Raw genomic sequence first — 112,878 nt, forward strand, 5'->3', positions numbered from 1 at the left:
CCCTCGGGACGCTTACGACGCATACTCGGAACTCCACACTTCGACAGGCCCGCACGAGGAGCGGGCCACGACACCGTCGCGCCTAACGCACCGACATCGGGACGAGAAGCGCAGTTGCGACGAACGCTACGATAGATTGAAAGTTTTTGAGACGGGGGTCGGGCCCACCGCCATCAAGCGAGAAACATCGATCGCTTGGGGAAGAATGGTGGAGCCGAGGGGGATCGAACCCCTGACCTTTCGCATGCCATGCGAACGCTCTCCCAGCTGAGCTACGGCCCCATCGTATTCTGGAAAGAAGGACCCGAAACCGGGACCTCTTTGCGGGAAGGCGTCGCCCCTACCGAGGCGACGCGCCCTTGGCAAGCGGTCTGAGTGTCGCTTGCCAGAAAAAACATCAATTAGCTGTGGATCAATGCTCGTCTTCGCTCTGCGGCGCTTCCACGCCGAGATCGTCGTCGCCGCCGAGATCGACTTCGTCGTCGGGCGAGGGCTCCTCGTCTTCACCGGTGTCGATATCCTCGTCGTCGCCGGCGAGATCGTCGTCCTTCTTGACCAGCTCGGGCTTGGCCTGCTCGAACGGCAGCGGCTGCTTCGACTTGAGGATCGGCTCGGGCTCCCAATGCGCACCGCAATTGATGCAGGTGACGGGATCGTCCTTGCCGAGGTCGTAGAAACGGGTGGCGCATTTCGGGCACGTACGCTTCGTGCCCCATTCCGGCTGGATCATATGCCGATTGAACCTTTTGTTGGGCCGACGGGCGTTGCGGCCCTGGGCTGATAGGAATTGGGTCTCGCGACCCGAAGGGCCGCAAAGTGGTGCGCGCCTTGCCATAGCGCAAGCGCGCTGTCAAAGCGCGGCCCCGATGACACACCCTACGCCTATCCCATGCGAAATCCAACCATCCGGGCCGCTCAAGGGGCGCGTCCGCGTCCCCGGCGACAAGTCGATCAGCCACCGTTCGCTGATGCTCTCGGCGCTTGCGGTCGGCACGAGCCGGATCGAGGGGCTGCTCGAGGGCGAGGACGTGCTCGCCACTGCCGCTGCGATGCGCGCGATGGGCGCGACGATCCGCCGCGGCGACGATGCGGTGTGGCACGTCGATGGTGTCGGCGTCGGCGGACTGCTCCAGCCTGCGACCGCGCTCGAGATGGGCAATTCGGGGACTTCGACGCGGCTGCTGATGGGGTTGGTCGCGAGCCACCCGATCACCGCCACCTTTATCGGCGACGCCTCGCTGTCGAAGCGACCGATGGGCCGCGTCATCACCCCGCTGTCGCAAATGGGCGCCGATGTGACGTCGAGCCCGGGCGGTCGCCTCCCCCTGATGCTGCGCGGCCTGTGCCCCGCGATCCCGATCACCTACACCCTCCCCGTCGCCTCGGCGCAAGTGAAGTCGGCGATCCTGCTCGCCGGCCTCAACACCCCCGGGATCACGCGCGTGATCGAGCCGATCGCGACGCGCGATCATAGCGAGCGGATGCTGCGCGGCTTCGGCGCGACCGTGACGGTCGAGCCGTCGCCGCAAGGCCGCATCATCGAAATCACCGGCGAGGCCGAGCTCAGGTCGCAAGCGATCGTCGTGCCGGGCGACCCCTCCTCCGCCGCGTTCCTCGTCGTCGCCGCGACGATCGTGCCGGGATCGGACGTCGTGGTCGAGAATGTCGGGCTCAACCCGACCCGCGCGGGCCTGTTCACCGCGCTCCGTCTAATGGGTGCGAGCATCGAGGAGCAGAATCCGCGCGAAGTCGGCGGCGAGCCCGTCGCCGATCTGCGCGTCCGCCACGCAGCCCTGACTGGCATCGAGATCCCGCCCGATCTCGCACCAAGCATGATCGACGAATATCCCGCGCTGTTCGTCGCCGCCGCCTTCGCGACCGGTCGCACGATCGCGCGCGGCGCCGACGAACTGCGCGTCAAGGAATCGGACCGGATCGCCGCAATGGCCGCCGCGCTCGGCGCCGCCGGCGCGCGCGTCGAGGAAGTCGAGGACGGCATGATCATCGACGGCACCGGCGGCGATCCGCTGCCCGGCGGCGCGACAATCGCGACGCTGCTCGACCACCGCATCGCGATGAGTATGGCGGTGGCGGCTTTGCATTGCCGCAAGGGGAGCGCGGGCGCCGGGATCACGCTCGACGACGCGTCGCCGGTGGCGACGAGTTATCCCGCTTTCTTCGACCAGATCGCGCAGTTGCAGAGCGGCGACGCATGATTGATTCGCATACCGCCGATCTGATCGGCTTTGTCGGCGCGATCGTCATCCTGACCGGCTTCGCGTACCAGACGCTCCGCAATGCCGCACCGAACCTGTTGTCGAACGGGCTCAATTTTCTGGGCGCGTCGCTACTCGCGCTGTCGCTCGTGGTGAACTACAATCTCCCCGCGCTTGCCCTCGAACTGGCTTGGGCCGCAATCGCTTTCATTGGATTGGTACGTATCGTGGTTAAACGTCGATGATTATTGCAGTCGACGGTCCCGCCGCCTCGGGCAAGGGCACGATCGCGCGGGCGCTCGCGCGGCATTATGGCTTGCCGCATCTCGACACCGGGCTGCTCTATCGCGCTGTCGCGGCAAACGTGCAGCGGCTCGAACTCGACCCGTCGGTCGAGGCCGACGCGGTCGCCGCATGCGATTTCGATGATTCGTTGCTCGACGATCCACTGCTGCGCAGCGATGCGATCGGCTCGCTGGCGTCGGTCGTCTCGGCGCATCCGCTCGTGCGCGCCTCGCTGCTCCAGCGGCAGAAGCGCTTCGCCCAGCAACCGGGCGGCGCGGTGCTCGACGGGCGCGATATCGGCACGGTCATCGCGCCCAACGCCGACGCCAAGCTGTTCGTGCGGGCCACGCCCAACATCCGCGCCAAGCGCCGTCATGCCGAGCTGCGGTCGCACGGGTCACTGATCAGCATCGACAAGGTGCTTGCCGACATCCGCGCCCGCGATTTGCGCGATTCGACACGCTCGAACGCACCGCTGGTGCCCGCCAACGACGCGGCATTTCTCGACACAAGCTTCCTGTCGATCGAGGCATCGGTGCAGCGTGCGATCGATATCGTCGAGTCGAAACGCCAGCACTGACCCAGGGGCGCATCGCCAGCTTGCCCCCTCCGCGCGCTTGCGCTAAAGAACGCCCGTCCGGCGAGCGGTGCTCGCGGAGGCTGGCGCGACAGGCATGTCCTCTCGCGCCCTTTTCGCATTTAGCGAGTTGCCCGCCCCCGTGAACGTCCATCGGCGGATGTCGGGCCGGCATTCGGCTGTTCCGACACATAGGCCAAGACCGCCGGAGACAACCGGCTGGCCGGAACAATGATTTAGGATCTGATCCCTTTATGGCCACTCAGCCAAACCCAACCCGCGACGATTTCGCCGCCCTCCTCGAAATGACTCTCGGCGGTGCCGACAGCTTCGAAGGCCGCGTCGTCAAGGGCACCGTCACCGCAATCGAGAACGATCTGGCCGTCATCGACGTCGGCTTGAAGTCCGAAGGCCGCGTTCCGCTTCGCGAATTCGCGATGCCGGGCCAGAAGGCCGATCTCAAGGTCGGTGACGAAGTCGAAGTGTTCGTCGACCGCGTCGAGAACGTGCACGGCGAAGCGATGCTGTCGCGCGACCGCGCCCGCCGTGAAGCCGCATGGGACACGCTCGAAACCGAATTCGCCAAGACGGCACGCGTCGAGGGCGTCATCTTCGGCCGCGTCAAGGGCGGCTTCACCGTCGACCTCAACGGCGCCGTGGCCTTCCTGCCGGGTTCGCAGGTCGACATCCGCCCGGTGCGCGACGTCACCCCGCTGATGGACATCCCCCAGCCCTTCCAGATCCTCAAGATGGACCGCAAGCGCGGCAACATCGTCGTGTCGCGTCGCGCGATCCTCGAAGAGACCCGCGCCGAGCAGCGTTCGGGCCTCATCCTGTCGCTGGCTGAAGGCCAGATCATCGACGGCGTCGTCAAGAACATCACCGATTATGGTGCGTTCGTTGACCTCGGCGGCATCGACGGCCTGCTGCACGTCACCGATCTCAGCTACAAGCGCGTCGGCCATCCTTCGGAAGTTCTCAACATTGGCGATACCGTCAAGGTTCAGATCATCCGCATCAACAAGGACACGCAGCGCATCTCGCTCGGCATGAAGCAGCTCGAGAGCGATCCGTGGGAAGGTGCAGCCGCCAAGTATCCGGTCGGCGCCAAGCTCACCGGCCGCGTCACGAACATCACCGAGTACGGTGCATTCGTCGAGCTCGAGCCGGGCATCGAAGGCCTGGTGCACGTTTCGGAAATGTCGTGGACCAAGAAGAACGTTCACCCCGGCAAGATCGTCTCGACCTCGCAGGAAGTCGACGTCGTGGTCATCGAGGTCGATCCCGACAAGCGCCGCATCTCGCTCGGCCTCAAGCAGGCGATCAGCAACCCGTGGGAGGCCTTCGCCGAAGCGCATCCGATCGGTTCGACCGTTGAAGGCGAAGTCAAGAACGCGACCGAATTCGGTCTGTTCATCGGCCTCGACAACGACGTCGACGGCATGGTCCACATGTCCGACATCGCCTGGGGCGTTTCGGGCGAGGACGCGCTCAACCTGCATCGCAAGGGCGAGATGGTTCAAGCCATCGTGCTCGACATCGACGCCGAGAAGGAGCGCATCTCGCTCGGCATGAAGCAGCTCGAGCGTGGTGCCCCTGCAGCAGGCGGCGTTGCCGCTGGCGGCATCTCGGCAGCGGCATCGGGCCTCAACAAGAACGCCATCGTCACGGTCACCGTGCTCGAAGTCCGCGACGCGGGTCTCGAAGTGCAGGTCGGCGACGACGGCGCGACGGGCTTCATCAAGCGCACCGACCTCGGCCGCGATCGCGACGAGCAGCGTCCTGAGCGGTTCCAGACCGGCCAGAAGTTCGATGCGATGGTCACCGGCTTCGACCGCTCGAAGAAGCCGACCTTCTCGATCAAGGCGATGCAGATCTCCGAAGAGAAGCAGGCGGTTGCGCAGTATGGCTCGTCCGACTCGGGCGCGTCGCTGGGTGACATCCTCGGTGCAGCGCTCAAGGCGCAGGGTGCCGACGCCAAGAAGTAATACTTTAGGATGACGAAGGGGCGTTTTCCGGGAGGAAGGCGCCCCTTTCGTTTTTTTCCGTCGTTTTCAACCTATCCCCATGCTAGGCTTGCTATAGATCAAGCCGAAGCGGCCATTTCGTCCGCTCGGGCGAGGCTTGGGGGTAAGGAACGCGTACGATGATACGATCAGAATTGGTGCAGACACTGGCTGCCGAAAATCCCGATTTGTCGCCCCGCGATATCGAGGCTCTGGTCACGACCTTTTTTGACGAAATCATCAAGCGGCTTGCGGCTGGCGGGCGTGTCGAACTGCGCGGCTTCGGCGCCTTCTCGACCCGCGCACGCGATGCGCGCACCGGGCGCAACCCTCGCACTGGCGAACTGGTCGACGTCGACGCAAAGCGCGTGCCCTATTTCAAACCCGGCAAGGAAATGCGCGCCAATTTGAACGTCTGAATGGGTTGACGCCGCGCGCGCGGTGCGCTTGGACGAGGACCGCGCGGACGTGGCGAAATTGGTAGACGCACGGGACTTAAAATCCCTCGCCCTCAGGGTGTGCGGGTTCGAGTCCCGCCGTCCGCACCAGCTTGAAATCTTTTGGTAAATCCGGTGCATTTCTGCGCCGCCGGCGCTTGCGTTCCAAAAGAGGAAATCTCTGTTGCGACAATGTGAACGATGACGCAACAAGGCTCGCGATTGTGAACGCAGCAGCTTGAGTCATCCTCATGCCTATCGGAGTACCTCGACGTGCGCATCGAACGCAATCACCGCCTCCACCGGCCTTTTCGTGAACGAAGCTCACCGTATGTGGAAAACTGGGGCGGTCGCTTTTTCAGCGAGTTCATCACCTTGCCGGCAGGTCGATACGCGGCGCGCATCCACGTCTGCCAATCCGAAAAAGCCTCGGGCGAGATTATCACGCTTATAGTCCGCGACGCGCAGAGCGGCCAAGAGATAGGCCGTGACGAATTCAGCGCGACCAAGGATAACCCGCGCCGGTCGGACGAAAGCATGATTTCTTTCGACGTCGTCGAACACGGAGTGCTCGAGATAAGTGGGGAGGTAAGCGCAAATTGTGAAACAACGCTGTTGAGACGACTGACGATTGTCGATGCCACCAGCAGCAAAATCTGTCGTAAGGATTTTTTCGAGCCCGCTGTCAAACCGTTCGATTTAACCAAAGTTGAGCGATTGCATCTTGGTACGACAGGCGTTTGCAATGCCTCATGTATTCATTGCCCGACCAACAAACCCGGTATGCGCATGCCGAGCGGGCGCATGGACATCAAAATGTTTGAGCGGCTGATTGATGATCTGCGCGCAGGCGGATTTACGGGTGAAATCTGCTTCGCCCTATTCGCAGAACCTTTGGATGATCCGCATTTAATCGAACGCCTCCGCTATATCCGGCAAACCCTCGATTGCAGGATATCTCTTTCAACGAATTGCGCGCTTTTCGACCCGGCCAAGCATGCCGAAATGATAACTCTACTTGACCACATTTCGGTCCATGTCGAGTCGGCCGATCCAGTCGTATATAACAAGATGATGCGTCCGCTGAAGGCAGCGAAAGTCTTCCCAAAGATTCAAGCCTTGCTCGATTTGGCAGATGAAAAGCAGCGCGATCATATCTCGCTCACCGCCCCCCTACACAAGGAAAATATCAACTCGTTCTTCAGTCTTAGCGATCTGTTCGACCGCGGGAGAAACAGCGATTATCTAAACCCGGGAACCTTGTCGAGTGGATGCCGTCCGGAAGGGTTATTCAGAGATATTGCTCTCGCACCGACAGCAGAGTCATGTCGCCCGAACGATTTGCAGGCGAACGTTTTCATAGACTGGAATGGTGACGTCGTTCCATGCTGTCGTGACTTTTCTAAATCGATGGTGTTCGGCAACCTGGCAAATCAGACGCTCGCCGCGGTGTTCGGAGGCGAAAGGCGATCGGCGCTTGCTGAGTCATTCCGGCGTGGTGAATGGGCTAGTAAAAAGGCGTGCGAAAATTGTCGAGTGGATCAGTCCCCTGCAGTCCGCATGTTGATCGAGGGCCTCAAGGGATACGCCTCGCCGCAGCACCTCTCATTTCCACCTGCCGCGTTCCGTTTGGGTATGGATGTGGTCCGCGAAGGCGATCACTCGATCGTTGCGCGATCGGGAGGGTCAGACGGATGCGTAATCTACGGTCCATATTCCGAACTGCCCCGGGGCGAATTCCACGCCAGTTTCGAGCTCAGCTTGAAAAGTGCTCCGGAGGCTGATGCTCCGTTCACCCAAGACGCTGCCTATATCGTTGTTGAGGCGACCGACGGCGACGGCACAAAGGTCATGGAAAGTAAAGTCCTCCGGCTGGGTGAACTAGATCTCGGCACGGACATCACGTTCCGACAAGAGACGGCGGGGCACGTTCAATTTCGAATCTTCAAACACGGTCCGATCGATATCGTGTTCGGGGGCGTGCTCGTCACCCAAACCGACCTCATCTAGCAGCTCTGGGACTCTTCGGCAGGAATAGCAGCCGGTTACAGCTGGATCTCCTCTTGGGAATACTCGCTTCCACCATCAATAGCCGCTTGCGTGGCGATATCGTCATCAAGATTGATGTAGACACCGAGCGGTCCGAAGATCATTTGAAGTATAGCCATTGGAGACGCGACCATAACGGACGCCAAAGATTTGACGGATAGAGAGTTTTTACGATCAAACGGTGATATCGGCAATATAGAGATCGATATGCTCGATTTTGTAGGCGGCTACCATAACAAAAAGCAAGAAAATAACCTTAGACGGATGCGGACTTTACTGCGCTAAAGCTGCGGTATTTTTTGAAGATAACAGAGACATCCAATTGCATATCAAAAATACCGTTCTCTCGGGTAGCGAAACTGACGTTCTGTCCCCGACAGGACTGCGCAAACTAACGATCGATCAAACCGATTTCGAAGATTGGAATCTTTCTCCCGAAAAAGCTTTTGGCCGACTTTCAAAAGAAAGCTCGCGAAACTAAGTAAAAGGCTGGCACAAGGCCTACTTGGAAAGGAAATGTCACCGGCTATTTCTTTAAAATGGCGGCCCTTTAGATAAGGACACATCATCAAAAACCCCGTCGCGATTTTCTGGCATGCCTGTTCCAAACCGAATGAGCGAACGCGAGCTGAGCCTAGCCGTTGTCTGCATTGCATTCGTCAATGATGCGGCGCGGGTTCAAGTGCCAGCATCCGTCCTAGCGCTCCGGTTTCGCGCGACACAGACGACGTCGGCGATCAAGCGGTCGACGCCATCGTGCATCTCGCATACGCTTCGCATCTCCAAGGCTGCGAGAACCCAATGATGCAAATACCCAATGATGTGAACGAAGCGATTGAGCGTTTTCAGAAATTCCTCGGCAGCTGCCCCGACGAGATGATTGATGCGAGCAGCGGTTTCACAAAGAGTGACGGCATGCTGCTGGTGGGCGAAGTCGAGCTGTCGCACGCGCACGACGATCTCGACGGCCGCTCGATGGACTAGCGCAACCTTGCACTCCACCAGAGCCCTAGGCGCGCGCGTCACAGGCGGGGCACAGGGCAAAACCGCCCCTGGCCGGGCCATCGTTATTCTTGAACCGTGCTCCGCAATGACCGCATTCTGCATTCGAGTAATCCGGCTGTCGGGTGCCCCCAAGTTGCTGCTAAACCAATGCCATCAATTCTTTTTCGCGCCTGCTGCCCATCCCACGAAATCTAACTGACATAACCTAAAGCATCACTAAAAGTGAGACGGGTTCGCACATAATAGCCTCATATTTAGGTTTTCTCTTCGATCTTAACTGGAGATGGGCGATATTCTTGGTCGCGAACCTAAGCCTCCGCCAGGCGGTACGACCAACCTTCGTTGCCCTAACAGCCGATACACAGCGACCTGCTTTTCTATCCTCTCAGTCTTGGAAGCGTCACTCATACTCCGTCACCCCCAAGGCGCGCGATCTCGGGCGTTAGCGAGGGGATGGCGCTTGTCATTGCGCGGCACGCCGCGACCCGTTCGAGGATAAGCTGCGCGCGCTTCCGCGTTGCCGGGTTTGCCGACTGGAGGCGGTGCCGCGAGGTGAACTCAGTCGGCCCGGATTTGTCAGTCGGGACCGCACCGGCGGCGATCGCCTTCGCGTTCGCGCCAAGCGAGACGTCGAAATGCACTCACGACGCAGCGCGATGCTTGCCGAACGACAGGGTTGGGTGACGTTGGATCCACTTCCGCTGCACGCTGACCGTGTCGGCCATCGCGAGCAACTCGGCCTCGGTGTCTGCCCACATGTTGCACATCACCATGCGGCCGAACGAATGTCGGACGTCGTCGACGAAGACGCTCGCCGGGCGTCCCCACGTTCCGACAAATCGTGTCCTCTCTCGTACGGTAAGCGAGGCACATCTCGAAAACCTGTCGGACGCAACGTTGAAAAGGCGACAAAAAGGCAGGTCTTAAAATCCCTCGCCCTCAGGGTGTGCGGGTTCGAGTCCCGCCGTCCGCACCAGATTGGAATCTTTTGGTAATCGCTTTGCCTGTTTGAGCCCGCAGCGCCTGAAGCCCCCTGCATCCCAACACCCCATCTTGGCTCGTGACATGCGGGGGCCCGGCCGCCCCCGGACGGTGTCTTCACGCCCGGCCTCCTTCCCTGCTGGAGGTCCACACCGACCCGCTCGAAAAACGGGGAGCAAGCCCCCTCCGCACCGCGTCCAACGGGGCAAAGCGGTAGTGTGATCGCCCAGCATCGGATACGCCGCTGGTGCCCCGCGTTCCAGTCGAGCAGGGCGGGTGCGGTGTTTGGACGGATATCATGAGAAAACGACTGCTGGGCGCGCTCGCCTTATCGATCCTGGCCTTCTCGATCCTGATCGCACAGCCCTTGGCCGCGCAGACGCCTGCCGTGACGCTCTCGGTCCAACTCGCGCGAACCGAGACCGAGCTGCGCGCAGTCGATCGCGCGCTCGACGGACGCGTCGACGCTGACGCGCAAAAGGCGCTGCGCATGCGCGCGCTCGCCGCACAGCAAGTCGCCAAGGACGTCGGCGCCGCGCTGGACGATCAGATCACGCTGCTCGATGCGCGGATCGCCGGGCTCGGCCCCGCGGCACCCGGCGTGACCGAAGCGCCCGACATCACGGCGCAACGCGCGGCGCTGACGCAACAGCGGTCCGCGCTCGATGCGACCGCCAAGCGCGCCGGGCTCGCCAGCGTCGAAGCCCAACAATTGGTCGACGAAATCGAACAAAGCCGCGAGCAGCAATTCAACGAGAAGATCTCGGCCCAGGCGGCGTCGCCGCTGGCGCGGACGTTCTGGCAGACGTTGCTGGCTTCGCTCCCGCGCGACATCAAGCGGGTCGGTCTCTTTCTCAAGCAGGGCATCGATCAGATCGGCAGCGCGCGCCATGGCCTGCCCTGGCAAGCGCTGCTTGGCCTCGTGCTTGGCTTCGTCGTTTTCCTCCCCGTGCGGATCTGGGCGCGCGCGCTCGGCCAGAAGGTTCTGGTCGAAGGCGCGCCGGGGCGCCGCGTGCGGCGATCGGCCAATGCGCTGTGGCGCGTGATCATCGGGACGCTGTGCCCGCTCCTCGCCGCGATGATCGTGATGCAGGGCTTGCGTTGGTCGGGACTGCTCCCGCTGCGGTGGGCCGGTATGGGGGATGCGGTCGTGCTCGCGACGGGCTTCAGTGCGTTTACCGCCGCCGTCAGCGGAGCGCTGCTTATGCGACGCCAGCCCTCATGGCGGATCGCCGCGATCGACGACGAGACCGCGGCGCGCGTGAGGCCGCTCACCTGGATCCTCGCAGGACTGTCGTTCGGCACGATCCTGCCGTCGGCATTCGATACCGCGATCGGCGCGAGCCAGGCTGCTCAGGTCGCGAGCCAGACGCTGATTGCCTTGCTGCACTTGCTGCTGATCGCGACGTTCCTGCTGGTGCTGGGGCGGCTGCGCGCCGAACGATCGGCGAAAGACGATGCCGCCAGTGGGACCGCAAGCGCCGGAGTCGGCATCGTGCTGCTCGTGGTGTGGGTGCTCGTCTTCATCGCGTCGACCGCCTTGTTGCTCGGCTATATCGCGTTCAGCCTGTTCACCGCGCAGGTCATCGCCTGGGCGGCGATCCTTGGCGCGACCGTGTATTTGATGACCGCCGCGGTCGACGATGTCGCGACGAGCGCCTTCACGCGGTCGAGCCGGCTCGGCGTCACGCTGACCCGCGCGCTTGGGGTGCGCGGCAGCGTTATCGACCAGTTCGGCGTCCTGCTCTCGGCCGTCTTGCGACTGGTGCTGGTGTGCGTCGCGCTTGGGCTGCTGGTGTCGCCGTTCGGGGGCAGCGGCGGTTTTGCGGCGGTGTTCGGGCGGCTCGGGGTGCTCGCGCAGGGCATCGAAGTGGGGGGTGTTTCGATTTCGCCGACAACGATCCTGCGCGGGGTCGTCGTGCTCGGCATCGGCCTGGCGCTCACCCGCGCGTTCATGGGCTGGCTCGAGAACCGCTACCTGCCGATCACCGACCTCGACGGGAGCGGTCGCAACTCGGTGAGCCTCGTGGCGCGCTATGTCGCGATCGCGGTCGCCTTTATCTGGGCGCTCGCATCGCTCGGCATCGGGGTCGAACGAGTCGCGTTGCTGCTATCGGCCTTGTCGGTCGGCATCGGGTTCGGCCTGCAGGCGATCACGCAAAACTTTGTGTCGGGGCTTATCCTGCTGGCCGAGCGCCCGATCAAGATCGGTGATCTCGTCCGCGTCGGCAATGACGAGGGCGACGTGAAGCGCATCAGCGTCCGCTCGACCGAAATCGAGCTGGCCGATCATTCGACGCTGATCGTCCCCAATTCCGAGCTGATCACCAAGTCGGTGCTCAACAAGACGATGGCGGGCCCGCTGGGGCGGATCCAGATCAAATTCTCGGTCCCGCTCGATACCGACGCCGGCCAGGTACGGGCCATGGTGCAGGAGGCCTTTGCGAGCGATGCTGCGGTGCTCGACGAACCGCCGCCCAAGGTCTTCATCGACGGGCTCACCGAAGGACGGATCGAATTCAACTGCTTTGGCCACGTTGCCAATCAGCGCGCGGTCTATGCCGCGCGCAGCACGGTGTTGATGACGTTGCTCGACCAATTCCGGGCCGCAGGGATCGACATTGGCACGGTTCCGCAGCGGCTCGAACTGATCGCTGCGGGGACCGATCTTACCCCCCATGCTCCGTGATGGCCGCTCGCGAATGCTTGAGGCCTGGACGGCGTCGACATCCGTCGACCTGATCGTCCACACCGGCAAGCGGCGCGATGCGGCGGGCGACGGATAACCCGGTCCCGCCATGAGGCCCCGCTGCCTAGCGCATCGCGAGCGGATCGGCCGTAGCGTTGCCGATATTGGTCGCGCGTTTCCTGGTCGCGGCCGTTTGGCACCATTGACGGCGTCGGTGAGCCCTGCCGGCGCGACGGTGTCGGCAAAGTTTGACGAGGCGGTTGCTGGTGCCGCGGCGTCTGGCGCGCGCCGCACCTCTATAGGGCGGATCAACTCGGTCGAGACCCACGTTTGCGGGGCCACGAACACCGAGAGCGCCGCCAGAGAAACCGCCAGCTTGTCCGCACGCCACCGGCCGGTCCACGGTGGCGCTCCGCCAAGGCGCGTGGCAAGACGCGCGGATGATGCCCGCGCCGTCCCGCCTCGTGCCGACCAGCAAGACCCTCGGCCTCGCCACGCTGCTCGCGCTCGCCGCGTGCACGCCGCGCGCCGATACCGGGCCCGTCGTGGTCAGCGCGATCGGCGGCGCACCGACCCTGGCCGACCCGGCGCGCGATGCGCTCGACACGCCGGCGCGGCTGATGCTCGACGCGACGGCGCAGGGACTGGTCCGCTTCGATGCCACGGGCCAGGTCGAGCCCGGCATCGCCGAGCGCTGGAGCGTGATCGACAACGGCACGAGCTACATTTTCCGGCTGCGCGGCGGCGAATGGGCCGATGGCCAGCCCGTGACCGCAGCCGAAGTCGTCAAGCTGCTGCGCCGCCAGCTCGCGCCGCAATCGCGCAACCCGCTGCGCCCGTTCCTCACCGCGATCGACGAGATCGTCGAGATGACCCCCGAAGTCATCGAGATCCGGCTCAAGCGCCCCCGCCCCGATCTGCTCAAACTGTTCGCGCAGCCCGAGCTCGCGATCTTCCGCGTACAGCCGCCGAGCGGCAGCGGGCCGTATCGCGTCATCGCGCAGCGCCGCCACAGCGTCACCTTGCGCCCCGCATTCGACCCGGCGCGCGCGGTCGAGGACGAGCCGGTCGAACCCTCCCCCGCCGCCAACGTCCAGCTCATCGGCGAGCGCGCCGCGCGCGCGATCGTGCGCTTCACGCGCGGCGAGACCGCGCTCGTCACTGGCGGCAGCTTCGACGATTGGCCGCTCATCATGACGACGCAGATCGCCCCCGCCAACCGCCGCTTCGATCCCGCGGCGGGTCTGTTCGGGCTCGCGGTGGTCAACCGCAGCGGCGTGCTCGCGGATGGCGGCAACCGTGCAGCGATCGCGCGCGCGATCGACCGCGCGGGCTTCGTCGCGGCGATCGCGGCGGACTGGGCGCCGGATACGCAGCTCCTCCCCGAACAGCTCGACTCGGCCGCCCCGCCCGCGGTGCCCGGATGGTCGCTAGCGCCGGCCGAGGGCGACCCCTCGCCGCGCGCGCGCATCGATCAATGGCGTACGGTCAATCCCGGCGATATCCGGCTGCGCGTCGCGGTGCCGCGCGGCCCCGGCGGGACGGTGCTGTTCGGCTATATCGGGGCGGCGCTGCTGTCGCTCGGCATCGAGCCCGAGCGCGTCGCGCCGAATGCCGCGGCCGATTTGCGGTTGATCGACGCGGTTGCGCCGTATGACAGCGGCCGCTGGTACGTCGCAACCGCCTGCCAGCCGTGCAGCGAAGCCGCGAGCACGGCGATCGAGGCGGCACGCGAGGCCGATTCCCCGCGGCTGCGCGCGCAGCAGATTGCCGCCGCCGATGCCGCGCTGGCCGCCGATGTCGCGTTCATTCCGCTCGCGCGTCCGCTGCGCTGGTCGCTGGTCAGTGTCGGCCTCAAGGCCTGGACGGGGAACTCGCGCGCGTGGCACCCGTTGAGTCACTTGCGCAACGATTCCAATTGAGGTGACATGGCCAACACGTCTCGCATGACTCCCCCGCCGCTCGGCGACTTTGCAGCGCGCTATGCGGGCAAGGACCCTGCGGCGGTGCGTAAACGGATCGAGGCGATGGAGCATTTGCTCGAGGGCCTGTTCACCATTCCGGGCATCAACCGAAAGGTCGGGCTCGACGTAATCCTCGATCTGATCCCGATCGGCGGCGATGCGGTCGGCGCAGCGATGGGCGCGTGGATGGTGTGGGAAGCGCGTAACCTCGGCATGTCGAAGACGCAGATGGCGCGGATGTTCGGCAATGTCGGGATCGATTTCGTGCTCGGCGCAGTGCCGTTCATCGGCGCGATCCCCGATTTCCTGTTCCGCTCGAACACGCGTAACTTGAAAATCATCAAGCGCCATCTCGACAAACATTACCCCGCGACGGCGGTGATCGACGCGCGCTGACCCGCGGGCAGTGTCGGGGGCGCGGGGGCGGCGCTTAGAAGCGCCGGCCGCGCCACACCTTGACGCTGTCGGCGTTCGCCAGCCCGCCCGATCCGGCGACGCAGCGCGTATAGGCAAAGCTCTTGTCGAGGCACAGCCACAGCTCGTCGAGCCAGCCCTTCTTATTCGCCGTCACGCGCACCGCGCTCGCCGGAACGCCGGGATTGGCAGCGGCGAAGGCGCTGGCGAGTTGGCCGGCGGTCAGCGGTCGGCGCGACAGCCGGTCCATGTCGGGATAGCGCAGCTTGCCGTACAGGCCGTTCGAGCGCGCGAAATAGGCATCTGGCGTGATGCCCATGCATGTGCCGTGCTTCGCCCATTCGTGCTGGAGCAGTTGCGGCGACGGGGTCGCGCAGACATGCTGCTTGATCAGCTCGGGCGAGAGTAGCGGCGTTGCAGCGCAATATTGCGGCCATTCCTGCCCGACGCCATCGGGCCACAGCCCGTGCAGCGTGAAGCCGAAGCGGTTGCCGCCGCCGCACTGAAAGCTCTTGGCCGGATCGTTGGAATTGCCATGGCAATATTCGGGGGCCCAGGTCAGCGCGAGCGTATAGCCGGTGATCGGGCGGATGCGCTGGGGTTGCTTGTCCGACGCAAGATCGGGATGCGGGCGCGGCAAGCTCGCGGGAACGCTGCATTGCAGCGCCTGCGCGCTGACGGCACCCGGCAGCGCAAGCGCTGCGACGACGACGGCCTTGGACAGAAATTTCATGCGACACTTTCCCCGAACCAGATCTTGCTCTCGGGCTTGAACAGTTGCCAGACCGCGATGCCATCGAGCACCAAGGCGACGACTGAAAGCACCGCGCCAATCCCCTGCGGGCTGGTGCCGCGCACCACGCTCCAGACAAAGCCGAGCGCGCCGATCGCAAAGAACACGGTGATGAACCACTTGGTCACGACCGACTGCGCGCGCGCGGTGAAGTACCACAGGAACAGCGAAATCAGGAGCCCGAGCAGGATCCCGCCGATCAGCGTACCGGCCCCGAATGACGCCCCCATTTGGGCTGCCACCGGATCTTCGGTAAGCCGCGTCACGCTCGCGTTCCACGACAGCGCGGCGTTGACCAACCCGACGAGGACGCCGCCGAGATAGCAGCGTTCGAACAGCACGATCGCGTTTGGACGCTCCACGATTCTTCCCCCCTTAGAAGCCCTTGCGCGCCAGATTAGCGCCGGGCGCGCCCCGCGCAATGGCTCATCCGAGCGTGGTGAAATCGAGCCCGATATCGGCCGCCGGCGCCGATTGGGTCAGCCGACCGACACTGACATAGGTGACGCCCGACTCGGCGATCGCGCGGATCGTGTCGAGCCGCACCCCGCCCGATGCCTCGGTCGGAACGCGCCCGGCGACGAGCGTCACCGCCGCGCGCAGCATCGGCGGGTCCATGTTATCGAGCAGCAGGTGCGTCGCGCCCGCCGCCAGCGCTGGCTCGATCTGCGCGATCGAATCGACCTCGACGATGATCCGCGCGATCCCCGCCGCGACGGCGCGCGCGACCGCTGGGCCGACGCCGCCAGCAACCGCGACATGGTTGTCCTTGATCATCGCGGCATCCCACAGCCCCATGCGGTGGTTGGTGGCCCCGCCCATCCGCGTCGCATATTTCTCGAGCGCGCGCAGGCCCGGGATCGTCTTGCGCGTATCGAGCAAAGTCGCGCCGGTCCCCGCGATCGCGTCGACATAGCCGCGCGTCATCGTCGCGATCCCCGACAGATGCTGGACGGTGTTGAGCGCCGAACGCTCGGCGGTCAGCATCGCGCGGGCCAGGCCATGCAGCCGCAGCAGCGCGGTCCCGGCCGCAACGCGCTCGCCATCCTCGACCAGCCGCTCGATCTCGACCGCCGGATCGAGCGCCACGAAGAACGCCTCGGCAATCGGCAACCCCGCCACGACGATCGCGTCGCGGCTGTCCATCACGCCCGTAAAGCGCGCATCCGCCGGGATCACCGCGCTCGACGTGATATCGCCGCCCGGACCGAGATCCTCGGCCAGCGTGGCAGCGACAAAGGCAGTGAGATCGAAGCGATCGAGGGTGAAGCGCACGGCAGCCTCCGGCAGCGGGGTGGAAAGCGGGCCGCTATAGGATGGCGCAGGCGATCAGGCCAGAAATTGCCGCTCAGCGCGCAACGGCGACCGAGTCAGGCGACCGTATCGCGGCCGGGCACAACAGCGATCGCATCGGCAAAGGCGATGTCGAGCACAGTGGCGCCGCGATCGTCCGCGACACACAACCGCGTGTCGAGATAGAGCGCTCCGTTCCTCGCATCGGCGGCAATGATATCGCGCGCCCACGCGACCGCTCGTGTCCGCACTTCGGCAAGATCGGCAATCTCGACGCCTTCGGGATCCAGCAAAAGATCGCCGGCTTGATACAGATGGAAATACCACCGAGGCATAGACGCTCCTCGCATGAGACGAGAGACGGATACGCGTCTCACGGACGCCGGTCCGTCGGTTCGGCTTCGCTCCGAGCCTATCACCGCGCCCCTCCGCGCTCTACCGAAAACCGCGCACCGCATTGAGAGCATTGATATTTGATAGGCGCAGCCAGAACGATCCACGCTAAAGCGCGGCATACCGCGCACCGCTACAGGGTCCTAGGCGACTGTGAAATGCTTACGCTCCCGCCCCGGCGGAGGGCCAATGCATTTCGATCCTGTTCTCGAGACGATCGTCACCCGACTCGAATCGCGCGCGACCCTATCCGATGACGACCGTAGCGCGCTGCGCGCCCTGACGTACACGCGACGCGAGGTCGAAACCTCGAGCTATCTCGTGCGCGAGGGCGCGCCGACCCTGCGCTGCACATTCCTGCTGTCGGGTTTCTGCTATCGCCAGAAATTGACGACCGAGGGTGCCCGCCAAATCGTGTCGATCGAGATACCAGGGCATTTCATAGATTTGCAGCATCTCTTCCTCAGCGAGTCTGATCATAACGTCCAGGCTCTGACACGCGGCAGCGTTGCCGAGATCGACTCGGCCGCGCTGCGCAAGCTCGCGCTGACGCGTCCGGCGATCGGCACGGCGTTGTGGACCGAAGCATTGATCAGCGCGTCGATCTCTCGCGAATGGATCGTCAATGTCGGGCGGCGTGACGCGCACAGTCGAGTCGGGCATTTGCTGTGCGAACTGGCGGTCAGGCTCCACATCACCACCGGCGCGAACGAGCGACACTACGATTTGCCAATGACGCAGGAGCAGCTCGGCGACGCCGTCGGCCTCACCCCGGTGCACGTCAATCGCGTGCTGCGCGCGCTGACGCAGCGCGGCCTCATTTCGCGCGACCGGCGCCAGATCAAGATCCTGAACTGGGACGCACTGCGCGACGCGAGCGATTTCAACCCGCGCTATCTGCACCTCTCGTCATAACCGAAGCCGGCGCGTCAGTGCGGCGGCGCTCCAGCCTCGACGGTCGCGACGATGTGGACCGTCAGGAAGCGCGCGCCTTCGTCATCCTCGACGTGCACGTCGAAGACGATGTCGGTCTTTCCCTCGCGCAGATCCGAGGTCAGGATTTCCCCCGCCGCGTCTGACGCCCGCGCGCGCGCAAGCGTGAGCGACGCCAGTTCGGCACCGACCTCGTCGCGAACGTACGAGGTTTGGTTCAGGACATGGAAGAAATAGCAATGCATCCCGATGGTTTCGCATAGCATCGGGGGTGCTGCCATAAACTCAATCAGTCGCCGGACACACGTAATGGGCCAAGATCGCCCATCCCCACCGTCCCGCTCGCCATCGCCAGCATCGCGTCGAGGCTCTTCTTGGCGCGCAGCCGCAGCCCTTCCTCGATCTCCACGCGTGGCGTCAGGTCGCGCAGCGCGACGTAGAGCTTTTCCAGCGTGTTGAGCGCCATGTACGGGCAGATGTTGCAGTTGCAATTGCCGTCGGCGCCGGGCGCGCCGATGAAACTCTTGAGCGGCGCCGCCTTCTGCATTTGGTGGATGATATGCGGCTCGGTCGCGACGATCAGCGTGTCGCCGGGCATCGTGTCGGCGAAGGCGAGGATCCCGCTGGTCGACCCGACATAATCGGCATGATCGAGAATATAGGGCGGGCATTCGGGATGCGCGGCGACCGGCGCCCCGGGATATTGCAGCTGGAGCTTGAGCAGTTCGGTCTCGCTGAACGCCTCGTGGACGATGCACACGCCCGGCCACAACAGCATCTCGCGCCCCGTCTTGCGCGCAAGATAGCCGCCGAGATTCTTGTCGGGGCCGAAGATGATCTTCTGGTCGAGCGGGATCTGGCTGAGGATCTTCTCGGCCGACGAGCTCGTCACGATGACGTCGCTGAGCGCCTTCACCTCGGTCGAGCAGTTGATGTAGGTCAGCGCGATGTGATCGGGGTGCGCCGCGCGGAACGCCGCGAACTTGTCGGGCGGGCACGAATCCTCGAGGCTGCAGCCCGCGTCCATGTCGGGCAGCACGACGATCTTGTCGGGGCTGAGGATCTTGGCGGTCTCGGCCATGAAGCGCACGCCGCAAAAGGCGATGACATCGGCGTCGGTCGCCGCGGCCTTTTTCGACAGGTCGAGGCTGTCGCCGACGAAATCCGCCAGATCCTGAATCTCGGGCTTCTGGTAATAATGCGCGAGGATGACGGCGTTGCGCTCGGTCCGCAGCCGGTCGATCTCGGCGCGCAGATCCAATCCCGTCAGGCTCCCGCCGATCCCGTTGCGCGCGTCCATAGTCAGTTCCTCGTCGTGGAGGTCGTCAAATGGACGCACGCGCGCGCGGGATCAAGGCATTCCCGGGAATGGGGGGAAAGCATAGCCCGAGACCGCCGCGCCGGGTGTTCCAGCGACGACCGCCGCGTAGAACGCCGCGCCGAGCGGGCTGAAGGAGATCAGCTCGACCAGTACCGTCGACCCGACGATCGCCCCGAGCCCCCACCACCACGCCGGATGGACGCTGCCCGAGCGGCGGATGTCGGCGGCGATCCCGATCAGCGGGAAGATCAGGACCGCCAGGAAATCGACCTCATAGGCATACGGAATGAGCAACGGCAGCGGCAGCAGGCGGCCGAACGCGGGCCCGAGCAGCAGCGCCATCCCGCAATAATGCAGCCGGCGATGCCACTGCGTCGATCGCCGCAGCACGATCGCCGCGGCGGTCAGCCCGGCGAAGGTCAGGATCAGCACCGGATCGAACACGAGAAACTGCGCCGGCAGGAAAACGGGCGGCACGCGCCCGAGCTGCACCAGCCGCGTCGTGACGAGCGTTCCGAGCACCACCATCGCGACGACCCAACCCGCGCCGATCCAGCCCAGCCCCCGATGCAGCGCAATCGCGCCGCTCGACACCAAACTGTTCTGCGCGACGTACAGCACCACCCAGCCCATGAAGACGAGCGCGTGGGCGTGGACGATCGGCGGCGAGGCGAAGCTCGACCGGCCGCTCGCCAGCGCAAAGGAAAAGCCCGCAAAGACGACCAACGCCATGAGATAGGACGTAACGAGAAAGAAACGATCGTCGCTTCGCACGATCGTATCCGGCGCTGCGATAGTTGCCATGCCCACCCCCCGATGAAACCGACTCGTGGGCGCGTCTTACCACAGTCGAGCGGGCAAGACACGTCGCACCAGCGGGTGTATCGGGCCTAAGGCACTAACGTCCATCAGGAGCGGTTGGCGAGAACCTCGGCGATCGACTTGGTCGTATCCCACACTTCGCTGCCGTCCTTGGCTTCGTCGGCGAAGCGCACCTTGACGCTCGCATCGAGCCCCGCGGCGCGCAGCGGCAGCGCGAAGCTGCGCTCGACCGCACGGCGCGTGGCGTCGCGCGCGAGCCGGATCGGCACCGCGCCGCTCGCCTGGCGCACCAGCTCGCGCTGCCCGGCGGCACGGTTGGCCTTTTCGAGCCGCGCGTCGGCATCGGTAATCGTCGACAGGATGCCGCCCTCGCCATATTCGCGGATCTGCGTCAGGTCGATCTGCGGCGCCGACGCCTCGACCGGCGGGAGCACGACGCCGAGCGTCCGCGTCTTGGCATCCCACGTCACGTCGCGCTTGCTGAGCCCCCCCATGTCGACATGATATTCGACGAGCCCGGGCATGATCAGCGTCTTCTTCGCCTGCAACCCGAATTGCGATTGCGTCGAGGTCGACACCGCGACGAAGCGCGCGGCGAAGGCCGAAAGCCGGTTCTGTTCGCGTAAGCCCTCGAGCGAGCCGCTCGCGATCGTCACCGGATCGGGGCCGGCGAGCTTGTGCTCGATCAGCGCGCCGATGCCCCACACCAGCCCGAGGATGAACAGCGCGATCAGCGCGAGCGCCGCGGCGAACTTGCCGATGAAGGTCATGACGTCAGGCTCCAGATCCCGCCCTGCTCGGCGACGCGGTCGCGGTCGCGCAAGTCGATCAGATGCGCGAGCACCGATCGCTCGGCGGCGGGGAACAGCCGCGGGTCGATCCCGACATACATGCGCGCCACCATCTCGCCGATCGCGGCGGGCGCGTCGCGCAAGCTGCGCAGGATCTGCCCCTCGCGTTGCTTGCGGTGCCCCAACATCCCGCGAACGAGGCGCTGCGGGTTCTCGATCGGGTCGCCGTGCGCGGGATAATAGCGACGCTCGGTGCGCGGGAGCAGCTTCTCAAGACTCGCCATATACGCGGTCATGTTGCCGTCGGGGGGCGAGACGATGCTGGTCGACCAGCCCATCACATGATCGCCGCTGAACACCGCCCCCGCGCCGTCCTGCGCCTCGGGCAGGACATAGGCGAGATGGTTCGACGTATGCCCCGGCGTCGCGAGCGCGGTCAGCGTCCACCCCTCCCCGCATACGCTGTCCCCCTCCGCGAGCACGCGGTCGGGCGCATAGCCGCGGTCGAACGCCGCATCGGCGCGGATCCCTGCGTCATCAAGCGCGAGCGGCGCACAGCCGACGATCGGCGCGCCGATCGCGGCGGCGAGCGGGCGCGAGCCCGGGCTGTGGTCGCGGTGCGTATGGGTGATGACGATCGCGCCGACCGGCCGCCCGGCGATCGCACGGACGATCGCGTCGATATGCGCTGGGTCGTCGGGTCCCGGGTCGATCACCGCGAGATCGGTCGTCCCGACCAGATGCACTTGCGTGCCGGTGTGCGTGAAAGGCGACGGATTGGGCGCGAGCAGGCGGGCGACAAGAGGCTCGAGCTGCTCGGGCACGCCGGGGGTTTGCTCGCTCATGGCATCGAAATGGCGGGTCGCGCCGGCGAAGGCAAGGGCGCGACCCGTCGGAGCTTATGCCCGGCCATTCCCGCCAGGCCTTATCGGGCGTGCGCGAGATCCGCTTCGAGTTCGGCGATCGCGGTATCGATTCCGGCGAGCGCTTCCTTACGCTGCGCGGCAGTCATTGCCGCTGACGCCATGACGTGCGCGCGCGAGCGGTTAAGCCCGTCGAGCGCATGGCTGTACGCGTTGCGCTCCATGTCCTTGCTGTTCGCAGCCATCGCAGCGCCCTTGGCGGCCGCGGCAGCAATCCGATCGGTGCAGATGATGATGCGCTGCCGGATCGCGCTGCGCTCCTTGATCACCATCGTTGCGTCCTTGCCGCGCGGACCGCAATTCCGCGAGGAGACTTGCGGCATCGGCGGGATGGGCGGCATCGATCCGATCGCAGGCCTCGCAAGCATCGCAGGGATCGGCGGCATCGCCCCGATCTCCCCGACCAGCGTCGCGCTGCCATCACGGTTGAGCTTTACGTAGCGGCCATAGCGGACGACCCGTTTGCCGTCCTTCGTCACCGTGACCATCGTCGTCGTCATGCCCGGGCCGGACTTGCCAGTCGCGGGCATCGGCGGTGCAGGCGGCGCGGGCGGAACGGCATCGGCGACGTCCGACGGCGAGAGTGGCGGCTCGGGCGCGGGCGGCAGGCCCGGGCCGGGCATGTCCGAGGCCTCGACGTGTTCGCGCATCCGCGGTGCCGGACGTGGCGCGGCCGGGACAGGCGGGGCCGCAGGGACGGCGGCGGCCGGCGGCGGGGCGGCCACCGCTTGGTCGAGGCTCGCAAGATCGACCCCGGTCGCTGCCTCGACGGTGCTGCGCACCTTGGCGGCGGCGGCGGTGCCCGAGGCGGTGAGGCCAAGCCCACCCGCGGCGAGCAACGTCAGCATCCCGGCGCCCGCCAGCAGCCGGGTGCGCGACGTCCTGGTCGTTGTTAACATCTTCAACCTTCCTTTCAGATCGTCGATCGTGTGCAGATGGCAGGTCGCCGACACCGTGCCGCCGAGGAAGCTCGGATGCGCCGCCTTGAGGATCGCACACGCATAGGTGTGGCGGCGCATCGGGTTCATGCCGGCGAGCACGCGTGCATCGTTGGCGATTTCCTGGTCGGCGCGGAACGCGCGGAACGCGCGCCAGGCGATCGGATTGAACCAGTGCAGCCCGAGCACGACCAAGGCGACCCAATTGGCGATCAGATCGCCGCGCGCATGATGGCCAAGCTCGTGCGCGAGCGCGAGATCGCGCTCCTCGGCTTCGAAGCGCTCGGCGAAATCGTGCGGGAAGGCGACGTAGCGGCGCCACACCCCGAAGGCGAGCGGACCGCTCGCGGCGCCGGTTTCGATCACGTACACGCCGCCATGCTCTTCGCTGCTCGCGGCCTGGTCGAGCATCCGCCGGCAGAAGCGGTGATGCGCCAGCGCATGCCACGCGACGAACGCCCCCGCCCCCGCGATCCACAGCGCGGCGAGCAAGGGAACGAGCCATTCCTGCGCCGGCGCCGACGCCGCGGTCGCGGCTGCGACGGGCTCGGCGAACAGCACGCTCATCTGCTCGGTCGCGTGCAGCACCGGCGCGACCGCCGCGTCATGCCACGCGCTCGGCAGCGGCGGCAGCGCCAGCCGCAGCACCGGGAGCAGCCACAGCGCATAGGCGACATCGGCGCCGAACGCCTTGCGCACCGGGCGCCGCAACAGCAACACCGCGACCATCAATACGCTCGATCCGATCAGCGCTTCGATCAGCCAGCTTGGCGAGATCCAGTCGGTCATGCCTTGAGCTCCTTGAGCAGTGCCTCGATCTCGGCGATATCCTGTGCGGTGAGCGCATCGCGGTCGGCGAGGTGCGCGACGAGCGGGCTCAGTCTGCCACCGAACAGCCGATCCATCAACTTGCGCGATTCGCCCGCGACATAGTCTTCCCGCTTCACGAGCGGACGATACAGATAGCGCCGCCCGTCCTGTTCATGCGCGATGATGCTCTTGGCGAGCAGACGCCCGAGCAAGGTCTTGACGGTGTTGGCACTCCACTCGCGCGTGTCGGGAATGCGCTCGGCCACGTCTTGTGCGGTGAGCGGACTCTCGTCCCACAACACTTCCATCACTGCATGTTCGGCATCGCTGATGCGTTCGGCCACGAGTCGCTCTCCGTAATGACTACGGATGTAATCGTATCGATTACGTCTGTAGTCAAGTGCCTGCTTGCTCGTCCCGGCAGGAGGGATAGGCTGCCCCAAAAAACAGGAGCGGAGCGATGACTTTCACCACCCTGGCGACCGGCCTGCGCTTTCCCGAGGGCCCCGTGGCGATGCCCGACGGCAGCGTCATCCTCGTCGAGATCGAAGCCGGCCGCATCACGCGCGTCCATCCCGACGGCACCAAGACCACCGTGGCCCAACCCGGCGGCGGCCCCAATGGCCTGGCGCTGGGGCCCGACGGCAAGCTCTATTGCTGCAACAATGGCGGCTTCCACTATGTCGAAACCCCGAGCGGGCTGCTCGTCCCGCACGGCCAGCCCGATGATTATTCGGGCGGGCGGATCGAGCGGATCGACATCGAGACTGGCGAGGTCGAGGTGCTCTACAAGGACGGCGACTTCCACTGCAGCCTGCGCGGCCCCAACGACATCGTGTTCGATGATGCCGGCGGCTTCTGGTTCACCGATCACGGCAAGACGCGCGAGCGGGAGCGTGACGTCACGGGCATCTTCTATTCGCACGCCGACGGGCGCCATCTCGCCGAGGTGATATTCCCGAGCGAGAATCCCAACGGCATCGGCCTCTCGCCCGACGGCAAGCGGCTCTACGCCGCCGAGACCTATACCTGCCGGCTGATGGCGTTCGACATCACCGCGCCGGGCGAGGTCGATCTGACCGCCGGCCTCGGCGGCCCCGGTATCCCGCTCTATCGCCCTGCAGGCTACAAATTCTTCGATTCGCTCGGCGTCGAGGAATGTGGCAACATCTGCGTCGCGACGATCGGCGAGAGCGGAATTTCGGTCATCTCGCCTGCGGGCGAACTGGTCGATTTCGTTGCCACGCCCGATCCGTTCACCACCAACATCTGCTGGGGCGGACCCGACATGCGCACCGCCTACATCACGCTGTCGGGCACTGGGCAGCTCGTGACCATGGAATGGCCACGGCCGGGGTTGCGCCTGGCATATTGATCCCTCCTTATTGATCGATGCCGCGGCCCCGCCTATCGCGCTCCAAAACAAGGAGTCGATGCATCATGAAGAAACTCTATCCCGATGCGGCAGCAGCGCTCGACGGGTTGCTCCATGATGGCATGACGATCTGCGCCGGCGGGTTCGGGCTGTGCGGGATCCCCGATCGGCTGATTGACGCGATCCGCGATGCCGGCACCAAGGACCTGACGATCGCCAGCAACAATGCCGGGATCGACGGCGAAGGCCTCGGCAAGCTGCTCCGCACGCGCCAGGTCAAGAAAATGATCTCGTCGTACGTCGGCGAGAATAAGGAATTCGAGCGGCAGTATCTCTCGGGCGAACTCGAGGTCGAATTCTGCCCGCAGGGCACGCTCGCCGAGCGTTGCCGCGCGGGTGGTGCTGGCATCCCCGGCTTCTACACCAAGACCGGCGTCGGCACGCTCGTCGCCGAGGGCAAGGAAGTAAAGACGTTCGACGGGGAAGAGTTCATCCTCGAACGCGGCATCCGCGCCGATCTGTCGATCATCAAGGGCTGGAAAGCCGACGAGAGCGGCAACCTCATCTTCCGCAAGACCGCGCGCAACTTCAATGCGCCGATGGCGACCGCGGGCAAGATCTGCGTCGCCGAGGTCGAGGAGATCGTCCCGGTCGGGTCGTTGGATCCCGACTGCATCCATCTGCCGGGAATCTATGTGAAGCGGATGATCATCGGCAGCCCATACGACAAGCGCATCGAATTCCGCACCGTCCGCGAGGCGGCGTGAATCACGCGTCTTCCGCTCTTCTTCTTGCTCCCCTCCCGCTCGCGGGAGGGGCTGGGGGAGGGCCTGAACCACAGACCGCGCTCGACAGGCACGCCCCTCCCCTAACCCAGTTTCAGGTGAACGATGCCCCGCATCGTTCAGGTCGGTCCGGGGGACCGACCGACCTGAAACTCGCAAGCGGGAGGGGGATAGCGGCAGCGCTCGCGTTGATGCTGTCCGCGTGTACGACCGTGCCACAGGCACCCGTCGCGCCTGTATCAGCCGCCCCCACCATCCCCCCCGGCATGCAATTCCTCTACGGCTCGGGCGAAGCCGCCGCGCTCGACCACCAAGCCTACAACGTCCTGGTCGACGCCGTCCGCCGCCGCATCGCGAGCGAGAAGGCCGATCCCAAGGCGATGACCGACCGCACCTCGGCGGTCCTCCAGCCCGGCGCCACGCTCGACCAGCCTGCTACCATCCCCTGCGGCGACCGCCCCCGCGCGGTCGTGTTCGACGTCGACGAGACGCTGCTGCTCAACCTCGGCTTCGAATATGACGACGCGCGGCACCCCGGGCGCCCCTACGACGCAGCGCTGTGGCAGCAATGGGAGCAAGCCGGCGTCGACCGCGTCGAGGCCGTCCCCGGCGCGATCGGCGCGGTCAACGAACTCCGCGCGATGGGCGTGACGGTCGTCTTCAACACCAATCGCTCAACCGCGACCGCCAGCTTCACCGAACAAGCGATCGCACATGCCGGCCTCGGCACCGCCAAACATGGCGAGACGCTGTGGCTCAAGGGCGACCTGAACAGCGGCTCGGGCAAAGACACGCGCCGCCAGGCGATCGCCGCGCGCTATTGCGTCGTTGCGATGGGCGGCGACCAGCTCGGCGACTTCTCCGACCTGTTCGCCGGCACCCCGCAGCAGCGGCGCGCGGTGGCCTCGTCGCCTCCTATCCACGGCATGTGGGGCCGCTTCTGGTTCGTCCTGCCCAACCCCGTTTACGGCACCGCGTTGAAAGGGGGGGCCGACGACGTCTTCCCCGCCGACAAGCGCTGGACGCCCCCTGCATCTGGAGAGAAATAGAATGGCCTGGACTCGTGACGAAATGGCAGCCCGCGCCGCGCGCGAATTGCAGGACGGCTTCTATGTGAACCTCGGCATCGGCATCCCGACGCTCGTCGCCAACCATATCCCCGCGGGCGTCACCGTCACGCTCCAGTCGGAGAACGGCATGCTCGGCATCGGCCCCTTCCCGCTCGCAGGCGAGGAAGACGCCGACCTGATCAACGCCGGCAAGCAGACGATCAGCGAGCTGCCGCAATCGGCCTATTTCGGCTCGGACCAGAGCTTCGCGATGATCCGCGGCGGGCATATCGACTTGACCGTGCTCGGCGCGATGGAAGTCGCCGAGAATGGCGACATCGCCAACTGGATGATCCCGGGCAAGATGATCAAGGGCATGGGCGGCGCGATGGATCTCGTCGCCGGCGTCAAGAAGATCATCGTCGTGATGGAGCACAGCTCGAAGAACGGCGACCCCAAGTTCATCCCGGCCTGCACGCTGCCGCTGACCGGCAAGAACGTCGTCGACATGGTCATCACCGATCTCGCGGTGTTCCAGCGGCCCGACCATCAGTCGCCGTTCAAGCTGATCGAGATGGCGCCGGGCGTGACCGCCGACGAGATCGCCGCCAAGACCACCGCGCAGTACGCGGTGTAAGGCGATGGGCTACACGCTGATCACCGCGAACCGGAATTATTCGAGCTGGTCGCTGCGGCCGTGGCTGTTGCTGCGCGCGCTCGAGATTCCGTTCGAGGATCGGCTCGAACCCTTCACGCAAGCCGTCAATTACGACGCCTTCCGGGCGTTCTCGCCGACCGGGCAGGTCCCCGTTCTGCTCGACGGCGACCGCACCGTTTGGGATTCGCTCGGCATCGTCCTCTATCTCGCCGAGCGGCACCCCGGCGTCTGGCCGGACGACGCAGCCGCGCGCGGCTGGGCGCAGTGTGCCACCACCGAAATGCACGGCGGCTTCGGCGCGGTGCGCAACGCATATACGATGAACGTCGGCGTCCGGGTCAGCCCCCCCGCCCCGACCCCGGCGCTCGCCCGCGAGATCGCCAGGCTCGCCGAACTCTGGGCCGAGGGGCTCGATCGCTTCGGCGGGCCGTGGCTTGCCGGCCCGACGTTCAGCGCGGTCGACGCCTTTTTCGCGCCGGTCGCCTTCCGCGTGCGCACCTATGGCCTCGATGTCGGCGCGGCGGGCGCTGCGTGGGTCGCGCGCATCCTTGAGCATCCGGCAATGCGCGAATGGGAAAGCGCCGCGCTCACCGAAAGCTGGCGCGAGGCGGCGCATGAGGCCGAGCTCGCCGCAGCGGGTACGATCACCGCAGATCATCGCGCATGATCCGCTGGGCACTGGCGGGAATCGTGCTGCTCCTCGTCGTCGCCGGAGGAGCGCTTTACGCGCTCGTCTCGCCGCCCGGCCAGCTCAGCTTGCTCGACGCGGCGATGGGCGGCGGCTCGGGCACCGAACGCGCCGGCACCGCGATCCCCTTCGGGAGCGAGGGCCAGACGCTCGACGTGTGGCGCCCCGCCGGCCCGGTGACCAAGCGCCCGGTGCTGATCTTCTGGTACGGCGGCGGCTGGGTCGCGGGCACACGCCAGGGCTACGCCTTCGCCGCGCGCGCCTTTGCGCGAAACGGCTTCGTCGTAGTGGTGCCCGATTACCGCAAGGTCCCGCAGATCCGCTTCCCCGCGATGCTCCAGGACGGCGCGCAGGCGGTCAAATGGACGCGCGACCACATCGCAGCGTTTGGCGGCGACCCGACCCGCATCGGCGTCGCCGGCCATTCGGCGGGCGCCTATACCGTCGCGATGCTGACGCTCGACTCGCGCTGGCTCGCCGCCGAGCAAGTCGACCCCAGGATCATCAAGGCCGCGGTCGGCCTGTCGGGCCCGTACGATTTCTACCCGTTCGACAAGAAGCGCTCGATCGACGCGATGCAGGGCGCGAAGGACCCGCTGATGACGCAGCCGATCCACTTCGCGCGCGGTGACGCCGCGCCGATGCTGCTCGTCACCTCGACCGAGGACACCGAGGTGCGCCCACGCAACGCGATCCATCTGACGGCTGCGCTGAAGGCACAGGGCGGCGCAGTCGAGTTCCGCAACTATCCCGGCATCAACCACGAGAATGTCGCGATGGCGCTGTCGGTGCCGTTCCGCGGCAAGGCGCCGGTGCTCGCCGACAGCGTCGCCTTCCTGAACCGGACGATGCCCGCGCGCTGAGCCGCGCACGTGCGCAACTGGCCTTTGCGAACAATCGCATCCGTTGTGCAGCGGAAATATCCAGGACCGCCCGCCGTCGCCCGCGCGCGTGCGCGTGGTTCGGGTCGTTTCGGAGCCAACACTGCCTGCGCGCGCCTTTTGCGTCGGCTAAGCCCTGCGCGACAGCGATCGGACCCGATTTCCCCGACGCTGCCGCGCACCGCGTTCCCCATCACGCAGCGAAGGAGAGTGGAGTGGCAAGCTCAGCAACCGTGTTTATCCAGATCTGGGTCGATATCAACGCGATCCAGAATGGCTCTACCAGGGGCGTCTATGCCGTCGACAACCGCGTCGGCGCGGGCAGCACCAACGAAGGCACGCCCAACCTGCTGACGCAGGTGACCAATGGCTCGACGATCCAATGGAACGTCTACAACATCGATGCGACCAGCACGGTCGTCCCGACGCTCACCGCGATCGGCAACGCCAACATCTGGGGCGCGGGCGGCCAGCCGCAAGCCGACGGCACCGGCGCCTTTGTCGGCCAGGTCCAGGCGACCGGTCAGGATGCTTACCAAGTCACGATCAACGCCCAGAAGCAGCCGGGCAGCGCGGGCATCACGATCAATTTCGACCCGTCGATGGCGGTGAAATAGGCGCGCGACGCGCGCCCGATCCGATCTTCTCGAAATCGCAAAGGAATCGTCACAATGATGAGCGCATCCAACCTCGTGCTGGTGCAGACGGCGGTGCTGCAGCCCCAGGCTTTCGTTACCATCGCGGTCGACACCGCCTATGTCGCCTCGCAGCAGGGCCAGAACATCAGCCACGGCGTCTATATGATGGACAATCAGGTCTCGAACGGCAGCACCAACGAAGGCCAGATGGAGCTGTCGACCGTCGTCCCGGTCGGCTCGCTGATCGGCTTCAACACCGTGCCGATCAATCCGGGCAGCGGCGATACCGTGATCATCACCGGTTTCACCGTGTCGCAGGGGTCGGTGTTCGGCTCGCAAGGCTATCCACAGCAGCAACCGCCGATCGGTACCGAACCGGTCGGCGCCTATTGGATCGGTCAGGCGATGAATGTCGGCCACCAGACCTATCAGATCCAGATCAAGGTGACGGTCGGCCAGCTCCGCCCGATCTCCTATTACGTCAATTGGGACCCCTTTATCACTGCAAAGTGAGGGAGCGGGGCTGCGCGTACCGACGGGTACGCGCAGTCGCCGTCTTGCGCGCGGCGCAACTTCCGGCATCCAAAGCTTTGCCTCGGCGCATCTTTCGGCTAGGGCGAGCGCCTTATGGCGAACCACCCCCGCACCTTGTACGAAAAAATCTGGGCCGACCACGTCGTCGAACAGCGCGACGACGGCACCTGCCTGATCTATATCGACCGTCACCTCGTCCACGAAGTGACCAGCCCGCAGGCTTTCTCCGGCCTCCGCGCGAACGGCCGCACCGTCCGCCGCCCCGACCTTACGCTCGCGGTTCCCGACCATAACTTGCCGACCACTGCGCGCCGCGACGCCGGGGGGCGTCCGCTGCCGATCGCCGATCCCGAAAGCGCGGCGCAGCTCGACGCGCTGACGCGCAACACTGCCGATTTCGGCATCGATTATATCGACGCGCTCGCGCCGGCGCAGGGCATCGTCCATGTCGTTGGCCCCGAGCAGGGCTTCACCCTCCCCGGTACGACGCTCGTCTGCGGCGACAGCCACACCTCGGCGCACGGCGCACTCGGCACGCTGGCGTTCGGCATCGGCACGAGCGAGGTCGAGCATGTCCTCGCGACGCAGACGCTGCTGCTCGGCCAGTCGATGACGATGGAAGTCCGCGTCGACGGCACGCTCGGCTTCGGCGTGTCCGCCAAGGACGTTGCGCTGGCGATCATCGGCAAGCTCGGTGCCGCCGGCGGGACGGGCTATGTCCTCGAATATACCGGCTCGACGATCCGCGAGATGTCGATCGAGGGCCGCCTGACGATCGCCAACATGTCGATCGAGGCCGGCGCGCGCGCGGGCCTCGTCGCGCCCGACGAGACGACCTTCGCCTATCTCAAGGGCCGCCCGATGGCACCCAAGGGTACCGATTGGGACGAGGCGCTCGCCTATTGGCGCACGCTGCCGAGCGACCCCGGCGCGGTTTACGACGCGGTCGTCACGATCGACGCGGCCGAGATCGCCCCGCTGCTGACCTGGGGCACCTCGCCCGAGGACGTCGTGCCGATCACCGGCGTCGTCCCCGATCCCGACAGCTTCGCCGATCCCGCGAAGCGCGACGCCGCGCGCAAGTCGCTCGCCTATATGGGCCTCGCTGCGGGCACCGCGATGCAGGACGTCGGCGTCGATTACGTCTTCATCGGCAGCTGCACCAACAGCCGCATCGAGGACCTCCGCGCTGCCGCGAAGGTCGCCGACGGGCGTCACGTCGCCGATGGCGTCACCGCGCTCGTCGTGCCCGGTTCGGGGCTGGTCAAGGCGCAGGCAGAGTCAGAGGGGCTCGACCGCATCTTCCTCGCCGCCGGGTTCGAATGGCGCGAGCCGGGGTGCTCGATGTGCCTGGCGATGAACCCCGACAAAGTGCCGCCGGGGCAACGCTGCGCTTCCACTTCGAACCGCAATTTCGTAGGACGGCAAGGACCGGGTGCGCGCACGCATCTGGTTTCACCCGCGATGGCGGCTGCGGCCGCCGTCACGGGAAGACTGAGCGATGTTCGTAACCTGGTTACGAGTTCTTGAGGGGCATTGTATGAAGCGCGTTCTGGTTCTGCTCGTGATGGGCACCATTCTCAGCGGGATGGCCGCCTATGTCGCCACCGCCAAGACCAATGCGGCGACCACGCCGACATCAACCGGACGCTAACGCATGCAGCCAGTGACGCAGGTTTCGGGCAAGGCCTATCCCTGGGGCCAGAAGAACGTCGATACCGACGTCATCATCCCCGCGCACTGGCTCAAGACGATCACCCGCGAGGGGCTCGGCAAGGGCGCGTTCGAAACGGTGCGCGCGGTCCCCGGCAACATCTTCGACGATCCGCGCTATGCCGGATCGCCGATGCTGATAGCGGGCGACAATTTCGGCTGCGGGTCGAGCCGCGAGCATGCCGCCTGGGCGCTTGCCGACATGGGCATCCGCGCCGTCCTCGCGCCGAGCTTTTCCGACATCTTTTCGGGCAACGCCTTCAAGAACGGGATCGTCGCGGTCGTGCTGCCGCAGGACGCGATCGACCGCTTGATCGAGGTCGCGCAAGACCAGACGATCACCGTCGATCTCGAGACGATGACCGTCACCACCCCGTATCAGGATCGCTTCGACTTCGAACTCGACGCGTTTCGTCGCCAGTGCCTGATGGAAGGGCTGGACGAGATCGGTCTGACGCTGGCAAGAGATACCCAGATTTCGAAATACGAAGCCGGGGTAAAAGAACACCGGCCGTGGATGAGCGGAGACCGGGCACATGCGAGCACTTCTGTCGAAAGCGGCGGGCGGACCTGAAACTCTAGGTCTCGACGAACTGCCCGATCCGGTGGCGGGCGCGGGGCAGGTCGTGGTCGCGGTCAAGGCGTGCGCGATCAACTATCCCGACGTCCTGATCATCGAGGACAAATATCAATTTAAGCCGCAACGCCCGTTCGCGCCGGGCGGCGAGATCGCCGGCGTGATCGAGAGCATCGGCGAAGGCGTGACCGGCTGGACTGTCGGCGACCGCGTGATCGGCATGACCGGGCACGGTGGGCTGGTCGAGAAGGTCGCGGTGCCGGCCGGATCGCTCTACCCGCTCCCGCCCGAGCGCGATTTCGCCGAGGGTGCGGCGCTGCTGCTCACCTATGCCACCACGATCCACGCGCTGCTCGACCGCGGGCATATCGCCGAAGGCCAGAGCCTGCTTGTGCTCGGCGCGGCGGGTGGCGTCGGCTTGGCGGCGATCGAGCTCGGCAAGGCGTTCGGCGCGCGCGTCGTCGCGGCAGTGTCGTCCGAGGAAAAGGCGCAGGCCGCGCGCGATGCGGGTGCCGACGAGACGCTGATCTACGCCCGCGCACCGTTCGACAAGGACCAGTCCAAGGCGCTGGCCGAACAGTTTAAGGCGCTCGGCGGAAAGGCCGGCTACGACGTGATCTACGATCCGGTCGGCGGCGACTATGCCGAGCCCGCGCTGCGCTCGATCGCATGGGAGGGGCGCTATCTCGTCGTCGGCTTCCCCGCCGGCATCCCCAAGCTCCCGCTCAACCTGACGCTGCTCAAGAGCTGCGACGTCTGCGGCGTCTTCTGGGGCGCCTTCGCCGCACGCGATCCCAAGGCCAACGCCGCGCACATCGCGCGGCTCTTCCAGCTGTGGCAGGACGGCAAGATCGCCCCGCGCGTCACCGAGACCTTCGCATTCGAAGATGGCGGCAAGGCGATCGCCAAGATGGCGGCGCGGGCCGCGATCGGGAAGCTGGTGGTGAAGGTAGCGGACTGACGCCCCCATTCGTCACCCCGGACCTATTGCGGGCGACGGAAAGGGTATCGCTAAGAGTTTTCTTCTTTCTCTCCGCGTCTCCGCGTGAACAAGAAATTTGGTTCTCGCGGAGACGCGGAGACGCGGAGAAGAAGATGGTTCTCGACTTAGCGTGAACCCACGTCTCTTCACGCGAAAGCGTGAAGACGCGACGCCGCGCTTACCGTCCCGCTAAGCGCGCTCCGCCGAACGGCTCTCCGACAGCCACACAGACCCCGCAAACACCACCACCACCGCCGCCATTACCCCAACCCACACCGGCCCGATCGTCTGCCACAGCAGATAAACGTTGAGCACCGCGATCACGCTGCAAATCGCGTACCCAACCACCTTCACCCATAGCGGATTGGCATAGTCCCCCATCCGCGCGCGGCTGCTCGTCATCATCATCAGCGGGAAGATCGCGAACGGCAGCTGCATCGACAGCACGACTTGCGACACCACGAGCAGCGCGACGGTATCCTTGCCGCCGGTCGCCGAGATCACCACCAGCGCCGGCACGATCGCGATCCCGCGCGTCACCAGCCGGCGGATCCACGGCGCGATGCGAATCCGCAGGAACCCCTCCATCACGATCTGCCCGGCAAGCGTCCCCGTGATCGTGCTCGACTGCCCCGAGGCCAGCAGCGCCAGCGCAAACGCCGTCGCCGCCACGCCGCCCAAAGCCGGGCGCAGCAACTCGAACGCCTGGCGCAGATCATCCACCACGATCCCCGAGCGCCAGAACACCGCCGCCGCCAGCACCAAAATCGCGGCATTGACGAAGAACGCCGCCCCCAGCGCGAGCACGGTATCGAGCGTGTTGAACCACAAGGCCGCCTTGACGTCGCGCGGCGTGCGCCCGAACGCGCGCGTCTGGACGATCGAGCTGTGCAGATAGAGGTTATGCGGCATGACGGTCGCGCCGAGGATGCCGAGCGCCACCAGCAACGCCGCGGTATTCGGAATCGCCGGCGTCACCGCCCCCAAGGCCACCGCGCTCCAGTCGGGTTTGGCGAGAAAGATCGTGTAGACGAAGCACAAGGCGATCGTCGCGATCAGCGCCATCACCACCGCCTCGATCTTGCGGAAGCCGAGGTTGATGAGCAGCAGCAACAGCAGCACGTCGAGCCCGGTGACGAGCACGCCCCACACCAGCGGCAGCCCGAGCAGCAAGTTGAGCGCCACCGCCGATCCGACCACCTCGGCCAGATCGCAGGCGATGATCGCGATCTCGCACAGCAGCCACAGCGCGACCGCGACGGGCCGCGGATAATAATCGCGACACGACTGCGCGAGGTCGCGCCCCGTCACGATCCCGAGCCGAGCGCAGAGGATCTGCAGGAAGATCGCCATCAGGTTCGAGGCGAGGATGACCCACAGCAGACTGTAGCCGAACTGGCTCCCGCCAGCGAGATCGGTCCCCCAATTGCCCGGGTCCATATAGCCGACCGAGACCAGGAACCCCGGCCCGGCAAAGCCCAGCCATTGCCGCCACCCCGAACGCCGCGCATCGCCCGTCGCCCATACCTTGAGCGTGCGGTGCGCCTCGGGCAACGACGGCGCCAGGTCTGGCGGAGAGGATCGGTCGGGCAATGTGGCCATTGATGGTCGAAATCCCGGCTTTGGACAGTGAAGCGATCGATTGCGTGTAAACCGATGCGGGCTGTCCCGGCTACGGCCAAGCAAGCGATTCAGATGCGACAAAGTTGCTTTCGATGCGAAGCCGCGCGGCGGGCGTTGCGCATGCCCTGCAGCACGCTTATCTCGAAGGCGCTATTTCGACAGGCCCAAGGGGACCGACCATGACCACTTTCGACGATCGCGAGCGCGCTTTCGAAACCAAATATGCCCGCGACGAAGAAGTTGCCTTCCGGATCGTGGCGCGCCGAAACCGTCTGCTCGGGCAATGGGCCGCGACGCAGATGGAGCTGACCAAGGAAGAATCGGACGCCTATGCCACCGCCGTGGTGCAGGCCGATTTCGAGGAAGCCGGCGACGAGGACGTTATCCGCAAGCTCGTCAGCGACTTGACCGCCGCAGGCGTCGAGATCGACGAGCCGGCGATTCGCCGCGCGATCGAGGAAAAGACCGTCGAGGCACGCCGCCAGTTGATGGGGTCGCAATAATGCCGATGGCCGCCGATGAGATCGTCTCGCTGATCGTCGCGGGCATCCCCGACGCGCAGGTCGAGATGACCGATCTTGCGGGCGACAACAACCATTGGGCCGCCCGCGTCGTGTCGGAAAGTTTCCGCGGGCTGCCCCGCCTCAAGCAACAGCGCGCCGTCTACGCCGCGCTCGGTGACAAGATGGGGGGCGTGCTCCACGCGCTCCAGCTGACCACCGCCGTACCAGTCCAGGAGTAAACCTATGAGCACCGATCCAGACCAGATCCGCATCGCCGAACTCGTCCAGAAGGACGACGTCGTCCTGTTCATGAAGGGCAGCCCGCTCTTCCCGCAGTGCGGCTTTTCGAGCCGGGCGGTCGCGATCCTCAACCATCTCGGCGCCGAGTTCGGCAGCGTCGACGTGCTGCAGGACCAGGGCGTCCGCCAGGGGATCAAGCAATTCTCCGACTGGCCGACGATCCCGCAGCTCTATGTGAAGGGCGAATTCGTCGGCGGTTCGGACATCATGATGGAGATGTACGAGAGCGGCGAGCTCGCCGCATTGCTCGAAGAACAGGGCGTTTCGACCGAGAAGTGAGGATGCCGGGTCGGGCGGGCCGCGCTCTGTAGCGCTGGCCCGCCCTGCTGAAGCGATTACCGCTCGGCGTACACAGAGTATTGCACCGCGCGTGCCAGTTTTCAGAAATCCCGGTTTCTCGCGGTTTCAACTAGTTAACGCCGATAGCCGCAAGGTTGCAGCTGTAAGCTTTTTCGACAGAAAGCCGTCCGCTCGCTGCACATCGTTCCCCGGCGAAGGCCGGGGCCTAGTCGCGGCGTCGCCGATCGGGAGCGCGACGGTCCCCCTCACCGCCATCACAACTGGGCCCCGGCCTCCGCCGGGGGAACGCGACGTTTCCCACGCCACTTGCGGCCCTCGAGACCTACCCAAGCCGCCGCGGCCCCGCTACAAAATGGCGATGACCACCTCCCCCACCCCCCGCACCGGCGGGCGCATCCTTGTCGATCAACTCGTCGCGCAAGGCTGCGACCGGATCTTCACCGTCCCCGGCGAGAGCTTCCTCGCGGTGCTCGACGCGCTCCACGACACGCCGCAGATCGATCTGGTGGTGTGCCGGCAGGAAGGCGGCGTCGGCTTCATGGCGTGCGCCGATGGTGCGCTCACCGGGCGGCCCGGCGTCGCCTTCGTCACGCGCGGGCCGGGCGCTACCAACGCGTCGATTGGCGTCCATGTCGCGATGCAGGATTCGCAGCCGATGGTGCTGTTCATCGGCGATGTCGATCGCGGCACCAAGGATCGCGAGGCGTTCCAGGAAATCGACTTTCCCGCGATGTTCGGGCCGATCGCCAAATGGGCGGCGAAGATCGACGACGCGCGGCGCATCCCCGAATATGTCGCGCGCGCGTGGAACGTCGCGATGTCGGGGCGGCCGGGGCCGGTCGTGCTCGCGCTGCCCGAGGACATGCTGCTCGACGACGTCGCAGCGCTCGATCGCCCGCGCGTCGAGCGCGTCGTCCAGGCGTGCGATCCGGTCCAGATGTGTGACCTTGCCGCCCTGCTCGGCGCGGCCGAGCGTCCGCTCGCGATCATCGGTGGCGCGGGCTGGACGCCAGCCGCCGCGCGCGATTTCGCCGCCTGGGCGGAGCGATCGGGCGTCCCCGTCGCTTCGGCCTTCCGCCGCCAGGATGCGATCGCGAACGAATCGCCCGTATGGGCGGGCAATCTCGGGTACGGCCCCAATCCCGCGCTCGTCGCGCGGATTCGCGAAGCCGACCTGTTGATCGTCGCCGGGCCCCGGCTCGGCGAGGCGACCACCGATGGCTATACGCTGATCACGCCCGACCATCCCGGCCAGCGGATCGTCCATATCCATCCCGATCCGAACGAACTCGGCCAGACCTACCGCGCCGATCTGGCGATCTGTGCCGACATGACGACCTTCGCCGACGCGCTGCTTGCGATCGACATGCCGATGCTCGACTCAGGCGCCGACGCGCACGCTGCGTATCTCGCTTGGTCCAACCCCGCCCCGCGCGCAGGCGTTACACTCGACCTCGGCCCCTGCGTCGCGGCGATGCGCGAGCACCTGCCTGCGGACAGCATCATCTGCAACGGCGCTGGCAATTACAGCGGCTGGTGGCATCGCTACTGGCGCTATGCCGGCCCCGGCACGCAGCTCGCGCCGACCGCGGGCGCGATGGGCTACGGCGTCCCCGCCGCGACCGCCGCTGCGCTCCGCCATCCCGACCGCACCGTGGTTGCGCTCGCCGGCGATGGCTGTTTCCTGATGAACGGTCAGGAACTCGCCACCGCAGTCGCGCATGGCGCCGACATGCTCGTGCTGGTGATCGACAATAGCGGCTACGGCACGATCCGCATGCACCAGGAGCGCGAATATCCCGGCCGCGTCACCGGCACGCGATTGCACAATCCCGATTTCGCCGCGCTCGGCCGCGCCTATGGCTGCTGGGCCGAGACGGTCGAGACCACCGCGCAGTTCGCCCCGGCGCTCGCCCGCGCGATGGCCGAAACCGGCGTGCGCCTGCTCCATCTCAAGACCGACATCGAGGCGATCACCGCCGGAACGACGCTGACCGCGATGGCGGCGAACACCAAAAAGGCCGCTCCGTAATCGGAGCGGCCTTTCGGTACGCGTTACGCAAATGATCCGAAGATCAGATATCGTCGCCGAGCGCGCCCTTGACGGTGCCGGCAGCCTGCTGGGCCTTGCCCTTGGCTTCCTGCGCGGCGCCTTCGGCCTTCGTCTCGGGGTTATCGCTGTGCTGCTTCACCTTGCCAATGGCTTCATTGACGTTGCCTTTGACCTTGTCGACGAATTCGCCCATGATACTATCCTTTCGGTGTTCGATGTCGCGGGTCGACATCGGCTAGTCCCGAAGTATAAACGGATTAGTCTCGCGCTGGTTCCATAACTTATGTTTCATACTATGGCTGATTCCGCTCAGATGAGACCGGCGAGCGGGCTCGACGGATCGGCATACATCCGCCGCCCCATCCGCCCGGCACGATAAGCGAGCCGCCCCGCCTCGACCCCGGCTTTCATCGCCGCCGCCATCATCACCGGATCCTTCGCTTCGGCGATCGCGGTGTTCATCAGCACGCCGTCGCAGCCAAGCTCCATCGCCTGCGCCGCCTCGGACGCGGTGCCGACCCCGGCATCGACGAGCACCGGCACCTTCGCGCCCTCGACGATCAGCCGGATCGTGACGCGGTTCTGGATCCCCAAGCCCGAACCGATCGGCGCCCCCAAGGGCATGATCGCGACCGCACCGACATCCTCGAGCCGCTTCGCCGCGATCGGATCGTCGACGCAATAGACCATCGGCAGGAAGCCTTCCTTGGCGAGGATCTCGGTCGCGCGCAGCGTCTCGACCATGTCGGGATAGAGCGTGCGTGCTTCCCCCAGCACTTCGAGCTTTACCAGGTCCCACCCGCCCGCCTCGCGCGCGAGCCGCAGCGTGCGGATCGCCGATTCGGCATCGAAGCAGCCCGCGGTATTGGGCAGATAGGTGACTTTCTTGGGGTCGATGAAGTCGGTCAGCATCGGTGCGTTGCGGTCCGACACGTTGACGCGGCGCACCGCGACGGTGACGATCTGGGCGCCCGACGCCTCGAGCGCGGCGGCGTTCTGCGCGAAATCCTTGTATTTGCCCGTGCCGACGATGAGGCGCGAGCGGAAGGTACGCCCCGCAACGCTCCAGGTGTCGGCATCGACTGCGGCGGCATGATCCCCCCCGCCGACGAAATGCACGATCTCGAGCTCGTCGCCATCCTCGACCAGCACCTCGCCAAGCGTCGAGCGCGGCACGACCTCGAGGTTGCGTTCGATCGCGACCTTCTCGGGCAGCAGCCCCAAATCCTGCGCCAGCTCGGCGAGGCTCAGCCCGCTGCGCACGCGGCGATGCTCGCCATTGACCTGGATGCTGACGGTTCCATCGGTATGCGGCACGTTCGTTCCCCGTTCGGGCTGAGCTTAGCGAAACCCTGTCCGTCCCGGCCGGGACGAACAGCCCTTCGACAAGCTTGGGGCGAACGGGCTATGGGTCTGCTCAACTAGGCCGAGGCCTGGCAGCATTCAACCGCCCGCAACCGGAAGTCCCGCGCGATGCCCGAAACGATCTTCGTCCTCAACGGTCCCAACCTCAACCTGCTCGGCACGCGCGAGCCCGAGATCTACGGCCACGAAACGCTCGACGATATTGCCGGCCAGCTCGAGGACCGCTCGCGCGAGCTCGGCCTGTCGATCGACCTGCGCCAGTCGAACCACGAGGGGCATCTGATCGACTGGCTGCACGAGGCACAGGCGCTCCCCGCCAAGGCGGTGCTGCTCAACGCCGGCGCCTATACGCACACCTCGATCGCGCTTTACGATGCGATCAAGGCGATCCGCACGCCGGTGATCGAGGTCCATCTCTCGAACCCGCACGCGCGCGAAGCCTTTCGCCACATCAGCCGTATCTCCCCCGTAGCGCACGGGACGATCTGCGGTTTCGGCGCATTTTCCTATATGCTGGCGCTTGAAGCCGCCGCGCGTCTCTGACAGGACGCGCCGTAACAAGGGAGATAAGGGTCGTATGGCCGAAGATACGAACACGGATGCAATGCGGATCGACGTCGATCTGGTGCGTCAGCTCGCCCAGCTGCTCGATGACACGCAGCTGACCGAGATCGAAGTCGAAGATGGCGGGCGCAAGATCCGCATCGCGCGCAAGGCGGCAGCTGTCGCGAGCGCCGTGCAATATGCCCCGGCCCCGGTTGCCTCCGCCCCCGCTGCGGCAAGCGCGCCGGCAGAGATCGTCGCATCGCCAGCGGCCGCGCTCAACGCGGTCAAATCGCCGATGGTCGGTACGGCCTATCTCTCGCCCAACCCCGAGGCGAAGACCTTCGTCAGCGTCGGCGACAGCGTTGCCGCTGGCGACACGCTGCTGATCGTCGAGGCGATGAAGGTGATGAACCCGATCCTCGCGCCGAGCGCGGGCCGCGTCACCGCGGTGCTGGTGACGAGCGGCCAGCCGGTCGAATTCGACCAGCCGCTCGTGGTGGTCGAGTAAGCACGTGGCCGAGATCAAGAAGCTCCTCATCGCGAACCGCGGCGAGATCGCGCTGCGGATCCACCGCGCCTGCCACGAAATGGGCATCCAGACCGTCGCGGTGCATTCGACCGCCGACGCCGATGCGATGCACGTGCGACTCGCCGACCAGGCGATTTGCATCGGGCCGCCGAGCGCGACCGAGAGCTATCTCAACATCCCCAACATCATCTCGGCCGCCGAAATCTCGGGCGCCGATGCGATCCATCCGGGCTACGGCTTCCTCTCGGAAAACGCCAAGTTCGCCGAGATCATCGAAGCGCACGGCATCATCTTCGTGGGCCCCAAGCCCGAGCATATCCGCACGATGGGCGACAAGATCGAAGCCAAGCGTACCGCCGGCGCGCTCGGCCTGCCACTCGTTCCGGGCTCCGCGGGTCCGATCAGCGATCTCGCCGAAGCCAAGGAAATCGCGGCGCAGGCCGGCTATCCGGTGATCATCAAGGCCGCGTCGGGCGGCGGTGGTCGCGGGATGAAGGTCTGCACCTCCGAGGATCAGCTCGAGACGCTGATGCAGCAGGCCGGCAGCGAGGCGAAGGCCGCGTTCGGCGATGCGACGGTCTATCTCGAGAAATATCTCGGTAACCCGCGCCACATCGAATTCCAGGTGTTCGGCGACGGCGAAGGCAATGCAATCCATCTGGGCGAGCGCGACTGCTCGCTCCAGCGCCGCCACCAGAAGGTGCTCGAAGAGGCTCCCTCGCCCGTACTCGGCGAGGAAGACCGTGCACGCATGGGCGGCGTCTGTGCAAAAGCGATGGCCGACATGGGATATCGCGGCGCTGGGACGATCGAATTCCTGTGGGAAAATGGCGAGTTCTATTTCATCGAAATGAACACGCGCCTTCAGGTCGAACATCCCGTCACCGAGGCGATTACCGGGCTCGACCTGGTGCGCGAACAGATCCGCATCGCCGAAGGGCACGGCCTGACGCTCCGCCAGGAAGACGTCCAGTTCCGCGGCCATGCGATCGAATGCCGCATCAACGCCGAGGACCCGCGCACCTTCGCGCCGTCGCCGGGGCTGGTGAAGGCGTATCACGCGCCGGGCGGAATGAACGTCCGCGTCGATAGCGGGCTCTACGCCGGCTACCGCGTGCCGCCTTACTACGATTCGATGATCGCCAAGCTGATCGTCTATGGCACAACCCGCGCCGGCGCGATCCGCCGCCTGCGCCGTGCGCTCGAGGAGTTCGTCATCGACGGCCCGACGACGACGATCCCGCTCCATCAGGCCTTGATCGAGGACCCCGACTTCCAGAAGGGCGACTATACGATCAAGTGGCTCGAGGAATGGCTCGCACGGCAGGACGCCTGATCCCCTTTCCCCTTGTTATTCCTTGCGAACCCGTAATGATGGGGTGATCGGCGCCACATCACGGCGTCGGGGGTGACAAGGGGAAATCGGTGCGCACACGGGTTCTCACTGCAATCGCGGCAGCGATCTTCGCGTCGCTGTTCATCGCCTTCCTCTCCTTTCGCAGCCCCGACACCGATCCGCGCGCGATGCGCGCCAAATACGGCGCGCCGCCGTCGCAGTTCGTCGATCTCGGCGGAGGCCTCCGCGTCCATCTGCGCGATACCGGCCCGCGCGATGCGCCGGTGCTCCTGCTGGTCCACGGCTCGAACGCCTCGCTCCACACCTGGGAGCCGTGGGCGGAGCGACTCCAGACGCGCTATCGCCTCATCCGCATGGATCTGCCCGGCCACGGCCTGACCGGCGCGAGCCCGACGCAGGACTATCGTCCCGCCGCCTATGTCGATGTCGTCGAGCGGATCCGCAGGCGGCTCGCGGTCGATCGGATGGTCGTCGTCGGCAATTCGATGGGCGGCGGAGTCGCGTGGCATTATGTGCTGGCGCATCCCGAGCATGTCCGCGCGCTCGTCCTGGTCGATTCGGTCGGCCAGCCCGAACCGGGCGGATCGCACGACGCCCCGCTCGCCTTCCGCATCGCGCGGATCCCGGTCCTGCGCAACGTCGCCGCAGTTATCACCCCACGCAGCCTGATCGCCGACAGCCTGCCCCAGGTATTCGGCGATCCGCGCCGCGTCGATGCGGCGATGATCGATCGCTATTGGGAGCTGCTGCGCTATCCGGGCAACCGCGTCGCGACGCTCGACCGCTTCGCACTCCCGCCCGATAGCGCGACACCGGCGCAGCTTGCCGCGCTGAAAATGCCAGTGCTCATCCTGTGGGGCGCGCTCGATCATCTGATCCCGCTATCGTCGGGCGAATGGCTGCATAGCCATATCCCGACGAGCAGACTGATCGTCTATCCCGGGATCGGGCACGTGCCGATGGAGGAACATCCCGATCAAAGCGCCGCCGACTTCGACCGCTTCGTCGCGGGGCTGCCGGCCCGCTGATCCCGTCGCCGTCACCCCGGCCTTGTGCCGGGGTCTACCGTCCCGCGAGAGCAACACGCGCAGAACGCGCGGCACGGTGGACCCCGGGACGAGCCCGGGGTGACGAAGGGGGGCGTCTCGAGCCTGCACCGTTACCGCTTGGCCTCCCAGCCCTACCCCCTAAGCTCGCCCCCCCCCGGAGGCGCCATGACCCCACTCAAAAACCTGCGCCCGTCAAATCTCATTGCTTATCGACGGCCAGCGGCAAATGGAGTGGCGAGCAAAGCTCCAAACACGGTGCCCAGAAATGAAACCGCAACCCACAACGCCAACATCACCACTAAAAATCCGACGTTCATTCGATGGTGCGCGGCCAAATCCGCACTTTTGACGGAATAGAAAGCGTAGATGGCCGCGCTGCTCGCGAAGGCCCAACTTACCGCTCCAACCGTAGCGCACCACTCGCGAGAGCGCTTGAAAACACGGTTGAGGCCAAGAGCGGTTAACCAGCAGCCAACCGACCCAATCACCGTCCAACCCAAGAAATAGAGTGTCATCGTGTCCGGCATGATCTGCGAACTACATTTGTCGCAAACATTGCTCTACCCCTAACCGCTTGGCCTCCTCGCCCCGCCCCCCTAAGCTCCCCCCGACCGCCCCGGAGCCGCCATGACGCTGATCGACCAACTGCGCACGCTCAGCCCATCGCAACGCAATGCGATCTGGGCGAGCTATCTCGGCTGGACGCTCGACGCGTTCGACTTCTTCCTGCTCGTCTTCATGCTTTCGGCGATCGCCACCGAATACAGCACCGACGTCAAGCATGTCGCCGAAGCGACTTTCCTCACGCTCGCCGCGCGGCCGTTCGGCGCGTTCTTCTTCGGCTGGCTCGCCGACCGCGTCGGGCGGCGGCCGATCATGATGATCGTCATCCTGCTCTTCTCTTTCTTCTCGCTCGCCTCGGCCTTCGTCACCTCGCTGACGATGCTGTTCGTCGTCCGCGCGGCGTTCGGCTTTGCGATGGGCGGCGAATGGGGAATCGGCGCGAGCCTCGTGATGGAATCGATCCCGCCCAAGCTGCGCGGGCCGGTGTCGGGGCTGCTCCAGTCGGGCTACCCTTCCGGCTATTTCCTCGCGAGCCTCGTCTATTTCCTGCTGTTCGACCAGATCGGCTGGCGCGGCATGTTCGTCGTCGGGATCGCGCCGGCGATCCTCGTCTTCATCATCCGCTCGCACGTCGACGAAAGCCCGGCGTTCGAGGCGCGCAAGGACGAGGCCAAGCCCAACCCGTTCGTCGAACTCGCTCGCCACTGGAAGATCGCGCTCTACCTTGTCGTGCTGATGACGGCTTTCAACTTCTTCAGCCACGGCACCCAAGATCTCTACCCGACCTTCCTGCGCGAACAGCACAAGTTCGACACGCACACGATCGGCACGCTCACCGCGATCATGAATATCGGCGCGATCGTCGGCGGGCTGAGTTTCGGCATCTGGTCCGAGACGATCGGCCGCAAGCGCGCGATCATCATCGCCAGCCTGCTCATCCTGCCGGTGATCCCGCTCTGGGCGTTCGCGCAGACGCCGTTGCTGCTCGGGCTCGGCGCATTCCTCGTCCAGGTCGCGGTGCAGGGCGCGTGGGGGATCGTGCCGGTGCATCTCAACGAACTGTCGCCGGCGCTGGTGCGCGGGATGTTTCCGGGCTTCGCCTATCAACTCGGCAATTTGATCGCCTCGCGCAACGGGCCGCTCCAGGCCGGGATCGCCGAGGCGCATGGCGGCAATTACGGCTATGCAATGGCGTTAGTCGCCGGGGTGACCGCGCTCGTGCTGGTGCTGTGGACGTGGCTCGGCCCCGAACGCCGCGACGTGGATTTTGTCGAGGAGGCGAAGGCCTAACTCCTCCCCGGCACGGGGAGGGGGACCCTGAGCATTCAGCGAAGGGTGGAGGGGGCGCGCCGCGAGCGTAACGGTCGCGGAGGTCACCCTCCACCATCCGCCCGAAGGGGGCGGACGGTCCCCCTCCCCGTGCCGGGGAGGATGTAAAAGCGCTGTCCTACAGGCAGTGTTTCTGGTATGTTCAGGTCTGCTCTTTCAAATCGTAGAAAGCCTAGGAACAGCGAACCGCAACGGCGGCCCGCACGCGCGACCACGAACCCCGCAGATCATGCCAAAATCGGAAACGATCGCCGCGCACAACACCCCGTCCAGGGGTCAATCGAGTCAACCAAACTCGCTTCGTCGCAGATCGACCCGCGCGATAAGGGTGACGGACGCGCAACCGCCCGCTAAAGGCACACTCCATGAGCCAGATCACCCCCGAGATCGTCGCCCAGCACGGGCTGTCCACCGAAGAATATGAGCGCGTGCTCGTCGCAATGGGCCGCGAGCCCAACCTGACCGAGCTCGGCATCTTCTCGGTGATGTGGTCCGAGCATTGCTCGTACAAATCCTCGCGGATCCATCTGAAGAAGCTCCCCACCACCGGCCCGCAAGTGATCTGCGGCCCCGGCGAGAATGCCGGCGTCATCGACATCGGCGACGGCCAGGCCGCCATCTTCAAGATGGAGAGCCACAACCACCCGTCGTACATCGAGCCCTATCAGGGCGCGGCGACCGGCGTCGGCGGCATCCTGCGCGACGTCTTCACGATGGGCGCGCGCCCGATCGCCAACCTCAACGCGCTGCGCTTCGGCCGGCCCGATCATCCCAAGATGCGCCACCTCATCGCGGGCGTCGTCCACGGCATCGGCGGCTACGGCAATTGCGTCGGCGTCCCGACCGTCGGCGGCGAGGTGAACTTCCACCCCGCCTATGACGGCAACATCCTCGTCAACGCGATGACCGTCGGCATCGCGCAGCAGGACAAGATCTTCTACTCGGCGGCGAGCGGGATCGGCAATTCGATCGTCTATGTCGGCTCGAAGACCGGCCGCGACGGCATTCACGGCGCGACGATGGCCTCGGCCGATTTCGGCGAGGATTCGGAATCGAAGCGCCCGACCGTCCAGGTCGGCGATCCCTTCACCGAGAAACTGCTGATCGAAGCATGCCTCGAACTGATGGCCTCGGACGCGATCGTCGCGATCCAGGACATGGGCGCCGCCGGCCTCACCTCTTCGGCGGTCGAGATGGCGAGCAAGGGCGGCGTCGGCATCGAGCTCGACATGAACGCCGTGCCGCAGCGCGAAACCGGCATGACGCCGTACGAAATGATGCTGAGCGAGAGCCAGGAGCGGATGCTCATGGTGCTCAAGCCCGGCCGCGAGGACTTCGCCGAGGCGATCTTCAAGAAGTGGGAGCTCGATTTTGCGGTGATCGGCAAGGTCACCGAGACCGGCCACATGGTGCTGAAATTCAACGGCGAGACCGTCTGCGACATCCCGCTCGCCCCGCTCGCCGACGAAGCCCCGCTCTACGACCGCCCCGCGGCGTCGAAGGAAGAGTATCAGGCCTGGGCCAAGGTGCCACCGCTCGGCGCCACGCCCGAGGCGAGCGACATCGCCGCCGACCTGCTCAAGCTGATGGCCTCGCCCGATATCGCCTCGCGCCGCTGGATCTGGGAGCAATATGACACCCAAGTCGGCGCCGACACCGTCCAGCGCCCCGGCGGCGACGCCGCGGTGGTCCGCGTCCACGGCACGCAGAAGGGGCTCGCGATGAGCACCGACTGCACCCCGCGCTATTGCTATGCCGACCCTTATGAAGGCGGCAAGCAAGCGATTGCGGAGTGTTATCGCAACCTCTCGGCCGTCGGCGCGACCCCGCTCGCCGTCACCAACTGCCTCAACTTCGCCAACCCGCAGCGCCCCGAGATCATGGCGCAGCTCACCGGCTGCCTCGACGGCATGGGCGACGCCTGCCGCGCGCTCGACTTCCCGATCGTCTCGGGCAACGTCTCGCTCTACAATGAGAGCAAGGCGACCGGCGGCGGCTCGGCGATCCTGCCGACGCCCGCGATCGGCGGCGTCGGCCTGCTCGCCGACTGGTCCAAGTCGGCGACGATCGCCTTCAAGGGCACCGGCGACGTCATCGTCCTGATCGGCGACCGCCGCGGGCATCTCGGCCAGTCGCTCTGGCTGCGCGAAGTCCATGCCCGCGAGGAAGGCCCGCCCCCGCCGGTCGATCTCGAAGCCGAGCGCCGCAACGGCGAGTTCGTCCGCGCGCACATCGCCACCGGCGCGCTGACCGCGGTGCATGACGTGTCCGACGGCGGCGTCGCGGTGACGATCGCCGAGATGGCGCTTGCCGGCAATGTCGGCGCGATGCTCCACGCACCGCTGCCGTGCGGCGTGGCGTGTTCGCTGTTCGGCGAGGATCAGGGTCTCTACGTCGCGACGATCGCCGACCATCTGCTGCTCGAGACGCTGACCGCCGCCGATGCCGCCGGGGTCGAGATCGAGCGGATCGGCCGCACGATCGCCAACCGCCTGATCTTCGAGCTTCCCAACGACGATCATGTCGTCACGCTCGACGCGCTGCGCACCGCGCATGAAGGTTTCTTCCCCAAGCTGATGGGCGATACCGCGACGCTCGTCGACTGACCCGGCGGGCGGCGGGTTCGCGGCATTCGGGCCGCCGCGAACCCGTTGGAAACAAGCGCCCGCGGCTTCGTTGTGCGCTCGCTTTCCTCATCGACAAGGACGTCCGCAATGCAAATGCGTAAGCTCGGCCAGCAAGGCCTCGAAGTCTCGGCGCTCGGTCTCGGCTGCATGGGCATGTCGGACTTCTACGGCAGCCGCGACGAGGCCGAGTCGGTCGCGACGATCAACCGCGCGCTCGATCTCGGTGTCACTTTCCTCGACACCGCCGACATGTACGGCGTCGGCGCGAACGAGGAGCTGGTCGGCCGGGTGGTGCGAACGCGGCGCGAATGGGTTGTCGTCGCGACCAAGTTCGGCAACGTCCGCGGGCCCGACGGCAGCTTCCGCGGCGTGAACGGCCATCCCGACTATGTCCGCCAGGCGTGCGATGCGAGCCTCAAGCGGCTCGGGCTCGACGTGATCGACCTCTATTATCAACACCGCGTCGATCCCGGCGTCCCGATCGAGGATACCGTCGGCGCGATGAGCGAGCTCGTGGCGGCAGGCAAGGTTCGCTATCTCGGCCTGTCGGAAGCAGCGCCCGAGACGATCCGGCGCGCACATGCGGTCCACCCGATCTCGGCGCTGCAGACCGAATATTCGCTGTGGAGTCGCGACGTCGAAGCCGAAATCCTGCCGACCGTCCGCGCGCTCGGCATCGGCTTCGTCCCCTACAGCCCGCTCGGCCGCGGCTTCCTGACGGGGCAGTTCACCAAGCCCGAGGATCTGGCGGAAGGCGACAGCCGCCGCGCGCATCCGCGCTTCCAAGGTGCCGCGTTCGCCAAGAACCTCGATCTCGTCGCGGCGATCAAGGAGATGGCGGCGGCCAAGCGCTGCACCCCGGCGCAGCTCGCGCTGGCCTGGGTGCTCGCGCAGGGCGACGACGTTGTGCCGATCCCCGGCACCAAGCGGCGCAGCTACCTCGAGGACAATCTCGGTGCGCTCGAAATCGTGCTCGATGCCGACGCGCTCGCGCGGATCGATGCGGTGCTGCCGCCGGGCAGTGCCGAGGGGATGCGCTACCCCGCGGTCTCGATGGCGACGGTGGACCAATGAGCACGGCCTCGTTTGCGGCGATCGCGCCGGGCAACCTCGCCGTCGTCACCGGCGCGGCGGGCGGGATCGGCCTCGCCGCCGCGCGCGCCTTCGCGGCCGCGGGGATGCGCGTCGTACTGATCGACCGCTCGGGCGAGGCGCTCGAGGCCGCCGCCGCCTCGATCGATGGCGCGGTCGCACATACCGTGGACGTGTCGGACCGCGCGGCGATGCACGCGCTCGCCGGTCGGATCGTCGCGGAGCACGGCACTGTTGCGCTACTGATGAACAATGCCGGGATAGGCGCGGGCGGCGACGTGTTCGCCGATGCCGACATCTGGGACGCAGTGCTCGGCGTCAATCTGCTCGGCGTGCTCAACGGCGTGCAGAGCTTCGTCCCCGCGATGCTCGACCATGGCGGCCCGGCGCTCGTCATCAACACCGGCTCGAAGCAGGGCATCACCCAGCCGCCCGGCAATACCGCGTACAATGTCAGCAAGGCCGGGGTGAAGGCGCTGACCGAAGGCCTCGCGCACACGCTGCGGACTCGCTGCGGCGACCGGGTGAGCGCGCATCTGCTGGTGCCGGGCTTCACCTTCACCGGCATGACGCGCCCCGGCATCACCGAAAAGCCCGAGGGGGCATGGACCCCCGAGCAAGTCGTTGCGCTGATGCTGGAGCGGCTCGCGATGGGCGATTTCTACATCGTCTGCCCCGATAACGAGACGACGTCGGAGCAGGACTCTAAGCGGATCGCCTGGGCGGCCGGCGACGTGACCGAGAACCGCCCTGCCCTGTCACGCTGGCACCCCGACTGGAAGGACGCATTCGCCGCTTATATGGCGGAGTGACCGCTGCGCCCCGACGCGCGGGTGGCAAAGTCCCCTTGCGCGTCGGGCAGTGGGTCGCCACCCTGCCCGCGAACTCGATCGACAGGGGATGCGACGATGCGGTGGACGATAGTGGCGTGTGGCGCCGTGATGCTGGGGTCGCAGGCCGAGGCGCAGACGCTGCCTCCTGTCCCGCATGTCGCCAAGCGGCCGTTCCAGGTAACCTCGCCCAACGGCGCGCGCGCCGACGACTATTACTGGCTGCGCGACGACACCCGCAAGGATCCCGCGATGCTCGCCTATCTCGCCGCGGAGAACGGCTATGCCGATGCGCGCCTCGCACCGTTGAAGCCGCTCCAGGCCAAGCTCTATGCCGAGACCGTCGCGCACATCAAACAGGATGACAGCTCGGTCCCCTATGCCAAGAACGGCTATTACTACGCCTCGCGCTTCGCCGCCGGCGCCGACTATCCGCTGATCGAGCGGCGCAAGGGCGCCGCCACCGCGCCCGCCACGACGATGTTCGACGAGCCGGCAATGTCCAAGGGCCACAGCTTCTTCGCGCTGAGCGACTGGGCGGTCAGCCCCGACAACGCGCAGGTCGCCTGGGCCGAGGATACCGTCGGGCGTCGCCAATACGTCCTCAAGATCAAGGATCTCGCGACCGGCGCGGTGCGCAGCGACACGATCGCCAATGCCGAGCCGAGCGTCGTATGGGCCGACGACAATCGCACGATCCTCTACGTCGCGAAGGACCCGGTGACGCTGCGCGGCTATCGCGTGATGGCGCATGTCCTCGGCACCGCGCCCGCCGCCGATGCGTTGCTCTACGAGGAGAAGGACGACACCTTCCAGATGGGCATAGCGCGCACCGCCGACGATCGCTTCATCTGCATCACCGTCGCGAGCACGGTCAGCGACGAGCAACGCTGCGCGCCGGCGTCCAACCCGGGCGCGTTTACCGTGCTGGCGCCTCGGGCGCGCGAGTTCCGCTACACCGCGGATCATCAGGGCGGGCGCTGGATCATCCGCACCAATCGCGCGGCGAAGAACTACAAGCTCGTCACCGTCGCCGATGCAGATGTCGCCAAGGGCGTCACCGCATGGCGCGACCTGACGCCGGCGAGCGACAGCGTCTTCATCGAAAGCTTCAAGCCCTTCGCCGGCTTCGTCGCGGTCGACCAGCGCGAGGGCGGTAATCGCATGATTCGCTTGCTCACCGACGGCGGCACATCGATCCCGGTCAAGGCCGACGAGCCAGCTTACCGGATGGCGCTCGACGTCAACGAGGAGACCGCGACGCCGTGGGTGCGCTACACCTATGGCTCGCTCGTCACGCCGACGACGACCTACGAGGTCAATGTGAAGACCGGCGCGCGGCGCGTGCTCAAGGTCGCGCCGGTGCCGGGCTACGACCCCGCCAACTACGTCACCGAGCGCGTCTGGGCACCCGCCCGCGACGGCACGCGCGTGCCGGTGTCGATCGTCTATCGCAAGGGGCTGAAGCGCGACGGCACCGCACCGTTGTTCCAATACGCCTATGGCAGCTACGGCATCTCGACCGATCCCGCCGTCGATCCCGGCCGGATCGGCATGCTCGATCGCGGCGTAGTCTATGCCATCGCGCATATTCGTGGCGGGCAGGAAATGGGGCGCGGCTGGTATGACGACGGCCATCTGCTCAAGAAGCGCAACAGCTTCACCGATTTCATCGACGTCACGCGCTTCCTCGTCGCGCAGAAATACGTCGCGAAGGACCGGGTCGCGGCGATGGGCGGCAGCGCGGGCGGGCTGCTGATGGGCGCAGTCGCCAACATGGCGCCGCAGGATTACAAGGTGGTCGTGGCGCAGGTGCCGTTCGTCGATGTCGTGACGACGATGCTCGATGCCTCGATCCCGCTCACCACCTTCGAATATGACGAATGGGGCAACCCCGCGCAAAAGGCGTATTACGACTATATGCTGAGCTACTCGCCCTACGACAATGTCGCGGCGAAGGCCTATCCGGCGCTGTATGTCGGCACCGGCCTGTGGGACAGCCAGGTGCAATATTACGAGCCGACCAAATGGGTCGCCAAGCTGCGCGAACTCAAGACCGACGCCAATCCGCTGGTGTTCCGCGTCAACATGGAGGCGGGGCATGGTGGCAAGTCGGGCCGCTTCGAACGCTTCCGCCAGAATGCCGAGTGGCAGGCGTTCGTGCTCGATCAGCTCGGCGTCGCGGGCGCGGCCTCGTAACACGGCCGCCGCCGAGCAGGATTTCCGATGACCGAAGCTCCCTTTGCCCTCTGCGTCGGCATCGGCACCTATCGTGGCGGCGGTGGCGCCGGGATCCAGCCGCTCTGCCGCGACGAGGCGGGAGCGTGGCGGCTCGGCGCGCCCTATGCCGACGCCCCAAACGCCTCGTTCAGCATCTACGCGCCGGGACGCCGGCTGCACTATATCGTTAATGAGGCCGAGGCGGGCAGCGTCGGTGTCCACCGCTACGCCGACCAGCGGTGGGAGCGGCTCGCGTTGTTCGCGGTCGATGGCGCGGCACCGTGCCATATCGCGCTCGATCCGACCGAGACGCTGCTGGCGGTCGCCAATTACGGGAGCGGAAGCGTGACGCTGTTGCGGCTCGAACCGCAGAGCGGATTGCCCACGGGCACCGTGCAGGTCAGCGCCAATCAAGGCTCGGGGCCAAACCCGGCGCGGCAGGAAGCGCCGCACGCGCATTGGGTCGGGTTCAGTCCCGACGGACGCTGGCTCTATCAGACCGATCTCGGCACCGACGAAATCCTCGGCTTTCCGATCGCGGCAGAAGGTACGCTGCACGCGCCGCAGCGCGCCTATCGCGCCGCCCCGGGCTCGGGACCGCGGCATCTCCTGCTTCATCCGCGGCTCGATCAGCGCGCCTACCTGATCGGCGAACTCGACAATACGCTGAGCGTGCTCGATCGCAGCGATGGCAGCTTCACGCATCGTGCCACGCTTTCGACCCTGCCCAACGGCTGGCATGGCGATTCGATCGTCGCGCACTTGGCGATCAATCGCGCGGGCGATCGCCTTTACGTCTCTAATCGCGGGCATGACAGCATCGCGGTATTCGCGCTCGACGATGCCGGCGTTCCGACGCTGCTTGGTCATACCGCGACCGGCGGCGCGTCGCCGCGCCACTTCCTGCTGCTCGACGATGCGGGGCTGGTGATCGTCGCGCACGAGAAGGCGCAGACTGTGACGACGCTGACGATCGACGCCGACGGGCTTCTCCACCCGACAGGTATGTCGGTGGCGGTTCCGGGAGCCGCCTATGTCGTGCTCCCCGATCCCACGGACCGTCAAACCGCGCGCTAAAACCCGCGCCTACCGGCATCTACACACGAGCGGTTGCGCCCGGGCCGGAAGCTTTGAATAAGCGCGCGGCCATGGCGCGCAAACCAACCCCTACAAAGCGACGCTCGGGATCGCGCAGCGTCGCGCGCGACGCCGCTTCGGAGACCTGGCTGCTGCTGCTCGGCAGCGTCGCCGCGATCCTGCTGATCGCGACGTTCCTCTATCCAAGCGTGCCGACAGAGCCGAACCCGGAGCGCCCCAAGCCGCTGACGATGGCGCAAGCCCGCGCATCGAACCGCGCCGTCCCGGTCGAGCCGCGCTTCCGCGTCCCCGCCGCGCGCTACCGCTTCGACGGTGGCCCCGCCGCGCGCTTGCAAGCCACCGAATGCCTCGCCACCGCCGCGCTCTACGAAGCGGGCGACGACACGCGCGGACAGAAAGCGGTGATCCAGGTCATCCTCAACCGCGTCCGCGCGCGCGGCTTTCCGCGGACGATCTGCGGCGTGGTCTATCAAGGCTATACGCGCACGATCGGATGCCAATTCTCGTTCACCTGCGATGGATCGTTCGTGCGGCGCCCGGTGCATGACGGTTGGGCCGCGGCACGCCAGGCCGCCCGCCGCGCGCTTGCGGGGCGTGTGTTCGTCGATGTCGGACGCGCGACGCATTATCACGCCGACTGGATGGTCCCCTATTGGCGCGACTCGCTCGTCAAAGTCGCGCAAGTCGGCTCGCATCTGTTCTACGTCCGGCAGTCGATGCGCGAGCGGGTTCGCTCCGACGGAGACAACGCCCGTCGCAATATCGGGTGATCGGGGGAAAACTAACGCCCCCCAAGCGTTGCGCCCGCACACAGCAAGGATTTCCGGCATGAAGGCGATGGTTCTCAAGGCCCCGATCGGGCTCGATCATCTGACACTCGAAGACCGACCCGATCCGGGCGCGCCGGGCGCGGGCGAGATCCGCGTCGCGCTGCACGGCAGTTCGCTCAACTTCCACGATCTCGGCGTCGCGACGGGGCGGATGCCGACCGCAGACGGCCGTATCCCGCTCGCCGATGGTGGCGGGATCGTCGAGGCTGTCGGCGAAGGCGTCACCGAATTCGCGCCCGGCGACAGCGTCGTCTCGTGCTTCTTCCCCGACTGGCAGGACGGCAGCGCGACGATTGGCGACTTCAGCCGCACGCCCGGCGACGGGATCGATGGCTTCGCCTGCGAATTCGTCGTGCTGCCCGCCAGCGCTTTCACGCATGCGCCAAAGGGTTATGACGCGGTCGAGGCGGCGACGATCACCACCGCTGGCCTCACCGCCTGGCGCGCGCTGGTCGTCGACGGCAAGCTAAAGGCGGGCGACGCCGTACTGCTGCTCGGCACTGGCGGCGTGTCGATCTGGGCGTTGCAGATCGCCAAGGCGATGGGCGCGACCGTCGCAATCACCTCGTCGTCGGACCAGAAGCTCGAGCGCGCCAAGCGCCTCGGCGCGGACTTTACGCTCAATTACCGCGAGCACTTGGAGTGGGGCAAAGCGGTGCGCGACTGGAGCGACGGCCGCGGTGTCGACCATGTCGTCGAAGTCGGCGGTCCCGGCACGCTCGCGCAATCGATCGAGGCGGTGGGCGTCGGCGGGCATATCTCGCTGATCGGCGTGCTGACCGGCGGCGCCGGCCAAGTCCCGACCGCGGCGTTGATGGCGAAACAAGCGCGGTTGCAGGGCCTGATCGTCGGCAGCCGGCGCGAACAGCAGGAGTTCGTCCGCGCGCTCGACGCGACCGGGATCCGCCCGGTGGTCGATCGCCGCTTCCCGCTCGAGGCGCTCGGCGATGCCTTTCGCTACGAGATGGGCGCGGGGCATTTCGGCAAGATCGGTGTCGAATGGTAACCCCGAGCGACGCGGGTGCGGCGTCGAAGCCGTATGTGATTTGCCTGATGCAGTCGTCGATCGACGGGCGACTGCATCCCAGCCGCTATACCGAAAGCCCCGACGGGAGCCGCAAGGATTGGGCCGCCGCGTATGAAAGCGCGCATGACGCGCTCGGCGGCGATGCCTGGCTCGTCGGCCGCGTGACGATGGCGGAGATGTCGAAGGCCGCGCCGCATCCGCCCGCATCGCCAGGCGCGGTCGCGCGACCGCTCCACGTCGCGACCCGCGCCGATAGCTATGCGATCGCGCTCGATCGTTCGGGCAAGCTGCATTTCGACGGTGGCACCGTCGGCGGAGACGCGGTCATCGTACTGCTTGGCCCCGATGTCGCGGACAGCCATCTCGCCGAGCTGGCCGCCGACGGCGTTTCCTATGTCGTCTCGCCAGATCGCGAATTCGATTTCGCCGCGATCCTCGAGACGCTGAGGCGCGACTTCGGCATCGCCAAGCTACTGCTCGAGGGCGGCGGCGGGATCAACGGGTCGCTGCTTGCGGCGGGAGTGGTCGACGAACTCCACATCCTCGTCGCGCCCGCGCTCGATGGCGGCGCAGCGGTGGACGGGATCGTGACCTACGGCACCGCGGGCTTGAACGGCAAAGTCCGCCTGAGCTTGCTCGGCGCCGAGACGCAAGCGCATGGCATCGTCGCGCTGCGCTATGCCGTCACCTCTGTCTGACGCCGCGCACGGATCGACACGACAATCCGATCGACCAAGGCGAGGACCAGCGCCGACGCGCCGAACAGCGGGAGCAGCACCCCGAGCACGATGACGAGCGCGAACATCCACACCGGCGCCGCTGCGCCGCTCCGGGGTGGCGCCCCTACCTGCCCCCGCGGTCGGCGTTTGAGCCACAGCAGCGTGCCGAGTACGCTGATAGCGATCAGCGAGAGCGCGGTCGCCACCCCGATCAGCTGGTTCGCGAGGCCGAACAACTGCCCCTCGTGCCAGGCGACCCCGGTGTTGACGATCCGGTCGATCACATTCAGGTCGGCAAAGCCCGATCGCCCGGTCTCGATCCCGCTCGCCGGATCATAGGTCACGCGCCGATCCAGCCAGCGGTTCTGCGCCTCGGACTTCGCCGTCCATACGGCACCGGTCGGTGGTCCGAACTTCTGGACGGTGTGCGGCGGAAGCACCAGCACGGGAAACGCCATCCGCTCCGCCGCTGCCTTGGCGACGAAGACCGAGAGCGGCAGGCCCTTCGGCTCGGGCGCCCGCGCCGTCGGCAGATCGGTCATCGCGCCGTGGTGACCGGCGTGGCCTCCATCGACGCCGATCTTCCAATCCTGCGGCCCCTTCACCAGCCCAAGCTCGGCTCGCACCCATTTGAACGTCCCGCCCCACGCGCCCGCCCAGGGCAGGCCGCTCGCGAGCATCACCAGGACCAGCCCCGCTACCCAGAATCCAGTGACGCGGTGCAGATCCTTGAGCAACGGCCGCCCACGCAGCCAGAATCGCGGCCAGAGTGTTCCCGCCAGCCGGAACGGCCGCGGCCACCACAGGTACAGGCCCGACAGGATCAGCACGATCGTCCAGCTCGCGGCGAGCTCGACCAGCCGATCGCCGAGCGTGCCGATCAGCAGCGACCCGTGGATCCGCGCGACGACCGCCTCGATCCGCGCTGCAGGATCGAGGCTGCCGAGCACGCGCCCCTGCGGCGAGACGTAGACCTCGCGCGGTTTGCCGTCCGCGTCCACCAACTGCAGCATCGCGGCGTCGCCAGCCTCGCGCGGCAAGCGATAGTGGTTGAACCGCGTCCCCGGATTGGCCGCCAGCGCGGCCGACAGCTGTGCCTCGGGCAAGACAGCGCCGTCCGTCCCGAGACCGCGGAACGCCCGTTCTTCCCACCGCTCGACCTGCGGCTTGAACAGATAGATCGATCCGGTGACCGACAGGATCAGGATGAAGGGCAGGACGAACAGCCCGGCATAGAAATGCCAGCGCCACACCCAACGGTACAGCGCCTGCCCAGCAGGAAGCGCGCTTGCTGTGGTCGCGAGCGCCGGCATCAGAGAGTTACCTTGACGTCCGCGGCGAAACTGCGCTGCGGGAAGGGGTGGAAGAGGAAGTAGCGGCCGTTGTTGACGTTATCGACCCCGATCCCGAATTCGATATGCTGCGCGGCGCGAAACTGTGCGCGCAGATCGACGACGAAATATTTGTAGAAGCCCTGATAGGTGTTGCCGACCACGTCGCTGTTGTCGAGCGCACCGTAATTGCGGCTGGCGTAGCGCGCAGCAGCCGTCAGCGCGACGCCGTCGACCGCTCGCCAGGTCACCACCGCCGTCGCCTTCCAGCGCGGCACGCTCGGGAGCAGCTTGCCGACTGCGCCGGGCAGGACCGCATTCTTGCTGGTGATCGCGTCGGCATAGGTCACGCTGCCCGAGACATCGACCCGCCCGACGACGTTCGTCCGGGCGACCGAGAGTTCGGCCCCCCGCGCCCGCGTCTCGTCGACATTCTGGACATAGGTGCCGACTTGAACCGGGGTCACCGCCAGCGGGCCGATCTGCGAAATCAGCGCGTCCTTGATCACTTCGTTGAACAAAGCGAGCCGCAAGGTTCCCCGGCTGTCCTGCCGCTCGAGCGCCAGTTCGAGCGAGCGCGCGCGTTCGGGGCGCAGGTTCGGGTTTGGGACCGACGCGACCGGTGTCGTGACGATCTGATAGAGCTCGCCGACGGTCGGGAAACGCCACGCCTGGCCGAACGACAGCCGCGCGGTCAGGTGCGGTTCGATCGCATAGGCGAGAGCTGCCTTGGGCGAAAATCTATTGCTGCTCAACGCCGGCTGACGGACCGGCCCGACCGCTGGCGACTGCGCGAAATTGACCCCGTCACGCGCGCGCCACCATTCGTAGCGCCCGCCGAGCGTGAGCGTCAGCGGCGGCAGGATCCGCCAGGCATCCTGCGCCCACAGCGCGTACGTCCGCGTCTTGCCGCTGCCTTGCAGGTTGAGCGCACCCTTCGATCCGCCGATCCAGTCGCTGGTATTGTAGCGATTGCTGTCGAGTTCGTACCAATCGGCGTGCGCCCCGAAGCTTACCGTATGCATCGCTGCCGCATCCGAACGCCACGCGCCCTTGGCGTCGAGCGTCTTCCAGCCGGTTCCCGCCAAGTCGGTGATGAAACCTGCCTCGCCCGCTCGCCCGGCCGGCAGCGCGATATTCGAAACGCGCTGCTGATCTTTGGCGACATCGTACAGCGTGCCGATCACTTGCCAGTCGAACCGGGTACCGCTGCCATTGAGCGACAGATTGTGGGACCATTGCCGCTGCTCGGTGCGATAGACGCTGCCGGCAAAGGCGCTGGCGGCCAGCGTGTAGATTTGGCCATTGTTGCTCGTCGTGCCGGCATAGAATGGCAGGCCGCTCGCCGGGTTGGTGAGATAGCTCTCGACCGTCGAATCGGTGGTGCTGAGGAACAGGCTGCCGACATAGGTCAGCCGCAGCGCGGCGGAGAGATCAAGCGCGGCCTTGAGCTTGAGCCGATCCTGCACTTGATGCTCGAACGCGGTCGCGCCGACGACGCGGATCGCGCCGCCGGTGCGATTGACGTCGTCATAGCCGCCCGTCGTCGGCGTGCTGGTCGCGCTTTTGGTGGCGGTGGCGCTGGCAAAGCCGATCGGCTGGCCGTGGCTGTCGACATGATCGACGCTTCCAAAGACCGCGAGCGGCCCGAACCGATCGCCGAGCGTGCCGCCGAGTTGATAGGCCGGCAAGGTGCGGTGCGTGCCGTACAGGTCGAACTGCTGCACCGTGGTTCCCGCGACCAGCGTGCCCTCCAAACTATCGGGCAAGCGCGTCGTGATGTTGACGACGGCGCCGATCGCGTTGCCGGGATACGCCGCCGAGAACGGCCCGTAGAGCACATCGACACGGGCGATCTCCTCGGTCGATACCAGGCTCCAGCGCGGGCTGGCCGAGGTGTTGTTGTTGCCGACGAGCGCCGAGAGGATCGCGCCATCGGCGTAGATCAGGCTGCGCGCGCTGGCGCCGAGCCCCGAGGTGCGTGTCGCGAGCGGCGCCTGGCTGTCGCCGATATGGCGTTTGCGAACGACGAGGCTTGGGAGATATTTGAGCGTATCCTCGACATTGCGCGCGTTGATCGTCGTCGCGATCGTCGCGGCGTCGATCGACGCCTTGGACGAAGGCGCGTTCTCGATCGTCGCGGCGCGGCGCTGCGCGGTGACGAGAATATCGTCGAGGCTTGAATCGGGCGCTGGCGATGCGCGCTCTTCGGCAAAGGCCGGAACGGTGGTGCTTGCGAGCATGGCGCAAAACGACGTGACGCCGAGCACGGATGTGCGGCTGACCATGAGAAGGTCCCTGTTCGATAGGGTAATGGGACGAAGCCCATCGCGCGCGGCCCGTTCGGGTGCCTCGCACACGGGTTCGTGCGCTGACTGTCGATCATCGTGCGATACGATCGAGCGCTGCTCGCCACACAGACTGTCGACGGGGATCGGGAAGCGGGCGCAACACCCGCCAGCGATCGCGATTGCTATTCCGTGCGCCCGGACCTGATCCGCGCGCACCGTCGCCCAGCCTTGCGGCGAGGAATCAGGCCGCTACCGGGGGTCCGCGCAACGGCGGTCGCAACGCATGGCGATACGGCAGGACGACGCCGCGCTCGGCCAGCCGGCCGAGCGCAAGGATGAACAGCACGGCAATCGCGAGCAATGCGGGGTCGGCACCGGCGATGACGGGAGCCGTCAGGCCGGCAAAGCTGCACGGGCTTTCGGCCTTGTCGCCCTTCTGGTCGTGATGGTCGCCCGCCATGCCCGGCATTGCCATCGCCATCGGCGATTGCGTGCGTTCCATGCCGGAGCACAGTTCGAGCACGAGGCCATCGCTGGTAACGACGGGCATGAAGCCGCCGGGGATCATGATCTTGGCCAATAGCGCGAGCGACAGCAGCAGGCCGGCCAGCCGCCGATGCGCTCGGAACAGGATGCGAAGGGCGGCCATCGCCCGCGGAACTAGGAGCGTTTCGCGGTCCTGTCATCCCCGTTTGGCCGCACGGACCGAGCAGCCGCGCGAGCGGCGTTCAGGGGCCCTTGCACGCGAAGGCCGTTTTCAGCGCGGTCCGGATCACGAAGCTCGGCGCGCTGCTCCAGCTCTTCTTGTGGCTGCGAAGATATTTGCGCGCGACGCTCACCACCTTGATCGTCGAAGCATTGGCCGCCGAGGGGCAGATCTGGTGCGACAACGACAAGGCGTCGAATGCCCCGAGGATATAGCCCGTGCAGAAACTCGCGGTCGTGTCGGCGTCCTTGCCGCTGCACGCCTCGGCGAGTTGCGAAGTCTGGAGCGGGCTCACCACCACCGGCGGTGCTTCGGGTGCGGCGATCGCGAGGGCAAGCAAGATCATGGCACTTCCTTTGATCCGGGCACGCGGCGGCCCGGAGAGTCGACCGCCCCTAGCCCGAGACCTGCTCGGTCGGTGCCGTCGGCGCGAGATACGGCAGCAAGCGTACCCGCGGGAAGACGGTATCGAGCGGCTTGGTATCGGGGAGGATATAGACCACCCCGCCCGTCTTGAGGAACAATGGCCGGATCTGCTTGGTGTAGAAGCTCGTGCCGACATTGATGCAGCCGAAGCTGATACGATTGTCGTCGGGCGTTGGCGACAGCAGGCGCTGGACGCGCTGTTCCTTCTTGTGCGTCGTGATCACCGCATGAAGCGCGACCGAATTGGCGTAATCGACCCACAGCACGCGCTGGCGCCCGAACGCACGGCCGAACTTGGCGACGAACCGCCCGGCTGGCGTCGTGCGTTCGGCCGGCCCGATCTCGGACAGGTCTTTGGCGCCCACCCCGGGGGTGGAATCGTCGCCGATGCCGATGCCGAGCAGCACCGGAGTCTCGCCGAGAAAGGTGCCCTTCGCATCGAACAGCGAGAGCGAGGCCGCCTGCTTGTCGATGACGATATAGGGCAGCGTACCATTGTCGTGCGCCGATCCGACCCAGGCGATCACACGGCTCGCCGCCTCGGACCGCACCGGTTCGGGCAGCGGCGGCGTGTCGGTGGCCTTGGCCTTGGCCGCCGCGCGGCGCGCAGCGGCCGTTTTGGCCCCACCCTTGGACAGGGATTTGGCCGGGGCGTTACCCCTGGCGTTTCCGGGCTTGCGACTGGGCGTCGTCACTGAAGACGACGCCGCCCTGTCGGACAGCGGGGCACGGCCGAGCGCTGCCGTGGGTCCGATCGCGCCTGCGATCAGACCCAGCAGTGCTGCGGCCATGCCCACACCATGACGCAGAGAGAACGGCCTGTTTGGCATCTCGACTTGGTTCAGCAATGCGTCCGGTCACAATAAGAGGAATGCGGGAGTGCGATCAGCCGCGCGGGCGGCGCTGTGCGCGCTGTGCCTGCTGCTGGACCTGCTGGTCGAGCCCATCGACGCGGCCGCTGATCTGGTCGATCCGCTGTGCGTTCTGCTGTGCCTGGCCGGCAGCAGCCTGTGCCTGGGTGAGCGCCTGGCCCGACACGCCTTCGACGGTGCGGACACGGCCATCGATGCCGTCGATGCGCGTGTTCACGGTGGCGATCTGGCGGTTGACATAACCCTTGGTCGCGCAGCCGCTAACGCCGATCGATCCCGCGAGGATCATGGCTACCGTTGCGGACTTCACAATATTCGAGCGCATATACTTACCCTTTTGAAATGGCGTGGTGCGGTTCACAAGCGCAGCCGTGCCCGGCTTGGCAACCGCTATCCGGCAGGACGTGCGGCTTCCACGGCAGGGAGAAACCACGCTATCCCGCGGAAAACCGCCAAATCGGCAATTCTGAACGCTTGCTGAAAGGCAGCAGGAAACACGACAGGCAGCGTTTGTCGCGCTGGCGCGTTGGGCTCGCGTGTTCCTTGAGATCCAGCCCCCCAAGTAAAGGCGTCCCGATGCTACAGTCCCCGATCCGCTACCGTCCCGACGTCGAGCAACCCCAGCCCGATGAGCAAACAACCGTTACAGATCTCAATGAAACGTTCGACATAATCCTCGAACGGACGGCCGAGGACTATGGTCATGCCGTGCGATCGGTCCACGCCAAGTCGCACGGGCTGCTCGAAGGCGAACTGACGATCGATTCGGACTTGCCGGCCGAGCTCGCGCAGGGCCTGTTCGCGCAGGGCGGACGCCACAAGGTGCTGATCCGGCTGTCGACCAATGCCGGCGATATCCTGCCCGATGCGATCGGCCTGCCGCGCGGCCTCGCCATGAAGGTGTTCGATGTCGCTGGAGACCGTTTGCCAGGCTCCGAGGGCACCGCGCAGGACTTCGTGATGGTCAACGGCCCGGTGTTCCAGGCGAAGACCGCCGAGAAGTTCCTCGGCAACCTCAAGCTGCTCGCCAAGACCACCGATCGGCTCGAGGGCACCAAGAAGGTCGTCTCGGCCGCCTTGCGCGGCGTACGGCACGCCTTCGAAGCGGTCGGGGCCGAGGCTCCCGCGGCGATCAACTCGCTTGGCGGCGCACCCAATGTCGAGCCGCTCGGCGAGACCTATTACAGCGCGACAGCCTTCCGCTTCGGCGACTATATCGCCAAGTTCAGCATCGCACCCGTGGCCCCGGCAATGATCGCGCTGACCGGCAAGGAAATCGCGATCGGGGGTCGTGAGGATGCGATCCGCGAAGACGTCCGCACCGAAATGCGCACGCTCGACGCAGAATGGGAATTCCGCGTCCAACTGTGCCGCGATCTCGAAGCGCAACCGGTCGAGGATGCGACTGTGCTGTGGACCAGCCCGTTCGTGCGCGTCGGCACGATCCGCGCCGCGGCGCAGGACAGCTGGAGCGACGCCCACGTCCAGCAGATCAACGAGGAAACGCGCTTCAGCGTGTGGACCGGGATCGCCGCGCACCAACCGCTCGGCAATATCAACCGCGCCCGGCGCGATACCTATCGTCACTCGGCGGACTTCCGCGCGCGGGTGAATGGCTGCCCGTATCACGAGCCGTCGAACTGATCATACGATGTTGGGAGAGGGTCGCTCGCGGCCCTCTCCCACCCTATCCGGCCTTGCCAGCAACCCGCGGCACGGCTACCCGACGGCCTCGATGCAACCCTCCGATCACCGCCCCGCCTCGCTCATCCCGGGCCGCGCCGTGTTTCCGCACCGGCACCTTACCGGCATCGAGGGATTGCAGCCCCACGAAATCGTCTTCCTGCTCGACGAAGCCGATGGCTGGGTCGCCGCCAACCGCACACGCGCGATCAGTGACAAGCGGCTGGGCGGGCTCACGCTGATCAACGCCTTCTTCGAGAATTCGACGCGCACGCTGCTGTCGTTCGAGATCGCGGGCAAGCGGCTCGGCGCCGATGTCGTCAACATGCACGCGGCGCAAAGCTCGGTGAAGAAGGGCGAAACGCTGATCGACACCGCGATGACGCTCAACGCAATGCGCGCGGACGTCATCGTCATCCGCCACATGAGCTCGGGCGCGGTCCGGCTGATCGCGGGCAAGGTCGATTGCCCGGTGCTCAACGCCGGCGACGGGCAGCACGAGCATCCGACGCAAGCTTTGCTCGACGCGCTGACGATCCGTCGCCGCCGCGGCACGATCGCCGGGCAGCGCGTCGTGATTTGCGGCGACATCCTCCACAGCCGCGTCGCCCGTTCGAATATTCTCGCGCTGACCGCGCTCGCCGCCGAGGTCCGCGTCTGTGCACCGGCGACGCTCATGCCCGAGGGAATCGAGCGGATGGGGGTCACCCCCTTTACCGATTTCGACACCGCGCTCGAGGGCGCCGACGTCGTTATGATGCTCCGCGTTCAGAACGAGCGAATGGCGGGCGGTTTCATCCCGTCGAACCGCGAGTTCCATTTGCGCTACGGGCTGACGCTCAAGCGGCTCGAGCGCGCCGCGCCCGATGCGCTGGTGATGCACCCGGGGCCGATGAACCGCGGCGTCGAGATCGATTCGGCTGTTGCCGACCATGCGCGCTCGGCGATCACCGAACAGGTCGAAATGGGAGTCGCCGTCCGCATGGCGTGCCTCGATGTGCTGACGCGGCGCTCGCGCGGCGTGGCGGGCTGGGCATGAGCCGGATGCTCGCCTTGCTCAACGCGACCTTGGTCTGCCCGCTCGGCGGCGTGTCGCAGGGCGGCGTGCTCGTCGAGAACGACCGGATCGTCGCGACGGGGTTGATCGACGTACCGGCAGGGGCCGAGACGATCGATTGCGGCGGCGCGACGCTTGCGCCCGCGATCGTCGATCTCGGCGTGTTCGCGATCGACCTTCCCGCCTTCCATGCCGGCGGCATCGTTCGCGTCGGGCTGATGCCCGATCAGTCGCCGGTGCTCGATGATCCCGGCATCGTCCAGCGCGCCGCGCTGATCGGCCGCCCTGGCCTATGGATCCATCCGATCGCCGCGGCGACGCGTGGCCTCACCGGCACCGATCTCGCCGAGATGGCGATCAACCGCGATGCCGGTGCGCGCGCGGTCGGGACCGGCGCTCGCTGGATCGCCGATTCGGGGGTGATGCGCAAAGTCCTCGCTTATGCCGGCGATCTGGGTCTGAGCGTCATCACCCATGCCGAAGACGGCGGCGTCACCGCAGGCGCCGTCGCGACGGCGGGCGAGACCGCGACGCGGATGGGGCTCCCTTCCGCCCCGTCGATCGCCGAGGCACTCGCGATTGCGCGCGACCTGATGCTCACCGAGGAAACCGGCGCGACGCTCCACATCCGCCAGGTCACGACCGCCGCCGGGTTTGAGCTGGTACGGGCCGCCAAGCGGCGCGGTGTCCGCGTGACGTGCGGGATTACCCCCGCACATCTGCTGCTGTCGGACATCGCGATGACCGATTTCCGCACTTTCGCACACCTCTCGCCGCCGCTGCGCAGCGAGAGCGACCGTCAGGCGGCCGTTGCCGCAATCGCCGACGGGACGATCGACGTGTTGTGCTCGGGCCATGATCCACATGGGCCCGAGGAAAAGCGCCTGCCCTTCGCCGACTCGGCATCGGGCATGGCGGGCGCCGAAACGCTGCTCGCGCTTGGCCTTGGTCTGGTGCGCGACGAGACGATCTCGCTCCAGCGCCTGTTCGCGCTGCTCGCGGCCAATCCCGCGAAGGTGCTCGGCGTGGAAGCGGGGTCGCTTGGCGTCGGCGCGCCCGCGGATCTGTTGCTGCTGGCGCCCGAAGCACCGTGGCAGATTGCGGGCGACCGGCTTCACGCCAAGGCCGGCAATACGCCGTTCGACGGGCTGCCGGTCCAGGGCAAGGTGCTACGGCTGTTCAAGGGCGGTACCGCCCTTCCCGTCCCCGCCTGACGCCGCCTCAGCGCGACGCCAGTTCGCGCCCCTTGGCCCACATCGCGACCTGATCGCCCGCGCCGGCGCGGACGAAGCACGCGCCGCCACGGCTGCGATACTGCTGGCACATCGACACCGCATCGGCGCGCGCGAAGCCGCCGACCGACAAGCGGTAGAATTGCTTGCCGCCGCGCGACACAGTCATGCCTTGCGGCGTGTGGCTCGCGAAACCGGCGTACCGGCGCGTCACACGCGTCCACGCATCGTGCGCGACGCCTGCGGTATCATAGGCGCCCAGCTGAACGACGAAGCCGCCGCGCATCGGCGCACGCGGTTCGGGGAATGCCGACGCAGCGCCGCTGCTCGCGACCGCGATGCGTTCTGCCACACTGCCGCGCTTGGTCGGGGCCTTGGCATAGGCGACCGGCAACGCCTGGACGACTTCCTTGCGTTCGGCGAACACCACGCCGGCAATCGTCGGACCGACCGCGGCGACCTGCTGCGTCGGCGCCGCGGCGACTTCGGCCACTGCGATGGGGGCCGGCGGGGCTGCAGGCTCGGCCCCGACCTGGCCGGGCATATAGCTGTCGATCGGCTGTTCGGCCTTCGCCAGCGCGGTCGTGCCGCCGCGCGCCGCGCCGTTGAGTGCAAGCGCGACCGGCAGGCCGGGATCGACCGCTGGCGTCACGCCGAGCAAGGTCGCGACCTGATCCGACGCCGAGCTGGGCCGCGAGAAGGTCGACCAATCGAGGATGCGCCGCGAGACATCGGCCGGGGCGACATCCATTGCCACCACCGCCTGCGCCTCGCGCCAGCGTCCGGCAAGCGCCAGGCTCAGCGCGTAATTCTGGCGGACCTTGGCGTCGGCCTCGGGGCCGCGCGCCGCAGCGCCGAGCATTTCGACCGCGGTTGCGGGGTCACCCGCCAGTGCGATCGCAAGGCCGCGGTCGCTGACCGGGATCGTCGCCGCGTTGGCGTCGAGCGTCGTGCGTGCACCGGCCCAGTCGCCCGTCGCGATCTGCGCGAGCGCGAGGTTCAATGCCGCCTTGCCGTTGCCCTGGGCAAGCGTCAGCGTGTCAGCAAAGGCATCGCGCGCCGAAGCGAAGCGCCCGGCCTTGAGATAGCTCTGGCCGAGGATCATGCGATATTCGGCTGCGTCGGGCTGGTCGCCGACCGCGCGCTCGGCATGGCCGATCGCCTCGGCGAAACGGCCTGCGCGCAACGCCTGCTGCGCCGCGACGGCCTCGGTGCGCGCTTCCTTCTCGGCGCGCGATTGCGCGCGGGCGCTGGCAGCAGCGATCGTCGACACTGCGGTGGCCGCGACCGTGCCCCCGAGCATGAGGAGCGAAAGCCCCACGGTAAGCGGGCCGAAAGTGATGGCGGACCGGGTCTTCATCGTAACGCCCTCCTCGGGGTTTATCGCTGCGCCCGTGTCGGCAACTGGCGCACCAGATTTTCGACTTCGGGCAAGGTTTGCAGGAATTGATCGAGCGCTTCGGTGACCAGCGACTGGGCCGAGGCATTGTGCAGCGCGCTGGCCAGACGCAGGCGGAGATGCCGGTCCTCGTCGAGCCGCAGCGTGAACGCCGACTTGGGGCGCTTCTTGTTGTGTTTTTTGCTCGTCTCGCGGCCGATCCGCGTCGCGGTTGCGACCGAAACGGGCTTCGACACAAGGCGTGCAGGCTCGGGCTCCAACGCTGCAGCCGGCTCGGGCTCGGCAGCGACCGGAATGGGTTCAGGCATCACGACCGGCTCGGGCGCTGCGACGGGTTGCGCGAATTCCTCGCGCAGCACTTCGCGCTGGACGAGCACCGGCGGAACCGGCGGCGTGTCGCCCATGTCGTTCCAGCCAAGATCGTCGTGCGCGCCCGGCATCGCGCCGAACCCGCCAAAGCCCTGCGGCCGCATCGCGGGCTTCGCCATGCCCTTGCGCGCGAGCAGCGTCGAGGACAGCGACGCCGTCGCCTTGGGGGCGGTCGGCTTGGGATTTCCGAACATGCTCATCTCAGCTCACCACGCGGCGGCCGAAACCACCTCCCGCGGCGGGACGCGGCGCGCCAAAGCCGTTGATCGAGGTCGGCGTCGCGAACACCGTGCGGCGGAAATTCTTCTCGAGCCGGTCGGAGATATAGGTCCACAGGTCGCGCACTTCCTGCGCCGAGCGGCCCTTCGCGTCGACTTCCATCACCGTCCGCCCGTCGATCATTGACGCTGCGAAATCGGTGCGGTGGTGGATCGTGATCGGGGCGACCGTGCCATGCTGCGACAGCGCGACCGCGGCTTCGGAGGTGATCCGCGCCTTGGGCGTGGCGCCGTTGACGACGAACAGCAGCGGCTTGCCCGCGCGCTCGCACAGATCGACCGTCGCGCCGACGGCGCGCAGATCGTGCGGGCTCGGCCGCGTCGGGATGACGATCAGTTCGGCCACCGCGATCACGCTCTGGATCGCCATGGTGATGGCGGGCGGGGTATCGATCATCGCCAGCTTGAAGCCCTGCTGGCGCAGCACTTCGAGATCGGCGGCGAGCCGCGCGACGGTGGTCTGCGCGAAAGCGGGAAACTCGCTCTGCCGCTCGTTCCACCAATCCGACAAGGACCCCTGCGGATCGATGTCGATCAGCACCACCGGCCCCGCCCCTGCGAGCTGCGCCTGTACTGCCAGGTGGCCGGACAAGGTAGTCTTGCCCGATCCGCCCTTTTGAGATGCCATCGCAAGAACGCGCATGAGCCCCTTTCGCCCCTTTAATCGAGGCCACCGAATGCCATAGGATCGGTCAAGGAAGGGTTAACGCCCTCGGTGCTGCCGGCGCGCGGCGCAAAACGGCTAACGAAATCTTTGCCAAGCCCGCGCTAGTCGGCATGGTCAGGTGGTACAGACGCACGGGACAGGACGACGATCATGCGCAAACGAGTATGGATGGCGCTGGCGGGAACGCTGCTTTCGGCTAGCCCCGCGCTGGCGGATGTGCGCGAGGGCGTCGAGGCGTGGGGCCGCGCCGACTATAAGAAAGCTATCGCCGAATGGCGCCCGGCGGCGAACGCCGGCGATGCCGACGCGCAGTTCAACCTCGCGCAGGCCTATACGCTCGGGCGCGGCGTACCCACCGATATTCCCGTCGCCGAAAGCTGGTTCCGCAAGGCGGCGCTCCAGGGCCATGTCGCCGCCCAGGCGAAATACGGGCTGATCCTGTTCGATCAGCACAAGCCGAACGACGCCGCGCCGTGGCTCGAGAAAGCAGCGCTGCGCGGCGAGCCTCGCGCGCAGCTGGTCTATGGCACGATGTTGTTCAACGGCGATGGTGGCGCGAAGGACTGGCCGCGCGCCTATGCATGGATCGTCCGCGCCGCCGCCGCCAACACGCCGAAGGCGTCCGAAGTCCAAGCGCAGATGGACAAGGCGATCCCGACCGACCAGCGCCAGCAAGGTCTCGAGCTCGCGCGACGCTACGAGGCCGAGGCGCAACGCCCCGAACTGCCGCCTGCACTCGCCAGCAAGCCGGGCGGCGCTGGCGTGCGTAGCACCGACTTGCCGCCGTCCGCGTACGACCCCAACGTCCCGCGCAAACCCGAGGTGCTGGCTTTAGCGCCCGAGCGGCAGCCGAAGCGTCCTCAGCCGGCACGGCCACGCCCGCCCGCGCCGATCCCCACCCCCGAACCAGCACGCGGGCCAGCGCCGACGGCAGTCGCGACCAGCCGCGGCGGCTGGAAGGTGCAGCTCGGCTCGTTCGGAGACCCCGCCAATGCGCGCAAGCTGTGGAGCCAGGTCGGTCGGCGGTTCGGCGGTGCAGACGTATCCTATGTAAAGAGCGGCGCGATGACGCGCGTGCTCGTCGGGCCCTTCGCGTCGAAAGGCGCCGCGCAATCGGCGTGCGGATCGATCAAGCCGTGCGTGCCCGTCGCGCCATAAGCGCGGCGGACGCCACGCGTCAGGCGGTCACCCAATCGTCGCGCGCGATGCCCTGGGCGTAGAGCAGCGCCGAGAGATCACCGTGATCGATCCGTGCCGCCGCCGCTGCGGCGACAATTGGCTTGGCGTGATAGGCGACGCCGAGCCCCGCTTCCTGCACCATCGCCAGATCGTTCGCGCCGTCGCCCACCGCGAGCGTTTGCTCGGGCAGTAAGCCAAACTCGGCCCGCGCCGCGAGCAACGTCTGCAATTTCGTGTCGGAGCCAACGACGGGTTTCGCGACCGTGCCGGTCAGCACGCCGTCGCCGAGCTCGAGCCGATTGGCGATCGCGCGGTGGAAGCCGATCCGCTCGGCGACGGGATCGGCGAAGCGCGTGAAGCCGCCCGACACCAAGATCGCGGTCGCGCCCCGCGCCCGCATCGTCCGCACCAGCACCACGGCGCCCGGCATGATCGTCACGCGCTCGGCGAGACAGCGCTCGATCACCGCCTCGTCGAGCCCCTTGAGCAATGCGACCCGCGCATCGAGCGCGCCCTCGAAATCGAGCTCGCCGCGCATCGCCGCTTCGGTGATCGCCGCGATCTGCGGCTTGATGCCGGCATAATCGGCGAGCTCGTCGATGCATTCGACGGTAATCATCGTCGAATCCATGTCGGCGACGAGCAGCTTCTTCTCGCGCCCTTCGACCGATTGCACGACGACATCGACGCCTTCGAACACACCCTCGAGCGCTTTGCGCGCGGCGTCGGGCGAAACACCGAACAGGATATCGACCGCCTTCTCGGGCTCGATCCACGCCGAGGTCGCCGGTGCGCAGCCCACAGCCGCAATCCGATCGATCGCTGCAGAAAGATCGCCTGCGCTGAGCGTTTCCGATGCTATCAAGGTGGCAATGAACACAGTGAATCTCCCGCAGGTCGCGCTCATCGCAGGGCCGACCGCGAGCGGCAAGTCCGCACTCGGCATCGCGGTCGCCGAACGTCACGACGGAATCGTCATCAATGCCGATTCCGCGCAAGTCTATCGCGACCTGCGCGTCCTGACCGCGCGCCCGACCGAGGCGGACGAAGCGCGCGTGCCGCACCGGCTGTTCGGCCATGTCGATGGCGCCGAAAGCTATTCCGCCGCGCGCTGGGCCGACGAGGCGAGCGCCGAGATCGACCGTGCGCACGCGCTCGGCAAGCTGCCCGTGCTGGTCGGCGGTACCGGCCTGTACCTGCGTACGCTGCTCGACGGAATCGCGCCGGTGCCTGAGATCGACCCGGCCGTCCGCGCGGAGGTCCGCGCGCTGCCGGTTGCGCAAGCGCATGCGGCACTCGCCGCGCTCGATCCCGCCGCCGCCGCGCGGCTCGCCCCCGCCGATACGACGCGCGTGGCGCGGGCCCTAGAAGTTGTGCGCTCGACCGGACGGACGCTGACACGCTGGCAAGAAGAGCGGATCGGTGGGATCGGTGAGCGGATCGCACTCGCCGCGATCGTCCTGCTGCCCGATCGTGACTGGCTGTGGGCGCGCTGCGATAGCCGCGCGGCGACGATGCTCGCGGGCGGTGCGCGCGCGGAAGTGAGCGCGCTGCTCGCGCGCAGCGAAATCGCCCCCGAAGCCCCGATCCGGCGCGCCATTGGCGTCAGGGAGGTTGCGTCTACGTTGTCGGGAGAAATATCGCAAAAACAAGCGGTTGATGCGGTCGCACTCGCAACGCGGCAATATGCAAAACGCCAATATACCTGGTTCCGCAATCAGTCTCCAGCGAGCTGGCGTCGGACCGATGCGTTAGAAAGCGGCGAAAGAAGCGATATTTTCGACATATTATTACGTCGATAGCCGTTGACACGCACATTTCGTTTCTCTAGCAGCACCGCTCGAACGCTGCTAATCGTTGGCGGCGCGACGGGAGACGAGACGTGACCGAGAAAAGCGGAGCAGACATCCTGATCGAGGCGCTGTGCGATCTCGGCGTGGAGGTCGTCTTCGGCTATCCGGGCGGTGCCGTCCTGCCGATCTACGACGCCCTGTTCCGCTCCGGGCGGATCAAGCACATCCTCGTGCGCCACGAGCAAGCCGCGACGCATGCCGCCGAGGGCTATGCCCGCTCGACCGGCAAGCCCGGCGTGGTGCTCGTCACCTCGGGGCCGGGCGCGACCAATGCCGTCACCGGGATCACCGACGCGCTGATGGATTCGATCCCGATGGTGGTGATCACCGGCCAGGTGCCGACCGCGCTGATCGGTACCGACGCGTTCCAGGAAGCCGACACGGTGGGCATCACGCGCCACTGTTCGAAGCACAATTATCTCGTGAAGGACCCGGCCAAGCTCGGCGACACGATCCACGAGGCGTTCTACATCGCCACATCGGGCCGCCCCGGTCCAGTGGTGATCGACATCCCCAAGGACGTCCAGGTCGCGACCGCGCGCTACACCAAGCCTGGCCCGATCCGCCACAAGACCTATCGCCCGCAGATCAAGGCCGACCAGAGCTCGATCGAGCAAGCGGTCGACATGCTCGCGGCCGCCGAACGCCCGATCCTCTACACCGGCGGCGGCATCATCAATGCCGGCCCGGCGGCGAGCCAGTTGCTGCGCGAACTCGCGCGGATCAGCGGCGCGCCCGTCACCTCGACGCTGATGGGCCTCGGCGCCTATCCGGCGAGCGGCGAGCAGTGGCTCGGCATGCTCGGCATGCACGGCACGTATGAAGCCAATATGGCGATGAACAAGGCCGACCTGATCGTCTGCCTCGGCGCGCGCTTCGATGACCGCGTGACCGGGCGGCTCGATGCGTTCAGCCCGTTCAGCCGCAAAATCCACGTCGACATCGATCGCTCGTCGATCAACAAGAACGTGCGCGTCGATCTCGCGATCGTCGCCGATGTCGGCCATGCGCTCGAGGACATGGTCCGTGTGTTCAAGGCGCGGCGCCATCCCAAGCCCGATCTCGCGGCCTGGTGGCAGATGATCGGCGAGTGGCGCGCCAAGAAAAGCCTCGATTTTCCAGAGGTTGATAACGACATCATGCCACAGCGGGCGGTCCGCGCGCTGTGGGAGGCAACGCACAAGCGCGCGCCGATCATCACCACCGAGGTCGGCCAGCACCAGATGTGGGCGGCGCAGCATTTCGGCTTCGACGCGCCGAACAAATGGCTGACCAGCGGTGGCCTCGGCACGATGGGGTACGGCCTGCCCGCCGCGATCGGTGCGCAGCTCGGCAATCCCAAGGCGCTGGTGATCGACATCGCCGGCGAAGCCTCGATCCAGATGAACATCCAGGAGCTGGCGACGGCGTCGCAATACCGGCTGCCGGTCAAGATCTTCATCCTCAACAACGAATATATGGGGATGGTCCGCCAGTGGCAGGAGTTGACCTATTCGAGCCGCTATTCCGAGAGTTACAGTGATTCCCTCCCAGACTTCGTGAAGCTCGGCGAGGCCTATGGCTGGAAGGGCATCCGCATCGAGGGTCTCGGCCAGCTCGATGACGGGATCGCCGCGATGCTCGACCATGACGGGCCAGTGATCGTCGATTGCCGCGTCGCCAAACTGGCGAACTGCTTCCCGATGATCCCGAGCGGAGCGGCGCATACCGAGATGCTGCTCCAGGCGAGCGAAGTGTCGGGCGAAATGGACGACGAAGCGAAGGCGCTGGTTTAATGCACATCACCAAGGAAAAAGCCTCGCGCCACACTCTGGCGGTGATGGTCGACAACGAGCCCGGCATTCTCGCGCGGATCGCCGGCCTGTTTACCGCGCGCGGCTACAATATCGAGAGCCTGACGGTGTCCGACGTCACCGCCGACAAGGCGGTCAGCCGGATCACGATCGTCACCTCGGCGAGCGATGCGACGATGGAGCAGATCCTCGCGCAGCTCGACCGGCTGATCCCGGTGCATTCGGTGACCGACCTCACCGCGCTCGGCCCGCATGTCGAGCGCGAGCTTGCCTTGCTCAAGGTGTCGGGCACGGGCGATCACCGGATCGAGGCGTTGCGCCTCGCCGATGTCTATCGTGCGCGCGTCGTCGATGCGACCACCACCAGCTTCGTGTTCGAAGTGACCGGCGGGCGCGAGAAGATCGACACGTTCATCACGCTGATGCGCGAAGTCGGGCTGTGCGAGGTCGCGCGCACCGGGATCGTCGCAATGGCCCGCGGGAACGCGTCGATCTAGATTTCTCGCGTCGCCCCGGCGGAGGCCGGGGCCGTCCGGTTTGTGCGGACAGCGCCAGCAACGAAGCGGCCCCGGCCTCCGCCGGGGCGGCGACTGCCAAAAAGGGACTACCATGCGCGTTTATTATGATGCCGATGCCGACCTGAACCTGATCACGTCGAAGAAGATCGCGATCGTCGGCTATGGCAGCCAGGGCCATGCCCACGCCCAGAACCTGCGCGATTCGGGCGTCACCGACATCGCCGTCGCGCTGCGCGAAGGCTCGGCAACCGCGCAGAAGGCGTATGCCGCCGGCTTCAAGGTGATGACCAATGCCGAGGCAGCCGCCTGGGCCGATATCACGATGATCCTCGCCCCCGACGAGCATCAGGCGGCGATCTACGCCGACGATCTCCACGCGAACCTCAAGCAGGGCGCGACGATCGCCTTCGCCCACGGCCTCAACGTGCATTTTGGCCTGATCGAGCCACGCGCCGATCTTGACGTCATCATGATCGCACCGAAGGGCCCGGGCCACACCGTGCGCAGCGAATATGTCCGCGGCGGCGGCGTCCCCTGCCTGATCGCGATCCACCAGGACAAGAGCGGCAACGCGCACGACATCGGTCTCGCCTACGCGTCGGGCGTCGGCGGCGGTCGTTCGGGCATCATCGAGACCAATTTCAAGGAAGAGTGCGAGACCGATCTGTTCGGCGAACAGGCCGTGCTGTGCGGCGGGATCACGCATTTGATCCAGGCCGGGTTCGAGACGCTGGTCGAGGCGGGCTATGCCCCCGAAATGGCGTATTTCGAGTGCCTGCACGAGACCAAGCTGATCGTCGATCTGCTCTATGAGGGCGGCATCGCCAACATGCGCTATTCGATCAGCAACACCGCCGAATATGGCGACATCACCACCGGGCCGCGGATCATCACGCCCGAGACCAAGGCCGAGATGAAGCGCGTCCTCGCCGACATCCAGTCGGGCCGCTTCGTCAAGAACTTCGTGCTCGACAACCGCGCCGGCCAGCCCGAGCTCAAGGCCGCGCGCAAGCAGGCCGAGGCACATCCGATCGAGAAGGTCGGTAGCGAACTCCGCGCAATGATGCCGTGGATCGGCGCGAACAAGCTGGTCGATCAGAGCAAGAACTGACCGCGTCCTGCGCCCCTCCCCTTTTGGGGAGGGGCTCACTGCAGCGAAACGCTTCGTTGCCGAAACGGGGTTTGACGCTGCGGCGCGGGCACCGCACTTGGGTATTTCTTAACAGGAGTATCTAATGCGCTTTAATCTGCTTCATGCTGCCACGACCGCCGCGCTGCTGATCGCCGCGCCCGCGCTCGCCCAGACCGCTCCGCCCGAGATGATGCGGGGGGCCGGCACCGTCGCCGACGTCAAAGCCGGCACCTACAAGATCGAGCCGAACCACACCCAGGTGACCTTCAGCGTCAGCCATTTCGGCATCTCGCCTTATGCCGGCACCTTCTCGAACGCCTCGGGCACGCTCACGCTCGATCCTGCCAAGCCCGCCGCGACCAAGCTCGACGTGACGCTCCCGATCGCGAGCGTCCAGACGACGAGCGATGTGCTCACGGGTGAGCTCAAGAGCGCCGACTGGTTCGATGCCGCGAAGTTCCCGACTGCGACCTTCCGCTCGACCAAGGTCGCGCAGATCGCCCCCGACGCCGTGCAGGTCGACGGCACCCTCACGCTCCACGGCGTGACCAAGCCCGTCAGCTTCCGCGCGAAGCTGTTCGGCGCGGCGACCAACCCGATGAGCAAGAAGGCATCGATCGGCTTTCTCGGCCGGATGATGATCCGTCGCTCGGACTTCGGCGTGACGAAGTACGTGCCCGTCGTCTCGGACGAGACCGTGCTTGTCATCAACGCCGCGTTCGAACTGCAATAAGCGACGCCTGGCCGCCAGTGTAGCCATAACGGGCTCACTGGCGGCTTCGCCGGGTCTGGGGCTCAGGCGGGCACGAGCGCGCGGAAATACTCGGCGGTTTCGCGCGACACGCCCAGCAACAGCCCGTGGAGGCGACGATCGAAATCGTCGACGCTCTCGCGCCGCTCCCGGTGCACCATCATCCAGTCGCCAAACTCGCGATCCTCGGTCTCGCGATCGATCAGGATGCGCAGGTCGCGATGGCGCGGGTCGCTCGTGAGGCTCATGAGGAGATCGGCGATGCTGTCATTCGGCCCCTCGAGCGCCTGCAGGAACTCGGACCCTTGCGTGTAGAGCAAGCCGGTAATCCCATCGAGCCCGTTGCGCAGCGACGCCTGCCGCAGGATCGCCACGGACTCGTCCTCGGCCCGACCGCTGGGATTGGTCGTGACGCTGGTATAGATGATTTGACGCATGGCCGCGGTTTACCCCAGCGCGTGTGCGCTGAAATTGATATCGCTCAACCCCATCTTGATGCTGGACACGGCCGATCGTCGAGCGCTATTCAACGCGCATGGATCTCGCCCTGGGCCTTACCTCGCTTCGACTTACGCGCCCTTAGGCGTGTACACTGCCGCGCGCCGATACCGGCCAGCGCGGCGCGCCTGAGGATCCCCCGCCCCTAGCGAACCGCGCCCCAAAACGGCGATTCCGAGCGAGACCGATCATGCTGCGTGACCCTTCGACCAAATACCGCCCCTTTCCGACGATCGACTTGCCCGATCGCCGCTGGCCGTCGCAAACGATCACCACCGCACCGCGCTGGCTGTCGACCGATCTGCGCGACGGGAACCAGGCGCTGATCGATCCGATGGACGCCGAGAAGAAAACCCGGATGTTCGACCTGATCGTCAAGGTCGGGATCAAGGAGATCGAAGTCGGCTTCCCCGCGGCGGGCGCGACCGAGTTCGATTTCATCTCGGGCCTCGTCAACAGCGGGCGCATCCCCGACGACACGATGATCCAGGTGCTGACGCAATCGCGCCGTGACCTGATCGAGAAGAGCTTCGCCTCGCTGCGTGGCGCGCCGCGCGCGATCGTTCATCTCTACAACGCCGTCAGCCCCGCCTGGCGCAAGATCGTGTTCGGCATGACCCGCGCCGAAGTGAAGCAGATCGCGATCGACGGCGCGATGATCCTGCGCGACCAGGCCGCAGCCCAGCCCGACACCGACTGGTTCTTCGAATACAGCCCCGAGACCTTCTCGACCGCCGAGCTCGATTTCAGCCTCGAGGTCTGCGAGGCGGTGATGGACGTGCTGCGCCCGACGCCCGACCACCAACTGATCCTCAACCTACCCGCGACGGTCGAGTGCGCGACGCCCAACGTCTATGCCGACCAGATCGAATGGTTCGGCCGCAACATCCGGAACCGCGACACCGTCGCGCTGAGCCTCCACCCGCACAACGACCGCGGCACCGGCGTCGCCGCCGCCGAGCTCGGGCTGATGGCGGGTGCCGACCGCGTCGAGGGCTGCCTGCTCGGCAATGGCGAGCGCACCGGCAATTGCGACTTGGTGACGGTCGCGCTCAACATGTACACGCAAGGGCTTGATCCGAAAATCGATTTCTCGGACATCGATGCCGTCGTCAACACCGTGAACTATTGCACGCAGCTCCCCGTCCACCCGCGCACGCCCTATGCCGGCGACCTGGTGTTCACCGCTTTCTCGGGCAGCCACCAGGACGCGATCAAGAAGGGCTTCGCCGCGCAGGAAGCCAAGAACGATACGCTGTGGGAAGTCCCCTATCTGCCGATCGACCCCGCCGATCTCGGGCGCAGCTACGAAGCGGTGATCCGCGTCAATTCGCAGAGCGGCAAGGGCGGCGTCGCATGGGTGATCGAACAGGACAAAGGGCTCAAGCTGCCCAAGCGGCTCCAGGCCGATTTCAGCCGTCACGTCCAGCGCCTCGCCGACGAGACGAGCCGCGAGATGAATGCGAGCGATATCTGGGGGCTGTTCGAGGCGACCTATCTCGCGCGTGACACGGATCGCTTCCGCTTGCTCGATTATAACGAGAGCGGGAGCGTCGGCGATCGCCTCTTCATCGGGCATGTCGCGGTCGATGGTGAGGAGCGCTCGATCTCGGGGCGTGGCAACGGCCTGATTTCGGGCGTGATCGCTGCACTTGGCGACACCACCGGGCCGCAACTCGACGTTGTCGACTATTGCGAACATGCGATCGGCCACGGCGCCGATGCGCAGGCGGCGGCGTATGTCGAGTGCCGCACCGCTGGCGGGCAGACGGTATTCGGCGTCGGCATCGACGCCGACATCGCGACCGCGTCGGTGCGCGCCGTGCTCAGCGCCGCCAACCGCGCCTGATCCTCCCCGACACGGGGAGGATCGCGCCTCACCGTGCCCGGATGATCTCGCACCCGACGGCCGCGTCGGGATAGATGTCGGGCTTCGACGTCCGCACCGTCACGCGTTCGACGCGCGAGTCGGCGAGACACAGCGCGGCGATCGCCTCGCACAGCGTTTCCTGGAGGTGGAAGTGCCGCCCGGCGATCAGCGCATGGACACCGCTTCGAACGAAATCGTAATCGAGCACGGCGTCGATCCGGTCCTCGCTCGGCGGGGTCGGATAGACCACCTCCATCCGCACCGAGACGATCACACGCTGCGGTGCGGCGAGTTCTTCGGGGTGGATCCCGAGCCCCATCGTGACCTCTAGGCCCTCGAGGACTGTGGTGAAGCGGGCGGTCATGCGCGGTCCTCGAACATTACGTCGCGGTCGCGCTTGAGGAAACGCTGGCCGCAATCGACGAATACATTCTGCCCCTCCAGCCCTTCGGCATCGAGCAGGAAACTGACCGCGTGCGCGATATCGCCGGGGTCGACCGGGCGTCGCAGCAAATTCTTCGAGGCAGCGGCGACGAACTCCGCCTCGCTCTGGTCGGCGCTCGGCAACGACAGGCCCGGCGACACCGCATTGACGCGGATCCGCGGGCCGAGGCCTTGCGCCAGCATCGTCGTCGCGCCGGTGAGCGCGATCTTGCCGCAGCTGTACGAGAAGAAGTCGGGATTGAGGTTGGCGACCTTCTGGTCGAGGATGTTGACGACCGCGCCCGCATCGAGATCGTCTTGCGAAGCGAGCGCGCTCGCCAGCAACACCGGCGCAGCGAGATTGACCGCCGCGTGCGTGCGTAGCGATGCCGCGGTGATGTCGGGCGGGGTATCATAGTCGAACAGCGACGCGCTGTTGACGAGCCCGCACAACGGACCGCCGAATGCCTTGCGTGCGGCAGCGACAAGCGCCCCGGGAACGCCCGGATCGGCGAGATCGCCCGACACCACGATCGCGCCGGGCAGCTCGGCGGCGAGTGCGTCGGCGTCGGCGCTCGAATGATGGTGATGGATCGCGATCCGCCACCCCTGCCCCGCAAGCTGCCGCGCGATCGTCGCGCCGAGCCGACGCGCCGCGCCGGTCACCAGAACGGTTCGCGCAGCGCTCATCCGCGCCCGATCAGCGCGAGCACTTCCTTGCGGCTGCGTTCGTCGTCGCGGAACACGCCCATCATCCGGCTCGTCACCATCGTTACGCCCGGCGTGCGCACGCCACGCGCGGTCATGCAAGCATGGCTCGCCTCGATCACCACTGCGACGCCGAGCGGCTTGAGGTTGGTCCAGATACAGTCGGCAACCTCTGCGGTCAGCCGCTCCTGCACTTGCAAGCGGCGCGCAAAGGCGTGGAGCACGCGTGCCAATTTGGAGATTCCCACGACATAATTGCCCGGCAGATAGGCGATGTGCGCCTTGCCGATGATCGGCGCCATGTGATGCTCGCAATGCGACTGGAAGGGGATGTCCTTGAGCAAGACGATCTCGTCATAGCCGCCGACTTCCTCGAACACGCGCGAGAGATGCTTGGCCGGATCGTCGGTATAACCGACGCAATATTCCTTCCACGCCCGCGCGACTCGCGCCGGCGTGTCGAGCAGACCCTCGCGCGTGGGATCGTCGCCCGTCCAGCGGATCAGCGTGCGGACCGCATCGGCAACCGCATCTGGCACCACAATCTTGCCGTCAGCGCCGACCTGAGTGCTGCCGAAATCTTCGTCTTTACGTCCGTCCACGCTGCTTCCTTCGCGATCCACCCATGCAATGACCGTACGGCGGCTTGGGTTCGCCGTACTGCAACATGGAAATAGTCCTTATTTGCAACTCTACCGGGCGGCTTGCGCCATTGCACGCCCCCGCCGTTAGGTAATTTAGCCCATTGACTATGCCTCGCCATTTAACGAACCTGATCTTCGAAAACCGTCATCCGGCATAGACTGGAGGCGGCAGAGACAGGGGATGCCATCATGAAGAAATTCGAACTGCTCGCTGCGTCGGCGTTGGTCTCGCTCTACGCGTGTCCCGCAGCGGCGCAAGATACAAGTGCAACGGCGCCAGCCCCGCAAAGCGCGCCGTCGCGATCGACGCCGAGCAGCGCCAGCCAGGACAGCAGCGACGACATCATCGTTACCGCCGCCAAGCGCGAGCAATCCTTGCAGGACGTGCCGATCTCGGTTTCCGTGACCAGCCAAGCGACGATCGAACGGGCGCAGATCAGGGATCTGATCGACCTGCAGTCGGTCGTTCCCTCGCTCAAAGTGCCGCAGCTCAACGCAACCGGGCAGACGAACTTCATCATTCGCGGCTTCGGCAACGGCAACGGCAATGACGGTATCGAAAGCTCGGTCGGCGTTTTTATCGATGGCGTCTATCGCTCGCGCACGTCGTCGGCACTCGACGATTTGCCTGAGATCGAACGCGTCGAAGTGCTGCGCGGCCCGCAGTCGACATTGTTCGGCAAGAACGTTTCGGCCGGCGCGATCAGCATCACGACGCGGCGCCCATCCTTCGCCTGGGGCGGCAAGGCCGAGGTCAGCATCGGCAATTACGGGCTGATCAACCCCAAGGCGACGATCACTGGACCGATCACCGACACGCTCGCTTTCCGTCTTTCGGGCAGCGTGAATCAGCGCGACGGGTATTTCAGAAATCTGACGACCGGTGCGAAGATCAATGACCGCGATCGCGCCTCGATCCGCGCCGACATTCTGTTCGAGCCGTCGTCGGACTTCTCGGTCCGCGTCATCGGCGACTATAACCTCGTCAAGGAAGTCTGCTGCGGCGTCACGTCGATCTTTAACGGGCCGCGTACCCTTGCGATCGGGGCGGCGGGCTTCGCGATCTCCGACACGACCAAGATCTTCGACCGCAACGTCATCTTCAACACCGACCCTAAAAATCGCCTGCAAGGTAAGGGCATTTCCGGTGAGATAGACTGGAACCTCGGGATCGCGAAACTGACCTCGATCACCGCGTATCGCGAGCAAGTGAATGAGTCGAACCAAGACATTGATTTCACCGGCGCCGATGTCTCGAACAATATCACGGCAAACAAGATCAAGACGTTCACGCAGGAAGTGCGGTTGACGTCAAACAGCGACGGCCCGTTCAGCTGGCTGCTCGGCGGCTTTTACCAGCACGAAAACGTCGACACTGGCCGCGACATCCGTTTCGGCAAGGACATCCGCACCTTCGTGAACGGGCTGACCGGCGGGCCTGGGGGACTGATCTTCGCGCTCGAATCGCTCCAGCGCGCCACCAACCCAGCAATCACCCCCGGCAGCTATTATTTCACGCAAGGCCAAGGGATCTCTGATCGCTACAAGCTCAAGCAGGACAGCTATTCGATCTTTGGCCAGGCAGACTATAAGATCACAGATCGTCTCACCATCACAGGCGGGCTCGCCTATCTCAACGATCGCAAGGCCGCGGTATCCAACGTCGTCCTCAACGACCGTTTCTCGCTTCTGAACCTTGAAAATGTTCCCGGTCTGGGCGTTCTCCCATTTGCCGCGCTGCCTGCATCGATCTCGGGCTGCCTGCTGCAAAAGGGCTTCAATCCGGCGACGACCGCGGGCAACGTGCCCGTCAATTTGTTCGGCGCATCGCTCGGCTCCTCGCTGCCGGGTCCAGGCAGCGCACCCTGCCCAGCCTCGCCAGCCGGACTCAATCCATTCGGCCTCAACGCTCTCCAGTTCTTCTACGGCAACAGCCCTGCGCACGCGCCGATCAACTTCCCCAACGCGACGGAATCGGGCATTCTCAAGGGTGACAAGGTCACCTATGCGGCTCGCGCGGCGTACAATTTCGGGGTCGTGAACGCCTATATCAGTTACTCGACCGGCTGGAAGGCGGGTGCCTTCAACCTGTCGTCGGACAGCCGCCCACCGCTCAACGGCGTCGGACGCACCGCAGCACCGGAGAACGTAACCGTTTACGAAGCCGGACTGAAGGCCAGGTTCAAGGGCGGCTATTTCAACGTCGCGGTCTTCAAGCAGACCATCAAGGGTTTCCAGTCAAACGCCTTCACCGGGCTGGGCTACAGCCTGGTCAATGCCGGCCAACAATCCGTCAAAGGGTTCGAGATCGACGCCGCGTACAAGCCAATCCCGTGGCTGTCGCTCAACGGCGCGGTGACCTATCTCGATCCGAAATATGACAGCTTCACAGGCGCGGCGTGCGTTTCGTACGACACGGTGCGGTGCCCGATCAATCCGCTGACCGGCCTCATTCCTAATTTCCGCAACCTCACCGGGACGAAGCCGACGGGCATTCCCGAGTGGAGCTCGTCGGTTTCGGCGGTCATCTCGCACACCTTCAGCCCAAGCGTCAGCGCCTATCTGCGCGGCGAATACGACTATACCAGCAAGTTCCAGCTCACCGATACGGTGCCACCGGCGCTCAACACCTATGGCCAGAACAACGTCAATGCGAGCCTTGGCTTCACCTTCGAGAAGGCCAAGCTCGAGGCGATGCTGTGGGTTCGCAATTTGACGAAGGACAACCAGTTGATCAGCGCATTCCCGACGGTTGCACAGGATGGGAGCTACAGCGGCTATCCCAATCAGCCGCGGACCTATGGCTTGACGCTGCGCAAGGCGTTCTGATCGGTCGGTTGGAGCCCCCCGATGCAACCGAATGCCTGCGCCGTGCGCTGCATTGCTACAGACAAGGAGCGTAGCAATGACCGAACCAAAGAAGGGTGATCACGTCACCTGGAAATCGCACGGCGGCACGGCACACGGCGTGGTCGATAAGAAGCAGACCAAACCGACCACGATCAAGGGGCACAAAGTCGCCGCAACACCCGAGAATCCCGAGTTCATTGTTAGGAGTGACAATGGCGGAAAGGCAGCGCACAAGAGCGCAGCGCTAACGAAGGCGTGAAACCGATGTCGGTTTTAACGGCACATCAGGAAGGACAATCTATGGCCAAGACCCCAACCGCAAAGAGCGACGCCCCCAAGACCGGCGGCATCTTTGCGCCCATCACGCCTTCGGCCGACCTCGCCGAGATCGTCGGCGCGGACAAGCTGCCGCGGAGCGAAGTGATCAGCAAGGTCTGGGCGTACATCAAGCAGCATGAGCTCCAGAACCCGGAGAACAAGCGCGAGATCGTCGCCGACGAAAAGCTGAAGAAGATCTTCGGCAAGGACCGGGTCACGATGTTCGAGATGAACAAGCATCTCGCTGGCCATATGAAGGCCTGAGCGCTTCCACACAGTTTAGCACCATGGCACCGACACTCCTCACGGACTGTTGGTGTCTTGCGTTTGAGCGCCTTCGAATGATCGGCCTGCCATCGGGCAGAAACCGCGTCTTCGCGGCGATGGATCAGCCCGCGAGTTTTGCCGCCGCGTTCACGACAGCGCGCGCCGCGGTCGCCTCATTGGCTTCCGCCATCGCTTCCCACGCATAAGCCGACCGCTCGTGCATCTCGCGACGGTTGGTGAGCGTGGTCTTCTGCGCGGCTTCACGCTGCGCAGCGGCGTTGGCGCGGTAGGTTTCGCTGGGTGTCATAGGATTTCACGATTCCGCGGGCGGCGATCCGCCCGTCTCATTAGGTTGCGGCAAGCAAGGGTGGTCTGGCGTGCGTTCAGCTATCGCGGCGCTCCAAACCCCCGTCGGACGACAATGGTGCCCCCGAGTGGATTCGAACCACCGGCCTGCGGTTTAGGAAACCGTCGCTCTATCCACCTGAGCTACGGGGGCTCCGGGAATGTCCCTAGATTTGCAGCGCCCCCAGGTCAATCTCGATCACATCACAGCCCGTGCAGAGTTGAGTTGCACGCGGCCTGTCAGCGGTAGGCGTGAACGATCATGCGACGGGTTTTCAAGTCTGCTCGCGGCAACCACGAAACTGCATGAGGCTTGCCGGCAATCGTGACGTCGATCCGCGAAAAACCCAGGCGCTCGAGCAGCAAGCGCACCAGCGCGGGATTGGGCGCCCAGAAATTGGTCGGATCCCCGCCGAGCTCGTGGCTCTGGATGAAGCGTGCCAAGGGTGCCTTGGTATTGATCATCGTCGTCTCGGTTTCGACGACCAAATGATCCCGGCACATTGCCGCGGCCGCCTCGAGATGGCGGTAGATGTCGGTGACGTGATACAGGACGCCGAGGAACAGCACGACATCGAACTGACCGAACTTTTCGGGCGTCAGACCCAATGGCTCGACGTCGAACGAGCGGACCTTGGAGCCAAGCCGGGAATGAATGAAATCAAAGCCGTCCTTGGTGCCCCAGCCCGGCCCGGACCAGCAGAAATGATCGGTCGCCAGCACATCCGCGGCACCGCGTCGCTCAGCCTCGAACGAGAAATACCCATCCCAAGCGCCGATATCGAGCACGCTTTTGCCGGTCAGGTCATCGGGCAGGATCGCCGCGGCCTCGCGCCGGAGAATCGCTTCGGACTTATAGCCCTTGATCGATTCACCGTCGGGCAAGTCGAACGAATGAAACCATTGAATGCCATGCGCTACGCAATCAGCTAGATTCGCCACTTACGGTATTCCCTGCTTTTATCGGTTACGTCGCGATAGGTTTCGAACGAGGTGCCAAGGCTCGCAGCATTGGCGGAGGATCGAGCCCGGCGGCCCCTGCGGTGCCGTTGGTCTGAACCATAGCTGCCGGGGCGGGGCAACCGCAAATCCGCTCTAACCAACGCTGCGCACGATGTTTGTATCACGGGCAGGTCACCAAGCAAAACACGCCAGCCAGCGCCCGCAATAGGGTCAGCCGCACCCGACTGCCGTAACAAACCCGGTCAGTTCACCGATCGGGGCGGGACGACTGGCAGGGGTAGCGCGGCGATCGGGACGCCGTCGTCGATCAACGCCTTCGCCTCCGCCACCGTGGTTTCTCCGTGGATCGGTGTGGACGCCGTCTCCCCGACATGCATCGCACGCGCCTGGTCGGCAAAACCGCGTCCGACCCATTGCGAGGTTTCAAGCATTTGCGCCTGTGCAGAGGCCAGAGCGTGCAGCGCGGCCTTGATTGCTTGCGGCGTGGGTTGCGCTGGCGAATCCGGCTTGGTGACGGCGATCGCGCTGCGGCTATTCCCCTTGGCGCCGACGTTGGGCGCCATCACGGCCTTGGTCACCGTCCGATCGCCGCAGATCGGGCACGCCAGAAGGCCGCTTTCCTGCTGGTCCTCAAACGCGCGGCTCGACCCGAACCACGCCTCGAACACGTGCGTCTTCGAACAGCGCAAATCGAACACGATCACGCCGACGTGACCTCGGGGATCGGGCGACGGTGCGCGAGAACCGGAATCCGCGCTCGCACATCGGCGATACGGGCCGCGTCAATCTCGGCAAAACCGAGCCCCGCCGCTTCGTCCATGTCGAGGATCACCTCGCCCCATGGATCGACGACGAGCGAATGGCCGTAGGTCTCCCGTCCGTCCTGATGCGTCCCGCTCTGTGCAGCGGCGACGACATAGGCGCCCGCCTCAATCGCGCGTGCGCGGAGCAGCACATGCCAGTGTGCGGCACCAGTCGGCCTGGTAAAGGCGGCAGGCACCGCAAGCACCGTCGCGCCGGCGTTGCTCAACGCGCGATAGAGATCAGCAAAGCGGAGATCGTAGCAGATCGACAGGCCAAGCGCTCCTGCCGGCGTCTGCGCGACAACGGCGCCCGCGCCCGGGGCATAGCTCGCCGATTCGCGCCAGCTCTCCCCGCTCGGCAAATCGACGTCGAACAAATGAAGCTTGTCGTAACGCGCGCGGATCGCCCCGCTATCGTCGATCACGAATGCGCGGTTCGCGAGCCGGCCGTCAGCGCCGAGCACCGCAAGCGATCCAAGATGGACCCAAAGGCGATGCTCCGCCGCTGCCGATCGTACGGCCGACAGCACCGGGTCGTCCTCCTCGCGGCGGAGGTGCTGCGCCGCACGGCCGCGGTCCCGATCGACCAGCCCCGACATTTCCGGGGTGAACAGCATCGCCGCACCGGCCGCGGCGGCGTCCGCAACGGCCGATACGATCGTCCTGGCGTTGGCGGCGGGATCGATCCCGCTCGTCATTTGCGCCAGCGCGATCTTCATGCCGCCAGCAGCGCGTCCAGCTTGCCCGCGCGCTCGAGCGCGGCGAGATCGTCCGATCCGCCGACATGCTTCCCGTCGATGAAGATCTGCGGGACGGTGGTGCCGCCATTGGCACGTTCGAGCATTTCGGCACGCTTGGGGCCGCCCATCGTGATGTCGAACTCCTCGGGCGTGGCGCCCTTCGAGGCGAGCAGCTTCATCGCACGCGCGCAATAGGGACAGAAGGCTTTGGTATAGATTTCGATCTTTGGCATCGATCAAAGATGTGGACGCAAGGCGGTGTTGTCAATCAGCGAGCGTCGCGCGCGTCGTCAAGCACGCGCGCCCAGCACAGGATCGAGACCTTCGCAGCCCCCGCGCGCAAGAGGACGCGTACGCACGCATCGGTGGTGGCGCCGCTGGTATAGATGTCGTCGATCAGGACGACCGTCTTGTCGCGCAGGCGGGCGTGCGGATCGACCACGCGAAACACCCCCGCCACTGCCCGCGCGCGTGCCCTGGCGCCCATACCGCGCAGCGGCGGTGTGGCCCGCACGCGGCGGAGCAGAAGCGGATCGTTCGGCACGTCGCATGCAATCGTCAGCGCGTGCGCAATCAGCGCCGCCTGGTTGAAGCCGCGCGACCATAGGCGCCAGCGATGCAACGGCACCGGGATCAGCAACGCCGCATCGGCGGGCATCAGCCGCGCCATCTGGCGCCCGACGGTCTCGGCGAGGGCGGTGCGGCCACCATATTTCAGGCGGAGCGCAACGGTGCGCGCGACCTCGCCATAGGCGACTGCGGCGTGGATGCCGGCATGGTCGGGCGGGTCGGCGAGGCACTGCGCACACAACGCGTCGTCACCGCGATCATAGGCGGACGGACCGTTGCATCCGGCACACCAGGGCGGCGCGAGGAAGCGCAGCTTGCTCCAGCACTCGGCGCAGAACTGATGGTCGTCGCCCGTTACGCCGCCACATCCCGGGCAGCGCGGCGGAAGCGCGAAATCGGCGACGAAGCGCAAGGGGATAAGCCAGGGCGACACGCCGGCCCTTGTCGCGCGGCCTCGCCAGCGGCACAAGCGCGGCAATGAGTGTCCCCGATATCTTCGACCGCGATGCGCGCCGCCTTCGCCGCGACCGCGCCGCTCCCGGCTTTGCCGCGTTCGATTTCCTGCGCACGGCGATGCTCGACGGGATCACCGAGCGATTGGCGAGCGTGACGCACCGCTTCACCGACATGCTCGATATCGGCTGCTTCGACGGCGCGCTGCAAGGCCCCGAAGGCGCAACCGTGACGCGCTGCGACGCGGGCGCGGCGTTCGCGGCGCGCGCAGGCGGCATACAGGCGGACGAGGACCGGCTCCCCTTTGCCGCCGGCGCGTTCGACCTGGTCGTCTCGGTGGGGGTGCTCGACAGCGTCAACGATCTGCCGGGTGCTTTGACGCTCGCGCGGCGTGCGCTGCGGCCCGATGGGCTGTTCCTCGCGGCGTTTTGCGGGATGGGTACGCTGTCGACGCTGCGCGCGGTCCTGCGCGAGGCCGAAGGCGATCGCCCCGCGGCGCGGATCCATCCGCAAATCGACGTGCGATCAGCGGGGGACTTGCTGATGCGCGCCGGCTTCGCGCTCCCGGTTGCCGATATCGAGCCGCTGAGCGTGCGCTATCGCGGCATCGGTGGCTTGCTCCGCGATCTGCGCGGGATGGGCGGCACCAACATCCTGCGCGACCGCACCCCGTTACGCCGCGACACCCTCGCGCGCGCGGCAGATCTGTTCGCGACGCGCGCGGAGCCCGACGGCAAGACCGTCGAGCATTTCGATATCGTCTATCTTACCGGCTGGTCCCCTGCCCCGTCGCAACCCAAACCGGCGCGACGCGGCAGCGCGACCGCATCGATGGAGGGCGTGCTCGGGCGACCGGCCGGCAGCGCGCGCTCAGCCGATCATCCCGTCACCGATCCCCTTGGCGAGCATCCGTCCGATCGCATCGAACAGTGAGTCCATCGCGACGGGCTTGAACAGCACTTCGTCGGCCCCTTCGGCGAGGCACCGCTCGCGCAGATCGACCGCAGTATCGGCGGTGAGGACGATGACCGGCAGATCGGCCTTTGCGTCGCCGCGCCCGCGGATGCGGCGCAATGTCTCAAAGCCATCCATCCCCGGCATGCGCAGGTCGAGCAACACGATCACGAAGTCTTGAGTGTCGATCAGCGCGAGACCGGCTTCGCCGCTCTCGGCACCAGTCATGGTTGCGCCCGCGACATCGAGCATGTCCTTCACAACACGGCGATTCATTGGGTCGTCTTCGATGAACAGAATATTCATCACACCATTGCCAAGCGATTAAAGGGGTAGGACACATACGACATTACGGAATCTCTATTTCATGCCGCTTGAGTGACACGGGTGAATACGGTGCGACTATCATCGGGGGCGCTGTCGAACAACACCGCCGCAAGCGCAACGCCCGCGATCGGTTTGGCGACAAGCTGATTGATCCCTGCGACGGAAAAACGGACACGGTGCGCTTCATCGGGTGCAGGCCACAACAATGTTGTCCGTACGGGACAGCTACCGAGCATGGCAAGCGCCGCATCGAGATCCGGCTCGGCCGTGATCGTGCCGTCATCGATCAGCACATGGGCGACACCGCCCTCCCCGATCCGGGCGACCGCTTCGTCAACCGACGACGCGAACACGATCTCGCCCGCGCGCGCGGCGAGCACGGCGCGCAACATGCTTCGCGAAATGGGGTTGCGGTCGAGAATGAGGAGCGCGGTCGCCTCCACGGCCGGATCCACCGCGACCGCCGCGGGGGCTGCAGCCAGTCGTAACGGCAGTTCGAGCGTGAAGGTCGAGCCACTTCCGACTGTGCTCGTGACGCCGATCGCGCCGTCCATCGCCTCGGCCAGGTTCAGACAGATGGCAAGGCCAAGACCCGTGCCGCCGAATTGCCGCGTCGTGCCCGCATCGACCTGTCGGAACGATTCGAAGATGATGCCGAGCTTGTCGGCGGGAATGCCGATCCCGCTGTCGGTGACCGCGATCGCCAGAACCGAATCGCGCGCTGATGCGGCAAGCCGGATTTCACCCGCCGCGGTGAACTTCAGCGCATTCGACAACAGGTTGAAGGCGATCTGCCGCACGCGCGCGGCGTCACCGACCACGTGATCGGGGCAACCGTCGAGGTCGAGCACGAAGCGCACGCCCTTCGCACGCGCTTGCTCCTCCCACAGCCGTGAGACGTCGCGCAGCGTAGCCTTGAGATCGTACGGCACGTCTTCGAGCGTGAGGTTGCCGGTTTCCATCTTCGCCACATCGAGAATGTCGTCGACGAGGGCCCGCATCGAGACGCCCGCACCGTGGACGACGCCGATCCGATCCCGCAACGAATCGGTTAGCGTCCGGTCGGCGAGCATCACCTGCGTCATGCCGAGGATGCCGTTGAGCGGCGTCCGGATCTCGTGGCTGGTCGTCGCGAGAAATTCGGTCTTGGCGGCGAGCGCCTTGGCGAGCGCGGCGTTGGTCTTGGCAAGGTCGACGTTGGCAGCGCGCACCTCGTTGCGGCTGCGGCGGATAGTGATCAAGCCGAAAGCGAGCATCGCCATGATGATCAGCGTCGCGACCGCGGCGCCACCGAAGATCGTTTGCTGGGTGCGGGCACGCAGCTTCGCATCGTCGATGTTGCGCTGCAGTTGCGCGCGCCGGAGCTTCTCGAGGTTGAGCTCCTGGCTCGCGAAATCGAACCGCGCGGCGGCGAGCGCGGTGTTGGCCGAAGCGGCCAGCTCGGACGTCTTGTCGTCGAGCGCCTTGAGCGCCTCGAGATGGATCAGCGCCTGCGCCTGATTCCCGGCCTGTTTGAAGATGTCATAAGCGGTCTGATGCGCCTCGCGAACGTCGAGCGTGGGGGCTTTGGGATCGACATTGACGAGGGCGCGCGTGATCAATCGTTCGGAGAGCGTCAAATGGTCGCGTAATCGAGCGGACCAAGCGGAGAGCACCAGGAATTGATTGCGATCGGCGAGCGCTTCCGCACCACGCGATAATTCCGCACCCTGCGCAATCGTCTGGTCCGCGGCACGCACTTGCCCCTCGAGGAGCTCAACGCGGGCTATGTTCCGCAATGTTTTAGCGGTGAGCAAAGAACTCTTAAGACTGCGAGTGATAATCAGCGTAGTCTGGAACTCGGCCAAAGCACTCTTGAATCGACCCAGTTCCTTTAAAGCATTACCACGATTATTGTGGATTGAGTAAAGTAGCTGCGGGTCACCGTCAAATACGTCTAGAGCCTGGCCGTAATACCTCAGTGCAGTTTGGTTGTCATTTGCCTCTTGATATAGAATTCCGATACAAATCAAGGCAATAGAACGGCTTCGCGTCTCGCCAACTTCGTGAAAAATCTGGTGAGCTCGTTGATAAGACGATAAGGCACCTGCCACATCCGCCGTCGATGTTTGCAAACCGCCCTTGGAAAGCAGTAAATCACCATTTAATTTGGTGACAGGCCCTGCAGTTGAAACAAGCGCTATCGCACGATCGATGAGGGGTGTCGCTCGGCCGCTTTCATTGAGTTGGAGATAGGCTTCGCCCTGCAACCATAGCGCGGTCGCGACTCCAATCGCTCGGTTGCGCCCACTCTTGCGGGAAGCCAGCGCCTCTGCCCGTCTCGCAAGTTCGATAGCTTGCGCGGGAGCGACGACCATCTTGGATTTAGCTTCTGCTGTCAAAGCCTCAAAGCTAGCGGACGTAGATTGAAGATCACGAGCGCCAGCCTGATGAGCGACGAAACCAGCAGCAATCGCCACCGCTACCAAAATCGCAATCGCGCGTAGGAAGGGCCGCCACATTATCGGTATGATATTATATGAAGTGTTAAAAGCGCGCTAACTTCTAAATTTTGAAGGTTCAGGCACTTTTCCAGAACGCTGCCGAACGCTGGAACATCGACTTGCGCGGATCCTCCGCCGGGCGCTCGCGGTAATCGTGGAGGAAGCGCCGAAAGGCATCAATCGAGACCGGGCGGCTGATCAGATATCCCTGGATCATGTCGCACCCCATCACCGATAGGAGCGCCATCGCCGCTTGGGTCTCGACGCCTTCGGCCGTCACTTCCATGTCGAGCGCATGCGCAAGGTCGATCGTCGACCGCACGATCAAAGGATCGCGATTGCTGCTGGTCAATTGCAAGACAAACATCTTGTCGATCTTGAGCTCGCGCGCCGGCAGCTGTTTGAGATAGGCGAGCGACGAAAGCCCCGCCCCATAATCGTCGATCGCAATTACGATGCCTTGATCAGCCAGAATCTGCAGATTGGCGATGGCGCATTCCGGATCGCGAATGACGGCGGTCTCGGTGATCTCAAAGCCGATCTTGACGCCGCCTTCGCGCACCGCGGCGCATGCCGTTTCGACGAAATGCTTGTCGCCGAGCAACTGGCCGGAAATGTTGATGAAGATCGTCAGGTCATGGCCGTCGGCGGCGAGCACGCGCTGGTCGCGGATCACCTCATCGATCGTCCAAAGCGTCAGTGCGGAAATTTGCCGAGCTTCCTCGGCGACCGTGATGAAGTCACCGGGCAGGATCAATCCGCGAGTCGGGTGCTGCCAGCGAACCAGTGCCTCGGCGCTGGTGATTTCCTGCTTACGAACATGCACCTTGGGCTGATACTGGAGGAACATCTCGCCACCGGCGATGGCACGCGGCAGCTCGCGCGTCAGTGTCAGCCGATCGAACGCGGCAGTGCCCGCCGACAGATCGCGCAGGACGGTGTCCTGATCGGCATGGGTATCGTCGAGCGCCCCTTCGGCTTCTTCGACCAAGCGGACGTCTTCGGTCGTACCACGCGGCGCCCCGGCTGCCCCCACCAGAATCTCGAAAGCGTGCAATTCGGTGTCGATGTCGAACGGTCGCGCCGTTGCCTCTCGCAACTTTGCAACAGCAGCTTCAAGCGCTCCGAAGCCATCACCGATAAACGCCACTTCGATCGTAGCACGACCAATCGCCAGGCTCGACGCCTCGGGCAACGCCACCGCAATACGCGCCTCGAGTTCGCGCGCGAGGTCTTCGGCGCGGGTTGGCCCGAGATGACGGCGCAGCGCGGCAAAATTTCCGATCTGGACGAGGCACACGAACTGCCATGCACCGATCCGGACAGGCGCCGCGCCGCGTTGCAGACCACGTTTTACGTTGGTGCGGCGCGAGGGTGCGACGCTGGCCACGGTAGTGGCGCCATCGGCAGCACCGCGTGGCGATGAACCCCGGGCCGGACGCCGGGGAGGAAGGTGAGGTTGCAGGATGCGCGCCATGACACTGGGCTAACCGCCAGCATTGAAAGAACAGTTAAGGCACACCCGGAACGAGGCCGACCGGGCAAAGTCTGATTGATTCATCGTTAACAGTGCATTAAGGATGTTTTGCATCCAACTGGATGCGTATGGGAGAAAAGTAATGTTGCGTTTTATCCTCGCGATGATCTACGGCGAAAACGCTCGCCCCTTCTAAACCTCGTTCCGACCCGACACGAACGAAATCAGGTCCTTTTTGGAGCGAGTTATCGGCAGTGTCGGGTCATCTCTTCCTGGATCTCATATTCGAAGTTAAGATTGCCCAATATAAAACGGCGTAACCGATGATCGTTTCTGATCTAGCGGACGCACTCGAGTTCAGTCCGGCATTCACTTCGGCCAACAAATAATTTTTTCGCTGCGTTTAACGCAACGCCTCTATCAACCGCCGCATAAACGCCGCACCGCGCTCGAATTGAGCGACCTCCAGATACTCATCCGCCTGATGTGCCTGCTCGATTGAGCCTGGCCCGCAGATGATCGTCGAAAATCCCGCACCCTGAAATTGCCCGGCCTCGGCTGCATAGGGCACGACACGCGCCGGACCATTGTCTCCAGCCAGGCGCCGCGCCAGCGTTTCGGCCGCACCACCGGGCTCGGGCGCGAACGAAGGCGTTGCGGAGCGACGCGCGACAACGACACCGGCGTCGGCAAACCGCGCTTTGAGCGCCTGATCTTCCTCCGCGCAGGCGGCAAGGAACGGCGCGATGATCGTATCCGGATCTTGCCCCGGCGGCGTCCGCAGATCGAAGGTGAAGCCGCACTCGCGCGCCAGGATGTTCACCGCAGTCCCACCCTGCATCAGGCCGATCGTGAGGGTCGCATGCGGGGGGTGATAGAGCGATTCGGGATCGGGATGCCGCTCGAACGATTTGGCCAGGAGGCGCAACTGGGCCATGAGCCCAATCGCGACCATATTGGCCGAGACTCCGAGGTGCGTCAGGCTCGAGTGCGCCTCGTGCCCCGTCACCGTCACGCGCCAGGTCGAGATGCCCTTATGGCCGCTCACGACCTCCATATCGGTCGGCTCGCCGACGATGACGGCGATTGGCGCCGGAAGCTCGGCGACCAGTGCGCGGATCATCGACGGCGCGCCGAGGCAGCCGACCTCCTCGTCATAGGAGAAGGCCAGATGCAGCGGCCGAGCGGTTTCGCCGCGCGCAAAGGCCGGGACCGCCGCCAAAGCCAGCGCGAGAAAGCCCTTCATGTCGCATGTCCCACGACCGTACAGCCGCTCGCCGCTGCGTGTCAGCGTAAACGGATCGCTCGTCCACGCCTGCCCGTCGACGGGGACGACATCGGTATGCCCTGACAGGACCACCCCGCCCGGCACCGCAGGCCCGACCGTTGCGTAGAGATTGGCCTTCGAACCATCGGCATTCGCGACGCGACGCGATGCCACTCCGAGGCCACCGAGGTACGCCTCGACATATTCGATCAGCCGAAGATTCGAATCACGCGAAGTGGTGTCGAAACCGATCAGCGCTTCGAGATGCGCCAGCGCGGCGGTTTGCAGGTCGTCGGAAAGGTCCATCGGCCAATCCTAGGCGTCCCGCTCACCGCTGCCAATCACCCGGCCTTGGCTTCCTCCCAGCCCCCGCCGATCGCCTTGAACAACGCCGCCGTATCCTGCCGCAACTGCGCGTCGCTCGCGACGAGTTGCTCGCGCGCGCTGAGCACGGTGACTTGCGCGTCGATCAACGCGTTCTGCGCAACGAACCCTGCACTATATTGCGCATAGACCGCATGGTTGGTCGCTTCCGCATCGGCGACCGCGCGACGCAGCGCCGCGTTGCTCCGTCGCTCGGCGTCGATCCGCGCGAGCGGATCCTCGACATCGCGTAACGCGCCAAGCACCGTTGCCTGATATTGGAGATACGCCTGTTCGCGGTCCTCCTTGCGGACGCCGACCGTCGCACGACGCCGGCCCCAGTCGAGCAGCGGAAACGTCACGCCGCCGACCCCCGTTGCCTGGATGCTGTCGCGCGAGAACAGCGAGGCGAGCGACGTCGACAGGAGCTCCGCCATCCCGGTGAGTTTGAACTTCGGGTACAGATCGGCCACCGCGACACCGATATCGGCGGTCGACGCCGCGAGATTGCGCTCGGCCATGCGGATATCGGGACGCCGCCGCAGCAAATCCGATGGCAGCCCTGCCGGCACGACGGGCATGGCCTGCAATGGCGGTAACGGCGCGGTCAGCTCGGCGGTCAGGCTTTCGGGTTGCGCGCCGAGCAGGATACCCAGCGCGTGGATCCGGACGCGCACATCCGCGCGAAGCGGCTCGAGCCGCGCTTCGAGCGTGGTGATCTGCTGCTGTTGACGCGTCACGTCGATCTGCGGCGAGAGCCCGACCTTGGCGACGTTCCCGGCGATCTGCAGCGATCGACGCTGTCGCCCGAGTTCGTCCTCGACCACTGCGATCTGCGCTTGATCCAGCCGCATCGCGAAATAGGCCTGCGCCACTTCAGCACCGAGCGTGACCGCGGCATCGCGTTGCGACCAGATCGCGGCGTCGGTGCGCGCCAGAGCGCCCTCGACGCTACGCCGCCCGCCGCCGAACAGATCGATCTCCCAGCTCGCATCGAAGCCTGCGGCATAGGTGGTGATGCCGCTGCCCGGCAGCGCGATTCCTCCCGAGCTCCCCGAACCACCCGCGCCGCCGCCCGAGAACAGGCTGGCGAGCGATGAGAAGCCAGCGTTCTTGCTGAACTCGACATGCGTCACATTGCCCGTCGCATCGACCGTCGGTTTGCCGATCGCGTGCGCCGCGATTTCCTGCAGCCGGGCCTGACGGACGCGCGACCCGGCGATCGCGATGTTCGGACTGTCCTTCAGCGCGCGCTCGACGAGCGAGGTCAGCGTCGGATCGCCGAACGCGGTCCACCAATGGGCCGGGTCGATCGTCGCGCCGGGAGCGGTGGCTTGCGGCTCGCTGAACGCGGGCGGCACCGCCATTTCGGGCGCGTGATAGTTCGGGCCGACGGTGCAGCCGGCGAGCAAGGTCGCGCCCAGCAGCGCAGTCGTGACGAGAGAGCGGGTCAATGGGCCATGCCTCCACCGGAGCCACCGGACTTGCCGGAGCGCATAAAGAAGACGACCGGGGCTATGCAGAGCACCACGATCATCAGGGAATGAAAGACGTCGAGGAACGCCAGCATCGACGCCTGGCGCTGCACCGTCTGATAGAGCACCGCGAGCGGCGTCGTCGTCGGATCCCCTACCCCGCCAAACGCGCCCCCCGCCTTGGCGAGCCACTCGTTGTAATTGGGGTTGAGCGGGCTCAGGCCGTTGACCAGTTCCGACTGATGACGCTGCAAGCCCGACGCCAGCAGCGTCTGCGACGCCGAGATGCCGATCGACCCGCCAAGATTGCGCGCGACGTTGAGCATGCTCGACGCTTGCGCGGTCTTGTTCTGCGGCAACCCGACATAAGCGACCGCGCTGATCGGGACGAACAGGAACGGCAGCCCCATCGCCTGATAGAGCCGCGCAACGCCGGCATCGAGGAACGTGATGTCGGCATTGAGGTGCGTCATATTCCACAGCGCGAAAGCCTGGACGAGCAGCGCCGGGAAGAGCAGCAGCCGGACATCGACGACGCCCGACAGCCGACCGGCGAACGGCACCATCACGAGCGTCGCCACCCCGCCGAACGTCAGTGCGAGCCCTGCCTGGAACGACGTGTAGCCCAGCACCTGCTGCAACATCTGCGGAATCAGCTGCGTCGTGCCGAACAGGATCATGCCGGTCACACCCATCACCAGCAGCGTTAGCGAGAAATTGCGGTTCTTGAGCAATTTCAAGTCAAGCACGGGCTCGGGGTGGTTGGTTTCCCAGAAGGCGAGCGCGATCAACGACAGCGCCGAGATCGTCGCGGTGGTGATGATCAGACCGCTCGAAAACCAGTCCTCGCGCTCGCCGCGATCGAGTGTCAGCTCGAAGAAGCCGAGACCGAGCGCAATCAGCAGGATGCCGATATAATCGACACGGATGCCGCGCTTGAGCAACTTGGCGCGATCGTCCTTGATCGCCTTCGGCTCGTCGACGAACAGATTGACGAGGAAGAGCGACACGATGCCGATCGGCACGTTGATCAGGAACACCCAATGCCAGCTCGAATTCTCGGTGATATAGCCGCCGAGCGTTGGCCCGAGCACTGGCCCCACCACCACCACGATCGCGAACGCCGCAAACGCCATCCCGCGCAGTCGGGGCGGAAAGGTATCGGCAAGCATCGATTGCTCGACCGGCGCGAGGCCGCCACCGCCGATCCCTTGCAGCACACGCGCGATGACGAGCGTCGACAGGTTCGGCGCCAGGCCGCACATCAGCGACGACAGGGTGAACAGACCGATCGAAATCATGAAATAGCGTTTCCGCCCGATCACGTCGGACAGCCAGCCGCTGATCGGGATGATGATCGCATTGGCGACGAGGTAGCTGGTCAGCACCCACGTTGCCTGGTCGTTGGATACCGACAGGCCGCCGGCGATGTGATCGAGCGCGACGTTGGCGATCGAGGTGTCGAGCACCTCCATGAAGGTCGGGATCGAGATGATCGCGACGATCAGCCAAGGGCTGTAGCTGCCCGCCGCCGATCGTGTCGGATCCCATCCATCCGCACGTTTCCCGGTCTTTGCCGGGGCGGCGGCCATCTTAGCGGACCTTGACCGTCGGGACGACCGACATGCCCGGCCCCAGCGGATATTTGCGCGGATCGGGACCGTTCTTCAGATCGAACTCGATCCGCACGGGTACGCGCTGGACGACCTTCACGTAATTGCCCGTGGCGTTCTGCGGCGGCAGGAGCGCGAAAGCCTGGCCGGCGCCGCGCTGGATCGAATCGACATGCCCCTTGAACTTGACGTCGGGATAGGCGTCGACCTTGATCTCGACCGGTCGGCCGATCGTCATCAACTGCAGCTGGGTTTCCTTGAAATTGGCGGTGACCCAGATGTGGTCGGGGACGATCGCCATCAGCTGCGTGCCCGGCCCGACATAGGAACCGACATTGACCGAGCGGTTGACGACCTGACCCGACACCGGTGCGACGAGGCGGTTGTCGCCCAGCGTGACCTTGGCTTGCTGGACCGACGCGCGGCGCGCTTCGATCACGGCTTGCGCAGCGGCGACCTGGCGGCGTGCGACGGTGATGTTGGCGGCGGCGCTGTCGATTTGTTGGCGCGCGGCGGCGGCATCGGCTGCGGTCGATCGTGCGGTTGCGCGCGCGGCGTCGAGCTGCTGCGCTGCGACGGCATTCGGATCGAGCCGCACCAGCGCCTGATAGCGGGCGAGATCCTGTTGCGCCTTGGCCGCGGTGGCGAGCGGGCTACGCGCCTGTGCTGCCGCCTGATCGCGGCTCGCCTGCGCTGCGGTGACTTGCGCGCGCGCTTGCTCGTATTGCGCCTGCGCCTGCTTCACGTTGGCGTCGGCTTCGGCGACCTGCGCCTCGGGGCCCGACGGCTCGATTACCGCGAGCAGGCGACCCGCCTCGACGTGCCGGTTGTCGATATCGGCAACCGACTTGAGCGTGCCGGCGACCTTGGGCGAAATGCGCACGATATGCGCATCGACGAACGCATCGTCGGTCGTCTCATACTGGCGCGCGTCGAAATAATAGAACGTGCCGCCGATCGCGATGACCGCGACGACAATCACGAGAATGATCCAGAACAGCGGTTTGGTGAAGATCGACGGCTTCTTCGTCTTGTCATCGGACGAATCATCATCCTGCGACGCATCGCTGTCGCCCGCATCGTCCTTGGTATCGCCCTTTTGCGCATGGGCCGACGCACCGTCTTCATCGCCTTGCCCATTCGTGGGCTTGCGATCTTCGGCGTCGTCGGACTTTCGGGCGGTGCTCTGGTCTTCGCTCATGGAAGTTCCTGTCGTTCGGCAATCAGTTGGTCGAGAATGGCGTCGGTATTGGCCGCGATCCGGGCTGCGAGCAGCGCGATCGCCGCCGAGTCGATGTCGCGGCGTTGCAGCAATTTGAGGACCGTCGCGCGCGAGCCGCGGAGCACGATCACCTGGCCCATCAGCGTGATCGCGGTGACTTGCGCGACGGTGGCGTCGCGGCGCGCGGTCGCGATGCAGATCAACTCGACCAGCATGGCGAGCATCCGCCCCATCAATCCGCCATAGATGCGCTCGAAGGCTTCGGTCGGCTCCATCTGCTCGCGCATGATGAACAGCGAATACATCGCGCTCTTCGGCCCCGTCATCGTATCGATGAAGCGCCGGATCATGCCATGCAGCAAGGCGCGCGCCTGATCGGGGGTCAGCCCCGCGGGCACCTCATCGATCGAAAGCGTTGCCTCGAAGTCGGTGCCGATCTGCGCGGCGATATAATCCGCGGCGGCAAGGTAGAGGCCTTCCTTGCCACCGAAATGGTATGTGATCGACGACATGGCCGTCCCCGCCTTCGCGGCGATGCTACGCGTGCTCGCACCTTCCAGGCCCTTGCTGGCGAATTCTGCGATCGCAATTTCGAGGAGGCGTTGCTGAAGCACCCGGCGCCGTTAATTCGTTCGAACGAACAGGGCAAGAGCAATCTTTCGTTACGCAAAAACACGGACGATCGACCGTGGTTCCGACGTCAGGCGGCGATTTTGTCGGTGCGCTTGGTCGACGCGGGGTTTGAAAACACCATCGCATCGTCGACCGAGCCGAAGCGCAACGTCAGCAAGTCTCGCGCATAGTTCTGATGCAGTCGCCACGGCGACTTGTCGCCCTGCTTGGGGAACCGCGCCATTGCCCGCGTGACATAGCCCGAAGTGAAGTCGAGGAACGGCTTGGGTTCGGGCAGCGCACCTTCGAGCGTTGGCGTCGCCTGGCGAAGGCCGCGCGTCTTCATCGTGTTGAGCAAGCGACAGACATACCCGCAGGTCAGGTCGGCCTTCAGCGTCCACGACGCATTGGTATAGCCAAAGGACGACGCCATGTTCGGCACGCCCGAATACATCATGCCCTTGTAGTTATAGGTGTCGGCCAAATCGACCGCCTCGCCGTCGACACTGAAAGCGACGTCGCTGAGCAATTGCAGTTCGAGGCCGGTCGCGGTCACCACGATGTCGGCTGGCACTTCCGCGCCGGAGGCGAGCGTGATGCCGTCAGGCGTGAAATGGGCGATCGTGTCGGTGACGACCGAAGCCTTGCCCGTCTTCAACGCATCGAACAAATCCGCATCGGGAACGAGACACAGCCGCTGGTCCCAGGGATTGTAGCTCGGCGTAAAGTGCTTCGCGACATCGTAATCGGGACCGAGCTGGTCGCGCACCATGTTGATCAGCCGTTCCTTGGTCTTGGACGGCCGTTTGCGCGCCAAGTTGAAGAACGCCATGCCCAGCAGCACGTTGCGCCACCGCACCAGCCGGTAGGCGAGCATCGCCGGCAGTTTCCGGCGCAGCCAGTTCGCCGTCGCATCCTCGGCCGGACGCGACACGACATAGGTCGGGGAGCGCTGCAGCATCGTCACATGCGCGGCGGTCTGCGCCATGGCAGGCACGAGCGTCACCGCAGTGGCGCCGCTGCCGATGACGACGACTTCCTTGCCGGCATAATCGAGATCGGCGGGCCAGAATTGCGGGTGCACGATCCGCCCCGCAAACTGCTCTGTTCCCGCCCAGTCGGGCGTATGGCCGCGTGCGTAATTGTAATAGCCGCTGCACATGAAAAGGAAATTGCAGGTGAAGCTGGCTGGCCCTTCGGGACCGTCGGCGCGCACCGTCCACCGGGCGTCCGATGTCGACCAGCTTGCCGTCTGAACGTGATGCCCGAAGCGGATGTGCTGATCGATGCCATAGTCGCGTGCCGTGTCTCCGACATACTGCAAAATCGATGGACCATCGGCGATGGCTTTCGCCTCGGTCCACGGCTTGAACGCGTAGCCGAGCGTGTACATGTCCGAATCGGAACGGATGCCAGGATAGCGGAACAGGTCCCACGTCCCGCCAAGCGTCGCCCTTCCCTCAAGGATTACATAGCTGCGGTCGGGACACAGCGTCTGCAGGTGATACCCCGCTCCGATCCCCGAAAGCCCGGCCCCAACCACCACGACGTCGAAATGTTCTGTGCGCATCGTCACTCTCCGGGATACCGGATATTCGATTTTTACACGAAGCGAAAGCGGAACCGCCGATCGGCGGCTCCACCCCGTCAGAAGTCGCGCTTGTAGCGCACCGTTGCGTTCGACCCGCCGAACGACCCGGCCTGTGACAGCACGCTGAGCGCCTTGGTCAGCGACACCTCGATCTGAGTCGCAGTGAAGCCGCGCGCGTCGGTAATCACTTCGACGTAGATGTTCTTGGTGATGTACTTTCCGGCGGCGAGCGAAGTGCTCTGCCCCGTTGCCGAGTCGGCCCCGAGGATCCGCAGTCGATCGATCCCGGCGACGCTGCGCAACTTGCCGAGCGGATTGAGCCCGCCGCCCGATCCGCGCAGCGAGTTGAGCGCGGATGCCAGCTGGATCGCCTGGATCGCCGACAGATTGGTCACCGAACTGCCGAACAACAGTCGGCTTAGCACTTCGTCCTGCGGCAGCGCCGGGGTCGAATTGAAGGCGATCTGCGGCTTCTGGCCGGTGCCGGTGATGTCGATCACGACGGTGATGTCGTTGGTCGTCGTCGTCGCGCTGATGTTGATCTCGGGATCGACCAGCGCTCCGCCGGCGAAGCGAACATCGCCCTTGGTCACGTCGAACCGCTTGCCAGCGAACGAATAGGTCCCGCGCACGATCTGCAGCCGACCGAGGATCTGCGGCGCGGCCGAGGTTCCGGCCACGCGCATATCGGCCTCCCACTCGGACTCGAGCCCCATGCCGGACACGAACAACTGATTCTGCGCGCGCACGCGGATGTCGAGCTTGAACAAGCCGATCGGAGCCTCGGCGGCGGGTTGCGTGGCGGCCTTCACCATATCGCTCTTGCGGCGGACTCCCGTCAGTTCGGCGACTTCGGCCTGGCCCTGGCGGATGATCTCGTAACGCGCATTGGGGATACGGATGTCCCCGGTGATCAAGCCACCCTTGGCCTTGCTGTTGCTGACCGAGACGGTGCCGGTCGCGGTCGCGCCAAGCGCGTCGCTGCTGGCAAGCCGCGCGTTGTTGAGCGTCGCCTTGATATCGATCGGGAAGCCCGCCGCCGACGAGAAGCCAACCGAGCCCTGCGCCTGCACACTGCCCTCGCCAGCGCGCGCCGACAATTGCGTCAGGTCGAAACGATCGTTGGTGAAACGACCGGCGATCTTCATTTGCGTGAGACGCGTGCCGTAGACTTCGTTGTCATAGGTCAGCGCATCGGCGCGAACCAAGCCGGTCAGTTGCGGGGCATCGACGCGCCCGCCGAAATCGGCAGCAACCGCGATCGGCCCCGACACTTGCTGCTTGGCCAGACCAGCGAGCGAGAACAGCACGCTCGACGGACCGTTATAGCGGATCCCGCCCGACAGAGGCGCGGCGAGCAAGCGCTGCGTCCAGCTGCTGCCGCCGCCCAATGGCTGCAAGGTCGCGACCAGCCGACCGACCGTAGCGCCGCCACGCTGGATGAGCGCACGCGCGTCGCCGCCAGCATTGGTCAGCCCGACCTGTGCGATCACGTCGACCGGCTGCGAAACGCTCGCCAGGCTCGACCGTGTGAAGTTCCTGATGCGGAACCGGCCAGCGATCTGCGGGACCGAAGCGCCTTGCGGCTGGGTGTAATCGAGCGACCCCGTCGCGGTGCCGCCCAAGCCAAGATCGGGAACAAGCGCGTTGGCAACCGACACGTCGAGCGAGTCGAGCCGCAGCTTGGCGGAGAGCCCCTTGCCGTATTCGCCTGCGATCCGCGCGCTGCCACCCGCGCTGTTCGCGCCGGCGCCGAAATCGATTCGCGTCGGTTGCAAGCGATACGTGCCGCGATCGATCTCGATCCGCGCGACATTGCCGGTCTTGAAGGCGATACCGTTGGCTTGGCCCTGCGTCGCGACGAGCCACAGCTTGGGGCTCAAGCGCGCGTTGGCAGCAACGCGGAACGGCACACCGTTCGAACCCGTCGCGAGCACTTGCGCGGTGCCGCTGCCGTTGACGTAATTGATCTTCGCGCGCGCTGCCGACAGCACAGCGGCGCCGTAGCGCAGATCGGCGACCTGCGCGTCGGCGACGATTTGCGGCGCGTTCGGATAGAACACGGCCTGCGCATTGATGATCGCGCGGCCGATCGTGAAGTCGGTCGCCCCCGGGATCTTGGCGTTGCTGGCGCGCGCGGCGACATCGACGCGCTGGACCTTGCCTTGCGCGCCGAGCAGGGCAGCGCCGCTAATGCCCGATCCGGCAAAGGTGATCCGCCCGCCGAACGGCCCGGCGGCAAGCTGCTCGACCCGGCCCTTGAAGTCGACGCCGGCGAAGCGGGCGTTATGGATGTCGGCGGTCAGCCGTGGTGACGGCGTTACAAGGACATCGGCGGTGAACGGCCCGTAATTGGTCCCGCCCTTCGCCAGCACCGCGTACGATGCGCCGTTGCCGCGTATCTGCGCCTCAAGATTGACCAGACCGACGCCGACGCCCGGCCGCGCGGCGCGGAGCAGCACGACAGGCTTGGTCGCCGTGCCCGTCACGCGCGCGGTGAGTGGACCGTATTGGTTCGAATACGCGTCGGCATCGACGAGCAGCGGCCCCTTCGGATCATACCGCCCCTGCCCTCGCAGGACGCGGAATTGCGGCGCATTCAGCCGCAGGTTGCGGAAGGTGATGATGCCGTTGGGATCATAACCGACATCGGCGGTGACCGCGGCATTCCCGCCGAGAAAGCTGCGCGCGCCTTCGTTGAAGATCTGCGACGTCTTGGCCGCGACATGCGCGGTAATGCCGAAGCCACCGCTTGCGACCGTCACCAGCTTGGCGTCGGTGCGTAGCGAGAGGATGCCGACACCATCGACCTTGTAATCGTTGACGCGGCCGTTGAGCGCGCCGCGATACAGGCCTGTCGCAAGATCTGCGACTACCACGGCGGTCGCATCGATCTTGCGCGAGCGGATCCGCAGATTGTCCGACAGCACCTTGCCCTTGGCCATCGCGAAGTCGCCGTTGATCGCGACGTTGTCGAGCAGCCCGCCCGCCGCCGCGTTCAACCCTGTCACACGCGCGGCGCGCGCTGCGACCGGAACGACGATGTGATCGGCATTCACGCGCGCAAGGCCAGAAGCATACAGCTGCTCGACCCGCGTCTCGCCAAAGCCGAGCACGCCGGCGGTGATGACGTAATTGACCGTCGGCGTAGCGAACTTGCCGTCGAGCACGACGCGCGCCGCGACATCACGCCCATTGAGGTTGGGCGCGATCGCGCCGGGGGTCAGCAGCTTGGCGTTGACGGCGAATTGCCCGAAGCTGCTCTGCGCGAGATCGAGCAGGCCCTTGGCGTCGAGCGCAAGCGCGTCCGACCGCAGCGTCGTCGTCAGATTGACTTTGCGCTGGTCGAGTGTCGCGTCGAGCGCGACTTGCAAGACCGGCGCAGTCAGCCGCGCGATCGGGTTGACCGGGGTCGCCTTGTCCTTGGGCGCGCCGCCTGGATAGAGTCCGGGGTTGGTCGTGCCGCGCACCTTGAACGTGCCGCTATGCGCCTCGAGCGACAGGTCGGCGAGTTGGGCGCCGCCGAGCGTGCCCGTCGCCTTGCCAGACCATGCCTTCCAGCTGCCCTTGCCGCCGATGGTAAAGTCGAGCGGCGCCTTCAGGCCACCCATTCGCGCAACGACGCCGTTGGCCGGCGCGGTCAGCCGCGCATCGAGGTCGAGCTTGTCCTGATCGGGCACCGCATCGAGCTTCAGCACCAGACGATCGCCGCCAGCGATGCCAGCACCCGTCAGCGCCGCAACATTGGCGGTCACCTGTGCGCGCTTGTCGGCGATGTGCGTCGCGGCGTCGATCTTGAGGATATGCGCCTCGCCCGTCACCGGCTTGGCGAGGATCATGCGATCGACCGTCAGCCGACCGATATCGATATCGAGATCGGGCAGGATCGGCGCGTTGGGGTCGGTCGGCGTCGGCTTGAACGCGGGCGAGCGCGTCATCGTCACCAACGCCGCCTGCGCCGAGCGCACGTCGATATGGTTCTGCGCATAGGCAAACGGCCGCCAATCGACCGCGATCCGCGGGGACGCCAGGAACACGCCCTTCTGGTCGCTCACGCGCACATCGGTCAGCACCATCGCGCCGTAGAGCGATCCGTCGATCCGCCCGACCTTGATGTTGAGCCCCGATGCGGTGGTGTAGCCGCCGAGGTAATTGGCGATCACACGTCGCCCGGGCGCGGTGTTGAGGCCGAGCACGAACAGCCCGACGAGCACGACCAGCCCGACCAGCGTGATCGCCACCCACTTTACGATACGCTGCCACAGCGGACGGCGCACGACGACGACCTCTTCCTCGGCCATCAAAAGGCTTGTCCGATCGAAATGTAGAGCGCGACCTTGCCGTCGCCCTTACGCGGGTTGAGCGGGGTGGCGACGTCGACGCGCAGCGGCCCGAAATTGGTGTAGAAGCGCCCGCCGATGCCCGCACCATAGCGCAGATCGGTCCCCTTGGGGATCGGGCCTTCATAGGCGTTGCCGCCGTCGAAGAACGGCACGATCCCGTAATTGCCGAAGCGATAGCGTGCCTCGAGCGCGAACTCGTTGAGCGAGCGCCCGCCGACGGGGTTGCCCTGCGGATCGAGCGGACCGAGCCGCTGATAGCCGTAGCCGCGCACCGAGCCGCCACCGCCGCCATAATAGCGCCGCGACGGCGCGAGCTCGTCCCGCCCGGTACCCGCGATCGAGCCCGCGCGGAGCCGTCCGGCGAGGACGATGCTGTCGCCGATCGGATAATAGCCGCTCGCTTCGATCAGCGTGCGGGCGTACGGCCGCACCGCGCCGCGGACCGAGGTCTCGGGGCTGAGGCTCAGCTTGAGGCGATAGCCCTTGGTCGGGTTGAGCAGACTGTCCGAGCGGTCGAACAACACCTGGCCGGGCAAGGCTGCGATGAAATAGGTCCCGCGCTTGCGCGCGCCGAGGCCGAAATCATAGACGCTCTCGTTGGTCCCGACCAATTCGAAGCCATAGGCGTAGGTGAACTTCTTCTGCCAGAGCGGCGTCGAATCGTACGATACCTTGCCCGACAGCGTCGCGGTCAACGCATTGTACGCGTCATAGCTCGTCCGGTTGGCCGATGCGGTGAACGTCACGGTCTTGTCGCGCTTGCCGGCGTTGGACCGGCGGAAGGTCGCGCTCGCGCCTTGCTCCTGCGTGCCGCCGACTGCGGTGAAGATCAGCGCGCCTTCGGGCGCGAAGCGGTTGCGATCAGTGTACGACCCTTCGAGCCGGACGCCCTGCCCCGTGCTGTAGCCACCGCTGACCGCGAGCGAGCGCTGCTTGCCGCGCTCCTGCTTGACCAGCAGATTGACCTGCTCGGTCCCGTCGGGGTTGATGTTTCCGGTCCGCACCGGCTCGACCGAGACAGTCGAGAACAGTCCGGTCGCGACGAGCGCGGCGCGCAGATCGTCGGTCAGGCGGTTGTCATAGAGCTGCCCAGGCTTGAAGCGCGTCAGCACGCTGACATGCTCGGCGCCGAAGGCGAGCCGTCCCTCGGTGGTGAAGGTCCCGAACGACGAGCGCGGCCCGGTATCGACCGGCAGTGTATAGTCGCCCGTCCCGGTCATATCGTCGAGCAGGATGTCGCGCTGGCCGACCTTGGTGAACGGGTATCCGCGCTGCGGCAGGATCAGCGCGACATTGGCTTCGGCGCCCTGGACGCGATCGGCTTCGATCGCATCGCCGACCTTGAGCGGGAGCTGGCTTTCGATCAGCCCCGGCGGCGTGGTGGGTTCAGCCTTTACGGTGATCGTGCCGAGCTTGTACTGCTTGCCCGGCGTCGCCGAGACGATCGCGCGCAGCTTCGTCGGATCGCCCGGGATCGGCTCGAGCGTCGAAACCGCGGTGCCGTCGTAATAGCCGAGCGACTTCATCAACCGCACCGCCAGCGCCTCGTCCTCACGCGCGCGCGCCGAAACGACGGTCGCATTGGCGGCCTTGCCCTTGCCACCACGGAGCGCCGAAAGCCCGTTGAACTGGCCCTTCAGTTTCACCGCATCGAGACCGCGAACTTCGGTATCGTAGCGAATGTCCGGCGACTTCGTGTCCTTGAAGGTCGCATCGACCAGCGGAGTCGAATCGAAGCCCTGGAGCGAAGGCAAGGGTTGCGCGAGCTCCGGCGCGGCTGTCTCGGCCGGCGCTTGGGCGACGGGCAGCATCGGCTCGAGCGGAGCGTTGATGTCGTTCGACAAAGGCGGCAGCGCCTTGGTGAATTCCGCATCGGGAACGATCGCGGGTTCGGGCGCTTGTTGCGCGGCAACCGGCGCAGTCGACGGCGTTAAAGGAGGCTCCGACTGCTGCATCCCTGCAGCAGCGACAGCCAAAATCCCACTCGAAAACACCGATACGCTCAACGACTCACTTCCCCGCTTCTGCGCGGGAACCTCTCGCGAACGACTCCCACCTGACTGCCAACGCACGAAACGGCGTTGGTTTCCCTACCTTTGTTTCAGCATCAGCCGATAGGTGTGGAGCAGCGGCTCCGTATAGCCATTGGGCTGCGCGCCGCCATCGAAAACAAGCGCGCGCGCCGCCTGCAGCGCCAAGCTGTCGGGATGCCCGCTCATCGGATGATAGAGCGGGTCGCCGGCATTCTGCGCATCGACCTTTGCTGCCATGCGCTCGAACGCCGCATCGACGTCCGCTGCGGTCGCAACCCCGTGGAGCAGCCAATTGGTGATGTGCTGCGACGAGATGCGCAGTGTCGCGCGGTCTTCCATCAGCCCGATATCATGGATGTCGGGCACCTTGGAGCATCCGACGCCCTGGTCGATCCAGCGCACGACATAGCCGAGAATCCCCTGCGCATTGTTGTCGAGCTCGGCACGGATTTCGTCGGGCGTCCAGTTTCGGCCCTGCGCGACGGGCACGCTGAGCAGCGCATCGAGCGACGGGATCGATTCCTTGGCGATCGCCTTCTGCCGCGCGAACACGTCGACCTGATGATAGTGCATCGCATGCAACGTCGCCGCGGTCGGGGACGGGACCCACGCCGTATTGGCGCCAGCTTGCGGATGCGCGATCTTCTGCACGAGCATATCGCCCATCCGGTCGGGCGCGGCCCACATCCCCTTGCCGATCTGCGCCCGGCCCGACAGGCCGGCGGCAAGACCGATGCGGACGTTGCGGTCCTCATACGCCTTGATCCAATCGCTGGTCTTCATCTCGCCCTTGGGGATCATCGGCCCCGCGCGCATCGCGGTGTGCATCTCGTCGCCGGTGCGATCGAGGAAGCCGGTGTTGATGAAGACGATGCGGTCCTTCACCGCTTCGATGCAGGCGGCGAGATTGGCAGAAGTGCGGCGCTCTTCGTCCATCACGCCGACCTTGAGCGTGTTGCGCGCCAGGCCGAGCAGATCTTCCACCGCGTCGAACAGCGCATTGGTGAAGGCGCATTCGGCCGGCCCATGCATCTTGGGCTTGACGATATAGACCGAACCCGCGCGGCTGTTCTGGAACGCGCCGAGCTTGCGTAAGTCGTAGAGCGCGATCGTGCTGGTGATGATCGCGTCGAGAATCCCCTCGGGCGCGTCGCTGCCGTCGCTGAGCCGCAGCGCGGGCGTCGTCATCAAGTGCCCGACGTTGCGGACGAACAACAGGCTGCGCCCCGCCAGCGTCAGGCCGTCATCATAGACGCGATCGGGGTTGAGCCGTCGCGTGATCGTCTTGCCGCCCTTGTCGAACGATTCCTCGAGCGCCCCCGTCATCAGCCCGAGCCAGTTGGTATAGGCCGCGACCTTGTCCTCGGCATCGACCGCGGCGATCGAATCCTCGAGGTCGCAGATCGTCGTCAACGCCGATTCGAGGATGACGTCGGCGATTCCCGACGGATCGTCACGCCCGATCGGATGGTCGCGATCGACCACCACTTCGATGTGCAGCCCGTTATGGACGAACAGCCACGACGCGCCCTTGCGCCCGACCAACTGCGCCGGATCGCGCAATACCGGCTCCTTATCGGCGAGTTCGGCCCAGGGACGGTCCGCAAGCGGTACGGCCTGGTCGAGAAACGCCTTTGCGGCAACGACGACCTGGCGCCCGCGCACCGGATCATAGCCGCCCGGCACCGCCATCCCCGGCAACGCGTCGGTGCCGTAATAGGCATCGTACAAGCTGCCCCAGCGCGCGTTGGCAGCGTTGAGCAGGAAGCGCGCGTTGAGAATCGGCACGACGAGCTGCGGCCCCGCCATCGTCGCGACCTCCGGATCGACATGCTCGGTGGTGACGGTGAAGGGCGCCGGCTCGTCGACGAGATAGCCGATCTCGCGCAGATACGCCGCATCGACCGCCCCGCCCGCCTGATAGCGCGAATCGATCTTGGCCTGGAGATCGTCGCGCACGCGCAACAGCGCGGCGTTCTCCGGCGCGAAGCGGGCATAGATCGCGGCAACGCCCGACCACCACGCGCCGGGCGCGATGTCGAGGCCCGGCAGGACACGCTCCTCGACGAAAGTGGCGAGCGGCGCCGCCACCGAAAGGCCGGCGCGATCGAGCATGTCGGGCATGGATGTCCTCCTGGAAAAACACGGTTCGCCTGGGGAGGGCCGAGGTCGCTTAGGCCAGCAAAGGCCCTGCTATCAACCCTGCTCCCTCCTCACTCCGGGTCGAACGGTGCGGCAGATGCCTCGATCCGGTCAAGCATCGCGCGGAACGTCTTGATCTCCGCTGGCGTAAATCCCGCAAAAACCCGCGCCTCGAGCTCGAGCGCCTTGGGCGCGACATCGTCGTACAACGCCTGGCCCGTCGCCGTCAGCGCGAGCATGTGCGAGCGCTGATCGCCCGGATTTGGCTGCCGCGCGACGAGCCCGCGTTCGACCAGGGCGGCGGCGGCGCGGCTGACGGTGACCTTGTCCATCCGCGTCGCCAAGCCCAGCGCCTGCTGCGTCATCCCCGGCCCTTCGGCGATCACCGCGACGAGCCGCCACTCCGAAATCTTGAGCCCGAACAGCGCCTGATACGCGCTGGCGATCGCGGCAGACACACGGTTCGACGCGATCGACAAGCGATAGGGCAGGAAGTCGTCGAGTTTGAGCGTTGCCATGCGCAATCGATACGGGATGGACCGGTTCGTGCAAGCCCGCTATATCGTTTCATCTGAAACCAGTTGGAGCCGACCGATGACCGCGCCAGACACCAAGCCTGCAAACCCGATGGGCCTGAACGGCTTCGAATTCGTCGAATTCACCTCGCCCAACCCCGAGGCGATGGCCGACCTGTTCGTCAAGATGGGCTTCACGCATGTCGGCAACCACAAGTCGAAGAACGTCCGCCGCTACGCGCAGGGCGACATCAATTTCCTGCTCAACATGGATGACGCGGGTCAGGTCGCGGGCTTCCGCGACACGCACGGCCCCTCGGCCAATGCGATGGCGTTCCGCGTCGCTGACGGCGAAAGCGCGCTGAAGATGGCGGTCGAACGCGGTGCTGTCGCGGTCAAGGGCGCCGTTGGCCCGGACGAGCTTGAGCTCCCCGCGATCGAAGGCATTGGCGGCGCGAACCTGTATCTGGTCGACGAGAAGTCGCGGATCTACGAAACCGACTTCACCCCGGTCGAAGGCGCGGGCGTCGATGACCACAGCGTCGGCCTCCACACGCTCGACCATCTGACGCACAATCTGCAGCGCGGGCGGATGGCCTATTGGGCGGATTATTACGAGCGGATCTTCAACTTCCGCCAGATCCGCTATTTCGACATCGAGGGCCAGTCGACCGGCCTCTTCTCCAAGGCGATGACCGCGCCCGACGACAAGATCCGCATCCCGTTAAACGAAAGCCAGGACGAGCATTCGCAGATCGAGGAGTTCATCAAGGACTATAAGGGCGAAGGCATCCAGCATCTCGCACTCGCGACCGACGACATCTTCAAGACGGTCGATACGCTGCGCGCGAACGGGATCCGTTTCCAGACGACGCCGCAAACCTATTTCGATCTGATCGACAAGCGCCTTCCCGGGCACGACCACGACGTCGAGGAAATGCGCAAGCGCGACATCCTGATCGACGGCGCGCCCGAGACCGGCGGCGGGCTGCTGCTGCAGATCTTCACCGAGAATATGGTCGGGCCGATCTTCTTCGAGATCATCCAGCGCAAGGGCAATGACGGCTTTGGCGAGGGGAATTTCAAGGCGCTGTTCGAGAGCATCGAGCTCGACCAGATCCGCCGCGGCGTGGTGCCGGGCGCAGTCGAGGCGTAAGCACGCGCGTCGCCCCGGCGGAGGCCGGGGCCGCTGCGCGTGATGCGAGCGGCCCGACACGAACGCAGCGGCCCCGGCTTCCGCCGGGGCGACGATGGGATCGCGAGATGACCGATTACATGACCGGCTTCGGCAACCACTTCGCGAGCGAAGCCGTCCCCGGCGCGCTCCCGGTCGGCCGCAATTCCCCACAAAAGCCAGCGTTCGGCCTTTATGCCGAGCAGCTCAGCGGCACCGCCTTCACTGCGCCGCGCCACGAGAACCGCCGTTCGTGGCTGTACCGCTTGCGCCCGTCCGCGGCGCACCCAGCGTTCACGCGCTATGACGGCGCGCCGCTCTTCGCCCCCGGCGTCGCCACCGCCCCGCTCGCCCCCAACCGGCTTCGCTGGAAGCCGCTCGAGACGTCGGACGCCGACTGGCTCGACAGCCTGACCACGATGGTCGTCGCGGGCGACGGCCCCAAGACGCAGACCGGCGTCGCGATGCACATCTACCGAGCGACCAAGGACATGGCGAACCGCGCCTTCGCCTCGGCCGATGGCGAGCTGCTGATCCTGCCCGAGCACGGTGCGCTGACGCTGCTCACAGAATTCGGCCGGATCGACGTGAAGCCGGGCGAGGTCGCGCTGATCCCGCGCGGCGTGCGTTTCCGCGTCACGCTGCCCGATGGCGCGGCGCGCGGCTATGTCGCCGAAAACCACGGCCAGCCCTTCCGCCTGCCCGATCTCGGCCTGATCGGCGCAAACGGCCTCGCCAACCCACGCGATTTCGAAACCCCCGTTGCCTGGTTCGAGGATGTCGAGGGCGGGTACGAGCTCGTCCAGAAATTCCTCGGCAGCCTGTGGCGCACCGACCTCGGGCGCTCGCCGCTCGATGTCGTCGCGTGGCACGGCAATTACGTGCCCTGGAAGTACGACCTTACGCGCTTCAACACGATCGGCAGCATCAGCTTCGATCATCCCGACCCCTCGATCTTCACCGTGCTGACCTCGCCGAGCGACGTCCCCGGCACCGCGAACGTCGATTTCGTGATCTTCCCACCACGCTGGCTGGTTGCCGAGGACACGTTCCGCCCGCCCTGGTTCCACCGCAACACGATGAGCGAATGCATGGGGCTGCTGTACGGCGCGTATGATGCGAAGGCCGACGGCTTCGTGCCGGGCGCGCTGTCGCTGCACAACCAGATGAGCGGGCACGGCCCCGACGTCGCGAGCTGGCAGGGTGCCAGCGCCGCCGACCTCAAGCCGCACAAGCTCGACGGGACGATGGCCTTCATGATCGAGAGCCGCTGGGTCTTCACGCCGACCGAATTTGCCTTGGAAACGAGCGCCCTGGACGCCGTTTACGATCAAGCCTGGGACGGTTTTCCCAAGGCACAACTTCGTGAAGCCTCTGATTGAGATCAACTAGGTTTTTGGGAACCTTACGCAGGCGGGAGTCGTCTTGATGGGCATGCCAGCCCCGTCCACTCCGCTCTTTCCCTGGCGCCACCGCGCGCAGGGCGATTTCCAGGCCTTGCTCGACGCGCACGTCGCGGCGGCCGATTTCCCGTGCGTCGGGGCCAAGGCCGCGCTGGCCAAGGGCACGCTTGCGGTCCTCGCGTGCGATCGGATCGACAGCGCGTGGGACGATTTGCGCATTCACGACGGGCTGATGCATTTCGCAGCCGACTATCGTGCGGAGCCCGGGCTTTTTCGCAGCTTCGCGGTGATCTTCGATGGACCCGATGCGCTCAGCGAAGACGCGTTCGAGACGGCGCTGTGGCAGCGTGCTCAATCGATCTCGGACAAGGACGTGTGGCGTGGTCAGGGCTATGACAAGGGCGTCAGTGCCGACCCGGACAGCCCGCATTTCTCGCTGAGCTTCGGCGGCGAAGCGTTCTTCATCGTCGGGCTGCACCCCAACGCCAGTCGCCCTGCGCGCCGCTTTGCGCGTCCGACGATGGTGTTCAACCTGCACGACCAGTTCACCACCTTGCGCGACCAGGGCCGCTACGAGGGCATGCGCGAGAAGATCCTCGTGCGCGACGAGGCGCTGGCGGGAAGCCGCAATCCGATGCTCGCGCGCCACGGCGAAATCAGCGAGGCGCGGCAATATAGCGGGCGGGTGGTCGACGCCGAGTGGAAATGCCCGTTCAGCTATGCAGGCACGCCCGAATGAGCGCGACGATCGAAATCCCCGAACGCAGCGGCACCGCCTTCCGGCTGTCGCACGGCGAGACGCTGACGGTGATCGACCCACGCGGTCGGCAAGTTGCCGATCTGCTCGCGTTCAACGCTGAAGACATCGATGAGGTGATATCGTCGGGCAGGACGCTCGATTATGCCGAGACGATCTTCCTGACGACGGGCCATCTGCTCTATTCGAACCGCTCGCGGCCGATGCTCGAGATTGTTGCCGATACCGTCGGGCGGCACGATTTTTTGCTCACGCCGTGCTCGTACGACACCTTCCACCACTTCTATCCCGACATGCCGCCGCACCGCGGATGCTTCGGCAATCTGGCGGCGGCGCTCGAGCCGTATGGCGTCGCGCCCGACCGGATTCCGGTCGCGTTCAACTGCTTCATGAACGTGCCGGTGGACGCGACCACCGGCAAGCTGTCGGTGCTGCCGCCGATCAGCAAGGCGGGCGATCACATCGTCTTTCGCGCGGCGATGGATCTCGTGATCGGCCTCACCGCCTGCTCGGCACCGGCGAGCAATGGCGGGAGCTTCAAGCCGATCCACTACCGGATCGACTCTGCTCGCTAACATTTGGTTCGAAGCCCTACTTCGTCACCCCGGCCTTGTGCCGGGGTCCACCGTCACGCACGCGCCACGGCCGCAGCGCTCG

At 65.7% G+C, this 112,878-nt stretch carries 108 protein-coding genes and 3 tRNA genes (1 of these 111 cut by a window edge); 58 read left to right on the forward strand and 53 right to left on the reverse strand.

Features of this window, described 5'->3' with window-relative positions; genetic code table 11:
• From ABIB28_RS01835 to ABIB28_RS01845, 3 genes are all read right to left on the reverse strand, one after another.
• Window positions 1-23, reverse strand: the 5' portion of a protein-coding gene (locus tag ABIB28_RS01835; RefSeq protein WP_354285945.1) for an FdhF/YdeP family oxidoreductase. It extends 2,323 nt beyond the left edge of the window; 23 of the gene's 2,346 nt are visible here — the first part of the coding sequence; its start codon is at window positions 21-23; its stop codon lies beyond the left edge, outside the window.
• Window positions 24-206: 183 nt separating this feature from the next.
• Window positions 207-282 (reverse strand) — tRNA-Ala (locus tag ABIB28_RS01840).
• A 130-nt stretch (window positions 283-412) separates the two neighbouring features.
• On the reverse strand, window positions 413-730 hold the full coding sequence (locus tag ABIB28_RS01845) for an FYDLN acid domain-containing protein (protein ID WP_133191968.1): 318 nt from the start codon (window positions 728-730) through the stop codon (window positions 413-415).
• Between the two features lie 136 nt (window positions 731-866).
• Here ABIB28_RS01845 and aroA point away from each other — a divergent pair, with 136 nt between their 5' ends.
• The 8 genes from aroA to ABIB28_RS01885 all read left to right on the forward strand — a co-directional run bounded on the left by aroA (window position 867) and on the right by ABIB28_RS01885 (window position 8,554).
• Entirely contained in the window at window positions 867-2,216 is a 1,350-nt protein-coding gene (gene aroA, locus ABIB28_RS01850; RefSeq protein ID WP_354285947.1) for a 3-phosphoshikimate 1-carboxyvinyltransferase, read from the forward strand.
• Window positions 2,213-2,461 (forward strand): CBU_0592 family membrane protein, encoded by a 249-nt coding sequence (locus ABIB28_RS01855; protein WP_322163541.1) that lies wholly within the window; start codon window positions 2,213-2,215, stop codon window positions 2,459-2,461. The genes aroA and ABIB28_RS01855 overlap by 4 nt, the downstream gene beginning before the upstream one ends.
• On the forward strand, window positions 2,458-3,081 hold the full coding sequence (gene cmk, locus ABIB28_RS01860; protein WP_354285950.1) for a (d)CMP kinase: 624 nt from the start codon (window positions 2,458-2,460) through the stop codon (window positions 3,079-3,081). Before ABIB28_RS01855 ends, cmk begins: the two co-directional genes overlap by 4 nt.
• Before the next feature lie 251 nt (window positions 3,082-3,332).
• On the forward strand, window positions 3,333-5,066 hold the full coding sequence (gene rpsA / locus ABIB28_RS01865; RefSeq protein WP_133188650.1) for a 30S ribosomal protein S1: 1,734 nt from the start codon (window positions 3,333-3,335) through the stop codon (window positions 5,064-5,066).
• A 158-nt stretch (window positions 5,067-5,224) separates the two neighbouring features.
• Complete coding sequence (locus ABIB28_RS01870) at window positions 5,225-5,503, forward strand: integration host factor subunit beta (protein WP_133188652.1); 279 nt, start codon at window positions 5,225-5,227, stop codon at window positions 5,501-5,503.
• A 43-nt stretch (window positions 5,504-5,546) separates the two neighbouring features.
• A tRNA-Leu gene (locus ABIB28_RS01875) sits at window positions 5,547-5,632 on the forward strand.
• 162 nt (window positions 5,633-5,794) lie between these two features.
• Complete coding sequence (locus tag ABIB28_RS01880; protein ID WP_354285953.1) at window positions 5,795-7,531, forward strand: radical SAM/SPASM domain-containing protein; 1,737 nt, start codon at window positions 5,795-5,797, stop codon at window positions 7,529-7,531.
• An 861-nt stretch (window positions 7,532-8,392) separates the two neighbouring features.
• On the forward strand, window positions 8,393-8,554 hold the full coding sequence (locus ABIB28_RS01885; RefSeq protein ID WP_354285955.1) for a hypothetical protein: 162 nt from the start codon (window positions 8,393-8,395) through the stop codon (window positions 8,552-8,554).
• 662 nt (window positions 8,555-9,216) lie between these two features.
• Here the strand turns inward: ABIB28_RS01885 and ABIB28_RS01890 are convergent.
• Window positions 9,217-9,495, reverse strand: a complete 279-nt coding sequence (locus ABIB28_RS01890) for a DUF4031 domain-containing protein (protein ID WP_354286329.1) — start codon at window positions 9,493-9,495, stop codon at window positions 9,217-9,219.
• 359 nt (window positions 9,496-9,854) lie between these two features.
• Here ABIB28_RS01890 and ABIB28_RS01895 point away from each other — a divergent pair, with 359 nt between their 5' ends.
• The 3 genes from ABIB28_RS01895 to ABIB28_RS01905 all read left to right on the forward strand — a co-directional run bounded on the left by ABIB28_RS01895 (window position 9,855) and on the right by ABIB28_RS01905 (window position 14,605).
• On the forward strand, window positions 9,855-12,245 hold the full coding sequence (locus ABIB28_RS01895) for a DUF3772 domain-containing protein (protein WP_354285957.1): 2,391 nt from the start codon (window positions 9,855-9,857) through the stop codon (window positions 12,243-12,245).
• 443 nt (window positions 12,246-12,688) lie between these two features.
• On the forward strand, window positions 12,689-14,167 hold the full coding sequence (locus ABIB28_RS01900) for an ABC transporter substrate-binding protein (RefSeq protein WP_354285959.1): 1,479 nt from the start codon (window positions 12,689-12,691) through the stop codon (window positions 14,165-14,167).
• Window positions 14,168-14,191: 24 nt separating this feature from the next.
• On the forward strand, window positions 14,192-14,605 hold the full coding sequence (locus tag ABIB28_RS01905; protein ID WP_133191972.1) for a DUF4112 domain-containing protein: 414 nt from the start codon (window positions 14,192-14,194) through the stop codon (window positions 14,603-14,605).
• Between the two features lie 34 nt (window positions 14,606-14,639).
• Here ABIB28_RS01905 and ABIB28_RS01910 read toward each other — a convergent pair whose 3' ends face one another.
• From ABIB28_RS01910 to ABIB28_RS01925, 4 genes are all read right to left on the reverse strand, one after another.
• A complete protein-coding gene (locus ABIB28_RS01910; RefSeq protein WP_354285961.1) occupies window positions 14,640-15,356 on the reverse strand; it encodes a ribonuclease T2 family protein in 717 nt (238 codons plus the stop codon).
• A complete protein-coding gene (locus ABIB28_RS01915) occupies window positions 15,353-15,778 on the reverse strand; it encodes a hypothetical protein (protein WP_133188658.1) in 426 nt (141 codons plus the stop codon). The genes ABIB28_RS01910 and ABIB28_RS01915 overlap by 4 nt, the downstream gene beginning before the upstream one ends.
• A 64-nt stretch (window positions 15,779-15,842) precedes the next feature.
• Window positions 15,843-16,691 (reverse strand): carboxylating nicotinate-nucleotide diphosphorylase, encoded by an 849-nt coding sequence (gene nadC, locus ABIB28_RS01920; protein ID WP_133188660.1) that lies wholly within the window; start codon window positions 16,689-16,691, stop codon window positions 15,843-15,845.
• 95 nt (window positions 16,692-16,786) lie between these two features.
• Window positions 16,787-17,044: a DUF6894 family protein gene (locus ABIB28_RS01925; protein ID WP_133188662.1), complete on the reverse strand. Its 258-nt coding sequence runs from the start codon at window positions 17,042-17,044 to the stop codon at window positions 16,787-16,789.
• 247 nt (window positions 17,045-17,291) lie between these two features.
• On the opposite strand from ABIB28_RS01925, the gene ABIB28_RS01930 reads away from it, so the two are divergent.
• Window positions 17,292-18,017 (forward strand): Crp/Fnr family transcriptional regulator, encoded by a 726-nt coding sequence (locus ABIB28_RS01930; protein ID WP_354285964.1) that lies wholly within the window; start codon window positions 17,292-17,294, stop codon window positions 18,015-18,017.
• A gap of 14 nt (window positions 18,018-18,031) precedes the next feature.
• Here the strand turns inward: ABIB28_RS01930 and ABIB28_RS01935 are convergent, their stop codons facing one another.
• The 7 genes from ABIB28_RS01935 to ABIB28_RS01965 all read right to left on the reverse strand — a co-directional run bounded on the left by ABIB28_RS01935 (window position 18,032) and on the right by ABIB28_RS01965 (window position 23,984).
• On the reverse strand, window positions 18,032-18,301 hold the full coding sequence (locus ABIB28_RS01935) for a DUF6894 family protein (RefSeq protein ID WP_354285966.1): 270 nt from the start codon (window positions 18,299-18,301) through the stop codon (window positions 18,032-18,034).
• A 23-nt stretch (window positions 18,302-18,324) separates the two neighbouring features.
• Complete coding sequence (nadA, locus tag ABIB28_RS01940; protein WP_354286331.1) at window positions 18,325-19,335, reverse strand: quinolinate synthase NadA; 1,011 nt, start codon at window positions 19,333-19,335, stop codon at window positions 18,325-18,327.
• A gap of 51 nt (window positions 19,336-19,386) precedes the next feature.
• Entirely contained in the window at window positions 19,387-20,160 is a 774-nt protein-coding gene (locus tag ABIB28_RS01945; protein ID WP_354285968.1) for a hypothetical protein, read from the reverse strand.
• A 104-nt stretch (window positions 20,161-20,264) separates the two neighbouring features.
• Window positions 20,265-20,948, reverse strand: coding sequence for a DUF4230 domain-containing protein (locus ABIB28_RS01950; RefSeq protein ID WP_354285970.1), 684 nt, complete (start codon window positions 20,946-20,948; stop codon window positions 20,265-20,267).
• The gene (locus ABIB28_RS01955) at window positions 20,945-21,814 is read right to left on the reverse strand and encodes an MBL fold metallo-hydrolase (protein WP_354285972.1); all 870 of its coding nucleotides are present in this window, start codon (window positions 21,812-21,814) and stop codon (window positions 20,945-20,947) included. The genes ABIB28_RS01950 and ABIB28_RS01955 overlap by 4 nt, the downstream gene beginning before the upstream one ends.
• An 80-nt stretch (window positions 21,815-21,894) precedes the next feature.
• Window positions 21,895-23,619, reverse strand: coding sequence for a M56 family metallopeptidase (locus ABIB28_RS01960; RefSeq protein WP_354285974.1), 1,725 nt, complete (start codon window positions 23,617-23,619; stop codon window positions 21,895-21,897).
• Complete coding sequence (locus tag ABIB28_RS01965; protein WP_133188676.1) at window positions 23,616-23,984, reverse strand: BlaI/MecI/CopY family transcriptional regulator; 369 nt, start codon at window positions 23,982-23,984, stop codon at window positions 23,616-23,618. Before ABIB28_RS01965 ends, ABIB28_RS01960 begins: the two co-directional genes overlap by 4 nt.
• A gap of 116 nt (window positions 23,985-24,100) precedes the next feature.
• Here ABIB28_RS01965 and ABIB28_RS01970 point away from each other — a divergent pair, with 116 nt between their 5' ends.
• The 11 genes from ABIB28_RS01970 (at window position 24,101) to ABIB28_RS02020 (ending at window position 33,499) form a co-directional block, all read left to right on the forward strand.
• Entirely contained in the window at window positions 24,101-25,015 is a 915-nt protein-coding gene (locus ABIB28_RS01970) for an SMP-30/gluconolactonase/LRE family protein (protein ID WP_354285976.1), read from the forward strand.
• A 65-nt stretch (window positions 25,016-25,080) separates the two neighbouring features.
• Window positions 25,081-25,782: a CoA transferase subunit A gene (locus tag ABIB28_RS01975; RefSeq protein WP_354285978.1), complete on the forward strand. Its 702-nt coding sequence runs from the start codon at window positions 25,081-25,083 to the stop codon at window positions 25,780-25,782.
• A gap of 209 nt (window positions 25,783-25,991) precedes the next feature.
• Complete coding sequence (locus ABIB28_RS01980) at window positions 25,992-26,849, forward strand: HAD family acid phosphatase (RefSeq protein WP_354285980.1); 858 nt, start codon at window positions 25,992-25,994, stop codon at window positions 26,847-26,849.
• 1 nt (window position 26,850) lies between these two features.
• Window positions 26,851-27,486, forward strand: coding sequence for a 3-oxoacid CoA-transferase subunit B (locus ABIB28_RS01985; protein ID WP_133188684.1), 636 nt, complete (start codon window positions 26,851-26,853; stop codon window positions 27,484-27,486).
• 4 nt (window positions 27,487-27,490) lie between these two features.
• The gene (locus ABIB28_RS01990; protein ID WP_354285982.1) at window positions 27,491-28,174 is read left to right on the forward strand and encodes a glutathione S-transferase family protein; all 684 of its coding nucleotides are present in this window, start codon (window positions 27,491-27,493) and stop codon (window positions 28,172-28,174) included.
• The gene (locus ABIB28_RS01995) at window positions 28,171-29,058 is read left to right on the forward strand and encodes an alpha/beta hydrolase (protein WP_354285984.1); all 888 of its coding nucleotides are present in this window, start codon (window positions 28,171-28,173) and stop codon (window positions 29,056-29,058) included. Before ABIB28_RS01990 ends, ABIB28_RS01995 begins: the two co-directional genes overlap by 4 nt.
• Before the next feature lie 233 nt (window positions 29,059-29,291).
• A complete protein-coding gene (locus ABIB28_RS02000) occupies window positions 29,292-29,693 on the forward strand; it encodes a DUF8788 domain-containing protein (RefSeq protein ID WP_133188688.1) in 402 nt (133 codons plus the stop codon).
• A gap of 57 nt (window positions 29,694-29,750) precedes the next feature.
• Window positions 29,751-30,227, forward strand: coding sequence for an AidA/PixA family protein (locus tag ABIB28_RS02005; RefSeq protein ID WP_206365657.1), 477 nt, complete (start codon window positions 29,751-29,753; stop codon window positions 30,225-30,227).
• Between the two features lie 114 nt (window positions 30,228-30,341).
• Window positions 30,342-31,778 (forward strand): 3-isopropylmalate dehydratase large subunit, encoded by a 1,437-nt coding sequence (gene leuC, locus ABIB28_RS02010; RefSeq protein ID WP_354285986.1) that lies wholly within the window; start codon window positions 30,342-30,344, stop codon window positions 31,776-31,778.
• Window positions 31,779-31,905: 127 nt separating this feature from the next.
• Window positions 31,906-32,535 carry a 3-isopropylmalate dehydratase small subunit gene (gene leuD, locus ABIB28_RS02015; RefSeq protein ID WP_354285988.1) on the forward strand — a complete coding sequence of 210 codons (630 nt, stop codon included), beginning with the start codon at window positions 31,906-31,908 and terminating at the stop codon, window positions 32,533-32,535.
• Window positions 32,498-33,499: an NADPH:quinone oxidoreductase family protein gene (locus ABIB28_RS02020; RefSeq protein ID WP_354285990.1), complete on the forward strand. Its 1,002-nt coding sequence runs from the start codon at window positions 32,498-32,500 to the stop codon at window positions 33,497-33,499. Before leuD ends, ABIB28_RS02020 begins: the two co-directional genes overlap by 38 nt.
• A gap of 210 nt (window positions 33,500-33,709) precedes the next feature.
• Here the strand turns inward: ABIB28_RS02020 and ABIB28_RS02025 are convergent, their stop codons facing one another.
• Complete coding sequence (locus ABIB28_RS02025) at window positions 33,710-35,122, reverse strand: Nramp family divalent metal transporter (protein ID WP_354285991.1); 1,413 nt, start codon at window positions 35,120-35,122, stop codon at window positions 33,710-33,712.
• A gap of 200 nt (window positions 35,123-35,322) precedes the next feature.
• On the opposite strand from ABIB28_RS02025, the gene ABIB28_RS02030 reads away from it, so the two are divergent.
• The 4 genes from ABIB28_RS02030 (at window position 35,323) to ABIB28_RS02045 (ending at window position 38,278) form a co-directional block, all read left to right on the forward strand.
• Entirely contained in the window at window positions 35,323-35,646 is a 324-nt protein-coding gene (locus ABIB28_RS02030) for a DUF1476 domain-containing protein (protein WP_133188700.1), read from the forward strand.
• The gene (locus tag ABIB28_RS02035) at window positions 35,646-35,885 is read left to right on the forward strand and encodes a BolA/IbaG family iron-sulfur metabolism protein (protein WP_133188702.1); all 240 of its coding nucleotides are present in this window, start codon (window positions 35,646-35,648) and stop codon (window positions 35,883-35,885) included. The genes ABIB28_RS02030 and ABIB28_RS02035 overlap by 1 nt, the downstream gene beginning before the upstream one ends.
• Window positions 35,886-35,889: 4 nt before the next feature.
• Window positions 35,890-36,225, forward strand: coding sequence for a Grx4 family monothiol glutaredoxin (grxD, locus tag ABIB28_RS02040; RefSeq protein ID WP_133188704.1), 336 nt, complete (start codon window positions 35,890-35,892; stop codon window positions 36,223-36,225).
• 379 nt (window positions 36,226-36,604) lie between these two features.
• Complete coding sequence (locus ABIB28_RS02045; RefSeq protein WP_354285994.1) at window positions 36,605-38,278, forward strand: thiamine pyrophosphate-binding protein; 1,674 nt, start codon at window positions 36,605-36,607, stop codon at window positions 38,276-38,278.
• 43 nt (window positions 38,279-38,321) lie between these two features.
• On the opposite strand, the gene ABIB28_RS02050 is transcribed toward ABIB28_RS02045, so the two are convergent.
• The gene (locus ABIB28_RS02050; RefSeq protein ID WP_133188708.1) at window positions 38,322-38,492 is read right to left on the reverse strand and encodes a CsbD family protein; all 171 of its coding nucleotides are present in this window, start codon (window positions 38,490-38,492) and stop codon (window positions 38,322-38,324) included.
• A 116-nt stretch (window positions 38,493-38,608) separates the two neighbouring features.
• The gene (thiS, locus tag ABIB28_RS02055) at window positions 38,609-39,616 is read right to left on the reverse strand and encodes a sulfur carrier protein ThiS (protein WP_354285996.1); all 1,008 of its coding nucleotides are present in this window, start codon (window positions 39,614-39,616) and stop codon (window positions 38,609-38,611) included.
• 156 nt (window positions 39,617-39,772) lie between these two features.
• On the opposite strand from thiS, the gene aroQ reads away from it, so the two are divergent.
• The 4 genes from aroQ to ABIB28_RS02075 all read left to right on the forward strand — a co-directional run bounded on the left by aroQ (window position 39,773) and on the right by ABIB28_RS02075 (window position 43,124).
• Window positions 39,773-40,207, forward strand: coding sequence for a type II 3-dehydroquinate dehydratase (aroQ, locus tag ABIB28_RS02060; RefSeq protein WP_133188712.1), 435 nt, complete (start codon window positions 39,773-39,775; stop codon window positions 40,205-40,207).
• Between the two features lie 34 nt (window positions 40,208-40,241).
• Window positions 40,242-40,718, forward strand: coding sequence for an acetyl-CoA carboxylase biotin carboxyl carrier protein (gene accB / locus ABIB28_RS02065; protein ID WP_133188714.1), 477 nt, complete (start codon window positions 40,242-40,244; stop codon window positions 40,716-40,718).
• Between the two features lie 4 nt (window positions 40,719-40,722).
• Complete coding sequence (gene accC, locus ABIB28_RS02070; RefSeq protein ID WP_189674915.1) at window positions 40,723-42,075, forward strand: acetyl-CoA carboxylase biotin carboxylase subunit; 1,353 nt, start codon at window positions 40,723-40,725, stop codon at window positions 42,073-42,075.
• An 89-nt stretch (window positions 42,076-42,164) separates the two neighbouring features.
• On the forward strand, window positions 42,165-43,124 hold the full coding sequence (locus ABIB28_RS02075) for an alpha/beta fold hydrolase (RefSeq protein ID WP_354285999.1): 960 nt from the start codon (window positions 42,165-42,167) through the stop codon (window positions 43,122-43,124).
• Between the two features lie 227 nt (window positions 43,125-43,351).
• Here ABIB28_RS02075 and ABIB28_RS02080 read toward each other — a convergent pair whose 3' ends face one another.
• Window positions 43,352-43,660 (reverse strand): hypothetical protein, encoded by a 309-nt coding sequence (locus tag ABIB28_RS02080; RefSeq protein WP_354286001.1) that lies wholly within the window; start codon window positions 43,658-43,660, stop codon window positions 43,352-43,354.
• 112 nt (window positions 43,661-43,772) lie between these two features.
• On the opposite strand from ABIB28_RS02080, the gene ABIB28_RS02085 reads away from it, so the two are divergent.
• From ABIB28_RS02085 to ABIB28_RS02125, 9 genes are all read left to right on the forward strand, one after another.
• Entirely contained in the window at window positions 43,773-44,999 is a 1,227-nt protein-coding gene (locus tag ABIB28_RS02085) for an MFS transporter (protein ID WP_354286003.1), read from the forward strand.
• A gap of 404 nt (window positions 45,000-45,403) precedes the next feature.
• Window positions 45,404-47,644 (forward strand): phosphoribosylformylglycinamidine synthase subunit PurL, encoded by a 2,241-nt coding sequence (gene purL / locus ABIB28_RS02090; protein ID WP_354286005.1) that lies wholly within the window; start codon window positions 45,404-45,406, stop codon window positions 47,642-47,644.
• A 108-nt stretch (window positions 47,645-47,752) separates the two neighbouring features.
• A complete protein-coding gene (locus tag ABIB28_RS02095; RefSeq protein ID WP_133188722.1) occupies window positions 47,753-48,739 on the forward strand; it encodes an aldo/keto reductase in 987 nt (328 codons plus the stop codon).
• Window positions 48,736-49,569 carry an SDR family NAD(P)-dependent oxidoreductase gene (locus ABIB28_RS02100; RefSeq protein ID WP_354286007.1) on the forward strand — a complete coding sequence of 278 codons (834 nt, stop codon included), beginning with the start codon at window positions 48,736-48,738 and terminating at the stop codon, window positions 49,567-49,569. Before ABIB28_RS02095 ends, ABIB28_RS02100 begins: the two co-directional genes overlap by 4 nt.
• Window positions 49,570-49,665: 96 nt before the next feature.
• Window positions 49,666-51,786, forward strand: coding sequence for a S9 family peptidase (locus ABIB28_RS02105; RefSeq protein ID WP_354286009.1), 2,121 nt, complete (start codon window positions 49,666-49,668; stop codon window positions 51,784-51,786).
• Window positions 51,787-51,813: 27 nt separating this feature from the next.
• Complete coding sequence (locus ABIB28_RS02110) at window positions 51,814-52,884, forward strand: lactonase family protein (RefSeq protein ID WP_354286011.1); 1,071 nt, start codon at window positions 51,814-51,816, stop codon at window positions 52,882-52,884.
• Between the two features lie 71 nt (window positions 52,885-52,955).
• The gene (locus tag ABIB28_RS02115; protein ID WP_354286013.1) at window positions 52,956-53,675 is read left to right on the forward strand and encodes a cell wall hydrolase; all 720 of its coding nucleotides are present in this window, start codon (window positions 52,956-52,958) and stop codon (window positions 53,673-53,675) included.
• Window positions 53,676-53,733: 58 nt separating this feature from the next.
• Window positions 53,734-54,741 (forward strand): zinc-dependent alcohol dehydrogenase family protein, encoded by a 1,008-nt coding sequence (locus ABIB28_RS02120; RefSeq protein ID WP_354286015.1) that lies wholly within the window; start codon window positions 53,734-53,736, stop codon window positions 54,739-54,741.
• Entirely contained in the window at window positions 54,735-55,460 is a 726-nt protein-coding gene (locus tag ABIB28_RS02125; RefSeq protein WP_354286017.1) for a RibD family protein, read from the forward strand. Before ABIB28_RS02120 ends, ABIB28_RS02125 begins: the two co-directional genes overlap by 7 nt.
• Here ABIB28_RS02125 and ABIB28_RS02130 read toward each other — a convergent pair.
• The 6 genes from ABIB28_RS02130 to ABIB28_RS02155 form a co-directional block, all read right to left on the reverse strand.
• Window positions 55,439-56,794 (reverse strand): PepSY-associated TM helix domain-containing protein, encoded by a 1,356-nt coding sequence (locus ABIB28_RS02130; RefSeq protein WP_354286019.1) that lies wholly within the window; start codon window positions 56,792-56,794, stop codon window positions 55,439-55,441. The two genes, ABIB28_RS02125 and ABIB28_RS02130, sit on opposite strands and share 22 nt — an antisense overlap.
• The gene (locus ABIB28_RS02135; RefSeq protein WP_354286021.1) at window positions 56,794-59,100 is read right to left on the reverse strand and encodes a TonB-dependent receptor; all 2,307 of its coding nucleotides are present in this window, start codon (window positions 59,098-59,100) and stop codon (window positions 56,794-56,796) included. The genes ABIB28_RS02130 and ABIB28_RS02135 overlap by 1 nt, the downstream gene beginning before the upstream one ends.
• Before the next feature lie 244 nt (window positions 59,101-59,344).
• Window positions 59,345-59,752 carry a DUF2946 family protein gene (locus ABIB28_RS02140; RefSeq protein ID WP_354286023.1) on the reverse strand — a complete coding sequence of 136 codons (408 nt, stop codon included), beginning with the start codon at window positions 59,750-59,752 and terminating at the stop codon, window positions 59,345-59,347.
• Between the two features lie 79 nt (window positions 59,753-59,831).
• Window positions 59,832-60,155, reverse strand: coding sequence for a Rap1a/Tai family immunity protein (locus tag ABIB28_RS02145; protein WP_354286025.1), 324 nt, complete (start codon window positions 60,153-60,155; stop codon window positions 59,832-59,834).
• Between the two features lie 49 nt (window positions 60,156-60,204).
• Window positions 60,205-61,026, reverse strand: coding sequence for a hypothetical protein (locus ABIB28_RS02150; protein ID WP_354286027.1), 822 nt, complete (start codon window positions 61,024-61,026; stop codon window positions 60,205-60,207).
• 94 nt (window positions 61,027-61,120) lie between these two features.
• Window positions 61,121-61,432: a hypothetical protein gene (locus tag ABIB28_RS02155; RefSeq protein WP_229839185.1), complete on the reverse strand. Its 312-nt coding sequence runs from the start codon at window positions 61,430-61,432 to the stop codon at window positions 61,121-61,123.
• Window positions 61,433-61,683: 251 nt separating this feature from the next.
• Here ABIB28_RS02155 and ABIB28_RS02160 point away from each other — a divergent pair, with 251 nt between their 5' ends.
• From ABIB28_RS02160 to ABIB28_RS02170, 3 genes are all read left to right on the forward strand, one after another.
• Window positions 61,684-62,751 (forward strand): catalase family protein, encoded by a 1,068-nt coding sequence (locus tag ABIB28_RS02160; RefSeq protein ID WP_354286029.1) that lies wholly within the window; start codon window positions 61,684-61,686, stop codon window positions 62,749-62,751.
• A gap of 91 nt (window positions 62,752-62,842) precedes the next feature.
• Window positions 62,843-63,829, forward strand: coding sequence for an aspartate carbamoyltransferase catalytic subunit (locus tag ABIB28_RS02165; protein ID WP_133188746.1), 987 nt, complete (start codon window positions 62,843-62,845; stop codon window positions 63,827-63,829).
• Entirely contained in the window at window positions 63,826-65,061 is a 1,236-nt protein-coding gene (locus tag ABIB28_RS02170) for a dihydroorotase (protein WP_354286031.1), read from the forward strand. Before ABIB28_RS02165 ends, ABIB28_RS02170 begins: the two co-directional genes overlap by 4 nt.
• A 7-nt stretch (window positions 65,062-65,068) precedes the next feature.
• Here ABIB28_RS02170 and ABIB28_RS02175 read toward each other — a convergent pair whose 3' ends face one another.
• Genes ABIB28_RS02175 through ABIB28_RS02185 form a run of 3 tightly spaced genes read right to left on the reverse strand, consistent with a single transcriptional unit; the run spans window position 65,069 to window position 67,768 of the window.
• Window positions 65,069-66,439 (reverse strand): SPOR domain-containing protein, encoded by a 1,371-nt coding sequence (locus tag ABIB28_RS02175; RefSeq protein WP_354286033.1) that lies wholly within the window; start codon window positions 66,437-66,439, stop codon window positions 65,069-65,071.
• 20 nt (window positions 66,440-66,459) lie between these two features.
• Complete coding sequence (locus tag ABIB28_RS02180) at window positions 66,460-67,047, reverse strand: hypothetical protein (protein ID WP_133188752.1); 588 nt, start codon at window positions 67,045-67,047, stop codon at window positions 66,460-66,462.
• A gap of 1 nt (window position 67,048) precedes the next feature.
• On the reverse strand, window positions 67,049-67,768 hold the full coding sequence (locus ABIB28_RS02185; RefSeq protein ID WP_133188754.1) for an AAA family ATPase: 720 nt from the start codon (window positions 67,766-67,768) through the stop codon (window positions 67,049-67,051).
• Window positions 67,769-67,942: 174 nt separating this feature from the next.
• Here ABIB28_RS02185 and ABIB28_RS02190 point away from each other — a divergent pair, with 174 nt between their 5' ends.
• Window positions 67,943-68,950: an SPOR domain-containing protein gene (locus ABIB28_RS02190; protein WP_354286036.1), complete on the forward strand. Its 1,008-nt coding sequence runs from the start codon at window positions 67,943-67,945 to the stop codon at window positions 68,948-68,950.
• Between the two features lie 19 nt (window positions 68,951-68,969).
• Here ABIB28_RS02190 and serB read toward each other — a convergent pair whose 3' ends face one another.
• Entirely contained in the window at window positions 68,970-69,851 is an 882-nt protein-coding gene (serB, locus tag ABIB28_RS02195; RefSeq protein WP_354286038.1) for a phosphoserine phosphatase SerB, read from the reverse strand.
• On the opposite strand from serB, the gene miaA reads away from it, so the two are divergent.
• The 5 genes from miaA (at window position 69,844) to ABIB28_RS02220 (ending at window position 75,000) form a co-directional block, all read left to right on the forward strand.
• Window positions 69,844-70,773, forward strand: coding sequence for a tRNA (adenosine(37)-N6)-dimethylallyltransferase MiaA (gene miaA, locus ABIB28_RS02200; RefSeq protein WP_354286040.1), 930 nt, complete (start codon window positions 69,844-69,846; stop codon window positions 70,771-70,773). The genes serB and miaA overlap by 8 nt on opposite strands.
• 80 nt (window positions 70,774-70,853) lie before the next feature.
• Window positions 70,854-72,599, forward strand: a complete 1,746-nt coding sequence (locus tag ABIB28_RS02205) for an acetolactate synthase 3 large subunit (RefSeq protein WP_354286042.1) — start codon at window positions 70,854-70,856, stop codon at window positions 72,597-72,599.
• Window positions 72,599-73,114 carry an acetolactate synthase small subunit gene (gene ilvN, locus ABIB28_RS02210; RefSeq protein WP_133188762.1) on the forward strand — a complete coding sequence of 172 codons (516 nt, stop codon included), beginning with the start codon at window positions 72,599-72,601 and terminating at the stop codon, window positions 73,112-73,114. Before ABIB28_RS02205 ends, ilvN begins: the two co-directional genes overlap by 1 nt.
• Window positions 73,115-73,226: 112 nt before the next feature.
• Complete coding sequence (gene ilvC, locus ABIB28_RS02215; protein WP_133188766.1) at window positions 73,227-74,246, forward strand: ketol-acid reductoisomerase; 1,020 nt, start codon at window positions 73,227-73,229, stop codon at window positions 74,244-74,246.
• Between the two features lie 124 nt (window positions 74,247-74,370).
• Window positions 74,371-75,000: a YceI family protein gene (locus tag ABIB28_RS02220; protein WP_322163442.1), complete on the forward strand. Its 630-nt coding sequence runs from the start codon at window positions 74,371-74,373 to the stop codon at window positions 74,998-75,000.
• A gap of 62 nt (window positions 75,001-75,062) precedes the next feature.
• Here ABIB28_RS02220 and ABIB28_RS02225 read toward each other — a convergent pair whose 3' ends face one another.
• Window positions 75,063-75,455 (reverse strand): BLUF domain-containing protein, encoded by a 393-nt coding sequence (locus ABIB28_RS02225; RefSeq protein ID WP_354286045.1) that lies wholly within the window; start codon window positions 75,453-75,455, stop codon window positions 75,063-75,065.
• 251 nt (window positions 75,456-75,706) lie between these two features.
• Here ABIB28_RS02225 and leuA point away from each other — a divergent pair, with 251 nt between their 5' ends.
• Window positions 75,707-77,365 (forward strand): 2-isopropylmalate synthase, encoded by a 1,659-nt coding sequence (leuA, locus tag ABIB28_RS02230; protein ID WP_354286047.1) that lies wholly within the window; start codon window positions 75,707-75,709, stop codon window positions 77,363-77,365.
• Between the two features lie 28 nt (window positions 77,366-77,393).
• Here the strand turns inward: leuA and ABIB28_RS02235 are convergent, their stop codons facing one another.
• The 3 genes from ABIB28_RS02235 to folE are packed head-to-tail and all read right to left on the reverse strand — an operon-like array spanning window position 77,394 to window position 79,119.
• Window positions 77,394-77,750, reverse strand: coding sequence for a dihydroneopterin aldolase (locus tag ABIB28_RS02235; protein WP_133188773.1), 357 nt, complete (start codon window positions 77,748-77,750; stop codon window positions 77,394-77,396).
• Window positions 77,747-78,499: an SDR family oxidoreductase gene (locus ABIB28_RS02240; RefSeq protein WP_354286049.1), complete on the reverse strand. Its 753-nt coding sequence runs from the start codon at window positions 78,497-78,499 to the stop codon at window positions 77,747-77,749. The genes ABIB28_RS02235 and ABIB28_RS02240 overlap by 4 nt, the downstream gene beginning before the upstream one ends.
• Window positions 78,496-79,119: a GTP cyclohydrolase I FolE gene (folE, locus tag ABIB28_RS02245; protein ID WP_133188777.1), complete on the reverse strand. Its 624-nt coding sequence runs from the start codon at window positions 79,117-79,119 to the stop codon at window positions 78,496-78,498. Before folE ends, ABIB28_RS02240 begins: the two co-directional genes overlap by 4 nt.
• A gap of 231 nt (window positions 79,120-79,350) precedes the next feature.
• Here folE and ABIB28_RS02250 point away from each other — a divergent pair, with 231 nt between their 5' ends.
• The 3 genes from ABIB28_RS02250 (at window position 79,351) to ABIB28_RS02260 (ending at window position 82,593) form a co-directional block, all read left to right on the forward strand.
• On the forward strand, window positions 79,351-81,990 hold the full coding sequence (locus ABIB28_RS02250) for a TonB-dependent receptor (RefSeq protein WP_354286051.1): 2,640 nt from the start codon (window positions 79,351-79,353) through the stop codon (window positions 81,988-81,990).
• A gap of 76 nt (window positions 81,991-82,066) precedes the next feature.
• Entirely contained in the window at window positions 82,067-82,270 is a 204-nt protein-coding gene (locus ABIB28_RS02255) for a hypervirulence associated TUDOR domain-containing protein (RefSeq protein ID WP_354286053.1), read from the forward strand.
• Between the two features lie 41 nt (window positions 82,271-82,311).
• A complete protein-coding gene (locus ABIB28_RS02260) occupies window positions 82,312-82,593 on the forward strand; it encodes an SWIB/MDM2 domain-containing protein (RefSeq protein ID WP_133188783.1) in 282 nt (93 codons plus the stop codon).
• A 124-nt stretch (window positions 82,594-82,717) separates the two neighbouring features.
• On the opposite strand, the gene ABIB28_RS02265 is transcribed toward ABIB28_RS02260, so the two are convergent.
• From ABIB28_RS02265 to ABIB28_RS02295, 7 genes are all read right to left on the reverse strand, one after another.
• On the reverse strand, window positions 82,718-82,903 hold the full coding sequence (locus tag ABIB28_RS02265; RefSeq protein WP_354286055.1) for a hypothetical protein: 186 nt from the start codon (window positions 82,901-82,903) through the stop codon (window positions 82,718-82,720).
• Between the two features lie 115 nt (window positions 82,904-83,018).
• Window positions 83,019-83,095 (reverse strand) — tRNA-Arg (locus ABIB28_RS02270).
• An 86-nt stretch (window positions 83,096-83,181) separates the two neighbouring features.
• Window positions 83,182-83,883, reverse strand: a complete 702-nt coding sequence (locus ABIB28_RS02275; RefSeq protein ID WP_133188785.1) for a class I SAM-dependent methyltransferase — start codon at window positions 83,881-83,883, stop codon at window positions 83,182-83,184.
• Between the two features lie 263 nt (window positions 83,884-84,146).
• Entirely contained in the window at window positions 84,147-84,608 is a 462-nt protein-coding gene (locus ABIB28_RS02280) for a DUF1178 family protein (protein WP_189674940.1), read from the reverse strand.
• On the reverse strand, window positions 84,605-85,426 hold the full coding sequence (locus ABIB28_RS02285) for a carbon-nitrogen hydrolase family protein (RefSeq protein ID WP_354286058.1): 822 nt from the start codon (window positions 85,424-85,426) through the stop codon (window positions 84,605-84,607). The genes ABIB28_RS02280 and ABIB28_RS02285 overlap by 4 nt, the downstream gene beginning before the upstream one ends.
• A complete protein-coding gene (grxC, locus tag ABIB28_RS02290; RefSeq protein ID WP_133188791.1) occupies window positions 85,423-85,680 on the reverse strand; it encodes a glutaredoxin 3 in 258 nt (85 codons plus the stop codon). The genes ABIB28_RS02285 and grxC overlap by 4 nt, the downstream gene beginning before the upstream one ends.
• 35 nt (window positions 85,681-85,715) lie before the next feature.
• On the reverse strand, window positions 85,716-86,450 hold the full coding sequence (locus ABIB28_RS02295) for a ComF family protein (RefSeq protein WP_354286060.1): 735 nt from the start codon (window positions 86,448-86,450) through the stop codon (window positions 85,716-85,718).
• A gap of 44 nt (window positions 86,451-86,494) precedes the next feature.
• Here ABIB28_RS02295 and ABIB28_RS02300 point away from each other — a divergent pair, with 44 nt between their 5' ends.
• Window positions 86,495-87,403 (forward strand): methyltransferase domain-containing protein, encoded by a 909-nt coding sequence (locus ABIB28_RS02300; RefSeq protein ID WP_354286062.1) that lies wholly within the window; start codon window positions 86,495-86,497, stop codon window positions 87,401-87,403.
• Here ABIB28_RS02300 and ABIB28_RS02305 read toward each other — a convergent pair.
• From ABIB28_RS02305 to ABIB28_RS02365, 13 genes are all read right to left on the reverse strand, one after another.
• A complete protein-coding gene (locus ABIB28_RS02305; RefSeq protein WP_133188797.1) occupies window positions 87,341-87,730 on the reverse strand; it encodes a response regulator in 390 nt (129 codons plus the stop codon). The two genes, ABIB28_RS02300 and ABIB28_RS02305, sit on opposite strands and share 63 nt — an antisense overlap.
• Before the next feature lie 59 nt (window positions 87,731-87,789).
• Window positions 87,790-90,210 (reverse strand): ATP-binding protein, encoded by a 2,421-nt coding sequence (locus tag ABIB28_RS02310; RefSeq protein WP_354286064.1) that lies wholly within the window; start codon window positions 90,208-90,210, stop codon window positions 87,790-87,792.
• 100 nt (window positions 90,211-90,310) lie between these two features.
• Complete coding sequence (locus ABIB28_RS02315; RefSeq protein ID WP_354286066.1) at window positions 90,311-91,711, reverse strand: EAL domain-containing protein; 1,401 nt, start codon at window positions 91,709-91,711, stop codon at window positions 90,311-90,313.
• Window positions 91,712-92,114: 403 nt separating this feature from the next.
• Window positions 92,115-93,284, reverse strand: coding sequence for an acetylornithine deacetylase (argE, locus tag ABIB28_RS02320; protein ID WP_354286068.1), 1,170 nt, complete (start codon window positions 93,282-93,284; stop codon window positions 92,115-92,117).
• A 35-nt stretch (window positions 93,285-93,319) separates the two neighbouring features.
• Window positions 93,320-94,795 carry an efflux transporter outer membrane subunit gene (locus tag ABIB28_RS02325; protein WP_354286070.1) on the reverse strand — a complete coding sequence of 492 codons (1,476 nt, stop codon included), beginning with the start codon at window positions 94,793-94,795 and terminating at the stop codon, window positions 93,320-93,322.
• Complete coding sequence (locus ABIB28_RS02330) at window positions 94,792-96,408, reverse strand: DHA2 family efflux MFS transporter permease subunit (RefSeq protein ID WP_189674947.1); 1,617 nt, start codon at window positions 96,406-96,408, stop codon at window positions 94,792-94,794. The genes ABIB28_RS02325 and ABIB28_RS02330 overlap by 4 nt, the downstream gene beginning before the upstream one ends.
• Before the next feature lies 1 nt (window position 96,409).
• Window positions 96,410-97,630, reverse strand: coding sequence for an HlyD family secretion protein (locus tag ABIB28_RS02335; protein ID WP_354286072.1), 1,221 nt, complete (start codon window positions 97,628-97,630; stop codon window positions 96,410-96,412).
• Window positions 97,627-98,265: a CerR family C-terminal domain-containing protein gene (locus ABIB28_RS02340; RefSeq protein ID WP_189674949.1), complete on the reverse strand. Its 639-nt coding sequence runs from the start codon at window positions 98,263-98,265 to the stop codon at window positions 97,627-97,629. The genes ABIB28_RS02335 and ABIB28_RS02340 overlap by 4 nt, the downstream gene beginning before the upstream one ends.
• Window positions 98,266-98,351: 86 nt before the next feature.
• Window positions 98,352-99,833 (reverse strand): flavin-containing monooxygenase, encoded by a 1,482-nt coding sequence (locus ABIB28_RS02345; RefSeq protein ID WP_354286074.1) that lies wholly within the window; start codon window positions 99,831-99,833, stop codon window positions 98,352-98,354.
• 77 nt (window positions 99,834-99,910) lie between these two features.
• Window positions 99,911-104,155 (reverse strand): translocation/assembly module TamB domain-containing protein, encoded by a 4,245-nt coding sequence (locus tag ABIB28_RS02350; protein WP_354286076.1) that lies wholly within the window; start codon window positions 104,153-104,155, stop codon window positions 99,911-99,913.
• Entirely contained in the window at window positions 104,155-106,152 is a 1,998-nt protein-coding gene (locus tag ABIB28_RS02355) for a BamA/TamA family outer membrane protein (RefSeq protein WP_354286078.1), read from the reverse strand. Before ABIB28_RS02355 ends, ABIB28_RS02350 begins: the two co-directional genes overlap by 1 nt.
• Window positions 106,153-106,287: 135 nt before the next feature.
• Window positions 106,288-108,354 carry a malate synthase G gene (locus tag ABIB28_RS02360; RefSeq protein WP_354286080.1) on the reverse strand — a complete coding sequence of 689 codons (2,067 nt, stop codon included), beginning with the start codon at window positions 108,352-108,354 and terminating at the stop codon, window positions 106,288-106,290.
• Between the two features lie 89 nt (window positions 108,355-108,443).
• A complete protein-coding gene (locus tag ABIB28_RS02365) occupies window positions 108,444-108,890 on the reverse strand; it encodes a MarR family winged helix-turn-helix transcriptional regulator (RefSeq protein ID WP_354286082.1) in 447 nt (148 codons plus the stop codon).
• Between the two features lie 76 nt (window positions 108,891-108,966).
• Between ABIB28_RS02365 and hppD the strand changes: the two genes are divergently transcribed.
• The 4 genes from hppD to ABIB28_RS02385 all read left to right on the forward strand — a co-directional run bounded on the left by hppD (window position 108,967) and on the right by ABIB28_RS02385 (window position 112,796).
• A complete protein-coding gene (gene hppD, locus ABIB28_RS02370; protein ID WP_189674953.1) occupies window positions 108,967-110,043 on the forward strand; it encodes a 4-hydroxyphenylpyruvate dioxygenase in 1,077 nt (358 codons plus the stop codon).
• Window positions 110,044-110,150: 107 nt separating this feature from the next.
• The gene (gene hmgA, locus ABIB28_RS02375) at window positions 110,151-111,443 is read left to right on the forward strand and encodes a homogentisate 1,2-dioxygenase (protein ID WP_354286084.1); all 1,293 of its coding nucleotides are present in this window, start codon (window positions 110,151-110,153) and stop codon (window positions 111,441-111,443) included.
• A 52-nt stretch (window positions 111,444-111,495) separates the two neighbouring features.
• On the forward strand, window positions 111,496-112,203 hold the full coding sequence (gntA, locus tag ABIB28_RS02380; RefSeq protein ID WP_133191983.1) for a guanitoxin biosynthesis heme-dependent pre-guanitoxin N-hydroxylase GntA: 708 nt from the start codon (window positions 111,496-111,498) through the stop codon (window positions 112,201-112,203).
• Window positions 112,200-112,796, forward strand: coding sequence for a DUF1989 domain-containing protein (locus ABIB28_RS02385; protein WP_189674955.1), 597 nt, complete (start codon window positions 112,200-112,202; stop codon window positions 112,794-112,796). The genes gntA and ABIB28_RS02385 overlap by 4 nt, the downstream gene beginning before the upstream one ends.
• The last annotated feature ends 82 nt before the right edge of the window (window positions 112,797-112,878 follow it).

The sequence above is a fragment of the Sphingomonas sp. UYEF23 genome, from assembly GCF_040546165.1.
GTDB classification, from domain to species: Bacteria; Pseudomonadota; Alphaproteobacteria; order Sphingomonadales; family Sphingomonadaceae; genus Sphingomonas; species Sphingomonas glacialis.

Excerpts from the sequence above, each read along its gene's own strand:
- ABIB28_RS01845 (WP_133191968.1), bottom strand. The coding sequence starts at position 730 with ATGATCCAGCCGGAATGGGGCACGAAGCGTACGTGCCCGAAATGCGCC.
- aroA (WP_354285947.1), top strand. The coding sequence starts at position 867 with ATGACACACCCTACGCCTATCCCATGCGAAATCCAACCATCCGGGCCG.
- ABIB28_RS01855 (WP_322163541.1), top strand. The coding sequence starts at position 2,213 with ATGATTGATTCGCATACCGCCGATCTGATCGGCTTTGTCGGCGCGATC.
- cmk (WP_354285950.1), top strand. The coding sequence starts at position 2,458 with ATGATTATTGCAGTCGACGGTCCCGCCGCCTCGGGCAAGGGCACGATC.
- rpsA (WP_133188650.1), top strand. The coding sequence starts at position 3,333 with ATGGCCACTCAGCCAAACCCAACCCGCGACGATTTCGCCGCCCTCCTC.
- ABIB28_RS01870 (WP_133188652.1), top strand. The coding sequence starts at position 5,225 with ATGATACGATCAGAATTGGTGCAGACACTGGCTGCCGAAAATCCCGAT.
- ABIB28_RS01895 (WP_354285957.1), top strand. The coding sequence starts at position 9,855 with ATGAGAAAACGACTGCTGGGCGCGCTCGCCTTATCGATCCTGGCCTTC.
- ABIB28_RS01900 (WP_354285959.1), top strand. The coding sequence starts at position 12,689 with ATGCCCGCGCCGTCCCGCCTCGTGCCGACCAGCAAGACCCTCGGCCTC.
- ABIB28_RS01905 (WP_133191972.1), top strand. The coding sequence starts at position 14,192 with ATGACTCCCCCGCCGCTCGGCGACTTTGCAGCGCGCTATGCGGGCAAG.
- ABIB28_RS01910 (WP_354285961.1), bottom strand. The coding sequence starts at position 15,356 with ATGAAATTTCTGTCCAAGGCCGTCGTCGTCGCAGCGCTTGCGCTGCCG.
- ABIB28_RS01925 (WP_133188662.1), bottom strand. The coding sequence starts at position 17,044 with ATGCCTCGGTGGTATTTCCATCTGTATCAAGCCGGCGATCTTTTGCTG.
- ABIB28_RS01930 (WP_354285964.1), top strand. The coding sequence starts at position 17,292 with ATGCATTTCGATCCTGTTCTCGAGACGATCGTCACCCGACTCGAATCG.
- ABIB28_RS01935 (WP_354285966.1), bottom strand. The coding sequence starts at position 18,301 with ATGCTATGCGAAACCATCGGGATGCATTGCTATTTCTTCCATGTCCTG.
- nadA (WP_354286331.1), bottom strand. The coding sequence starts at position 19,335 with ATGGACGCGCGCAACGGGATCGGCGGGAGCCTGACGGGATTGGATCTG.
- ABIB28_RS01945 (WP_354285968.1), bottom strand. The coding sequence starts at position 20,160 with ATGGCAACTATCGCAGCGCCGGATACGATCGTGCGAAGCGACGATCGT.
- ABIB28_RS01950 (WP_354285970.1), bottom strand. The coding sequence starts at position 20,948 with ATGACCTTCATCGGCAAGTTCGCCGCGGCGCTCGCGCTGATCGCGCTG.
- ABIB28_RS01955 (WP_354285972.1), bottom strand. The coding sequence starts at position 21,814 with ATGAGCGAGCAAACCCCCGGCGTGCCCGAGCAGCTCGAGCCTCTTGTC.
- ABIB28_RS01960 (WP_354285974.1), bottom strand. The coding sequence starts at position 23,619 with ATGACCGACTGGATCTCGCCAAGCTGGCTGATCGAAGCGCTGATCGGA.
- ABIB28_RS01970 (WP_354285976.1), top strand. The coding sequence starts at position 24,101 with ATGACTTTCACCACCCTGGCGACCGGCCTGCGCTTTCCCGAGGGCCCC.
- ABIB28_RS01975 (WP_354285978.1), top strand. The coding sequence starts at position 25,081 with ATGAAGAAACTCTATCCCGATGCGGCAGCAGCGCTCGACGGGTTGCTC.
- ABIB28_RS01980 (WP_354285980.1), top strand. The coding sequence starts at position 25,992 with ATGCTGTCCGCGTGTACGACCGTGCCACAGGCACCCGTCGCGCCTGTA.
- ABIB28_RS01985 (WP_133188684.1), top strand. The coding sequence starts at position 26,851 with ATGGCCTGGACTCGTGACGAAATGGCAGCCCGCGCCGCGCGCGAATTG.
- ABIB28_RS01990 (WP_354285982.1), top strand. The coding sequence starts at position 27,491 with ATGGGCTACACGCTGATCACCGCGAACCGGAATTATTCGAGCTGGTCG.
- ABIB28_RS01995 (WP_354285984.1), top strand. The coding sequence starts at position 28,171 with ATGATCCGCTGGGCACTGGCGGGAATCGTGCTGCTCCTCGTCGTCGCC.
- ABIB28_RS02005 (WP_206365657.1), top strand. The coding sequence starts at position 29,751 with ATGAGCGCATCCAACCTCGTGCTGGTGCAGACGGCGGTGCTGCAGCCC.
- leuC (WP_354285986.1), top strand. The coding sequence starts at position 30,342 with ATGGCGAACCACCCCCGCACCTTGTACGAAAAAATCTGGGCCGACCAC.
- leuD (WP_354285988.1), top strand. The coding sequence starts at position 31,906 with ATGCAGCCAGTGACGCAGGTTTCGGGCAAGGCCTATCCCTGGGGCCAG.
- ABIB28_RS02020 (WP_354285990.1), top strand. The coding sequence starts at position 32,498 with ATGCGAGCACTTCTGTCGAAAGCGGCGGGCGGACCTGAAACTCTAGGT.
- ABIB28_RS02025 (WP_354285991.1), bottom strand. The coding sequence starts at position 35,122 with ATGGCCACATTGCCCGACCGATCCTCTCCGCCAGACCTGGCGCCGTCG.
- ABIB28_RS02030 (WP_133188700.1), top strand. The coding sequence starts at position 35,323 with ATGACCACTTTCGACGATCGCGAGCGCGCTTTCGAAACCAAATATGCC.
- ABIB28_RS02035 (WP_133188702.1), top strand. The coding sequence starts at position 35,646 with ATGCCGATGGCCGCCGATGAGATCGTCTCGCTGATCGTCGCGGGCATC.
- grxD (WP_133188704.1), top strand. The coding sequence starts at position 35,890 with ATGAGCACCGATCCAGACCAGATCCGCATCGCCGAACTCGTCCAGAAG.
- ABIB28_RS02045 (WP_354285994.1), top strand. The coding sequence starts at position 36,605 with ATGACCACCTCCCCCACCCCCCGCACCGGCGGGCGCATCCTTGTCGAT.
- ABIB28_RS02050 (WP_133188708.1), bottom strand. The coding sequence starts at position 38,492 with ATGGGCGAATTCGTCGACAAGGTCAAAGGCAACGTCAATGAAGCCATT.
- aroQ (WP_133188712.1), top strand. The coding sequence starts at position 39,773 with ATGCCCGAAACGATCTTCGTCCTCAACGGTCCCAACCTCAACCTGCTC.
- accB (WP_133188714.1), top strand. The coding sequence starts at position 40,242 with ATGGCCGAAGATACGAACACGGATGCAATGCGGATCGACGTCGATCTG.
- ABIB28_RS02080 (WP_354286001.1), bottom strand. The coding sequence starts at position 43,660 with ATGACACTCTATTTCTTGGGTTGGACGGTGATTGGGTCGGTTGGCTGC.
- ABIB28_RS02085 (WP_354286003.1), top strand. The coding sequence starts at position 43,773 with ATGACGCTGATCGACCAACTGCGCACGCTCAGCCCATCGCAACGCAAT.
- purL (WP_354286005.1), top strand. The coding sequence starts at position 45,404 with ATGAGCCAGATCACCCCCGAGATCGTCGCCCAGCACGGGCTGTCCACC.
- ABIB28_RS02095 (WP_133188722.1), top strand. The coding sequence starts at position 47,753 with ATGCAAATGCGTAAGCTCGGCCAGCAAGGCCTCGAAGTCTCGGCGCTC.
- ABIB28_RS02100 (WP_354286007.1), top strand. The coding sequence starts at position 48,736 with ATGAGCACGGCCTCGTTTGCGGCGATCGCGCCGGGCAACCTCGCCGTC.
- ABIB28_RS02105 (WP_354286009.1), top strand. The coding sequence starts at position 49,666 with ATGCGGTGGACGATAGTGGCGTGTGGCGCCGTGATGCTGGGGTCGCAG.
- ABIB28_RS02110 (WP_354286011.1), top strand. The coding sequence starts at position 51,814 with ATGACCGAAGCTCCCTTTGCCCTCTGCGTCGGCATCGGCACCTATCGT.
- ABIB28_RS02115 (WP_354286013.1), top strand. The coding sequence starts at position 52,956 with ATGGCGCGCAAACCAACCCCTACAAAGCGACGCTCGGGATCGCGCAGC.
- ABIB28_RS02120 (WP_354286015.1), top strand. The coding sequence starts at position 53,734 with ATGAAGGCGATGGTTCTCAAGGCCCCGATCGGGCTCGATCATCTGACA.
- ABIB28_RS02125 (WP_354286017.1), top strand. The coding sequence starts at position 54,735 with ATGGTAACCCCGAGCGACGCGGGTGCGGCGTCGAAGCCGTATGTGATT.
- ABIB28_RS02130 (WP_354286019.1), bottom strand. The coding sequence starts at position 56,794 with ATGCCGGCGCTCGCGACCACAGCAAGCGCGCTTCCTGCTGGGCAGGCG.
- ABIB28_RS02135 (WP_354286021.1), bottom strand. The coding sequence starts at position 59,100 with ATGGTCAGCCGCACATCCGTGCTCGGCGTCACGTCGTTTTGCGCCATG.
- ABIB28_RS02140 (WP_354286023.1), bottom strand. The coding sequence starts at position 59,752 with ATGGCCGCCCTTCGCATCCTGTTCCGAGCGCATCGGCGGCTGGCCGGC.
- ABIB28_RS02145 (WP_354286025.1), bottom strand. The coding sequence starts at position 60,155 with ATGATCTTGCTTGCCCTCGCGATCGCCGCACCCGAAGCACCGCCGGTG.
- ABIB28_RS02150 (WP_354286027.1), bottom strand. The coding sequence starts at position 61,026 with ATGGCCGCAGCACTGCTGGGTCTGATCGCAGGCGCGATCGGACCCACG.
- ABIB28_RS02155 (WP_229839185.1), bottom strand. The coding sequence starts at position 61,432 with ATGCGCTCGAATATTGTGAAGTCCGCAACGGTAGCCATGATCCTCGCG.
- ABIB28_RS02160 (WP_354286029.1), top strand. The coding sequence starts at position 61,684 with ATGCTACAGTCCCCGATCCGCTACCGTCCCGACGTCGAGCAACCCCAG.
- ABIB28_RS02165 (WP_133188746.1), top strand. The coding sequence starts at position 62,843 with ATGCAACCCTCCGATCACCGCCCCGCCTCGCTCATCCCGGGCCGCGCC.
- ABIB28_RS02170 (WP_354286031.1), top strand. The coding sequence starts at position 63,826 with ATGAGCCGGATGCTCGCCTTGCTCAACGCGACCTTGGTCTGCCCGCTC.
- ABIB28_RS02175 (WP_354286033.1), bottom strand. The coding sequence starts at position 66,439 with ATGAAGACCCGGTCCGCCATCACTTTCGGCCCGCTTACCGTGGGGCTT.
- ABIB28_RS02180 (WP_133188752.1), bottom strand. The coding sequence starts at position 67,047 with ATGAGCATGTTCGGAAATCCCAAGCCGACCGCCCCCAAGGCGACGGCG.
- ABIB28_RS02185 (WP_133188754.1), bottom strand. The coding sequence starts at position 67,768 with ATGCGCGTTCTTGCGATGGCATCTCAAAAGGGCGGATCGGGCAAGACT.
- ABIB28_RS02190 (WP_354286036.1), top strand. The coding sequence starts at position 67,943 with ATGCGCAAACGAGTATGGATGGCGCTGGCGGGAACGCTGCTTTCGGCT.
- miaA (WP_354286040.1), top strand. The coding sequence starts at position 69,844 with ATGAACACAGTGAATCTCCCGCAGGTCGCGCTCATCGCAGGGCCGACC.
- ilvN (WP_133188762.1), top strand. The coding sequence starts at position 72,599 with ATGCACATCACCAAGGAAAAAGCCTCGCGCCACACTCTGGCGGTGATG.
- ilvC (WP_133188766.1), top strand. The coding sequence starts at position 73,227 with ATGCGCGTTTATTATGATGCCGATGCCGACCTGAACCTGATCACGTCG.
- ABIB28_RS02220 (WP_322163442.1), top strand. The coding sequence starts at position 74,371 with ATGCGCTTTAATCTGCTTCATGCTGCCACGACCGCCGCGCTGCTGATC.
- ABIB28_RS02225 (WP_354286045.1), bottom strand. The coding sequence starts at position 75,455 with ATGCGTCAAATCATCTATACCAGCGTCACGACCAATCCCAGCGGTCGG.
- leuA (WP_354286047.1), top strand. The coding sequence starts at position 75,707 with ATGCTGCGTGACCCTTCGACCAAATACCGCCCCTTTCCGACGATCGAC.
- ABIB28_RS02235 (WP_133188773.1), bottom strand. The coding sequence starts at position 77,750 with ATGACCGCCCGCTTCACCACAGTCCTCGAGGGCCTAGAGGTCACGATG.
- ABIB28_RS02240 (WP_354286049.1), bottom strand. The coding sequence starts at position 78,499 with ATGAGCGCTGCGCGAACCGTTCTGGTGACCGGCGCGGCGCGTCGGCTC.
- ABIB28_RS02250 (WP_354286051.1), top strand. The coding sequence starts at position 79,351 with ATGAAGAAATTCGAACTGCTCGCTGCGTCGGCGTTGGTCTCGCTCTAC.
- ABIB28_RS02255 (WP_354286053.1), top strand. The coding sequence starts at position 82,067 with ATGACCGAACCAAAGAAGGGTGATCACGTCACCTGGAAATCGCACGGC.
- ABIB28_RS02260 (WP_133188783.1), top strand. The coding sequence starts at position 82,312 with ATGGCCAAGACCCCAACCGCAAAGAGCGACGCCCCCAAGACCGGCGGC.
- ABIB28_RS02265 (WP_354286055.1), bottom strand. The coding sequence starts at position 82,903 with ATGACACCCAGCGAAACCTACCGCGCCAACGCCGCTGCGCAGCGTGAA.
- ABIB28_RS02285 (WP_354286058.1), bottom strand. The coding sequence starts at position 85,426 with ATGAAGATCGCGCTGGCGCAAATGACGAGCGGGATCGATCCCGCCGCC.
- grxC (WP_133188791.1), bottom strand. The coding sequence starts at position 85,680 with ATGCCAAAGATCGAAATCTATACCAAAGCCTTCTGTCCCTATTGCGCG.
- ABIB28_RS02300 (WP_354286062.1), top strand. The coding sequence starts at position 86,495 with ATGAGTGTCCCCGATATCTTCGACCGCGATGCGCGCCGCCTTCGCCGC.
- ABIB28_RS02305 (WP_133188797.1), bottom strand. The coding sequence starts at position 87,730 with ATGAATATTCTGTTCATCGAAGACGACCCAATGAATCGCCGTGTTGTG.
- ABIB28_RS02315 (WP_354286066.1), bottom strand. The coding sequence starts at position 91,711 with ATGGCGCGCATCCTGCAACCTCACCTTCCTCCCCGGCGTCCGGCCCGG.
- argE (WP_354286068.1), bottom strand. The coding sequence starts at position 93,284 with ATGGACCTTTCCGACGACCTGCAAACCGCCGCGCTGGCGCATCTCGAA.
- ABIB28_RS02330 (WP_189674947.1), bottom strand. The coding sequence starts at position 96,408 with ATGGCCGCCGCCCCGGCAAAGACCGGGAAACGTGCGGATGGATGGGAT.
- ABIB28_RS02335 (WP_354286072.1), bottom strand. The coding sequence starts at position 97,630 with ATGAGCGAAGACCAGAGCACCGCCCGAAAGTCCGACGACGCCGAAGAT.
- ABIB28_RS02345 (WP_354286074.1), bottom strand. The coding sequence starts at position 99,833 with ATGCGCACAGAACATTTCGACGTCGTGGTGGTTGGGGCCGGGCTTTCG.
- ABIB28_RS02350 (WP_354286076.1), bottom strand. The coding sequence starts at position 104,155 with ATGGCCGAGGAAGAGGTCGTCGTCGTGCGCCGTCCGCTGTGGCAGCGT.
- ABIB28_RS02355 (WP_354286078.1), bottom strand. The coding sequence starts at position 106,152 with ATGCAGCAGTCGGAGCCTCCTTTAACGCCGTCGACTGCGCCGGTTGCC.
- ABIB28_RS02360 (WP_354286080.1), bottom strand. The coding sequence starts at position 108,354 with ATGCCCGACATGCTCGATCGCGCCGGCCTTTCGGTGGCGGCGCCGCTC.
- ABIB28_RS02365 (WP_354286082.1), bottom strand. The coding sequence starts at position 108,890 with ATGGCAACGCTCAAACTCGACGACTTCCTGCCCTATCGCTTGTCGATC.
- hppD (WP_189674953.1), top strand. The coding sequence starts at position 108,967 with ATGACCGCGCCAGACACCAAGCCTGCAAACCCGATGGGCCTGAACGGC.
- hmgA (WP_354286084.1), top strand. The coding sequence starts at position 110,151 with ATGACCGATTACATGACCGGCTTCGGCAACCACTTCGCGAGCGAAGCC.
- gntA (WP_133191983.1), top strand. The coding sequence starts at position 111,496 with ATGCCAGCCCCGTCCACTCCGCTCTTTCCCTGGCGCCACCGCGCGCAG.
- ABIB28_RS02385 (WP_189674955.1), top strand. The coding sequence starts at position 112,200 with ATGAGCGCGACGATCGAAATCCCCGAACGCAGCGGCACCGCCTTCCGG.